This is a genomic window from Ottowia oryzae, assembly GCF_003008535.1.
GTDB lineage: Bacteria > Pseudomonadota > Gammaproteobacteria > Burkholderiales > Burkholderiaceae_C > Ottowia > Ottowia oryzae.
The window spans coordinates 2,351,597-2,466,939 of record NZ_CP027666.1 but is presented as its reverse complement, the minus strand read 5'-3'; the positions used below and the strand labels follow the sequence as shown (position 1 = coordinate 2,466,939).

The window sequence follows — 115,343 nt, the reverse complement described above, 5'->3', positions numbered from 1 at the left end:
GCTGATCTGGCGATCTAGATCGGGCCCAAGCAGCGCGAGCAAGTCGCTCGCGTCCGGCAACGTGGCGGGGGCCGGGGGCGAAGCAGGTGCCGCGTCGGCCTGGGCGCTATGGCGCTCGGCGTCTGCCGCGACCATCTCGGTCAGCGTGGGCACGTTGCGCGGGGGCGGCCGGTGGACGGGCGCGGCCTCCGGCGCGGTGGGGGGCGTGGGCTGTTGTTCCATGGTGGGTGGCGGCATCCTCAGGTTATTCCTTGGCGGCGACGTCGTGCCGCTTGATCTGGTAGCCCCGCTCGGCATAGTGCCGCCAGCGCTGGCGGGCGTGCGCACGGTCGTCCTCTGCCGTGCCCACCAGTTCGATCAGGCGCTGGTACTGCTCAAAACCCTGCGGCACCGCATCGCCCAGATGAACCAGGATCTGCGCCGGGGCTTGGCCGGGGGGCAGCGCGGTCAGCGCGTCGGTGGATAGAACGACCGGCGTGCGCGCCACGGTGTCGGCCGAGGCCGAGGCGAGGCAGTGGGGAATGAAATCCAGCGCCGAAAAGGTCCAGAGCGCGCCGTCCAGCGCGTGCAACTGCGCGGCGGGCGCCACGACCACGGTGCGACCGCCGGCGGCGTAGGCCTTGCGCACGAGGCGGCAGGTGTACGCCAGCCGGTCAGGCACGTTGAAATGGAACGCCACCTCGGTCATGGCGATCGGGCCTCAGGCACCCCGCTGCCGCGTTCAGCGCTTACCGGAGGCGCCATCCGCCTGGCCCGCCTTGCGCTTGGCCTTGCCAGATTTGGTTTTGGTCTTTTCCTTGGCCTTGACCGTGGCCACCGATGGCGCGTCGCCAGCTTGCGAGAGCAGGTACTGCACCAGCAAACCGACAGGCCGGCCGGTGGCACCTTTGGCGGCCCCGCTCTTCCACGCGGTCCCGGCAATGTCCAGGTGCGCCCAGGGATAGGCGCTGGTAAAGCGCTGCAGAAACTTGGCCGCAGTGACGGCCCCCGCCTGGCGGCCCGCCACGTTGGCGACGTCGGCGAAGTTGGTTTTGAGGCCCTCGGCGTAGTCGTCGTCCAGGGGCAGGCGCCAGCACAGGTCCAACGCGTCCTGACCGGCGCTCTGCAGCGCCAGCGCCAAGCTGTCGTCGGTAGAAAACAGACCGCTGCGCACGCCGCCCAGCGCGATCACGCAGGCGCCGGTGAGCGTGGCGATGTCGATCACTGCCTTGGGCTGAAAGCGCTCTGCGTAGGTCAGCGCGTCGCACAGCACCAGGCGGCCTTCGGCGTCGGTGTTCAGGATTTCGATGGTCTGCCCGCTCATGCTGGTGACCACATCGCCCGGCTTCACGGCCGCGCCATCGGGCATGTTCTCGCACGCGGGGATCAGGCCCACCACGTTGACAGCGGGCTGCAGTTCGCCCAGCGCGCGGAACACGCCCAGCACGCTGGCAGCGCCGCCCATATCGAACTTCATCTCATCCATATCGCCGGCCGGCTTGATGGAAATGCCGCCGGTGTCGAAGGTGATGCCCTTGCCCACCAGCACCACCGGTGCATCCGCCTTGGCAGCGCCCTGGTAGCGCAGGACGATGAAGCGCAACTCTTGCGCCGAGCCCTGGGCCACGGCCTGGAAGGCGCCCATGCCCAGCTTAGCCACTTCTTTCGGGCCCAGCACGTCGCAGCTGATGCGCCGCGCAGGCTTGGCCAGTTGCTGGGCCGCCTGCGCCAGCAGCGTAGGCGTTGCGTAGTTGGCCGGGCGGTTCGCCCATTCGCGGGCGAATTCCACGCCGTGGGCGACACCCAGGGCTTTGTCAAAGGCTTGGCGCACGGCCGATGCGTCTGGCACGCCCAGCGCCACGTTCTTCAGCGACACCTTGGGCGCCGGCGACGCCTTGGTATGCCCCTTGGTGGTGGTGTACTGGTACAGCGCGTCACAGCTGGCGCCCACGGCAGCGGCCACAGCGTCAGGCGATGCGGCAGCAGCAAAGCAGATGGTCAGCGCGTTGGCGGGGCCCCGCTTGCAGTGGCCGACCGCGGCGGCGACGGCCTTGCGCACCTGGGTGGCGCTGCCATTGCCGATGCCCACCAGCAGCAACCGCTCGCTGGTCACGCGCGGCGCGCCGAAGCTGGACAAGAGCGCGCCCGCCTCGGTCTTGAAGTCGCCACTGGCCAGCGCGCGCTGGATGAGGGCAGACAGCGCGTCCTCGCCCGGCTCGAACCCGTCGGCCACCAGCACGGCCAGCGCGGGGGATGAATAGGCTGCCGCTTCCGGCAGGCGCAGCGTCTTCAGTTCGAAGTCCATAATCAGCGTTTTCCTTTCGACCGATGTTATTCGATTCCTCCCTACGCAAGGAGCTGGGCCGCAGCTTCGGCGCGACCCTGGTGGTGCTGGTGACCATCGTCGTCACCGTGATGCTGATCCGCACACTGGGCCAGGCGTCGGTGGGCCGGGTCAACCCATCCGAAGTGATGCTGGTGATGGGCTACACCGTGCTCGGCCATCTGCCCACCATCCTCACGCTGAGCCTGTTCGTGGCGATCACCGCCACGCTGACACGCATGTACGCCAGCAGCGAGATGGTCGTGTGGTTCTCGTGCGGCCAAAGCCTCATGAGCTTCCTGCGCCCCGTGCTGCGCTTTGCCGCGCCGGTGCTGCTCGGCATCGCCGTGCTGGCGATCTTTGTCTGGCCATGGTCCAACCACCAGATCCGCGAACTACGCGACCGTTTCCAGGGCCGCAACGACATAGAACGCGTGGCGCCGGGCCGCTTCATCGAATCGTCCGGCGGGCAGCGCGTGTTCTTTATCGACAAGGACACGGCCGATGCGCAGTCGGGCAACAACATATTCATTGCGTCCAACGAGCGCGGCAAGGAAACCGTGACCACCGCCGCCAGCGGGCACCTGGCCACCCTCAAGGGCGAGCGTTACCTGGTGCTTGAAAAAGGCAACCGCATGGAGACCGAGACCGCCACGGGCCAGACGCGCGTGAGCGAGTTTGCCGAGTACGGCAACCGGATCAACAGCGGCCCGCAGGGCCCGACCGACAACAATTCCCCCACCATGAAGCCCACGCTGGTGCTGCTGACCCAGCCCGACGCCGCCAACCTGGCCGAGCTGTCCTGGCGCCTCGGGCTGATGCTGGCCGCCATCAACTGCGTGCTGATTGCCGTGGCGGCCACCCGCGTCAACCCGCGCGTGGGGCGCAGCGGCGGCCTGGTGTTCTCGCTGTTTGCCTTTGCCACGTACTACAACCTGCTCAGCGTGGGGCAAAGCTGGATAGGCAACGGCCGCATCGGCATCGTGCCGTTCCTGATCCTGCTGCACGGCGGCATCTTCGCGCTGTCGATGGGCTGGCTGCTGGCGCGCAGCGGCGATTGGTTCAGCCGCCTGCGCCCGCGCCGGCGAGCTGCCAGCGGGGGTACCGTATGAAGACCATCCGCCGCTACATCTATGGCGAAGTGCTGCGCTCGGTCGGCTTTGTCACGCTGGCGTTTCTGGCGCTGTTCTTCTTCTTTGACTTTGTCGACCAGTTTGGCGACGTGCGCCGCGGGGCCGAGGCGGGCTACAGCATGGCGTACGCCCTGCTCTATGTCACGCTGCAGATACCTGGCCACCTGTACGAGCTGCTTCCCATCACGGTGCTGATCGGCACGATCTACGTCATGGCGCGGCTGGCCGAAAGCTCTGAATTCACCATTCTGCGCACCAGTGGCCTGGGGCCGCAGCGCGCGCTGGCCACGTTGCTGTCGTTGGGCGTGGGCTTCGTCATGCTCACTTTCGTGTTTGGCGACTACGTGGCCCCGGCGGCCAACCGCGCGGCGCAACAGTTGCAGGCGCGGTTTCTGGGCGACATCACCATCGGCCGTACGGGCGCGTGGATGAAAGACCGCCAGGCGCAGCAGAACTACTCGGTCAACGTCGGCTCGCTGGGCTCCGACGGCGGCATGGCGCAGATCCGCATTTTCGAGTTTGACAACGCAGACGGGCGCCTGCGCTCGACCACCCAGGCGGCCAAGGGCCATTTCACCGATGGCACGGGCTGGCAGCTGCAGGATGTGGTGCGCCGCGTGTACGACGCCAGCCAGCCCGATGCACCCGTCCTGAAGGTGGAAAAGCTGCCCGAATGGCGCTGGCCCACCACGATCACCCTGGACATGGTGGGCGCTGCCCTGCTCAGCCCCGACCGCATGCAGACGCTGGACCTGTACCAGTACATCACCCACCTGCAGACCAACGGCCAGAACGCCCAGCGCTATGAAATCGAGTTCTGGCGCAAGGTCTTCTACCCCTTGAGCTGCCTGGTCATGATGGTGCTGGCCCTGCCCTTTGCTTACCTGCATTTCCGCTCGGGCAACATCGCGGGCTACGTGTTCGGCGGGGTGCTGATCGGCATCAGCTTCTTCTTGCTGAACAACGTATTTGGCTTCATCGGCAACCTGCGCAACTGGGAACCCTGGGTCGCCGCCGCGCTGCCTGGCATCCTGTATTCGCTGCTGTCGCTGGGCGCATTCAGCTGGCTGGTGCTGAGGCGTTGACCATGTCACAGCCGCGCGATGCCCGCCACGGCACGGTGCTGTTCGCCCACGGCTCGCGCGACCCTGCCTGGGCTGCCCCCATCGAGGCCGTGGCCGCCCGCATGCGCAGCCTGGCGCCCGGCACGCTGGTGCGCTGTGCCTACCTGGAGCTCACCGCGCCCGATCTGCCCACCGTGGTGCAAGCCCTGATCGACGAAGGCGCCCGCGCGATCACCGTCTGGCCCATGTTCCTGGGCGTGGGGCGCCATGCGCGCGAAGACCTGCCGCGTCTGGTGGCCGAGCTGCGCCTGCGCCACCCCGATGTGCCCATCCACCTGCAACCCGCCATGGGCGAGCACCCAGCCGTGCTTGAAACCATGGCCCGCACCGCGCTGAGCGGGTCATCGCCCTGATCTGTTAGACCAAATACGGTATAATAAACAGGTTCTTTATTACATCGACTATGAACCTGCACCAGTTTCGCTTTGTTCAGGAGGCCGTGCGCCGCAACCTGAACCTGACCGAGGCGGCCAAGGCGCTCCACACCTCGCAGCCGGGCGTGTCCAAGGCCATCATCGAGCTGGAGGAAGAGCTTGGCATCGAGATCTTCACCCGCCACGGCAAGCGCCTCAAGCGCGTCACCGAGCCCGGCGAGAAGGTGCTGGAGAGCATTGCCATCATCCAGCGCGAGGTGGGCAACTTGAAGCGCATCGGCGAGGAATACAGCGCGCAGGATTCGGGCACGCTATCGATTGCCACCACGCACACCCAGGCGCGCTACGTGCTGCCGCCGTCCGTGGCCAAGCTGCGCGAGCGCTACCCCAAGGTCAACATCAGCCTGCACCAGGGCTCGCCCGACCAGGTGGCCCGCATGGTGATCGAAGAAGTGGCCGAGATCGGCATGGCCACCGAATCGCTGTCCAACTACCCCGAACTGGTCACCCTGCCCTGCTACGAATGGCAGCACGTGCTGGTGCTGCCGCGTGAACACCCGCTGGCGCAAAAGACGCGCCTGACGCTGGAAGACATCGTCGCCGAGCCGCTGATCACCTACCACCCGTCTTACACGGGCCGCACGCGCATCGACAACGCCTTCGCCCAGCGCCACCTTACGCCGCGCATCGTGCTGGAGGCGATCGATTCCGACGTGATCAAGACCTACGTGCGCCTGGGCCTGGGCGTGGGCATCGTGGCCGAGATGGCGGTGTCGCCCGGCAGCGACCCCGACCTGGTCACCCGCCCGCTGGGCCAGCTTTTCGGCCAGAACGTGGCGCGCATTGCGCTCAAGCGCAGTGCGTATTTGCGCGATTTCGTCTACCAGTTCGCCAGCCTGCTGTCCGACCGCCTGGACAAGGATTTGATCGTCAAGGCAATGAATGGGCATGTGGCGGACTATGAGCTGTGATCACCCCCCTGAGGCGCTGGAGAGCCCCGGCGCTCGTTGCCAGAGGCAACGGCCCTTCGGCCCGTCCCTATCTGCGCAGGCAGATAGGGAGCCGCGGGCCTCAGCCCCCGCTCTCTTCGCGCTGCGCGCTTCGGGCAGGGGGACAACGCCAGTTGCCGGCGCAGGTCCGGCAACGGCGTTCGCTGGGTTGGCCTGCTCCGCGGCCTTTCGATCGGTGGCGTGCGACGGTTGCTGAGCTTTGTTCCACCGATCGGTCGTTTGATTCGTAGACTCCTGATTTCATAGCTGCTTGCGCTGGTGGCGCCTGCGCCAGAAGGCCATTTCTTTCATAAGAAGCTGATTCCCGTCTTGCCCATCCCCTTGCCATGACCACCCCCACGCCCCCCGCTTTTCCCTCGCGCCTGCCCAACGTAGGCACCACCATCTTCACCGTGATGTCGGCGCTGGCCGCGCAGCACAAGGCGGTGAATCTGGGCCAGGGCTTTCCCGATTTCGATTGCGATCCGAAGCTGGTGGACGGTGTGACCGATGCGATGCGCGCCGCGCACAACCAGTACCCGCCCATGCCCGGCGTGCCGGCGCTGCGCGAGGCGATTGCGGGCAAGATCGCGGCGCTGTACGGCCACACGTACGACGCCAACACCGAAATCACCGTGACGGCCGGCGCCACGCAGGCCATCCTGACGGCCATCCTCTGCTGCGTGGGGCCGGGCGATGAGGTGATCGTGCTGGAGCCCTGCTACGACAGCTACGTGCCCAACATCGAGCTGACCGGCGCCAGCGTGGTGCGCGTGCCGCTCACGCCCGGCACCTTCCGGCCCGATTTCGACAAGATCGCCGCCGCGCTGTCGCCACGCACGCGCGCCATCATCATCAACACCCCGCACAACCCCAGCGGCACCGTGTGGACACCCGCCGAAATGCAGCGCCTGCAGGATCTGCTGGCCCCCACCAACGTGCTGGTCATCAGCGACGAGGTGTACGAGCACATGGTCTACGCCCCGCTGCAGCACGAAAGCGTGGCGCGCTACCCCGGCCTGGCCGCGCGCAGCTTCATCATCAGCAGCTTTGGCAAAACCTACCACGTCACCGGCTGGAAGGTGGGCTACGTGGCCGCGCCCGCCGCGCTGACGGCCGAATTCCGCAAGGTGCATCAGTTCTGCGTGTTCACCGTCAACACGCCCATGCAGGTCGGCCTGGCCAACTACATGCAAGACCCGGCGCCCTACGTGCAACTGCCCGCGTTTTACGCCGCCAAGCGCGATTTGTTCCGCGCCGGGCTGGGCCACACCAAGTTCCGCCTGCTGCCGTGCGAAGGCACGTACTTCCAGTGCGTGGCCATCGACGGCCTGGGCGTGCCCGAGCGTGATTTGAGCGAGGCCGACTTCTGTCAATGGCTGACGCGCGAAATCGGCGTGGCCGCCATCCCGCTGTCGGCCTTCTACGGCAACGGGTTTGACCAGAAAGTGGTGCGCTTTTGCTTCGCCAAGAAGGACGAGACCCTGCGCGCCGCGCTGGGGCGCCTGGCGCGCCTTTGATGGCGCCAGCCGGGCGATCTGATCCGCTTCTTTTTTCATAGCTGCCAGCGCTTTCTGCACCTGCGCCAGCGGCCGATTAGGCTCTTAGCCCTTTCAGCCTCGCTGCCGTTGCCCGCGCCAGCCGCATTGGCGCCACAATCGCGCCATGCCCCAAGCCAGAACGCCCCAGGTCGCGCCCGCGCCACCCGCCGCCCAGCGCGCGGCGCGCTACTGGCTGATGAAGTCCGAGCCGGATGAGTGCAGCATCGACGACGCCCTGGCGGCGCCCCACCAAACCGTGCCCTGGACCGGCGTGCGCAACTACCAGGCGCGCAACTTCATGCGCGACGACATGCAGGTGGGCGACGGCGTGCTGTTCTACCACTCCAGCTGCGCCGAGCCGGGTATTGCCGGGCTGGCGCGCATTGCGTCGGCCACGCGCGCCGACCCCACGCAGTTCGAGCCCGAATCGCCCTATTTCGACCCCAAATCACCGCCCGCCCAGCCGCGCTGGCTTCTGCTGGACGTGCAGGCGCTGCGCAAAACCCGTTTACTGCCGCTGGCCGAGCTGCGCGCCGTGCCTGCCCTGGCCAGCCTGCGCGTGCTGCAGCGCGGCAACCGCCTGTCGATCACGCCGGTGAGCGATGAGGAATGGGCGGCCGTGCAGGCGCTGCTCTAAACCCGGCCAGACTGGCGGCCTGGCCAGTTGATCGCCCGGGTGCGATCCGGCGGCAGCCGCTTCGCGCTGCGGCACGCGCGAGCCGCCGCGCCCACCAACCGGCACCGTCCTACAACCCGGGCGCGCTTTCGCGCCTACCGTGCAGGGTTTCAGCACCGCAAACCCGCCCGCACCATGGCCGACGCTGCTCCCCCCGACGAAACCGCCGCCACGCCGCCCGCCCGCGTGGTGTGGAAAGGCGCCATCAGCTTTGGGCTGGTGCACATACCGGTGGCGCTGTACACCGCCACCACCAGCGGCGGGGTCGACTTTGACTGGCTAGACCGCCGCACCATGCAGCCGGTGGGCTACAAGCGCATCAACAAGAAGACCGGCAAGGAAATCGCGTCGGCCGACATCGTCAAGGGCATCGAAGTGGAAGACGGCCGCTACGTGGTGCTGAGCAACGACGAGATTAAGGCGGCTTTCCCCAAGACCACGCAGACGATCGAGATCGAGACCTTCATCCACGCCAGCGAAATCCCCTTCGTCTACCTGGAACGCCCGTACTACCTGGCGCCCATCAACCGGGGCGAAAAGGTGTACGCGCTGCTGCGCGAGGCGCTGCTGGAGACAGGCCGGGTGGGCATCGCCCGCGTGGTCATCCAGACCAAGCAGCACCTGGCCGTGCTGGTGCCCAGCGGCCCGGCGTTGATCCTGAACCTGCTGCGCTGGGGCGGCGAAATCCGCTCGTTCGAGGCGCTGAAGCTGCCGCCCGCCGGCGTGAAAGCCGCGGGGCTGAAAGAAGCAGAGCTGAAGATGGCGCGGCAGCTGATCGAGGAGATGACCGCACCGTGGGACGCGGACGGCTTTCGCGACTCGTTCAAGGACGAAATCATGCGCCTGGTGCGGCAAAAGGCCGAATCGGGCGACGTGCAAAGCGTGGAAAAGGTCGAACCGGCCAGCGGCGGCAGCGCCAAGCCGGGCGCCGAGATCATCGACCTGACCGAACTGCTCAAGCGCAGCCTGCAGGGCGCCGAGCCTGCCGCAGCGAAGGATGACGATGGCCAGCCGACCCGATCCAAGCCCAGCGCCAAGACCGCAGAAAAAGCCGCTGAAAAAGCCGCAGCCAAGCCGCGCGCGGCGCGCAAGCGCGCCTGAGGCACCGGCCGCGTCGGGCACGCCGGATCTGGCGGGTGCCCCATCGGCGATGCCTGCTACTCGCCGTGCGAAGGCCAAGTCTACGCAACAAAAAACGCGGCCAGCGCCCGTCCAGATTGCGCCAGGAGCTACCAAATCTGAAGCATCCGCGCCACCCAGCCCGCTGGCCCGCTACCACGCCAAGCGGGATTTCCGCCGCACGCCAGAGCCCGAGGGCGCCGTGGCTGCGCCAGCGGCAGAGGGGCTGCGCTACGTCATTCAAAAGCACTGGGCCAGCCACCTGCACTACGACTTGCGGCTGGAGCTGGACGGCACCATGCACAGCTGGGCCGTGCCCAAGGGCCCCAGCCTGGACCCGGCCGACAAGCGCCTGGCCGTGCAGGTGGAAGACCACCCCATCGCCTACAACCGGTTCGAGGGGCAGATTCCCGCCGGGCAGTACGGCGCGGGCCGCGTCATCGTGTGGGACCGCGGCAGCTGGTCGCCGGTGGGCGACCCGGTTGCGGGCCTGGCCAAAGGGCACCTTAAGTTTGACCTGCACGGCATCAAGCTGCGCGGCCGCTGGGCGCTGGTGCGGCTGAAAGACGCCAACGCCAAGCAACCGCCCTGGCTGCTGATCAAGGACCGCGACGGTGAGTCCCGCCCGCCGCCCTACAGCGTGACCGATGCGCTGCCCGATTCGGTGGGACCGTCAGATGAAGACGCGCGCGCCGCACCGGCAAGCCCGCCGGGCGCCTTGACGCCGCCCTTAAACACGCCCGCAAACACGGCTTCCGCCACGCCAGATGCACCAGGCAAGGCAAAGCGGACGCGGGCCAACCCCGCACCCCGCCCGGCACGCGCTTCTGCCCTGCCCACCGATTTAGCGCCGCAACTCGCCCAAGCCCGCAGCGCACCGCCTGAAGACGCCGCCGCGTGGCAGTGGGAGATGAAGTTCGACGGCTATCGCCTGCTGGCCCGCGTGGACGCGACTGGCGCCGTGCGCCTGGTCACCCGCAACGGGCTGGACTGGTCGGCGCGCATGCCCGAGGTGGCGCGCGCCTTGGCTGCGCTGGGCTTGGCGGGCGGCTGGCTGGACGGCGAAGTCGTGATGCCCGGCGCCAGCGGCATGCCCGACTTTGCCGCGCTGCAGCGCGCGTTTGAAGCGCGGCGAACCGGCGATTTGGTCTATTACCTGTTCGACGCGCCGTGGCTGCGCGGCACCGATTTGACCGACTTGCCCCTGGCCGAACGCCGCGCGCGCCTCGTCGCTGCCCTGCCCGCCTTGGCCGGCAACGGCACGGTGCGCCTGTCCGCCGTGCTGCCGCCCGAGCCGCGCAGCCTGCTGGCCAGCGCCTGCGGCATGGGGCTGGAAGGGGTGATCGGCAAGCGCCTGGACGCGCCCTACCGCAACGGCCGGTCGGACGCGTGGATCAAGCTGAAATGCGGGCAAGAGGATGAATTCATCATCGCCGGCTTCACCACTGGCCAAGGCGCGCGCGCCGCCCAAGGCCATCTGGGCGCATTGGTGCTGGCCGCACACGACCCAGATCACCCGCAAGGCCCGTTGAGATGGGCTGGCAACGTTGGCAGCGGCTTCACGGGCGCAGCGCTCGCCGCGCTGCAACGTCGCCTGGCACCGCTTCACCGAGGCAGCAGCCCACTGGCGCCCGGCGACCAGGTGCCTGGGCGGGTGCAGTGGGTGCAGCCCGAGTTGGTGGCACAGGTTCGCCACGCAGGGATCACTCCGCAAGGTCACGTGCGGCAGGCGGTGTACCGCGGCCTGCGCGAGGACAAAGCCGCCAGCGAAGTGGTGCTACCCCAAATTGACAAACCAAATCAGCCGCTGGCGCAGATGCAGCCTACGCCAGCAGCTATTCAATCAGGAGCAAGCATGGACTCTGACAATGTGCTGGTCGGCCAGCAGCTGACGCACCCCGAGCGGGTGATAGACCCCGCCAGCGGCACCACCAAGCTGGATCTGGCGCGCTACTACGCCACCGTGGCGCCGCTCATCCAGCCGCACCTGCTGCACCGCCCGGTGGCCTTGCTGCGCGCGCCGGACGGGCTGGGGGGCGAGCTGTTCTTTCAAAAGCACGCGCAGGGTCAGCCGCTGGCCGGGGTGACGCAGCTGCCCGCCGCGCTGGACCCAGGCCATGCCCCGCTGATGGCCATCGACAGCGCCCAGGCGCTGCTGGCCGTGGTGCAGATGAACACTGTCGAGCTGCACACCTGGAACGCCACCGCCGACAAGATCGAGCGGCCCGACCGCCTGGTGATCGACCTGGACCCCGGCGAAGGCGTGCCCTGGGCCAAGGTGCAGGAAGCCGCGCAGCTCACCCGCACCCTGCTGACCGAGCTGGCGCTGGTGCCTTTCCTCAAGACCAGCGGCGGCAAGGGGCTGCACGTGGTGGTGCCCATCAAGCGCCTTTACGACTGGGACGCGGTGAAGGATTTCAGCCGCGCGCTGACCGAACACCTGGCCCGCCTGATGCCCGACCGCTTCACCGCCATCAGCGGCCCCAAGAACCGCGTGGGCCGCATCTACCCCGACTACCTGCGCAACGGCCGGGGCGCGACCACCGCCGCTGCATGGTCGGCCCGCGCCCGGCCCGGCATGGGCGTATCGGTGCCCATCGGCTGGGACGAACTGGCCCGCGTGACCGGCGGCGCGCACTGGACAGTGGGCACCATCGGGCCGCGCCTGCGCATCGGCAACGCGCCTTGGGGTGACTGGGCCAGCGCTGCCCGGCCCATTGGTGCAGCAGCGCGGCGGCTGAAAAGCGCCGATACGTGCCGATAAGCGCTGAAGGCGGGGCTGGATCGGTGCGGCGGTCGACCTAGGTCGACTCGCCGAACAGAGGGTGCTCGGGCTGAAGGATGTCGATGCGGCCGTAGCGCAGGCGCAGCAGGCCCGCATCGGCCAGCGCATGCAGCTCCCGGCTGAGGGTTTGGCGTGTGATGCCCAGCATCATGGACAAGGCCTCTTGCGACACGGTCACGCTGCGCTGGCTGGCCTGCGCCTGGGTGGCGTCGCCGTGCGCCAGCCGGCCCAGGCGGTAGGCGATGCGCCCCTGCGTGCTGTGCAGCGTGCTGGCCTGCACCAGGCCATAGAGCGCCCGCACGCGCCCAGCCAGCAGCATGGTGATGGCGCGCGCAAAGGTGGGGCGCTGCATCAGCCCGGCAAAGGCCGTGGGCGGCACGTTCAGCAGATGGCTGTCTTCCATCGCCGTCACGTCGTGAGTGCGCGGGGTGCCGTCGAGCACGCTGAGTTCACCAAACCAGTTGCCCGGCTGCAGCACGACGAAGATGGCCTCGCGCCCTTCCACGTTCAGGGTGGACGCCTTGAGCACCCCATGCAGCAGCACGTAAAAGCCGCCCTGGCTGTCGCTGCGCATGTCCACCGCATCGCCATAGCGGAACAGCATCTCGCCGCGCGCGCAGCGCAACGGTCGGGCGGCAGCCAGCAGTCGCCTGCGCTCCAGCGCGGGCAGGCTCGCAAACCAGGGGTTGCTGGCGCAGATGCGCAAGGCATCAGGTGGGTGGCGGCGGGCATGGGGCAAACACCTAATTGTTTGGATTTTGACATTTCATTCAGGCCGCGCATGCCTACAGTGCCCTTCGACCCAGCCAGCGTTGCCCCTGCCTGCAAGACAACCACAGGCCGCGCCGCCCCTTAGATATTCAGGAGACTCTCACCATGCCCTCGATGAAAGACCAGGTTTCGCCCGAAGAATGGAAGCTGCGTGTAGACCTTGCCGCCGCCTACCGCCTTGTGTCGCTGTACGGCTGGAGCGATTTGGTGTTCACCCACATCAGCGCGCGCATCCCGGGGCCCGAGCACCAGTTTCTGATCAACCCCTACGGCCTGCTGTTTGAAGAGATCACCGCGTCCAGCCTGATTCGCATCGACCAGCAGGCCAACAAGCTGCACGACAGCCCCTACCCCGTGAATCCAGCCGGTTTCACCATCCACAGTTGCGTGCACGCCGCGCGCGAAGACGCGGGCTGCGTGATGCACACCCACAGCCGCGCCGGCATTGCGGTCAGCGCCAAGAAGGAAGGCCTGCTGCCCATCAGCCAGCAAAGCACCTTCGTGCTGCCCTCGCTGGCCTACCACGGCTACGAAGGCGTGGCCCTGCGCGACGATGAAAAGCCGCGCCTGGCCGCCGACCTGGGCGACGCGCGCTTTCTGATCCTGCGCAATCACGGCCTGCTGACCGTCGGCGCCAGCGTGGCAGAGGCCTTCCTGGCGATGTACACGCTGGAGAACGCCTGCCGAATCCAGATCGATGCGCAGTCTGGCGGCAGTGAGCTGATTCACGTTGATCCGCGCATCCTGGTGGGCATGGCCCAGGTGCTCAAGCACGTCACGGCCGACCAGGGCGCGCAGATCGCCTGGCCCGCGCTGCTGCGCCGGCTGGACCGCGAGCTGCCTGGCTACGCAGACTGAGCCGCGAGCCCACCATGGACTTCCTGCAGCTTCTGCCCCGCCTGCTCTTGGGCGCGCTGGCCCTGGTCATGTTCGGGCTGGGCCTGTCGCTCAGCCTGGAGGATTTCCGCCGTTTGGCGCGCCACCCGAAAGCGGTGTTTATCGCGCTGGGTCTGCAGGTCGTGCTGTTGCCGCTGGCCTGCTTTGCGATCGCCCGGGCGCTCGGGCTGTCGCCGGTCTTTGCGGTGGGGCTGATGCTGCTGGCGGCTTCGCCGGGCGGCATATCGGCCAACCTTTTCAGCCACCTGTTTGGCGGCAATGTGGCGATGAACATCTCGCTGACGGCGATCAATACGGTGTTGTCGATCGTCACGCTGCCGCTGGTCGTCAATCTGTCGCTGGCCTACTTCTTGAGCGATCAGGGCAACGCTGTGTCGCTGCAGTGGCAGAAGGTGGTGGAAGTGGTGGCGGTGGTGATCGTCCCCGTGGCGCTGGGCATGCTGGTGGGCGCCCGCAGGCCAGCGCTGGCGCTGCGCGCTGAAAAGCCGTTCAAGCTGTTCAGCGCCCTGGTGCTGCTGGCGTTTGCGCTGATCGCCATCGCCAAGGAATCGTCCGCTCTGGCGGCGGGCCTGGCCACCATCGGCCCGGCGGTGGTGGTGTTCAACCTCGTCAGCCTGGGCGCGGGCTATTTCCTGAGCCGCGCCGCCGGGCTGGACAAGTCGATGGCCACCGCCATCTGCTATGAGATTGGCATCCACAACTCAACGCTGGCGCTGTACATCGCGCTGTCGCTGCTCAACAACTTCGAGATGGCACTGCCGGCGGCCCTGTATTCCATCGTCATGTACATCACGGCCACCCTCTTCGGCCTGACGGTTTTGCGGCGCAAGGTGGCTCAAGGGGTTCATTCATGATCGTCACGGTGATCACCGGCGCCTCCGACGGCATTGGCGCCGAATTGGCGCGCCAGCTCGCCACCGTCCGCCGCGAACGCGCCGGGCTGATATTGGCCGCGCGCAGCGAAGAAAAACTGCGGGCCGTTGCAGACGAGTGCACCCGGCTGGGCGCCCACGTCGAATGGGTCATGGCGGATGTTTCGGTGCGCGCCGACTGCGACCGCCTCATCGCCGTGGCCGCCCAACGCTTCGGGCGAATCGACACGCTCTACAACAACGCCGGGCTTTCAGCGCACGCGCTGTTGCGCGAGGTGCCGCCCGACAAGCTGGATTGGTACGAGTACCTGATGCGCGTGAACTACTGGGGCACCCTGTGGTGCACCTATGCCGCGCTGCCACACCTGATCGCCAGCAAGGGCCGCATCGTGGGCGTGTCATCGCACGCAGGCCTGTTCGGCGTGCCGGGCCGCACGGCGTACAGCGGCAGCAAGTTCGCCGTGGCGGGCATGCTGGAAGCGCTGCGCGCCGAAGTCAAGCCGCTGGGAGTGTCCGTCACCGTGGTTTACCCCGGCGTGGTGGACACAGCCATTCGTCTGCACGGCTTCAACGCGCAAGGCCAACAGGCCGGCGTGAGCGGCCTTCGTGAGGAAGGGATGATGCCTGTAGAGACCTGCGTGCGCCTGATGCGCAAGGCGGTGGACGCGCGCCAGCGCGAATGCGTCATGACCGCCAAGGCGCGCTTTGGCCGGTGGATGAAGCTGCTGGCGCCCGGCTGGGTGGAGCGCAAAACCATGGAAGCGGTGAAGGACGACTTCCGGCCCCAATAGCTCGGCGCGGTGCCCGTGGCAGGGCAGCTACACAGGCCGCATGAACCAGCCGACTTTCAGCGCCCGCTCCGCATCGACGTCCGCAAACACTGGCGGATTGGCCAGCCTTTGGACAAAGCGGATCTCCGGCGCTTCCTTGAGGGCGTTGTCTACCAGGAAATCCATGCCCAGCTCCGGCGCGTTGAGGCACAGCAGCGCGTGACCGCCCGGCCGCAGAAGATCCGGCAAGCGGCGCATCAGGCGTGGGTAGTCTTTGGTGGCGACAAAGCTGCCTTTTTGATAGCTGGGCGGGTCGGCCACCACCAAGTCATACGGGCCATGGCGCGCGATCTTGCCCCAGGTGGTGAACACGTCGTGCGGCCAGAACAGAGCCCCTTGCAGGCCGTTCAGCTGATGGTTCTGCTGCCCCGTGGCCAATGTGCCGCGCGCCATGTCGATATTGACCACCTGCGCCGCCCCGCCCTGCAGCGCAGACACGCTGAAGGCGCAGGTGTAGGCAAACAAGTTCAGCACCCGCGCGCCGCGCCCTTCCCGCGCCTTGAACTCTGCGGAAAAATCACGTACCCAGCGCCGACCCGCCGACATGTCCAGAAACAGGCCGTGGTTCTGGCCGCGCAGCACCTGCACGCGGTAGTCGGCACCAGCCTCACGCACCTGATGGGGATCTGGGACGCTGCCGGCCATCAACCGTGTGTCGATCACGCCACCGGGCTGGCGGCATTGGTACACCCAGGTCAGCGGCTCCGGCGCCGCCAATGCCGACCAGCGCGCTTGAAGCAGGCCGCCCACCTCGGCCAGCTCTGCTTCGGTCATCGCCTTGAAGCTGGTCAACACCAGCGCGGGCGGAAAGGCGTCGAGCGTCAGGTGCTCTTCGCCCGCAAAGCAGCCGCCGCGTCCGTGAAACAGGCGCACGGCCTCATGGCACAAAGGCATCGACGCAATGGCCTGGGCGAGATGGTGCATCACGGGGATGGAGTGTCGATCAAGTTGCGGGGATCAGCCGCGGGGTTTTCTGGATCGCATCGACACGTAGGCCACACCGAGTAGCACAAACCACAGGGGCGTGGCGAGCAGCGCCTGGCGTGTGTCAGCCTCGAACGTCAGCAGCACGATGATGCCGGCGAAGAACGCCAGGCACGCCCAGCACATGGCAACGCCGCCAGGCATGCGGTAGCGGGACGCTTGATGCAGCTCTGCGCGGTGTTTGCGGTAACTGATGTACGACAGCAGGATCAGCGACCAGACGAACATGAAAAGAATGGCCGACACCGTGGTGACCAGCGTGAAGGCTTCCACCAGATTCGGCACCACCCACATCAAAAATGCGCCGCCCAACAGGCAGACGCACGAAAAGACGAGTCCGCGTGAAGGCACGCTGGCGGCAGACAGCTTGCCAAAGACCTTGGGCGCGTCGCCCTCTTGCGCCAGCCCATAGAGCATGCGGCTGGTGGAAAACACGCCACTGTTGGCCGACGACGCCGCTGACGTGAGCACCACAAAGTTGATGATGCTGGCGGCCGCGGGCAGGCCCGCCAGCACAAACAGCTCTACGAACGGGCTTTTGCTGGGCACCACGTCGCGCCAGGGCGTGACCGCCATGATCGCGATCAGCGCGCACACATAAAAAATGATGATGCGCACCGGGATGGAGTTGATGGCGCGCGGCAGGGTGCGGTGCGGGTCCTTGGCCTCGGCCGCCGTGGTACCCACAAGCTCAATCCCCACAAAGGCGAACACCGCGATCTGAAAGCCCGCAAAAAAGCCCATGGCGCCGTGCGGGAACATGCCGCCGTCGTTCCACAAATTGGCCAGGCTGGCCGTGCGACCTGCGGGTGAGCTGAAACCCGTCAGCACCATGTACAAGCCTGTGCCAACCAGGGTAACGATGGCGACGATCTTGATCATCGCAAACCAAAACTCGACCTCGCCAAACAGCTTCACTGTCAGCAGGTTCAGGCTCAGCAGCACGGCTACGCAGGCGATCGCGGGCGCCCATTGCGGCAAATCGGGCCACCAAAACTGGGCGTAGGCCGATATCGCAATCACATCGGCAATGCCGGTGATGATCCAGCAGAACCAGTACGTCCACCCGGTGAAAAATCCGGCCCAGGGGCCCAGCAAATCGGCCGAAAAATCGATGAAGCTCTTGTACTGCAGGTTGGACAGCAACAGCTCGCCCATCGCCCGCATCACGAAGAACAACATGATGCCGATGATGGCGTACACAAAAACAATGGACGGGCCCGCCAGGCTGATGGTTTTGCCTGAGCCCATGAACAAACCCGTGCCGATGGCACCACCAATGGCGATCAGCTGGATATGGCGATTGCTGAGATTGCGCTGGAGATCGTCGGCACTGTCGTGCCCCGATTGCTCCGCCGGGGCATCTGTGCTCATTGAGAAAGCTCGGTGAAATGCGTTAGCGTGAAAAAAACAGCGATGCAAGCGACCCGGCAAGGCAAAACCCTTGCACGGATGGGCGCCAGAACAGGCGCCCGCGCTTGCGAAAAGCTGCAGGGGTATTTTAGTACGCGAGCTGTATACAGGGTGCCTGCGTGCCCCATTGAGGTGCACTGAGTGAAGGTGTTAGACGGCTCATCGAATGGTCCCCCATGGGCGGGCGACCAGCCCCACGGCACGAAACCATGTCCGCCGTGAATCGCTCCATTCCAGCCGACCCCCAGAGTGCCGAAACGGATTGTTCTGCACGCGCTCAGCCGAACTGAGCTAGAGATTGGTGGGCTTGCCAGCACGCGCATGCGCCCAAAACGAAACCGGCAACCCATTGGGTTGCCGGCGTCAAGCTGCAGAGGCGGCTGAGTTACCGCTTCTGCGGCGGCAAATCCGTGCAGCTGCCGTGCGCCACTTCCGCTGCCATGCCGATGCTTTCGCCCAGCGTGGGGTGCGGGTGGATCGTGCTGCCGATATCGACTGCGTTGGCGCCCATTTCGATCGCTAGGGCGATCTCGCCGATCATGTCGCCCGCGTGGGTGCCGACAATGCCGCCGCCCAGAATGCGGCCATGGCCGTGCGCGTCGGGGCCGTCGTCGAACAGCAGCTTGGTGAAGCCCTCGTCTCGGCCGTTGGCGATGGCACGGCCCGATGCCGTCCAGGGGAACAGGCCTTTCTTGACCTTGATGCCCTGCGCCTTGGCCTGGTCTTCGGTCAGGCCCACCCAGGCCACTTCGGGATCGGTGTACGCCACGCTGGGGATGACGCGCGCGTCGAACGCGGCTTTGGCCAGCTTCTCGTCACCCAGCAGTTCGCCGGCAATGACTTGGGCCGCCACGTGCCCCTCGTGCACCGCCTTGTGCGCCAGCATGGGCTGGCCGACGATGTCGCCAATGGCGAAGATGTGCGGCACATTGGTGCGCAACTGCACGTCCACGGGGATGAAGCCACGGTCGGTGACGGCCACGCCCGCCTTGTCGGCGCCGATTTTCTTGCCGTTGGGGCTGCGGCCCACGGCTTGCAGCACCAGGTCGTAGGTTTGCGGCGCGGGCGCGCCCTCGCCTTCAAAGCTCACTTCAATGCCTGCGTCGGTCGCCTTGGCGCCCACCGTCTTGGTCTTGAGCATGATGCTGTCAAAGCGCGGCGCGTTCATCTTTTGCCACACCTTGACCAGGTCCCGGTCGGCGCCCTGCATCAGGCCGTCCATCATCTCGACCACGTCCAGGCGGGCGCCCAACGTGCTGTAGACGGTGCCCATCTCCAGCCCGATGATGCCGCCGCCCAGAATCAGCATTTTCTTGGGCACGGCCTTCAGCGCGAGCGCGCCCGTGCTGTCCACCACGCGGGGGTCATCGGGCATGAAGGGCAGGCGCACGGCCTGGCTGCCTGCGGCGATGATGGCGCGCTTGAACTGCACCACCTGTTTCTTGCAGGTCTTCTCCTGGCCGGTGCCGGTGGTTTCTTCCACCTCCAGGTGATTGGCGCCGACGAAGCTGCCGAAGCCGCGCAGCGTGGTTACCTTGCGCATCTTGGCCATCGCGCCCAGGCCACCGGTCAGCTTGCCGATGACCTTGTCTTTGTGGCCGCGCAGCTTGTCAATATCCAGCTTGGGCGCGCCGCCGTAGTCGATGCCCAGCGCCGCCAGGTGGCTGACCTCATCCATCACCGCCGCCACGTGCAGCAGCGCCTTCGAGGGGATGCAGCCCACGTTCAGGCAAACGCCGCCCAGGGTGGCATAGCGCTCGACGATCACCACCTTCAGGCCCAGATCGGCCGCGCGGAAGGCCGCCGAATAACCGCCCGGGCCACCGCCCAGCACCAGCACGTCGCAATCCACATCGACGCTGCCGCCAAAGCTGGATGCTACAGGAACAGGAGCTGCTGGCGCTGATGGCGCGGGCGCTGGAGCCGAATTTGGCTTGGAATCTGCTGCGGTGGCGGGTGCCGGCGCGGGCGCAGCGGCGCCCTGCTCTGCCGCATCCAGCGTGAGGATGAGCGAACCCTGGTTCACCTTGTCGCCGATGTTGACCTTCAGCTCCTTGACCACGCCAGCGTGGCTGGAAGGGATTTCCATCGACGCCTTGTCGGATTCGACGGTGATCAGCGACTGTTCTGCCGCAACCGTGTCACCGGGCTTGACCAGCAGCTCGATAACCGCGACGTCCTTGAAGTCGCCGATGTCCGGCACTTTGACTTCCACGATGCTCATGATTTGTCTCCTAGAGGCTGGCCCACCACCGTCGGTTGAACCAGGATCGGCGTCAGTGCGACGCCCAAGCGGCCAAGCATGTCGCTCAGCCCGGACAAGGGTTGATCAGGCGATTCGGTGGCCACGCACAGCACCTGCCCCACATGGCCGGGTGCGCGCTGGCCTGCCGCGCCAATGAAAGCTTCCAACTCAGCCACCACGCTGTCAGCCGGATCCAGAAAGCGCACCTGCGGGGCCGCGCGTTCAAAAAACGGCCGCAGCCAAGGCAAATGCGTGGAAGACAGCGTGCACACGTCGGCGCCGGGGTGGCGGCGCAGCAGCTCGGCCATGAAGGCATCGACCGCAGTCTGCGTGGCCTGCGGCTGGCTCAGGAAGCTGCCGTTTTCGACCAGGTCGACCATGGCAGAAGCGTTTTCCACCGCCACCGGCCGCCCATCCGCTTCACGGCGGATATATGCCTGGATCTGGGGGCTGCTCGCCAGCGAAGCCACGCCCATCACCACCACCAAGCCGCTGCGGCTGGCCGCCAGCGCCTCGCGCACGGGCGGGAAAACGCCGCGCACGGGCACCGGCAGGCCGGCGGCCTGCAGGCCTTCCAGCACCATGACCGAAGGCGCGTTGGACGCCAGCACCACGGCGCTGGCCCCCCACGTGCCCAGCCGCCCCACCGTGGCCTCGATCAACGGCGCCAGTACCTCGCGCGACTTTCCGCCGTACGGAAAGCTGGCGCGGTCAGCAAAGTAGATCAGATCAAGCCACGGAAAGCGCTGCTGCAGGCGCTGCACGATCGCATAGCTGCCGATGCCCGCATCGAAAACGGCCACCGGCCGCTGCAACCCGGCCAGCGGCGTGGCCAATGCCGCAGCGTCGGCAGGCGTTGGGGCGCAACGCTCCGCCACCGCGCTCACAACAGCACGCGTCGGAAGTCGGCGAGTACCTGAGCCAGGTACGCATTGAAGCGCGCGGCGGCGGCGCCGTCGATCACGCGGTGGTCGTAGCTGAGCGACAGCGGCAGCGTGAGACGCGGCACGAACTGCTTGCCATCCCAGACGGGCTTCATGGCACTCTTGGACAGGCCAAGAATCGCCACCTCAGGCGCGTTGATGATCGGCGTGAAGCTGGTGCCGCCAATGCCGCCCAGCGAGCTGATCGAGAAGCACCCGCCCGTCATGTCGGCCGGGCCCATCTTGCCGTCGCGGGCCTTCTTGGCCAGATCGCCCATTTCCTGGCTGATCTGCAGAATGCCCTTTTTGTCGGCGTCTTTCAGCACCGGCACCACCAGGCCATTGGGCGTGTCTGCCGCAAAGCCGATGTTGTAGTACTGCTTGTAGACGAGGTTGTCGCCGTCCAGGCTGGTGTTGAACTCGGGGAATTTCTTCAGCGCAGCCACCACCGCCTTGATGACGAAGGCCAGCATCGTCACCTTGACGTCGCTCTTGGCCTTGGCGGCCTCGGCGTTGGTCTGCACGCGGAAGGCTTCCAGCTCGGTGATGTCGGCTTCGTCGTTATTGGTGACGTGCGGAATCATCACCCAGTTGCGCGCCAGGTTGGCGCCGCTGATCTTCTTGATGCGCGACAGCGGCTTGGCTTCGATGGGGCCGAACTTGGCGAAATCCACCTTGGGCCACGGCAGCAGATCCAGCCCGACGCCCGAGCCGCCCTTGGGCGCGTTCGCCGCCTGGGCCTTGGTCTGCACGCTGCCGGACATCACCTGACGGGTGAAAGCCTGCACGTCTTCGGCGCTGATGCGGCCGTTGATGCCCGTGCCTTTGACCTCTTCCAGCGGCACGCCCAGTTCGCGCGCGAACTTGCGCACGCTGGGGCTGGCGTACGGCAGCTTGCCCGTGGGCGCCACCGTGGGGTCGTGCGCGGGCATGGCAGCTGGGGCGCTGGCCGATGCGGCGGCGGGTGCCGCAGCTGCGGGCGCAGCGCTGGCTGCTGGTGCGGGCGTGGGCGCAGGTGCTGCCGCCGCGGCGGCCGGCGCCGCAGCGCTGGTGCCTTCCACGATGGCCAGCAGGTCGCCAATGTTCACCTTGTCGCCCAGCTTGACCTTCATCTCTTTGATGACGCCGGCCGCGCTGGACGGAATCTCCATCGAAGCCTTGTCGGATTCGACGGTGATCAGGCTTTGCTCCAGCTTGACGGTGTCGCCCGGCTGAACGAACACCTCGATCACGGCGACGTCCTTGAAGTCGCCGATGTCGGGCACGCGCACCTCGATCGGGCCAGCGGCAGCCGGGGCTGCTGCGGGCGCTTCGGCCGGGGCAGCAGCGGGGGCGGCAGGCGCCGTTGCTTCTGATTTCGTAGCTGCTGGCGCAGGTGCAGCCTGCGCTGGCGCCGCATTTTGTGCGGAATCACCGGCCGCTTCTAGCACCAGGATCACGCTGCCTTCGCTGACCTTGTCGCCCAGCTTGACCTTGAGCTCCTTCACCACCCCAGCCGTGCTGGAGGGGATTTCCATCGAAGCCTTGTCGGATTCGACCGTGACCAGGCTTTGCTCCACCTTGACGGTGTCGCCCGGCTTGACCAGCACCTCGATCACCGCCACTTCGTCGAAGTCGCCGATGTCGGGGACTTTCACTTCAACCATTGCCATGTTCGTGTCCTCCGTCTCAGGCCTTCAGCGGGTTGACCTTGTCGGCCTGGATGCCGTACTGCTTGATGGCAGCGGCCACGCGGTCGACGGGCACCTTGCCTTCATCGGCCAGCGCATGCAGCGCGGCGACGGTGATGTAGTGGCGGTCCACCTCGAAGTGCTCGCGCAGGCGCGAACGGAAATCGCTGCGGCCAAAGCCGTCGGTGCCCAGCGTGGTGAAGCTGCGCCCTTCGGGGATGAAGGGGCGAATCTGCTCGACGAAGCTCTTCATGTAGTCGGTCGAAGCGACCACGGGGCCGACATGCGGCTCCAGCTGCGAGGTGACAAACGCCTTGCGGGGCGTTTCCATCGGGTGCAGCAGGTTCCAGCGCGCCACGTCCTGGCCGTCGCGGCCCAGTTCGTTGAAGCTGGGGCAGCTCCAGACGTCTGCGGCCACGCCCCAGTCTTTGAGCAGCAGCTCTTGCGCGGCCAGCGACTCACGCAGGATCGTGCCCGAGCCCAGCAGCTGCACGCGCGGCGCGTTGCTGGCCACTTGCGCGGCCGGCTGGCACAGGTACATGCCCTTGATGATCTCTTCCTCGGTGCCGGGCTTGAGGCCGGGCATGGGGTAGTTCTCGTTCAGCAGCGTCAGGTAGTAGTAGACGTTTTCCTGCTTCTCGACCATGCGAACCAGGCCGTGGTGGATGATCACGCCCACTTCGTGCGCGAAGGTCGGGTCGTAGCTGACGCAGTTGGGAATGGTGCCCGCCAGGATCTGGCTGTGGCCGTCTTCGTGCTGCAGGCCTTCGCCGTTCAGGGTGGTGCGCCCGGAGGTGCCACCCAGCAAGAAGCCGCGCGCCTGCATGTCGCCCGCCGCCCAGGCCAGATCGCCCACGCGCTGGAAACCGAACATCGAATAGAACACGTAGAACGGCATCATGATGCGGTTGTTCGTGCTGTAGCTGGTGGCTGCGGAAATCCAGCTGCACATGCCGCCGGCTTCGTTGATGCCTTCCTGCAGGATCTGGCCGTCCTTGGCCTCCTTGTAGTACATCACCTGGTCTTTATCGACCGGGGTGTACTGCTGGCCTTTGGGGTTGTAGATGCCGATCTGGCGGAACAGGCCTTCCATGCCGAAGGTGCGCGCCTCATCCACCAGGATGGGCACCACGCGCGGGCCAAAGGCCTTGTCGCGCAGCAGCTGAGTCAAGAAGCGCACAAACGCCTGGGTGGTGCTGATCTCGCGGCCTTCGGTGGTGGGCTCCAGCACGGCCTTGAAGGTGTCCAGGCTGGGGATCGTGAAGTGCTCGTCCGCCTTTTCGCGGCGGTGCGGCAGGTAGCCGCCCAGCGCCTTGCGGCGCTCGTGCAGGTACTTCATCTCCGGCGTGTCGTCGGCCGGCTTGTAGTACGGCAGCTTGTCCAGATCGCTGTCGGACACAGGAATGCCGAAGCGGTCGCGGATGTAGCGGATGTCCTCGTCCGACAGCTTCTTGGTCTGGTGGACGGTGTTCTTGCCCTCGCCGGCCTTGCCCATGCCATAACCTTTGACGGTCTTGACCAGCAGCACGGTGGGCTGAGCCTTGTGGTTGTACGCGGCAGAGAAGGCGGCGTACACCTTTTCCGGGTCGTGCCCGCCACGGCGCAGATCGAAGATCTCTTCGTCGCTCATGTGCTCGACCAGTTTGGCGGTCTCGGGGTACTTGCCGAAGAAGTTCTTGCGCACGAAGGCGCCGTCGTTGGCCTTCATGGCCTGATAGTCGCCGTCCAGCGTCTCCATCATCAGCTGCTTGAGCTTGCCGGACTTGTCGCGCGCGAGCAGCGCGTCCCAGCCCTTGCCCCAGATCAGCTTGACCACGTTCCAGCCAGAGCCACGGAATTCGCCTTCCAGCTCTTGGATGATCTTGCCGTTGCCGCGCACCGGGCCGTCAAGGCGCTGCAGGTTGCAGTTGACGACGAAGACCAGGTTGTCCAGCCCTTCGCGGGCAGCCAGGCTGATCGCGCCCAGGCTCTCGGGCTCGTCCATCTCGCCGTCGCCCATGAAGGCCCAAACCTTGCGATTCTTGGTGTCGGCAATGCCGCGCGCATCCAGGTACTTCAAGAAACGCGCCTGGTAGATCGCCATCAGCGGGCCCAGGCCCATGCTGACGGTCGGGAACTGCCAGAACGAAGGCATCAGTTTCGGGTGCGGGTAGCTGGACAGACCTTTGCCATCGACTTCCTGGCGGAAGTTGTCCATCTGCTCTTCGGTGATGCGCCCTTCCAGGAAGGCGCGGGCGTAGATGCCCGGTGCGCTGTGGCCCTGGATGTAGAGGCAGTCGCCGCCGTGGCCTTCGCTCTCGGCGTGCCAGAAGTGGTTGAAGCCCGCGCCCAGCATGGACGCCAGCGACGCAAAAGAGCCGATGTGGCCACCCAGGTCACCCCCGTCTTTGGGGTTCAGCCGGTTGGCGCGAACCACCATGGCCATGGCATTCCAGCGCATGAAGGCGCGCAGGCGCTTTTCGATGGCGATGTTGCCTGGGCAGTGGGCCTCTTGCGCAGGCTCCAGGGTGTTGACGTAGCCGGTGGTGGCCGAAAACGGCATGTCGATGGAGTGCTGGCGGGCATGTTCCAGCAATTGCTCCAGCAGAAAGTGGGCGCGTTCCGGGCCCGATTGTTCAATCACGGAGGAAAGCGCATCCCTCCATTCACGGGTTTCCTGTTGATCAGGATCCTGGCCGGCGGCGGGTGCAGTGGGCTCTGCGGACATCTTCTGCGTCTCCTTGTCTTTAAAAGTTATGCAAGTTCATTGTGAACGAAGTCCGAATCATTGCATAAAGCCACGAAGATTCCAAATACTGACTTTTGAATTCGTATTATGAAATTTTAAGTACTAAAACCACCGTTTCAAACGCGCTCGCACCCCGCGATTCGCCGACCCGCTGCCCTACACTGGCGGGTTCCATGTTCACCATCCCGTCCGTCGATAACGCCACCCCGCAGGCGCAGCCCTGGTGGCGCCGCACGCTGGCATGGGTAGCGCACCGGCTGTCGCATCTGGCGCCGCTGGCTGCGGTGCTGCTGTTTCTTGCGGCTATCGCCGCCGCCTTCTGGTATTTGCGCGTCGAGGAAGTCCGCCGCGAGCAGGAAGCCGTCAAGCGCGATGTGGAGTACGCGCAACAGCGCCTGCGCCTGCGCTTGATCGAGCGGCAAGAACAAATGATGCGGCTGGCGCGCGACATATCCAACCGCGACGCCGATGCCGAGCAATTCGCCTCGCGCGCCGAGGCCCTGGTAGCGCAAAACCCCGAACTGGTGGCCATTTACTGGATCGACGATCACCGGCGCGTGCTGCGCGGCGAGATATCGCCCAGCATGATGCTTCCCCGCGATTGGTTGTCGCAGGGCGTGCTCACCCCCAGCGACACGCTGACAGGCTACGACCTGGCGCGCGATCTGATGCAGCCGGTCTACTCGCAGCCGATCGCCGCCAAAGACGCCGACCCGGTGCTGCAACTGCACGTTCCGCTGACGGCCAAGGGCCAGTACGCGGGTGAGCTGCTGATTGAGTACTCGGTGGACGGCCTGCTGCGCTACGGCGTGCCCTCCGAAATCCTGGCCAAGTACGCCGTGGCCTTGCTGGACGGCAAGGCGCAGTTGTTGACCGGCCAGAGCATTCCAGAGCGCGACAACCCCGGCGCGGTGATGCCGTGGTCGGCCAAGGTCAACGAGTTTGAAAGCCCCGTCTCCCCAGTGGGCAACGGCCTGGTGCTGCGCGCGCAGGCGTGGCGCACATCGCAGAACGTGGTGGGCAGCACGCTGTTTTGGCTGGTGGCGGTGCTGGCCGCCATGACCGCCTGGATGCTGATCGCCAACTGGCGCCAGTCGCGCCGCCGGCAAGAGGCGCAGCACGCGCTGCAGGCTGAAACCACCTTCCGCCGCGCGATGGAAAACTCCATGCTGACCGGCATGCGCGCGCTGGGTCTGGACGGCCGCATCACCTATGTGAACCCCGCGTTCTGCCAGATGACCGGGTGGAGCGAGGAAGATCTGCTGGGCCAATCGCAGCCCTTTCCCTACTGGCCCGACGAAGACCGCGACATGCTGATGACGCGCCTGACCGAAGAGCTGGCCGGCTCGTCCGACTCGTCGGGCTTTCAGATGCGCGTCAAGCGCAAGAACGGCACGCTGTTTGACGCGCGCCTGTACGTGTCGCCCCTGGTGGACGCCACGAACAAGCAAACCGGCTGGATGGCGTCGATGACCGACATCACCGAGCCCAACCGCGTGCGCCGCCAGCTTTCGGCGTCGTATGAGCGTTTTACGACCGTGCTGGAAGCGCTGGATGCTTCCGTTTCTGTAGCGCCGCTCGGCAGCGAGGAGCTGCTGTTTGCCAACAAGCTGTACCGCCAGTGGTTCGGCGGCACCACGGCAGGCCACATGCAGCTGGTGGTGCGTGCTGGCACGCCTGAAACCCACATCACCGACGAAAGCCTGGACACGGTGGATTCGTTCGCCGGGCTGCCGCTGGACAGCCTGGCCACCACGCCGCTGGCCGAACACGCCGAGATCTACATCGACCGCCTGGACAAATGGCTGGAAGTGCGTTCGCGCTACCTGAATTGGGTGGACGGGCGACTGGCGCAGATGGTGATCGCCACCGACATCACCGCGCGCCGGCAGGCCGAAGAGCTGGCCGCCGCCCAGGCCGAGCGGGCGCAGGCCGCCAGCCGCCTCATCACCATGGGCGAGATGGCGTCCAGCGTGGCGCATGAGCTGAACCAGCCGCTCACGGCCATCAGCAACTACTGCACCGGGATGATCTCGCGCATCAAGGGCGGCAACATCACCGAGGAAGACCTGCTGGGCGCGCTGGAAAAAACCGCACGCCAGGCCCAGCGCGCCGGGCAGGTGATCCAGCACATCCGCAGCTTTGTCCGCCGCAGCGAGCCCAAGCGCGAATGGGCCGAGGTGGGCGCCATGATCGAGCAGGTGGTGGAGCTGGCCGAGATCGAGCTGCGCCGCCGCCACGTGCGCCTGATCCACCAGGTGGCGCCACGGCTGCCTGCGGTGTTCGTCGACCCGATCCTGATCGAGCAGGCCCTGATCAACCTCATCAAGAACGGCGCCGAATCCATCGACGTCGCGCAGCGCTTTGCGCCGCTGCGCGTGGTCGACCTCACGGTGGCCCAGCGCGTGATCGACGCCATGCCGGTCATCGAATTCCGCGTGACCGACAACGGCCAGGGCCTGGCGCCCGAGGTGCTGGCGCGGCTGTACGAGGCGTTCTTCTCGACCAAGAGCGAGGGCCTGGGCATTGGCCTGAACCTGTGCCGCTCGATCGTCGAGTCGCACCAGGGCCGTATCGAGGCGGAGAACCTCTACAATTCCGGCGAGGTCGTAGGGTGCCGTTTCACCTTCTGGATTCCGGTGGGGCCAGCCCACGACAACTTTCCTGACAAGTCCCAAGCGAAGGTTGTGGCATGAGTTTGATTCCCAAGCGTGGAACGGTGTATGTCGTCGATGACGACGAGGCTGTCCGCGATTCGGTCCAGTGGCTGCTGGAAGGCCAGGATTTCCGCGTGCGCTGCTTCGAATCGGCCGAAGCCTTCCTGGCCCGCTACGACCCGCGCGAAGTCGCCTGCATGATTGTGGACATTCGCATGAACGGCATGAGCGGCCTGGAGCTGCAAGACCGCCTGACCGAGCGCGGCTCGGCCCTGCCCATTGCCATCATCACCGGCCACGGCGACATTCCGCTGGCGGTCGACACGATGAAAAAAGGCGCGCTGGATTTCATCCAGAAGCCCTTCAAGGAAGAGCAGCTGATCACCCTGGTCGAGCGCATGCTGGAGCAGGCGCGCGCCAATTTCTCCGAGCAGCAGCAATCGGCCAGCCGCGAGGCGCTGCTGGCCAAGCTGACCGGGCGCGAATCGCAGGTGCTGGAACGCATCGTTGCCGGCCGCCTGAACAAGCAGATTGCCGACGACCTGGGCATCAGCATCAAGACGGTGGAAGCGCACCGCGCCAACATCATGGAAAAGCTGGGCGCCAACACCGTGGCCGATCTGCTCAAGATCGCCCTCAAGCAGGCCCCTGCCCCGCGCGCGTGACCTGCGCTGTGCGGCTGCCATCGCACCGTCTTACTATTATTTATATAGCTGCCAGCGCTTGTCCATCCTGCGCTAGCGGCCTATTTCATTCATAAGATTTGTCCATGACTGCACAGCTCATCGACGGCAACGCGCTGGCCCGCCAGGTTCGCGCCGACGTGGCCGACCGCGTTCAGGCCCTCAAAGCCCGCGGCATTGAACCGCACCTGGCCATCATCCTGGTGGGCGAAGACCCGGCCAGCGAGGTGTACGTCAAACACAAGGTCAACGACAGCAGCCAGACCGGCCTGAAAGCCACGCTGGAGCGCTACCCCACCACGATGACCGAGGCCGATTTGCTCGCCCGCGTACACGCCTTGAACGACGACGCCAGCGTGCACGGCATCCTGGTGCAGCTGCCCCTGCCCGCGCACATGGATGCGCACAAGGTCATCGAAGCCATTTCGCCCGCCAAGGACGTGGACGGCTTTCACGTGCAAAGCGCCGGCGCACTGATGACCGGGCTGCCCGGCTTCTGGTCGTGCACGCCCTACGGCTGCATCAAGCTGCTGGAAAGCACCGGTATCGACCTGCGCGGCAAGAATGCGGTCGTCATCGGCCGCAGCAACAACGTGGGCAAGCCCATGGCGCTGATGCTGCTGCAGAAGAACGCCACGGTGACGATGTGCCACAGCGCCACGAAAGACCTGAAGGCGCACACGCTGCAGGCCGACGTCATCGTGGCCGCAGTGGGTCGCCGCAACGTGCTGACGGCCGACATGGTCAAACCCGGCGCGGTGGTGGTGGATGTGGGCATGAACCGCGTGCCCGAGGGCGAGCCCAACGCGGGCAAGCTGTGCGGCGACGTCGACTTCGACGGCGTGAAGGAAGTCGCCAGCTGGATCACCCCAGTGCCTGGCGGCGTGGGCCCCATGACCCGCGCGATGCTGCTGGTCAACACGCTGCAGGCGGCCGAAGCGGCCTCGGCCTGAGGGGCCTTGCTGCCGGCCCCCGCCCGGCGGCAGACAGCACTTGCTGCATGGCCGCCCCGGTGCGTTCGGCTTGAGAAAACGCCCGCTGCCTCTAAATACCTGCCATGTCCCAGTCTGCACCCCGCGTGACCGAGTCGCACGCCAATCCCCTCCTCGACTTCACCGATCTTCCGCTGTTCGATCAGATCCGCCCCGAGCACGTGGCGCCCGCGATCGACCAGCTGCTGGCGCAATCCCAGAGCGCGCTGGACAAAGTGGTGGCGCCCGACTTTCCCGCCGACTGGAAAACCATCGCCCAAACGCTGGACGTGGCCACCGAGCAGCTGGGCCGCGCCTGGGGCGCCGTCAGCCACCTGAACGCCGTGGCCGACACGCCTGAGCTGCGCGCCGCCTACAACGCCGCGCTGCCGAAGGTGACCGAGTTCTATACCAACCTGGGCTCCGACGAGCGCGTGTACGCCAAGTACAAGGCCGTTGACCCCGCCACGCTAAACGACGAGCAGCGCCGCGCGCAGCACAACGCGCTGCGCGGCTTCGTGCTGGGCGGCGCCGAGCTGCAAGGCGCCGCCAAAGAGCGCTTTGCGGCCATCCAGGCCCGCATGGCCGAGCTGGGGCAGAAGTTCAGCGAAAACGCGCTCGACGCCACCGACAGCTTTGCGTACTTCGCTACCGAGGACGAATTGGCCGGCGTGCCGGACGACATCAAGGCCGCCGCCCGTGAAGCCGCCGAAGCCGGTGGCCAGCCCGGCTACAAGCTGACCCTGAAGCTGCCCAGCTACCTGCCCGTGATGCAGTTTGGCAGCCACGCGCCCCTGCGCGAGCGCCTGTACCGCGCCTACGTCACCCGGGCGTCGGACCAGTCCGAGGGCGAAGCGGCGAAGTTCGACAATACCGCCATCATCCGCGAGTTGCTGGCGCTGCGCCAGGAAGAGGCGCAACTGCTGGGCTACGCCAACTTTGGCGAAGTGTCCCTCGTGCCCAAGATGGCCGAATCGCCCCAACAGGTGGTCGATTTCCTGCGCACGCTGGCCGACAAGGCCAAGCCGTTTGCAGAGCGCGACCTGAACGACCTGCGCGCCTACGCCGCCGACAAGCTGCAGATGGCCGACCCGCAGGCCTGGGACCTGGCCTACGTGAGCGAGCACCTCAAGGAAGCGCGCTACGCCTTCAGCGAGCAAGAGGTCAAGCAGTACTTTCCGGCGCCCAAGGTGCTGGCGGGGCTGTTCAAGATCGTCGAGACGCTGTTCGAAGTGCAGATCCGCGAAGACAGCGCCCCCGTGTGGCACCCCTCGGTGAAGTTCTACCGCATCGAGCGCAACGGCCAGCTGCTCGGCCAGTTCTACCTGGACCCGAGCGCGCGCGCCGGCAAGCGCGGCGGCGCCTGGATGGACGACGTACGCGCCCGCTGGCTGCGCCCCGACACCGGCAAGCTGCAAACGCCCGTGGCGCAACTGGTGTGCAACTTCGCCACAGGCGTCAACGGCAAGCCGCCGCTGCTCACGCACGACGACGTCACCACGCTGTTTCATGAATTCGGCCACGGCCTGCACCACATGCTGACGCAGGTGGATGAGCACGACGTGTCCGGCATCAGCGGCGTCGAGTGGGACGCGGTCGAGCTGCCCAGCCAGTTCATGGAGAACTTCTGCTGGGAATGGGACGTGCTGCGCCACATGACGGCGCACGTCGACACGGGCGAGCCGCTGCCGCGCGCGCTGTTTGACAAGATGACCGCCGCCAAGAACTACCAGGCGGGCATGCAGACGCTGCGCCAGATCGAGTTTTCGCTGTTCGACATGCTGCTGCACACCCAGCCAGCCCGCGCAGCCGACTTCCAGTCGCTGCTGGAAGAGGTGCGCCGCGAGGTGGCGGTGATTCACCCGCCCGTGTTCAACCGCATGGCCAATACCTTCAGCCACATCTTTGCCGGCGGCTACGCGGCGGGCTACTACAGCTACAAGTGGGCCGAGGTACTGAGTGCCGACGCCTATGCAGCTTTCGAGGAAACGGCCAACGCTGATGGGTCGCCCAACGTCGAAACCGGGCGAAAATACCGCCAGGCCATTCTGGAAGCCGGTGGCAGTCGCCCGGCGATGGAGTCGTTCAAGGCGTTTCGCGGGCGCGAGCCTTCGCTGGACGCACTGCTGCGCCACCAGGGCATGGCCTGAAGCCGCCTTTTTGAAAGTTCAACCGCTCAACGCGCTGGTTCAGGAGTTTTAGCCCGATGCTGCATTCGACGTTTCGTGATCGCCTTGCCTTGGCTGCTGCCACGGGCGCCGCGCTGGCCTTGATGGCCGGCAGCGCCGCCGCCCAGGTCTACCGCTCGGTCGGGCCCGACGGGCGCGTCGTGTATTCGGACAAACCGCCCGCGGCCAACGCCCGCGACAACGCGCCCGCTGGGGCTGGCACCGGCGCAGGCGGCAGCAGCGCCGGCGGCCTGCCCTATCAGCTGAACCAGGTCGCGCAGCGCTTTCCGGTCACGCTGTACAGCGGAAAAGATTGCGCGCCGTGCGATTCGGGCCGCAACCTGCTGGTGAACCGCGGTATCCCGTTCACAGAGAAAACCGTCAACACAGACGCCGATGTCAAGGCTCTGCAGCGCCTGACGGGCGACACCAATCTGCCCGTGGCCACCGTGGGCGGCCAGCGCCTGAGCGGTTTCTCTGACGCCGAATGGTCACAGTACCTGGATGCGGCGGGCTACCCCAAGTCGTCGCAGCTGCCGTCCACCTACCGCCGCCCGGCTGCGGCGCCGCTGGTGGCCGCACGCCCTGTGGCCGCCGCGCCCGCCGCTGCTGCCAGCGCGGCCGCTTCTGCGCCTGAAGCTCCGCCCGCGCCCTCTGTGGCACCGCAGCGCACCACCACCAACCCGGCCGGCATCCGCTTCTGATTTGATAGCTACCAGCGCTGGTGCAGCCTGCGCTGGAGGGCGATTTGACCGTGATTCTGGGTCACGGCGCGAAGCGCGCCGCACCAGCCTCCTACCGCGTCTACTGCCGGGCGATGCCCGCCTTGGCGATCACCTGCTTCCAGCGGTGAATGTCGCCACTCAGCAGGCGCGCCGCGTCTGCCGGCGTGCCAGGGTGCGGGTCCAGGTTCAGGTTTTCCAGCCGCGTGCGCACGCCTTGGTCGGCCAGCGCGGCGTTCACGGCCTTGTTCAGACGCGCGATGACGTCGGGCGGCGTCTTGGCGGGCGCCGCCAGCCCGTTCCATGAACTGGCGTTCAAGCCCGGCGCGCCCGCCGATTGGGCCGTGGGCACGTCGGGCAGCACACGCGAGGCCTTGGCGCCCGTCACGGCCAGCGGGCGAAGCGCCTTGCTTTGAATCTGCGCGAGCAGCGGGCTGAGGATGTCCAGCCCCGCGTCCAGCGTGCCGCTGCGAATGCCGGTGATCACGTCGGGCGTGCTCTTGAAGGGCACCACCTGCAGATCGAGTTGCGCGGCGGTCTTGAACCACTCGGCCGCCAGGTGCTGCGTGGTGCCCAGGCTGGGCGTGCCCAGGTTCACCTTGCCGGGGTTCTGGCGCGCGTACGCGATCAGATCGCGCAGCGACTGAAACCTGCCGTTGCCCGCCGACACGATGACCAGATCGAACGTGGCCAGCACGCCCACCGGCGTAAACGCCGTCTGCGTGTTGAAGGGCAAGGCCTTGAACAAGGCCTCGCTGACCGCGCTGCCGCTGGAGATCAGCAGCAGCGTGTAGCCGTCGGCCGGCGCGCTGGCCACGCTTTGGCCCGCCACCACGCCGCCCGCGCCGGGCTTGTTGTCGATCACGACCGGCTGGCCTAGGCTGCGCGCCATGTGCTCGCCCACGGCGCGAGCGGTGATGTCCGCCGCGCCGCCGGGCGCGTTGGGCACCACGATGCGGATCGCCTTGTTGGGAAACGGCTTTTGCGCCCACACGCACGGCGCGCCTGCGGCGCCTGCAGCGATGCCGGTGGCGATGAGCAGGTGGCGGCGGCGCATGGTGTTTTCTCCTTCAAGTGGGTGTGGCGGCCCCGGCTGGGCGGGGTGGCCTGCTTCATGGCGCCTTGGGTCGGCGCGCGTTCTGGTTGATGCTACCGTGCCGACGCCCGCGCCGGCGGCCGCGGTACCGCGGGTTTCTACCAAGCCGCGCATCGCATAAAGTGACCGGCGCAGGCGGACTTGAACAAGCCTTCCCCCTGACCCACCCCGTACACACCCACCGCACACCCCATGCGCAACCCCGCCCCCAACGCCCAAGGCCCCGCCCACCCCGAACTGTCCGTCGAACTGGCGGGCGAGCACAACGACATCGCCGTGGTGCGGCTGAGCCGGCCCGCCAAGCGCAACGCGCTGTCCGACAGCCTGATGCTGGCCGTGCGCGATGCTTTCCAGAACCTGCCGGACACCGTGCGCGCCGCCGTGCTGCACGGCGAGGGCGACCATTTCTGCGCAGGCCTGGACTTGGCCGAGCTGAAAGAGCGCGACGCGGGCCAGGGCCTGCACCACTCGCGCATGTGGCATGCCGCGCTCGACGCGGTGCAATTCGGCCCCGTACCCGTGGTGGCCGCGCTGCACGGCGCGGTGGTGGGCGGCGGGCTGGAGCTGGCCAGCGCCGCGCACATCCGCGTGGCCGACGAGACCACGTTCTACGCCCTGCCCGAAGGCACGCGCGGCATCTTCGTGGGTGGCGGCGGCGCCGTGCGCATCCCCAAGCTGATCGGCGTGGCCCGCATGACCGACATGATGCTCACCGGCCGCACCTACAACGCCGAAGAAGGCGAACGCGTGGGCCTGGCGCAGTACCTGGTGCCCGCGGGCACCGCGCTGGACAAGGCGCTGGCGCTGGCTGCGCGCATCGCCACCAACGCGCCGCTGACCAACTACGCGTTGACCCACACCCTGCCCCGCATCGCCGAACAGCCTGGCGACCACGGCCTAATGACAGAGGCGCTCATCGCCGCCATCGCCCAGGCCGCGCCCGAGGCGAAAACCCGCGTGCGCGCCTTTCTGGGCGGCAAGGCGGCCAAGATGAAACCCACGTGAGCGCCGCGCACCACAGCCGAACGACCGCCACGCGCCCCGAACGCCCCCACCTGCCGGATCGCCCCGCATGAGCAAGTCCACCGTGTACGACGTGAACGTGATGTTTGGCGACTGCGACCCCGCCGGCATCGTCTTCTTTCCCAACTTCAGCAAGTGGATGGACGCCTCATCCCTGCACTTCTTCATGGCGTGCGGCGTTCCGCCCTGGCGCGAGCTGGTCAAGACCACCGGCATCATCGGCACGCCGCTGGTGGAAATCCACACCCGGTTCGTGCGCCCGGCCACCTACGGCGACGCGCTGCAGGTGCGCACCAGCGTCGAAACCTGGAGCGCCAAGACCTTCGTGCAGCACCACCAGGTGTTCAAGGGCGATCAGCTGGTGTGCGAAGGGCGCGAAACGCGTGCGTTTTGCGTTCACCCCGAAGGCGGGCGGCTGCAGGCCATCCCGGTGCCCGACTTCATTCGGCAGCAGTGCAGTTAGGGCCGCGCACGCTGGCGAGGTGAAAATGGGCAGACAAATCGGCCTCCAACGCCCGACGCGCCTGCGGCGGCAGCTACGCTATCCATAGCGTTTCACACGTCTGAGCCGCGCCGCGCTTGACCGACGGTGGCGCGGGCCGGTCGGCGAGCAGCGATTCAAGCCGTGCCTGCGGCCAACCGGCCCCCGAAGCCGCCCCAGCAGAGCCGCCGAAGCCCCAATTGTTGCAAAAAGTGTACAAACCAGAGGGCAGGCGGCGCCCCTCGGAAAATCTGGTTTTTGTAGCGCTCAACCCACTATGGGCCGGCGAAGCGAGCTATGAAACTGCTAGCGTGCTACAGATTTGCGCTATAGTTATTCCACGCAACCCCGTCACCCGAGGAGAAGCCCAACATGAGTTCAAAAGAAAACGCCGCCACTGGCCAGCTGCTGGCCTTGCTTGAGGCGCGCTACGCCATTCGCGTGCTGTGGGCCCTGCGCGATGGCCATCCCCAGACCTTTCGTCTGCTGCAAGACAGCGTGGGCGGCATCACCCCCAACACCCTCAACACCCGCCTGAAAGAGCTGCGCGCCGCCAACCTGGTCACGCACGGCGCCGACGGCTACAGCCTCACCCCCAGCGGTGCCGATCTGGTCAAGCGCCTGTCGGACTTGCAAGCCTTCGCCACCAAATGGGTGGCAGCCCAGTCCAAGAAAAAGTGATCCAGATGGGCTGGCGCACATGAATCGCGCCAGTCAATGGGCATTCCAGCAAAGCGGCCACGGCCGCTTTTTTTCCTTCCAGCTTCAGCATGAATCAAGGCGCTGGCGCCCGCGCAACGGGCGCCAGCAGCTACTGATTCCATAGCAATCAACCTACCTGAGCAAAGCATTCACATGAGCACCAACGGACTGCAGATCATCGACACCGTGCCCGGCACCGGCGCAGAAGCCAAGACCGGCCAGACCGTGCTGGTGCACTACACCGGCTGGCTCTACACCGACGGCCAGCAAGGCGCTAAGTTCGACTCCAGCCGCGACCGCAACGACCCGTTCGAGTTTCCGCTGGGCGATGGCATGGTCATCAAGGGCTGGGACCAGGGCGTGGCCGGCATGCGCGTGGGCGGCCAGCGCACGCTGATCATCCCGCCCGAAATGGGCTACGGCGCACGCGGCGCCGGCGGCGTGATTCCGCCCAACGCCACGCTGAAGTTCGACGTGGAACTGCTGGGCCTGAGCGACTGATCGCTGCCCCAGTGCCTGCTAGCGCGGCGCCTGCAGCGATACGCCAGGCAACCCAAGCCCCCGTTTGAAGCGCCGCCAGCAGGCGGCGTTTTCACTGCGGCGGGCGACCAAGTTGGTCGTTCGCCAAGCCCGTTTGCCGTTTTTTTGTGCAAATCGGGCCCTGAGAGCGGCCAGATCTGCAAAATTCAGGCTGTTTGAGCGGTTTCAGGCTTGAAAGCGGTGCCTCAATACCCACTTGAAGCTATGCCATATTCGTGTATCGAACATTCGCAGCAAAAAACCACAACATGTCCGACCAACCCAATCCTTTTTACGCTGGCGCGCCCGGCGCTGAGCACGATCCGCCGATGAGCGCTGAAGAGCTGGAGGCCGCGGCCGCCGCCAACGAGGCCGACGCGATTGCCGCCTTGCAAGCCGCCCAGGCCGACCTGGCCCAGCTCAAGACCCAGAACACCGAACTGTCCGAGCAGGCCCTGCGCGCGCAGGCCGACGCGCAAAACGCACGCCGCCGCGCCGATGAGGAAATCGCCAAGTCGCGCAAGTTCGCCATCGAAGGCTTTGCCGAGAGCCTGTTGCCCGTGCTGGACAGCCTGGAAGCCAGCCTGAACGTGCAGAACGCCACGGCCGACCAGCTGCGCGAAGGCTCTGAAGCCACGCTGCGCCAGTTGCTGAGCGCGCTGGACCGCAACAAGGTCGTCGAGGTCAACCCCGCGCCCGGCAGCAAGTTCGACCCTGCCAGCCAGCAAGCCATCAGCATGGTGCCTGCCGCCCAAGAGGCCAACACCGTGGTCGCCGTGCTGCAAAAAGGCTACCTGATCGCCGACCGCGTGCTGCGCCCTGCCCTGGTCACCGTGGCCGCGCCGCAATAAGGCTCTGTTCACATTTCGCGGCGCTGCGGGCGCTTGAAATCACCCGCAGCAGCCGCAGCTTTTACCCATTCATTTCACTCACATTCTTCAAGCAGAAGATTCTCGGAGAAGACTCATGGCAAAAATCATTGGTATTGACCTTGGCACCACCAACTCCTGCGTGGCCATCATGGAGGGCAACTCCACCAAGGTGATCGAAAACGCCGAAGGCGCGCGCACCACGCCTTCCATCGTCGCCTACGTGGCCGACGGCGAAGTGCTGGTTGGCGCGCCGGCCAAGCGCCAGGCCGTCACCAACCCCAAGAACACGATCTACGCCGTCAAACGCCTGATCGGCCGCAAATTTGACGACGCCGAAGTGCAAAAGGACATCCACCTGATGCCTTACGAGATCGTCAAGGCGGTCAACGGCGACGCCTGGGTGGAAGCCCGCGGCGAAAAACTGGCACCGCCCCAGATCAGCGCTGAAATCCTGCGCAAGATGAAGAAAACCGCCGAGGACTACCTGGGCGAGGCCGTGACCGAGGCCGTCATCACCGTGCCCGCGTACTTCAACGACGCGCAGCGCCAAGCCACCAAGGACGCTGGCCGCATCGCTGGCCTGGATGTCAAGCGCATCATCAACGAGCCGACGGCGGCTGCCCTGGCCTATGGCCTGGAAAAAGGCGGCAAGATTGACAGCAAGGTGGCGGTGTACGACCTGGGCGGCGGCACGTTCGACGTGTCGATCATCGAGATTGCCGACGTCGACGGCGAAAAGCAATTCGAAGTGCTGGCCACCAACGGCGATACCTTCCTGGGCGGCGAAGACTTCGACCAGCGCATCATCGAATACGTGATCGGCGAGTTCAAGAAAGAGTCTGGCGTCGACCTGTCCAAGGACGTGCTGGCCCTGCAGCGCCTGAAAGAAGCCGCTGAAAAGGCCAAGATCGAACTGTCGAGCGCCATGTCGACCGACATCAACCTGCCCTACATCACCGCCGACGCTTCGGGCCCGAAACACCTGAACATCAAGCTGACCCGCGCCAAGCTGGACAGCCTATGCGCCGAGCTGATCGAACGCACCATTGCTCCCTGCCGTACCGCGCTGAAAGACGCCGGCCTGTCGATTGGCGACATCAGCGACGTGATCCTGGTCGGCGGCCAAACCCGCATGCCCAAGGTGCAGGAAACGGTGAAGGAGTTCTTCGGCAAAGAGCCGCGCAAGGACGTGAACCCCGACGAAGCCGTGGCCATTGGCGCCGCCGTTCAAGGCCAGGTGCTGTCGGGCGACCGCAAAGACGTGCTGCTGCTGGACGTCACCCCGCTGTCCCTGGGCATTGAGACCATGGGCGGTGTGATGACCAAGATGATCACCAAGAACACGACCATCCCGACGAAGTTCTCGCAGACCTTCTCGACGGCTGAAGACAACCAGCCGGCGGTGACCATCAAGGTCTATCAAGGCGAGCGCGAGCTGGCCTCTGGCAACAAGCTGCTGGGCGAGTTCAACCTGGAAGGCATTCCCCCGGCCAGCCGTGGCATGCCCCAGATCGAGGTGACGTTTGACATCGACTCCAACGGCATCCTGCACGTGTCCGCCAAGGACAAAGGCACGGGCAAGGAAAACAAGATCACGATCAAGGCGAACTCGGGCCTGTCCGAGGGCGAGATCGAGCAAATGGTCAAAGACGCCGAAGTCAACGCTGCCGAAGACAAGAAAAAGGTCGAGCTGGTGCAGTCTCGCAACCAGGGCGACGCGCTGATCCACAGCGTGCGCAAAACCCTGGGCGAGCACGGCGACAAGCTGGACGCTGGCGAAAAAGACAAGGTCGAAGCCGCGATCAAGGACCTGGAAGAAGCCCTGAAAGGCGACGACAAGGCCGCGATCGACAGCAAGACCGAAGCGCTGATGACCGCCAGCCAGAAACTGGGCGAGAAGATGTACGCTGACCAGGCTGCCGCTGCAGGCGCTGCCGGTGGCGACGCCGGGGCCCAAGCCGCTGGCGGCGCCGCGGGCGACGACAACGTGGTGGACGCGGAAGTCAAGGAAGTCAAGAAAGACTGATTCGGTCACCTGAACGGTGCATGGCGGGGCCTCGGGCCCCGCTTTGCATGTCCGGCGCCGCAAAAACGGCCCCGGTGCAGGCTGGATCAGCGGCACCCGGCCGCGCTGGCGCGACAATCCATGGTTGGCCAGCAGGCCAGGCTGCCTTGGTTCGCCCTTGCAGACTGGCGGTGGCGCCCCGATATGCGGCTGTAGGTGCAGCCTGCTCGCATTTTGAAAGCGCCCAGCGCCCGCCCCTGCTCTATCTTTGACCGTTTTACCCTGTGCCTCAACACCCATGACCGGCCAACCCATTGCCCAGACCGACGCGCTGCGCCAAGTCAACCAGAAGATCGTGGAAGACGGGCAAACCTTGCCAGCGGTGACGCTCAAGGACGGTACGCGCGTGCAGACCGGCACCGTGGCCACGGTTTTGTGCAACATCGGCCTGTACAACCAGGGTGAGCGCGGCGCTGTGGAGCGCGAGCTCGAAATGGCCATCCCGACACTTTTCAAGGTCGGCCTGTTCGATCTGTTTCCCCCGGCCCAATGGGCCTCGCCCGACAACCCTGGGCGCAGCCTGGTGGGCCAGCTGGCCGCCGATTACGCCCGCCGCAACGCCCAGCCTTCGGGCTGACCGGCTTGCCGTCCCTTTCAACTACTGCCCACTGACCCCCATCCATGTCCAAGCGTGATTACTACGAAGTGCTGGGCGTTCCGAAGAACGCCGAGGACGACGAGATCAAGAAGGCCTACCGCAAGCTGGCGATGAAGTACCACCCTGACCGCAATCAGGGCAGCGCGCAAGAGGCCGAGCTGAAGTTCAAAGAGGTCAAGGAAGCCTACGAAATGCTGAGCGATCCGCAAAAGCGGGCCGCTTACGACCAATACGGCCACGCCGGGGTCGACCCCAGCATGCGCGGCGGCGCCGAAGGCTTCGGCGGCTTCGCCGAGGCGTTTGGCGACATCTTCGGCGACATCTTTGGCGCCAACGGTGGGCGCGGGCGCGGTGGCCGCCAGATGTACCGCGGCACCGACCTCAGCTACGCGATGGAAATCACGCTGGAGGAAGCCGCCGAGGGCAAGGACGCGCAGATCCGCATCCCCAGCTGGGACGACTGCACCACCTGCCACGGCACGGGCGCCACGCCCGGCACCAGCGTGACCACCTGCACCACCTGCCACGGGCAGGGCGTGGTGCAGATGCGCCAGGGCTTTTTCAGCGTGCAGCAGACCTGCCCGCACTGCCGCGGTACGGGCAAGACCATCAAGGACCCCTGCAGCACCTGCCACGGCCAGGGCAAGATCAAACAGCAAAAGACGCTGGAGGTGAAGATCCCCGCCGGCATCGACGACGGCATGCGCATCCGCAGCGTGGGCAACGGCGAGCCCGGCACCAACGGCGGGCCGCCCGGCGACCTGTTCATTGAAATCCGCATCAAGAAGCACGACATCTTCGAGCGCGACGGCGACGACCTGCACTGCGTGGTGCCCATCGGCTTTGCCGCTGCGGCGCTGGGCGGCGAGATCGAGGTGCCCACGCTGGGCGGCAAGGCGGCCATCGACATTCCCGAAGGCACGCAGGCTGGCAAGCAGTTCCGCCTGCGCGGCAAGGGGATCAAGGGCGTGCGCTCGTCCTACCCAGGCGATCTGTACTGCCACATCAGCCTGGAAACCCCCGTCAAGCTGACCGAGCACCAGAAAAAGCTGCTCAAGGAGTTTGACGATTCGCTGCGCAAAGGCGGCGCCAAGCATTCGCCCAGCGCCGAAAGCTGGACCGATCGTCTCAAGAGCTTCTTTGGCGCCTGAGGCCGCGTGGGGCGGCCAGGACGGCGCGGCCTGACGGCCGGCCTGTGCCCGTCACCTGCGCGAACGACGCCCCGGACCCTTCCGGGGCGTTGCTTTGAGCCCCCCGTCCGAAGCCAAGCCAAGCCTGTCTCACCCCTGCGCGGCTTAAGGCTGCGCTCAGTCCCCGTCCTCACACTCACCGCCATGCCGGCACCGATTTCGACAGGCGCGAGGCTGCCTGAAACCAAGCCCAGCCGTTTTCTGTTTGCCGCCCGCCGGTTCTCGCCGTGGGTCTGCGTGCTGCTCGCGGCGTTGTGGATGGCCGTGGTCGGCAATCTGCCCTTGTGGCGGGCGCTGGCCGCGCTGCCTGAGCTGGGCAATGCGCGCGGCCTGGCCTTTGGCCTGGCGTTTGGCGTGGGGGTGATGGCCATGCTGGTCATGGTGCTGGCGCTGTTCACCTGGCGCTGGACGCTCAAGCCCGCCGTGGCCATCTGCGTGCTGACGGCCGCGGGCGGCGCCTACTTCATGCGCACCTACGGCATCGTGATCGACCCGACGATGATGGTCAATGTGCTGCTGACCGACGGGCGCGAAGCGCGCGAGTTGCTCAGCTGGGGCATGGTGGGCAGCTTGCTGCTTACCGGCGTGCTGCCCGCCGTGCTGCTTTGGCGCCTGCCGCTGCGCTGGCCCGGTGCGGCGCGGCAGGCGCTTTGGAATGCTATCGCGTTCATAGCTGCTGCCGCTGTACTGGCGGGCGCTGGCGGCCTGTTCTTTCAAGATTTGTCCGCCACCATGCGCAACCACAAGCAGGTGCGCTATTTGATCAACCCGGTCAACACCTTCTACGCCTTGGCCATGGTGGGGCGCAAACCGGTGCAGCGCAACGGCGCCGCCGTGCTGCCAATAGCCGAGGACGCCCGCCTGCCCGCGCTGGCACCCGGCGCCAAGCCGCCGCTGGTGGTCATGGTGGTGGGCGAAACAGCACGCGCCGACCATTTCGGCCTGAACGGCTACGCGCGCGACACCACGCCCGAGCTGGCACGCGCCGGCGTCGTCAGCTTTCGCAACGCCTGGTCGTGCGGGACGAACACCGCCGCGTCGGTGCCCTGCATGTTCTCGCCGCTGGATCGCGAACCCTTTGCCGACCGCACCGCCAACACCGAAGGCCTGGCCGACGTGCTGCAGCGCGCCGGGCTGGCCGTGCTGTGGATAGACAACCAGGCCGGCGGCTGCAAGGGCGTGTGCGACCGCGTCCCCAAGGTGGACGACAGCGAGCTGCAGGTGCCCGGCCTGTGCAACAGCAACGGCGAATGCCTGGACGAGGTGATGCTGCGCGGCCTGGATGAACGCATCGCTCAGCTACCGCCCGAGCGCCGCGCGCGCGGCGTGGTCGTCTTCATGCACCAGATGGGCAGCCACGGACCGGCGTACTACCTGCGGTCGCCGCCCAAACAAAAGCGCTACGCGCCCGAATGCACCACCAACGCCCTGCAGCAGTGCGCGCGTGAGCAGGTGGTGAACGCCTACGACAACACCGTCGCCTACACCGACCAGTTCCTGGCCGACACCATCGGCTGGCTCAAAGGCCACGAAGCCAACTGGGCGCCGGCGCTGGTCTACCTGTCTGACCACGGCGAATCGCTGGGCGAAAACAACCTGTACCTGCACGGCCTGCCCTACCGGCTAGCGCCCGACACGCAAAAGCACATCCCCTGGGTCACCTGGCTGTCGCCGGGGTTTGAGCAGGAAAGCGGCATCCGCATGAGCTGCATCGCCCAGCTGCGCGACACCGAGATTTCGCACGACAACTACTTTCACAGCACCCTGGGCCTGCTGGGCGTGCAAACGTCGGTGCTGAACCCCGCGCGCGACATTTACGGCGCTTGCCGGGGCAAGGCGCCGGGCTAAGCGCCCAACGCGGCCACCCTGGCCAACGGCCCAATCGGGCGCCGCTGCAAGCGTCGGCCGTCCGGTCTGCATCCCCTCAGCGAGTCTTGCTGCGCGAATGGTCGTGCCCGGGCAAGCGGCGCGAAAGGTCTTTGCAGCGCTTGTGATGCCGACCCTTGACGACGGCTTTGCCGAAATCCGGCACATGGGCGCCCAGGACGGCGCCTGAAACACCCAGCGCGGCGCCAGCCGCCAGCACTTTGAAACGCCGGATCTCACGCGCCGGATCTCACGCGCCGGATCTCACACGTCGGATCTCATACGTCGGATCTCATATACGTCGCCGAGCGATGGCGCCAAGCAAGCCGATCGCTTCGCCCGGCAGTTTGCTACTCAATTCGTAGCTTCCAGCGCTGACTGCACCTGCGCCACAGGCCAATTGGATGGTCAAAACGCATCAGAACAGCGCCTGCTGCCCATTCAGCGCCGGTGGGCGAAACAGGTCCATGCGCAGGCCTTCGCGCGCGCGGTTCATGCCCAGGCGGGCGCAGGCGCGGGCAAAGCGCTGGCCCAGCAGATCGGCCCAGGTGCCCTCGCCCTTCATGCGGGCGCCAAAGCGCGCGTCGTACACGCGGCCGCCGCGCATTTCACGCACGCGCGCCATCACGCGCTCGGCCCGGTCGGGGTAGTGGGCGGCCAGCCATTCTTCAAACAGCGGCGCCACTTCCCACGGCAAGCGCAGCACGGTGTAGAACGCGTGGCGCGCGCCCACTGCGTGGGCGGCGGCCAGCACCTGCTCCATGTCGGTGTTGATGAAGGGGATCTGCGGCGCCACGCTGACGCCCGTGGGCACGCCCGCGTCGGCCAGGGTGCGCAAGGTGCGCAGGCGCCGCGCGGGGCTGGCGGCGCGCGGCTCCAGCTTGCGGGCCAGCTGAGCGTCCAGCGTGGTGATGGTGACGTAGACGGCCGCCAGCCCGCGCGCGGCCAGCGGCGCGATCAGGTCCAGGTCGCGCTCCACCGCGCTGGATTTGGTGATGATCGAAAACGGCTGCCGCGCCTCGGCCAGCACCTCGATCACGGCGCGGGTCAGGCGCAGCTGCCGCTCGATGGGCTGGTAGCAATCCGTCGCCGCCCCGATGACCAGGCCGCCGGGCCGGTAGCTGGGCGCGGCCAGCTCGCGCCGCAGCACGGCGGCGATGTTGCGCTTGGCGATCAGCCGCGTCTCAAAATCCAGGCCCGGCGACAAACCCAGGTAGCTGTGCGTGGGCCGCGCAAAGCAGTAGATGCAGCCGTGCTCGCACCCGCGGTAGGGGTTCAGGCTGCGCTCAAAAGGCAGATCGGGCGAATCGTTGGCGCAGAGCGCGCTTTTGCAGTCTTCCAGCCGGACTTCGGTAGCCAATGAGATGGCTTCATCGTCGCCCAATTCATCTTCAAAAACGGCTTCAGCGCCCGTGGGGTCTGCGCTGGCAGCTATCAAACTTGAAGTATTCGGCGCGGCCCAGCCATCGTCAAACGCCTCACGCTCGTCCTGGCTGAAGCGGTGCTGCAGGTTGCTGACCGCGCCACGGCCCTTGCGCGGGGCCGGCGGCGGGTGAAGCTGGATGGGAATAGGCTTGGGCATGAATCGCTTGAAACAACTGTGTCTTTATACAGTTATTTCAAGCGATTCGCCGCCCGCTTCATGCGAACACCCTGCCCGCGCCGCAGGTTCGCCACCGCCCGTCTCGGCACACGGAAAAAGGTGCCAAATCGCCCGCCAGCGCCCGTGCAGCCTGCGCCAGGCGCTATAAAAATCGATCCAGCAGCTTGCGGCTGTGCTTGTCCATCGCCTGCAGGTCGCGGATGAGGTACTGCACGCCGTGCGCATCGTTGACGATCAGCAGGCCCGGGCCCAGGCGGCGGATGTCTTCCTCGCCCTTGAGCACGAAGCGCGCCGCGCCACGGTCGGTCTGCACGTCCCAGGTGCTGGGCGTGCCAAAGCTGCTCACGCCGATCAGCCGCTGCAGCACGGGCATGAATTCGCGCTGCTCCAGCGCCTGTTCGACCTGCTCGCGCTGGGCGGGTGCCAGGGCGCTCAGGCGTTCGATCCAGGCCAGCTCATGCCCGTCGCCGTCGACCAGGCTCACGCCCTCGTCGGGCGCGGCGATGGGGAAGGCGCGCACAGCCACCACGCCTTCGTGGCGCTGGCCCTCGGCGTCGATCAGGATCAGGCGCCCGAAGGCGTCGCGCTGCAGGTCGAACACGGTGTTGGGGGCGCTCATCGGGCGTGCTCCTGGCCTGTGGCGTTGTCGCTGGCGGCATCGCGATGAACCGCGGGCGGCACTGGCGGGGTGGCGGTCAGCGCGGCCAGTTCGCGGTCGGCCACTTCCACCTCCAGCATGCGGTCGCGCTCGGCCTTTTCCTGGCGCGCCTGCGCTTCGTACAGGCGCCAGTAGGCGCCGCGCTGGGCGATCAACTGCTCGTGCGTGCCCTCTTCCACCTTGACGCCCTTGTCCATCACCACCAGCCGGTCGGCCTTGCGCAGGGTGGACAGACGGTGGGCGATGGCGATGGTGGTGCGCCCGCGCACCAGGTTGTCCAGCGCTTTCTGGATTTCGCGCTCGGTCTCGGTATCGACCGAGGCGGTGGCTTCGTCCAGGATCAGGATGCGCGGGTTGATCAGCAGCGCCCGCGCAATGCTGATGCGCTGGCGTTCGCCGCCTGACAGGCCCTGCCCACGCTCGCCCACCAGCGAGTCGTAGCCCTGCGGCAGGCGCAGGATGAATTCGTGCGCGTGCGCGGCACGGGCGGCGGCGACGATTTCGTCGCGCGTGGCGTCAGGCTTGCCGTAGGCAATGTTCTCGGCAATGGTGCCGAAGAAGAGGAAGGGCTCTTGCAGCACCAGGCCGATGTTGCGGCGGTAGTCGGCCACGCGCACCTGGCGCACGTCCACCCCGTCAACCAGGATGGCGCCCTCGGTCACGTCGTAGAAGCGGCAGATCAGGTTGACCAGCGTGCTCTTGCCGGAGCCGCTGTGGCCCACCAGGCCGATCATTTCGCCAGGCTGGATGGTGAGGTTCAGCCCGCGGATGACCGATCGGTTGCCGTAGCGCAGCGCGGCATCGCGCACCTCGATGCGGCCTTCCACGTGCGTCAGCGGCACGGGGTGTTTCGGCTCGGGCACGCTGGAGACGTGGTCCAGGATCTCAAAGATGCGCTTGGTGCCCGACGCCGCCTTTTGCGTGACCGAGACGATGCGGCTCATCGAATCCAGCCGGGTGTAAAAGCGCCCGATGTAGGCCAGAAACGCGGTCAACACACCCACGGTGATCTGCTGGCGACTGACCAGCCAGATGCCGCAGGCCCAGACCACCAGCAGGCCGATTTCGGTCAGCAGCGTGACGGTGGGCGAGAACAGCGACCAGAGCTTGTTCAGCTTGTCGTTCACCGCCAGGTTGTGGCGGTTGGCGTCCTTGAAGCGGTTGGCCTCGCGGTCTTCCTGGGCGAAGGCTTTCACCACGCGGATGCCGGGAATGGTGTCGGCCAGCACGTTGGTCACTTCGGACCAGACGCGGTCGATCTTCTCGAAACCGGTACGCAGGCGGTCGCGCACGACGTGAATCATCCAGCCGATGATGGGCAGCGGCACCAGCGTGACCAGCGCCAGCGTGGGGTTGATGGTGAACAAAATGACCGCCGTCATGACGATCATCAGCACGTCGGTGGCGAAATCCAGCAGGTGCAGCGACAGAAAGACGTTGATGCGGTCGGTTTCCGAGCCGATGCGCGCCATCAGGTCGCCGGTGCGGCGGCCGCCAAAGTACTCAAGTGAAAGTTTTAGAAGGTGTTCGTAAGTGGTTGTGCGCAGATCGGCGCCGATGCGCTCCGATACGAGCGCGAGGATGTAGGTCTTGGCCCACCCCAGCACCCAGGCCAGCAAGGCAGAACCCAGCAGGCCGGCCAGCAGCATCCCCACCAGCCCCGTATCGATCTGCTGGCCGTTCTGGAACGGGATCAGCACCTTGTCCATCAGCGGCATCGTCAGGTACGGCGGCACCAGCGTGGCGGCCGTGGCCGCCAGCGTCAAAAGAAAGCCGGCCAGCAGCTGCCAGCGGTACGGATGGGCGAAGCGCCACAGGCGAAACAGCGTCCACGTCGAGGGAGGTTTGTCCTCGGCGGGGCTGTCTTCGGTGTCCGGGGTGTCGTCCGCAGGCTCTGCCGCCAAAGCCGTTTGGCCGGCTGCTGGCAGCCCGCCTTCGGCGCCCTGGTGCGCCCGGGCTGCCTCAAAAGACCGCAGCAGCTGGATCGCGGCGGGGTTGTGCCCCAGCGTGAAGCGCCACACCGCCAACTGCCCCCCTGTATCGCGCAGCGCCAGGGTGCCAACGCCCGCGTAATCGGTGTGCGTCAGGGTCAAATCGGGATGCAAATCCCAGCTGCGCCACTCAGTTTCATCCGGAAACCGTGAAATAAGCCGTTGATTTGTAATGACCACCACGCCACTGCCAAAGCGCAGTCGCGAGTTCAAGTCAACGTCCAGCAGGCCCAGCACGTTTTCGGAAGGGCGCAGTGGCGCTTCTTCAGTCGATGAGCGACTCACGATTGAAGGGGAGGTCTGTAGCGACATGGAATCCAAACATGCGGGCCGGAAAGCACTGGCGATTTGGCCCCGATCACCAGAATTTGCAAGGAAAGCGAGCGCACTCCCAATGAGGCGAATCGATCAGAAAGAGCGTGGCGCCACCAGCGGTGGCGGATTGTATCCGCGGCCACTGGCGGTCACGGCCGACGTTGCTGCCGACGCAGGCGCTGCCCAGCCGGCCCGCACCTTCCCCGACATCGTGATCCGCAGCATGACGCATCTGCGCGGCCCCAACGTCTGGACGTACCGCCCCGTGATCGAAGCCGTGGTCGACATCGGCGCGCTGGAGGACTTCCCCTCCAACACCCTGCCCGGCTTCTACGAGCGCCTGACCGCCTGGCTGCCTGGGCTGATCGAGCACCGCTGCAGCGTGGGCCGCCGCGGCGGGTTCCTGATGCGCTTGCGCGACGGCACCTGGCCCGGCCACATCATGGAACACGTCGCGCTGGAGCTGCAAACCCAGGCTGGCATGAAAACCGGCTTTGGCAAGGCCCGCATGACGCAGGAGCCCGGCGTTTACAAAGTGGTAATCCGCACCCGCGACGAGGTGGTGGGCCGCCTGGCGCTGGAATCTGCGCGCGACCTGATCATGGCCGCCATCAACGATCAGCCCTACGACCTGGCGCCCGTCATGGCCAAGCTGAGCGATCTGGTGGATCGCCGCTGCCTGGGCCCCAGCACCGCCTGCATCGTGGACGCGGCGGCTGAGCGCTCGATCCCCTCCTTGCGCCTGAACGAAGGCAATCTGGTCCAGCTGGGCCAGGGCGCCGCCCAGCGCCGCATCTGGACGGCCGAGACCGACCGCACCAGCGCCATCGCCGAGGGCATTTCCCGCGACAAAGACTTGACCAAGCAACTGCTGGGCGCCGCGGGCGTGCCCGTGCCCGCAGGTGAGACGGTGGAAACCGCCGACGAAGCCTGGGAAGCCGCGGAGAGCATCGGCCTGCCCGTGGTGGTCAAGCCGTCCGATGGCAACCATGCGCGGGGCGTATCGCTGAACCTGAAAACCGAGCAGGAAGTGCGCGACGCCTTCGTCGCCGCCGAAAAAGAAGGCTCTGAAGTGATCGTCGAGCGCTTCATTCCCGGTCACGAACACCGCTTACTGGTGGTCGGCGGCAAGGTGGTGGCGGCCACGCGGGGTGAAATCACCCGCGTGAGTGGCGATGGCAAATCCAGCATCACCGAATTGGTGCGTACTCAGGTCAATACCGACCCGCGCCGCGGCGAGGAAGAGCAGTTTCCGCTGGACGTGGTTCGCATGGACGACGCCGTGGTGCTGCTGGAGCTGACCCGCCAAGGCCTGACGCCCGACAGCGTGCTGCAGCGCGGCCAGTCTGCCGTGGTGCAGCGCACCGGCAACATGGCCAACGACGTCACCCACCAGGTGCACCCGGACAACGCCGAGTTGATGGGCATGGCCGCGCGCGTCGTCGGCCTGGACATTGCCGGTATCGACCTGGTGGTGGAAGACATCAGCAAACCCATGATCGCCCAGGGTGGCGCCATCGTCGAAGTGAACGCTGGCCCAGGGCTGTTGATGCACCTCAAGCCCGCCGTTGGGCGCGCCCAGCCCGTGGGCGACGCCATCGTGAACCATCTCTTCCCCCCCGGCCAGAGCGGCCGGATTCCGATCGTCGGGCTGCTGGGCGCGGGCGAAAGCTCGCTGGCAGCGCGTCTGATCGCGTCCATGCTGCAGCTGCACGGCTGGCAGACCGCCCTGGCCTGCCGCGACGGGCTCTTCCTGGGGCCGCGCCAGCTGTCCAAAGCCGACGCGCGCCGCTATGAAGACGGCGAGCGCATGCTGATCAACCGCACGGTGCAGGCCGCCGTGCTGGAAACCACGCCGCGCCAGATCCTGACCGAAGGCCTGCCCTACGACCGCTGCCAGGTGGGCGTGGTGATGGGCCTGAGCGCAGCGGGCCTGGAAGACCTGTACGTGACCGAGGCCGATACCTTGCCCAACGTGGTCCGCACCCAGGTGGACGTGGTCTTGAGCGACGGCGCCGCCGTGCTGAACGCCGACGACGCCGAAGTGGCCGCCCTGGCGGAGTACAGCGACGGCGACCTGGTCTTCTACGCACTGTCGCCCGACAACGAGGTGGTGGTGGCGCACCGCGCCGGCAAAGGGCGCGCCGTGCTGGCCCGCGGTGACAGCATCGTGCTGGCCAAGGGCGCCGACGAAACGCCGCTGATCAACCTGTCGGCGCCCATTTTTGGCTCTATCACCAGCGAGCCGCCGCACGATGTGCGCCCCCAGGTGCTGGCCGCCGTGGCCGCCGCCTGGTCGCTGGGCGTGTCGCCTGACCTCATCCGTGCGGCTTTGTTGCGATTTGGTGAGGCTCCACACAACTTGGCTGTCCACTGATTTCGGACTCGCCGCGTTAGTCATTTCGTATCCCCTCTTCAGGATCTTTCATGGAAGTCAATCGCACTCGCGCACTGCGCGGCCCGAACCTCTGGAGCCGCCATACGGCCATCGAAGCCGTGGTCACATGCGACGGGGCTGAACGCGACCTGAGCGCCAATCCGGCGTTTGAAAAGCGTCTGCGTGAGCTGTTTCCCTCTGTCGGTGCCTTGCACGCCAACAAGCCGAGCACGCCGATCTCGATGGCGCACGCCCTGGAATTGACGGCGCTGGCACTGCAAGCTGAAGCGGGTTGCCCTGTGACTTTCAGCCGCACGACCGAAACCGAGATTCCCGGCACCTTCCAGGTGGCGGTGCAATACACCGAGGAAGCGGTTGGCCGCCTGGCACTGCAGAAAGCCGAAGCGCTGTGCGCGGCTGCGGCAGCGGGCACCGATTTCGACGTGACCGCCGTGATCGCCGAGTTGCATGAGCTGGACGAAGACGAGCGCCTGGGCCCCTCCACTGGCGCCATCGTGGATGCGGCCGTCAAGCGCGGCATACCCTTCAAACGCCTGACCAGCGGCAGCCTGGTGCGCCTGGGCTGGGGCAGCCGCCAGCGCCTGATTCAAGCCGCCGAGGTGGACGGCACCAGCGCCATCGCCGAAGCCATTGCGCAGGACAAGGACCTGACCAAGAAGCTGCTGCATTCCGCCGGCGTGCCGGTGCCGCTGGGCCGCCCGGTCGAAGATCTGGCAGACGGCTGGGCCGTCGCCGAGGAAATTGGCCTGCCCGTGGTGGTCAAGCCGCAGGATGGCAACCAGGGCAAGGGCGTGACGGTGGGCATAACCGACCGCGCGCACTTTGACATTGCCTACGCCGCAGCCGCCGAATACGGCGTGGTGATGGTCGAGCGCTACCTGCCCGGGCACGATTTCCGCCTGCTGGTGGTGGGCAACCGCCTGGTCGCCGCTGCGCGCCGCGACCCGCCCCTGGTCATTGGCGATGGCGAGCACACCGTTCGCCAACTGGTGGACGAAGTCAATCGTGACCCGCGCCGAGGCGTTGGCCACGGCACCTCGCTGACCAAGATCCGCTTTGACGCCATCGCCGAAGCGCGCCTGGCCGCGCAGGGGCTGACAGCCGACTCGGTGCCCGACAAGGGCCAGCGCGTGGTGCTGCGCAACAACGCCAACCTGTCCACCGGCGGCACCGCCACCGATGTGACCGACAGCGTGCACCCCGAAGTGGCCGCACGCGCCATCGAAGCCGCCCAGACCGTGGGCCTGGACATCTGCGGCGTGGACGTGGTCTGCGAAACCGTCATCAAGCCGCTGGAAGCGCAAAACGGCGGCATCGTCGAAGTCAACGCCGCGCCCGGCCTGCGCATGCACATCAGCCCCTCGTTCGGCAAGGGCCGCGACGTGGGCGGCGCCGTGATGGACCTGATGTACCCCGATGGTGGCAACGGACGCATTCCCGTCGTGGCCGTCACCGGCACCAACGGCAAGACGACCACCGTGCGCCTGACGGCCCACCTGCTCAAGGCGCAAGGCCTGCGCGTGGGCATGACCAACACCGACGGCGTATACGTGAATGGACGCCAGATCGATTCGGGCGATTGCTCCGGCCCGCGCAGTGCGCGCAACGTGCTGGCCCACCCCGACGTGGACGCCGCCGTGCTGGAAACCGCCCGCGGCGGGCTGCTGCGCGAAGGCCTGGCTTTTGACCAGTGCGACGTGGCCGTCGTCACCAACCTGGGCGCGGGCGACCACCTGGGCCTGAACTACATCACCACGCTGGAAGACCTGAAGGTGCTCAAGCGCGTGATCGTGCTGAACGTGGCGCCCACCGGCACCGCCGTGCTGAACGCCGCCGACCCGGCCGTGGTGGCCATGGCGCCGCACTGCCCCGGCAGCGTGACCTTTTTCGCGCAGGACGGCGATCATCCGGTGATCCATACGCACCGCGCGCAAGGCAAGCGCGTGGTCTACGTGGACCGTGGCGACATCGTTTGCGCCGAAGGCCGCTTCACCAAGCGCCTGCCGCTGTCGCGCGTGCCGCTGACCCGCCAGGGCCAGATCGGCTTTCAGGTGGAAAACACCATGGCGTCCGTGGCTGCGGCCTGGGCAGTCAACGTGCCTTGGGAAGCCATCCAGAAAGGCCTGGCCAGCTTCATCAGCGATCTGCACGGCGTGCCGGGCCGCTTCAACGTGTTCGACTACCGTGGCGCCACGCTGATTGCCGATTACGGCCACAACCCCGACGCCATCGCCGCGCTGGTCTCCGGCGTGGAGAACATGCCTTCGGTGCGGCGCTCGGTGGTCATCAGCGGCGCGGGCGACCGCCGCGACGAGGACATCCGTGCGCAGACGCGGATTTTGGGCGACGCGTTCGACGACGTGGTGCTCTACCAAGACGCCTGCCAGCGTGGCCGCGCCGATGGCGAAGTGCTGGCGCTGCTGCGCGATGGCCTGAAAAACGCATCCCGCACGCGCCACGTGGAAGAAATCCATGGCGAATTCGTGGCCATCGACCACGCTTTGGCGAAATTGAACAAGGGCGACCTGTGCCTGATCCTGATCGATCAGGTGGAAGAAGCCCTGGCGCACATCCGCCAGCGCGTGGAAGAGGCCAAACCGGCCCGCGTGCCTGGCCGCGGCGTGGCGCGCAAATCGACGCGCGGCGCGAAGAGCGTGGCAAAGAAACGCTCGGTGGCCACCACCGGCGAAGAACGCGCGCACGCGCACTGGTGATTGCGTGTGAGGCACGCCGGCAGGCGTGCTTTCGGGTAGGCCATGAGGCGCTGGTTGGCGCCTGACCTGCCCGACTTGGCCACACCGCGCGATTGCATCGCCTTTTACGCATTGAGTAGGGTTCCAGCCAGCCCTATCCCTGTCGTCGTTTGAAGCTGCGCCGTCTGTGACAGTCGGGCGCGCCTTCAGGCAATGCGCTTTGTGGCCACCGGATTGACGGCCTTTTTGCGCTCCAGCGCTTGTCTATCCAGCGCTGGCAGCTATCTTTTCAGAAGCAAATAGAGCTAAGGCAGGTCAGACTCACCCAGCGCAATGCGCATTCAGCGTTACGCACAGCCCACGCAGCCTGCGTGCGCTCAGAGCGCCAACCGCGCGCGCGCTTCGGCGTATTCCCGCTTCAGGCGCGCAATCAGTTCGGCAGCGGGCACCACTTGGCGCACGTGGCCTATGCCCTGCCCGCAGCCCCAGATGTCGCGCCAGGCCTTGGCCGAATTGCTGCCCTCGCCTGAGCCGAAGTTCATCTTGCTCGGATCGCTTTCGGGCAGGTTGTCCGGGTCCATACCCGCGTTGCGGATGCTGCCCTTGAGGTAGTTGCCGTGCACGCCGGTGTAGAAATTGCTGTAGACGATGTCGTCCGAGTTGGATTCGACAATCATCTGCTTGTAGCCTTCTGCCGCACGCGCTTCGTCGGTGGCAATGAAGGCTGAGCCGATGTAGGCAAAGTCCGCGCCAATGGCCTGCGCGGCCAGCACAGCGCCGCCGGTGGCGATGGCGCCCGACAAGGCCACCGGGCCGTCGAACCACTCGCGGATTTCCTGCACCATCGCGAACGGGCTTTTCACGCTGGCGTGCCCGCCCGCGCCGGCGGCCACGGGAATCAGGCCATCGGCGCCCTTCTCTATTGCCTTGTGCGCAAACACGTTGTTGATGACGTCGTGCATCACCACGCCGCCCCAGCTGTGCACGGCCTGGTTGACGTCTTCGCGCGCACCCAGGCTGGTGATGATGATCGGCACCTTGTACTTGGCGCACAGCTGCATATCGTGCTCAAGACGGTCGTTGCTCTTGTGCACGATCTGGTTGATGGCGAAGGGCGCGGCCGGGTTGTCGGGGTTGGCCTTGTCCCAGGCGGCCAGCGCCTCGGTGATCTCGGCCAGCCATTCGTCCAGCTGCGCGGCTGGGCGGGCGTTCAGTGCGGGCATGGAGCCCACCACCCCCGACGTGCATTGGGCGATGACCAGCTTGGGGTTGCTGATGATGAACAGCGGCGATGCGATGACCGGAAACTTCAGGCGCTGCAGCACGGCGGGCAGTTTGGACATGGAACTCTCCTTCAATTCGGGCACGCTCTTTTCAGAGCAAAAGAAGACCGCAGCGCCCGCGCATGGTACGCCAGCAGCTACGGTATTGATAGCGATCGCTCAGAACTCTTCCGGCGCCAGGGCGGTCACGCTGTGCGCGCCGTGCACGATGGCGTCGCGCTGGCCCGGGATGCGCGTGAGGATGTGGTCGGCGTAGAAACGCGCCGTGACGATCTTGCCTTTCAGGAAGGCCTCATCCGCGCCCTTGCCTTGCAGCCCCTGCGCCGCCAGCAGCGCGCGGCCCAGTTGCCAGCCCGCGACCAGGTTGCCCGCCAGCATCAGGTAAGGCACGCTGCCTGAGTAAGCCGCGTTCGGGTCGGCCTTGGCCTGCGCGGCGATGAAGTCCACCGCGTCCAGGAAAGCCTTGCGCGAGGCGCCCAGGCGCTCACCCATGACCTTGGCGTCTTCGTTGCCGGCGGCCAGCAGTTCCTGCTCGGTTTTTTCGATCTGCGCGGCGATCGCCTTGGCGCCTGCGCCGCCGTCACGCGAGGTTTTTCGGCCCACCAGGTCGTTGGCCTGGATCGCCGTCGTGCCTTCGTAGATGGTCAGGATCTTGGCGTCGCGGTAGTACTGCGCGGCGCCCGTTTCCTCGATGAAGCCCATACCGCCGTGCACCTGCACGCCCAGGTCGGTGACCTCCAGGCTCATCTCGGTGCTGTAGCCCTTGACCAGCGGCACCATGAATTCGTAGAAAGCCTGGTTCTGCGCGCGCACCTCGGCATCGGGGTGGTGGTGCGCGGCGTCGTAGGCGGCGGCGGCGGTGGACGCCATGGCGCGGCTGCCTTCGGTCAGGGCGCGCATCGTCATCAGCATGCGGCGCACGTCGGGGTGGTGGATGATCGTGGCGGGGCCTTTCACGCTGCCATCCACGGGGCGGCTTTGCACGCGTTCTTTGGCGTAGGCCAGCGCGTGCTGGTAGGCGCGCTCGGCCACGGCGATGCCCTGCACGCCCACGGCGTAGCGGGCCGAGTTCATCATGATGAACATGTATTCCAGGCCGCGGTTCTCCTCGCCCACCAGGTAGCCCACCGCCCCGCCGTGGTCGCCAAACTGCAGCACGGCGGTGGGGCTGGCCTTGATGCCCATCTTGTGCTCGATGCTGACGCAGTACACGTCGTTGCGCTCGCCCAGGCCGCCATCGGCCTTGAGCAGGAACTTGGGCACGACGAACAGGCTGATGCCCTTCACGCCCTCGGGCGCACCGGCCACGCGCGCCAGCACCAGGTGGACGATGTTGTCCGCCATGTCGTGCTCGCCGTAGGTGATGAAGATCTTGGTGCCGAAAACCTTGTAGGTGCCGTCGGGCTGCGGCTCGGCCTTGGTGCGCACCAGTGCCAGGTCTGAGCCGGCCTGCGGCTCGGTCAGGTTCATGGTGCCGGTCCACTCGCCGGAGATCATCTTTTCAAGGTAGGTGGCCTTGAGCTCGTCGCTGCCCGCCGTCAGCAAGGCCTCGATGGCGCCATCGGTCAGCAACGGGCACAGCGCGAAGCTGAGGTTGGCCGAGTTGAGGATTTCACCGCACGCCGCGCCGATGGTCTTGGGCAAGCCCTGGCCGCCAAAGTCGGCCGGGTGCTGCAGGCCCTGCCAGCCGCCTTCCGCGTATTGCTTGAACGCCTCCTTGAAGCCCGCCGTGGTGGTGACCACGTGGTCCTTCAGGCTGGATGGGGCCAGATCGCCAGGCACGTTCAGCGGGGCCACCACGCCTTCGTTGAACCGGGCGCACTCTTCCAGCACGGCCTGGGCCGTTTCCAGGCCAGCGTCTTCAAAACCAGGGATCTTGGCGACTTCGTCGATGCGCGCCAGATGCTCCATGTTGAAGAGCATGTCTTTGAGGGGGGCGGTGTAGCTCACGCGGGGGGCTCCTTGGGGAATCTTGCAAGAAAAAGGGCATCGCGCTGGATGCCCTTGGACGCACTGCTATCGAATCAGCAGCAAACCGGTGTCAAACGAAGGGCGCGGCGGTCAGAGCGCCTTGACCAGCTCGGGCACGGCGGTGAACAGATCGGCTTCCAGGCCGTAGTCGGCCACGCTGAAGATCGGCGCTTCGGGGTCCTTGTTGATCGCAACGATCACCTTGGAATCCTTCATGCCGGCCAAATGCTGGATGGCGCCCGAAATACCGGCGGCAATGTACAGCTGCGGCGCGACGATCTTGCCCGTCTGGCCGACCTGCAGGTCGTTCGGCGCGTAGCCCGCATCCACCGCCGCGCGGCTGGCGCCGATGGCGGCGCCCAGCTTGTCGGCCAGCGGGGTCATGACTTCCTGGAATTTCTCGGCGCTGCCCAGGGCGCGGCCGCCAGAAACCACCACTTTGGCGGCGGTCAGCTCGGGGCGGTCGTTCTTGGCGATCTCGGCGCCGACAAAGGTGCTCTTTCCGCTGGCGGCGGGGCCCTGCACCGTCTCAACGGCGGCGCTGCCACCGGTGGCGGCTGCGGCGTCGAAGCCGGTGGTGCGCACGGTGATCACCTTCACGCCGTCGCTGCTCTGCACGGTGGCGATGGCGTTGCCGGCGTAGATGGGGCGCTCGAACGTGTCGGGGCTGTCAACCTTGGTGATGTCGCTGATCTGGGCCACGTCCAGCTTGGCGGCCACGCGCGGGGCGATGTTCTTGCCGCTGGCGGTGGCCGGGAACAGGATGTGGCTGTAGTTGCCGGCCAGCGATTCCACCAGCGCGGCCACGTTTTCGGCCAGGCCGTGTGCGTAGGCGTCGCTGTCGGCGTGCAGCACCTTGCTGACGCCGGCGATCTGGGCAGCGGCCTGGGCGGCGGCGCCCGCGTTGTGGCCGGCGACCAGCACATGCACATCGCCCCCGATGGCTTTGGCGGCGGTGACGGCGTTGAGTGTGGCGCCCTTGATGGAGGCGTTGTCGTGTTCAGCAATGACGAGTGCGGTCATGGTTTTGTGTCCTCGGTGATTCTTTGGAAGGCGGGCGAACGTGGTGCCGTGGGCGCGCCCGGCATCTGGCCAGGCTCAGATGGCGGGGCGAATGTGGCCACGGCCGTTCGCCGGTCGGCGCCGCAGGTCAGATGACCTTGGCCTCGTTCTTGAGCTTGTCGACCAAAGTGGCCACGTCCGGCACCTTGATGCCAGCGCCGCGCTTGGGCGGCTCAGACACTTTGAGCGTCTTCAGGCGCGGCTTGACGTCCACGCCCAGGTCCTCGGGCTTGACGGTGTCCAGCTGCTTTTTCTTGGCCTTCATGATGTTCGGCAGCGTGACGTAGCGCGGCTCGTTCAGGCGCAGATCGGTGGTGATGACGGCAGGCAGGCTGACGGACAGCGTTTCCAGGCCGCCATCTACTTCGCGGGTGACCTTGGCCTTGTCGCCCTCGATTTCGACCTTGTTGGCGAACGTGGCCTGGGGCAAGTCGGCCAGCGCAGCCAGCATCTGGCCGGTCTGGTTGGCGTCGTCGTCGATGGCTTGCTTGCCCAGGATGATGATTTGCGGCTGCTCTTTGTCGACCAGCGCTTTAAGCAGCTTGGCCACGGCCAGGGGTTGCAGCTCTTCGGTCGTCTCGATCAGGATGCCGCGGTCGGCGCCAATGGCCATGGCGGTGCGCAGCGTCTCTTGCGCCTGGGCGGGGCCGGCGGACACGGCGATGATTTCCGTGACGACGCCCTTTTCCTTCAAACGCACCGCTTCTTCGACAGCGATCTCGTCGAAGGGGTTCATGCTCATCTTGACGTTGGCGGTATCCACCCCCGTGCCGTCTGACTTCACGCGAACCTTGACGTTGTAATCAACGACGCGCTTGACCGCGACGAGTGCTTTCATTCTTCAATCTCCTTGTTGTAGACGACACCCGGAGGCTGCGGCGCTGCGCCGCACGTCGGGCCCAAAATGATTCTAGTCCACGGACATGCCCGATTTGCCATGACGGCCAGTGCCATTGTGGGCATGGCCTCAGGCGGCGGGCGCTGGCCCCGGAGGGATGTCTCCGAGGCGACTCAGGCCGGGGGCGCGGGTGGCGGCGCCGGCGCCTCGGCCTGGTGCACCACCCTCTGCGGAAAGGGTATGTCGATACCGTTCGCGCGCAGCGCCGCCAGGATGGCCAGGTTGATCTCTGAACGCAAGCCCATCTGCCCCGCCTCGGGCTCGCTCATCCAGTAGCCCACGGTGAACTCCAGGCCGTCGTCGCCAAACGCGGTCAGGTAGGCCTCGGGGCCGGGTTGGCGCAGCACGCGCTGGGCGCTGAAGGCCGCTTCGCGCAACAACTTGCGCACCAGATCCACGTCGCTGTCGTAACCCACCGAAACCACCGTGGTTTGCCATACGCGCCGGTCCGCCAGCGACAGGTTTTCAATGCGCTGCGTGACGAGGCTGTCATTGGGCACGATGGCCTCGCGTCCGCTCAAGCCGCGAATCACCGTGTAACGCGCGCGAATGTCGGTGATCTGCCCTTCAAAACCGTCGACCTTGATGACGTCACCGATGCGGATGGCGCGTTCGCTCAATACCACGAAGCCCGAGACGTAGTTGGACGCAAGCTTTTGCAGGCCCAGGCCGATGCCCACGCCAATCGCGCCGCCCAGCACCGACAGCGCCGTCAGGTCGATGCCCACGGCCGACAGCGACACCAGCACGGCCACGAACATCAGCAGCACGCGAAGCACGTTAGCGATCATCTTGCGGGTGGACAGGTGATCGCCCTTGGCGTTGCGCAGCAGGCGCGACTCCAGCGCCGCCGACAGCCACAGCGCCAGCAGCAGGGTGACGGCGACGTTCACCCCCGCTTCCAGCACCGAGCGCAGGCTGAGCGACACGCCGCCCACCTTCCAGCGCACGCTTTCCGACTCTTCCAGCAGCACGGGCAGCAGGCCGATGATCCACAGCACGGCCACAAGCCAGATCAGCCAGGACAGGCTGCGCTCCAGCACGCCCACGCCCGCGGCCGTGGGAAAGGCCGCGCGCAGCACCCGCACGCCCAGCCGCATGATCACCAGCGCCGCCAGCGCGGGCAGCGCAATGCGAAACAGCGGCGTGGGCACGTCCAGGGCCGTCAACGCCTCGCGCGCCGACCACGACAGCAGCAGGCACAGTGCCGGGAAAAGCACCCCGTCAAAGCCTTTGTCGCCCAGCAGAATGCCCCACGAACGCGCCTCATTTCGCGTGCGCGCACGCAGCACATACGCGATAGCCCAGGCCACCAGGCAACACGCCGCCACCGCAGCCACGTCCGCCAGCACCGCCGGCTGGGTCACCGCGGCCACCCAGGCTTGCCAGTCGTCAATGCGCAGCCCGGCGCTGCGGGACAGCCGCGCGCCCGCTTCGCTCAGCGAGGGGGCGTCCGCCACGTTGGCTCGCGTTTGTCGATGAAGGCCTGCACGCCTTCCTGCGCCACGTCCAGCACCATGTTGCAGGCCATGGTCTGGCCCGCCAGCTGGTAGGCGGCCTCAACGCCCAGTTCGCGCTGCTGATAGAACAACTGCTTGCCCATGGCGACCGCCTGGCGCGGCTTGGCCAGAATGGCGGCCAGCAGCGCCTCCACTGTGTCATCCAGCCGCTCGGCCGGCACGGCGTGGTTGACCAGGCCCCGCGCCTGCGCCTCGGCTGCGCTGATGAAGCCGCCGGTCAGCAGCATCTCCATCGCCACCTTGGGAGCGATGTTGCGCACCAGCGGCACGCTGGGCGTGGCGCAAAACAGGCCCACGTCGATGCCGTTGACGCCAAAGCGGGCCGAATCCACCGCCACCGCCAGGTCGCACTGCGCCACCAGTTGGCAGCCAGCGGCCGTGGCCAGCCCCTGCACACGGGCGATCACCGGCACCGGCAGGCGCTGGATAGACAGCATCACCCGGGTGCATTGCGCAAACAGGCGCTGGTAATAGCCCAGCTCGGGCTTGGCCTTCATCTGCTTGAGGTCGTGACCGGCGCTGAAGGCCTTGCCCTCGGCGGCGATGACCACGGCGCGGGCGCCTTCATCGGCCGCGATGGCGTCCAGGTGACACTGCAGCTGGGTGAGCGCGGCCTCGCTCAGCACGTTGAAGGCTTGGGGTTGATCGAGGGTCAGGCGGTGCACGCCACGCGCGTCGCGCTCGTGGCGTACTGGCGCGGTGGCAGGGATATAGGTGTTGGGGGCAGGCTCGCTCATGCGGATGGGCTGGGTGAAAGCCGCTGGGGATGCGGCTGAACTGAAATGTCGCCGAAATCTCTCTGCGCCGCCGGCGCCGGTATCTTTACGCCGCCGGGCTGGCGGCTGCCAGCCCGGCTTCATTGCGCCGATTCACTATATTTTCAATAGCTGCCAGCGGTTGTGGCGCGGGCGCCAGAGGCCGATTTGACTGCCAACCCGACTGGGTCAGACATCGGCCAGCACCCGCACGTGCGCTTCCACGCTGCGGGCCAGCGCGCTCAGGTTGTAGCCGCCCTCCAGGCAGCTGACGATGCGGCCCTTGGCAAAGCGCCGGGCGATGTCCTTCACGCGCAGGGTCATCCAGGCGTAGTCCTGCTCGTTCAGGCCCAGCTGGCCCATGTCGTCCTCGCGATGCGCGTCAAAGCCCGCGCTGACCAGGATCAGCTCAGGCTGGTGCGCCTCCAGGCGGGGAATCCACATTGTTTCGATCAGTTCGCGGATGTCCATGCCCTTGGTGTAGGCGGGTACCGGGCAGTTGACCAGGTTGGCGTCGGTGTGGGTGGAGCCCCCTTCCGGGTAGAACGGGTGCTGGAAAAAGCTGACCATCAGGATGCGCTCGTCCCCGGCGACGATGTCTTCGGTGCCGTTGCCGTGGTGCACGTCAAAGTCGACGATGGCCACGCGCTTGAGCCCGTAGCGCTCGCACGCGTATTTGGCGGCCACGGCCACGTTGCTGAAAAAACAGAAACCCATCGCCTGATTGCGCGTGGCGTGGTGGCCGGGCGGGCGGGTGCTGCAGAAGGCATTTTCCAGCTCGCCGGCCATCACCGCGTCCACCGCGTCAATCGCCGCCCCTGCCGACAGCAGCGCCGCCCGGTAGGTAAATCGGTTCATGGAGGTGTCGGTGTCCAGCGAATAATGGTCTGGCCCGCCCGCAGCGATTTCCTCGGCCAGTATGTCGCTCAAGCCGCGCAGCGCGGCCACGTGGCGGCGCCCGTGGGCCAGCAGCAGCTCGCCCATGGCGGCGGGGGTGGCTTCGCGCCGCTCCAGCGCATCGCCCACGCCGGTGATGAGCAGCCTGTCTTCAATCGCGTCCAGCCGCTCCGGGCATTCGGGGTGCCCCGCGCCCATCTCGTGCTTGCGGCAATCGGGATGTGTGAAAAACCCGGTTTTCCCCACGCTTGTCTCCTGTTTCACAATACGGCATCGAATATCCGTTACCTTCCTTTCATGGACGTGACACAGAAAATCAAGGCCGTTTTAGATCAGCTTAACACGGTGATGGTGGGCAAATCGGCCCAGGTACAAGACGGCGTGGCCTGCCTTTTGGCGGGCGGCCATTTGTTGATCGAGGACGTGCCCGGCGTGGGCAAAACCACCTTGGCGCACGCGCTGGCGCGCACCTTCGGGCTGCAGTTTTCGCGGGTGCAGTTCACCGCCGACCTGATGCCCAGCGACTTGTCCGGCGTGTCGGTGTACGACCGCGGGCAAGAGCGCTTTGTCTTTCACCCCGGCCCGGTGTTTGCGCAAGTGCTGCTGGCCGACGAGATCAACCGCGCCAGCCCCAAGACGCAAAGCGCGCTGCTGGAGGCCATGGAAGAAAAGCAGGTGACCGTGGAAGGCGAAACGCGCCCACTGCCCTGGCCGTTCTTCGTGATCGCCACGCAAAACCCGCATGACCAGCTGGGCACCTACGCCCTGCCCGAATCGCAGCTGGACCGCTTTCTGATGCGCATCAGCCTGGGCTACCCCGACCGCGCGGCCGAGCGCGAGCTGCTCAGCGGCCACGGCCGCCGCGACATGCTGGAAACCCTGCCCGCCATGCTGTCGGTGCAGGACCTCACCGCGCTGCAGCATGCCGTGGGCCAGGTGCACGTGGCGCCGCCGCTCTTGGACTATGTGCAGGATTTGATCTCTGCCACGCGCTCGGGCCGTTGGTTTTTGCAAGGCCTGTCGCCGCGCGCCGGTATCGCGCTGATGCGCGCCGCGCGCGCGCAGGCCCTGATCGCGGGGCGCGACTACGTGGCGCCGGACGACGTGCAGGCCATCTTGCCGCAGTGCGTGGCGCACCGCATGGTGCCCGTCAGCGACGCTGGCCGGGGCGCGGTGGAACAGGTGCGCGCCATGATCGACGCCGTGCCCCTGCCCTGATGGGCGGCTTGCTCACCCCAAGAAACCGGCGCCAGCGCTTGCGCCACCAGCGCTGGCAGCTATGCAATTGATAGTAATTTCAAGCCAGGCAGGCGCGGCCACGCCGCCACGCCGAACTTGTGGCGCCCAGGGCGTCTAACCCTTGCCGCCGCGGCGCGCCGCCTTTCCAAAAACAACGCCATTCATGCCCTCAGCGCAAGCCAGTCCAGCGCCAGCAGCTATCTCTTCAGTAGCAACCGACTTGCCTTGGTGGGCCCTGCGCGCCCGTGCGCGCCAACGGGTGCGCGCCTGGTGGCACAACCGACTGCCGCTGCGCGACACGCAGGCGCTGACGCAGCGCAACGTCTACATCATGCCCACGCGGGCCGGCTGGATGCTGGCCGCCACGCTGCTGGTGCTGCTGATTGCGTCGATCAACTACCAGCTGAACCTGGGTTACCTGCTCACCTTTCTGCTGGCCGGGTGCGCGGCGGCGGGCATGGTGGTCAGCCACAACACGCTGCGCGGGCTGACCTTGCAGCTGCAGCCGCCGCAGCCGCTGTTTGCCGGCGGGCTGGCCACGGTGGATGTGAAGCTGATCAACGCCCGCAAGACGCCCCGCTACGCCATCGGCGTGGCGCTGCTCGACCACGACGCCTGGTCCTGGGCCGACGTGCCAGCGGGCGGGCAAAGCACGGTGCAAGTCAGTTTTCAGCCCGCGCGGCGCGGACTGCACCCGGTGCCCACGCTGCGCGCGGAAACGCGCTTTCCGCTGGGCACCTTTCGCGTGTGGACGGTGTGGCGCCCTGCAGCGCAGGTGCTCGTATACCCCAAGCCCGAGCCCACCCCGCCCCTGCTGCCGCCCGGCGAGCCGCGTGCGGGCGCCGGCGTGGCGGGCAATGCGCGCAGCACGGGCGAATTCGACGGCGTGCGCGCCTACCAGCGCGGCGACCCGATGAAGCTGGTGGTGTGGAAGAAGTTTGCCAAGTCGGGCGAACTGGTCTCACGCGACACGCAGCACATGCAGCGGCAAGAGCTGTGGCTGGATTTCGCCCGCGCCGGCTTGCTGGACGTGGAAGCGCGCCTGTCGCGCCTCACCGCCTGGGTGCTGGCCGCCGACGCGCTGGACCTGGACTTCGGCCTGCGCCTGCCGGGCGTTGAGATCGAGCCCGCCAGCGGCCCCGCCCACCGCCTGCGCTGCCTGGAGGTGCTGGCCACATGCTGAACGCCCCCGCCAACGCCGCTGCGGCGCCGCGCCCGTCCTGGCGCGCGCGCCTGCAACACCTGCCGCGCGACACGCGCGACACGCTTTTCCTGCTGGTCGTCATCGGCTGGGTCATCTTGCCGCAGGTGGGCAACCTGCCCATGTGGTGCGTCGCGCTGGCCGCGGGCGTGCTGCTGTGGCGCGGCTGGCTGGCGCTGAACAACAAGCCCCTGCCCTCGCGCTGGTGGCTGGCTGGCCTGCTGCTGATCACCATGGCCGCCACCTGGGCGTCGCACCGCACGCTGCTGGGGCGCGACGCCGGGGTGACGCTGGTGGTGGTGCTGATGGCCCTCAAGACGCTGGAGTTGCGGGCGCGGCGCGACGCGCTGGTGGTCTTCTTCCTGGGCTTCTTCGCGATGCTCACCAACTTCTTCTATTCACAGTCGCTGCTCACCGCAGCGGCGATGGTGATCGCCCTGCTCGGCCTGCTGACGGCGCTGGTCAACGCGCACCGCCCGGTGGGCCAGCCCAGCCTGCGCGAATCGGCCGCCATGGCGGGCAAGATGGCGCTGGCCGGCGCGCCGGTGATGCTGGCGCTGTTCGTCTTCTTCCCCCGCTTCGCGCCGCTGTGGGGCCTGCCCAGCGACGCCTTGACGGGCAAAAGCGGCCTGTCGTCGCGCATGGAAGTGGGCAGCATGGCCCAGCTGGCGCTGGACGAGCGCGTTGCGCTGCGCGTGAAGTTTGAAGGCGCCCCGCCTCCGCAGAGCCAGCTGTACTTCAGGGGCCCGGTGCTCAGTCAGTTTGACGGGCGCAACTGGACGGCCAACGCCGGTGGCGAAAGCCTGGGGGCCACCACATTCGCCCCCGGCCCGGCCGACCTGCAAGTCCGCGGCGCGCCCATCCGTTACCAGATGACGATCGAGCCCAGCCAACAGCCGTGGCTGCTGACGCTGGACGTGGCACCCAAGTCGCCCGAATTGCCCGAGGGCCGCCGCGCCCGCATGACGGCCGACATGCAGTGGCTGACCTATCGCCCCATCACCGACCTGCTGCGCTACAGCGCCGAAAGCTACGCGGACTTCCGCTATGGCCTGAAGGGCTGGGATGGCCGCGCGCGCCCCAATCTGCGCGAATACCTGCGCCTGCCGCCGGGGCTGAACCCGCGCACGCAAGCCTTGGCGGACCAACTGCGCACCCAACTGGGCGACGCCGACGCTATGGCCTACGTGCGCGCCGCCTTGGAGCGCCTGCGCACCGGCGGCTACACCTACACGCTGGAGCCGGGCGTTTACGGACAAAACACGGCCGATCAGTTCTGGTTCGACACCAAAGAGGGTTTTTGCGAACACATCGCCTCCGCCTTCGTGGTGCTGATGCGCGGCGCCGGCGTGCCCGCCCGCATCGTCACGGGCTTTCAGGGCGGCGAGCTGAATGGCGTGGACGGCTACTGGACGGTGCGCAACGCCGACGCGCACGCCTGGGCAGAGGTCTGGACGGCCGAGCGCGGCTGGGTACGCGTGGACCCAACCGGCGCTGTGTCGCCTGGGCGCGTGGGCCAGTTCCAGCGCCTGCGCGCGCCCGACGGCGTGGTGGCCGGTGCGCTGGGCACGCTCAGCCCGACCTTGCTGGCGCAGCTGCGCGCCACTTGGGAAGCCGTGAACAACAGCTGGAACCAGTGGGTGCTGAACTACACCCAAAGCAGCCAATTCGACCTGATGCAGAAGCTGGGCTTCTCCAGCCCCAGCTGGGAAGACCTGGTCAAGATCCTGGCCGGGCTGCTGGTCGTTGGGGCCGTAGGCGGCATGGTGTGGGCGCGCTGGGAGCGCAGCCAGCAAGACCCGTGGCTGCGTTTGCTGCACACGGCGCGCCAGCGGCTGGCGCAGGCCGGCATCGCGACCGCGCCCCAGGCGCCGCCGCGCGAGCTGATGCGCGCCGTGGCCGAAAGCGATTTGCCACCCGAGTTGCGCGCTGACTTGGCCGCCTGGCTGCAGGCGCTGGAACGCCAGCGCTATGCGCCCGCCGGCAACGGCGGCGCGGCGGCCAGCCTCGCTACACTTGCCCGCGAATTCCAGCAAATGGCCTGGCCGCGCCCCGAACGGCCGGCGCCCACCTGATTTATCCGCTCCACACCATGCGCAGTCTGTCCCGGCGCGGCCTCTCCGGCCTGGCCCTATCCACTCTTTTTTTGATAGCTGCCGGCGCTGGTCCACGAAGCGCCAGCGCCCAAAATCGTTCTAAACGCGCAGGGGGCGGCGCCCGCGTGGCAGACGACCAGCTTTACGCGCTGCGCGACGATGCCATGCGCTTTGCCGACGACCTGGCCGCCCGCCGCGGGCTGGACCCGCTGTGGGTGCGCAACGCCATCGGCCAGGCTGTCTTTTTGCGCAACGTGCCGCGACTGATGCTGCCGCCCGCGCGTGGCGGCGCCAAGAACTGGCGCGTGTACCGCAGCCGCTTCATCGACCCAGTGCGCATCCGCGCGGGTGTGGATTTCTGGCAGCGCAACCAGGCCACGCTGGCGCGCGCGCAGTCGCAGTTTGGCGTGCCGCCCGAGATCATTGTCGGCATCGTCGGGGTGGAAACGATTTACGGCCGCAACGTGGGTAACTTCCGCGTGATCGACGCGCTGGCCACGCTGACGTTTGACTTCCCGCCGCAGCACCCGCGTGCGCAAGCGCGGCAGGCTTTCTTTCAGGACGAGCTGGAGCAGTTCCTCACCCTGTGCCAGCGCACCGGCATGGACCCGATGAGCCCGCTGGGCAGCTACGCGGGCGCCATGGGCCTGCCGCAGTTCATGCCTTCCAGCTGGGTCAAGTACGCGATCGACTTCGACGGCGATGGCCGCATTGACCTGTGGAACAGCGAGGCCGACGTGATCGGCTCGGTCGCCAACTATTTCCGCGCTTTCGGCTGGCAACCCGGCATGCCGACGTACTACCCGGTGCGCCTGTCACCCGACGCGCAGATGGACACCCTGCTCGCCCCCGACATCCTGCCTTCGTTCAGCCCGGAAAGCTTCATCGCCAAGGGCGCCATGCCCCTGAACGGCGGCGCCAGCCACTTCGGCAAGCTGGCCTTGGTCGAGCTGCAGAACGGCGACCCCAGCGTGCCCGGCAACGAGCCGCAGTACATCGCCGGCACCGACAACTTCTACGTCATCACCCGCTACAACTGGAGCAGCTACTACGCCATGTCGGTGATCGACCTGGGCGACGAGGTAGCGCGGGCGCTGGGCAAATAGGGCTGAACACGCGCGCCGCGCTATCCAGCGGACGTGGCGCGGCGCTTCTCCCACCAGGGCTGAGCGATATCTTCGGCCGACTGGGAGACCAGAACGTCCAGCCGCTCCGCCTCACAGCGCTGCAACGCGGCCTTTGATTTTTCGTCCGGAAGGTCTTCCAGCTGCAGGCGAACGGAGTCGCGCAGGTGCCGGCGCGCCAGCTCCACCGCCTCGTCTACCGTCGACTCGCGCCCACCGTCCAACACCACCTCCGAGTGCCGCGCCACCACCAAGCCGGACTGCGGATCGATCAGCGCCACCAGATGGGTTTGCGCGGGGGGATCGGTCCGCTTGATGGACTTGGGATCGCGCCTGAAGTTGAACGGCCGTAGGTTCGACTCCGGTTCCGACCACCATTCCGATACCACCAGCCCGCGTGCGCCCACACCACGCGCCCGGTGCTGCACCGTGAACTCGACCATGCGGTCATTGCTGATCAGGTTGGTCAGGTTCCAGTAGTTCTGGGGCCTCTCCAGATTTTGCGTGCGCTGCACACCATGCTCATCCAGATAGGTGTAGCTGCGAAAGGAGATATCGACAAAGGTCGGCTCTTTGTCGTACACCCGAAAGGTCGACAACTGGGTGTGCGCCCATGTCGCGACAGGCGCGGTACGCACCACGAACGTTGAGTGCAAACCTGCCCAATAAGTACCCGTTTGAGCTTGCTCAACGATCACCCACTCGAACTGATTGAACTGCTGCGGCACGGCGCCCCCCGGTTGATTCAACGCAAACGAGTATCTGGTCACCCACGGCACGCGTCAATAGCGCGTCCAAGCTACGGCGCCGCGCTGCCGCGGATGCGCGGCAGGATCGCAATGCACGATTTGGCTGACCATCCGCACGCCGGCCGTATGGCCCCAATAGCCCTGGGTACCTGGCAACCTCCGTCCCGAAGCGCCACACCGGCGGAACGGGCGCCGGCCCAGGAATACTTACGTTTCAGGCACCAGAAAATCCTTACTGACGTGCGCGCCCAGCTGGTTGACCCGATCCAAAAACTGCGTCAGGAAAGCGTGCAGCCCGGTGGCCAGGATTTCGTCGATGTCGCCAAAGCGCAGGTCGGCCCGCAGGCGGCCTGCGTGGCGCATGGTGGGGCCTTGCGGGTCGGCGCCCACCAGCCGCAGGTTGCCCACCACTTCCGAGATGCAGTGGTGCAGCGAGCGCGGCATGTCGTGCCGCAGGATCAGCAGCTCGGCCACGCGCTCGGGCTCGACCACGTCGCGGTACACCTTGCGGTAGACCTCGAAAGCGCTCACGCTGCGCAGGATGGCGGCCCAGTGGTAGAAGTCGTATTCCAGGTCGCGCTCGCTGGCGGTGCCGAAGAAGTCGCTTTCGACGGCGTGGAACTTCACGTCCAGCAGGCGCGCGGTGTTGTCGGCCCGCTCCAGGAAGGTGCCCAGGCGCAGGAAGTGGAACGATTCGTCCTGCAGCATGGTGCCCAGCGTCACCCCGCGCGACAGGTGCGAACGGAACTTGACCCACTCAAAGAACTCGCCGGCATCGCGCTCGAACTCGCCCGCGCGGCGCATGCGCACGATTTCCAGCCAGGTCTGGTTCAGCGTTTCCCACACCTCGGTGGTCAGGGTGCCACGCACGGCGCGGGCGTTCTCACGCGCCGCTTTCAGGCAGGTCATGATGGAGGCTGGGTTGTCTTCGTCCAGCACCATGAAGTTCATGACGCCCTGGGCGGTGACTTCGCCATAGCGCGCGGTGTAGGTCGGCAGCAGTTCGCTGAGTGACAGGATGCCCACCCAGCCGTATTCGGACACGGCGGCCGACTGCGGCAGCAGCGAGGTTTCGTAGTGCACGTTGAGCAAACGTGCGGTGTTCTCTGCCCTTTCGGTGTAGCGCGACATCCAGAACAGGTGATCGGCGGTTCGGCTCAGCATCTCGTTGTCTCCCTCAAGCTTCCAGAACCCAGGTGTCCTTGGTGCCACCACCTTGCGATGAGTTGACCACCAGCGAGCCCTGCTGCAGCGCCACGCGCGTCAGCCCGCCGGGCACCATCTGCACTTCCTTGCCGGACAGCACGAACGGACGCAGATCGATGTGGCGCGGGGCGATGCCCGCATCCACGTAGGTGGGGCAGCTCGACAGGCTGAGCGTGGGCTGCGCGATGTAGCCGCTGGGGTTGGCCAGCAGCGCGGCGCGGAAGGCCTCGACCTCGGCGGCGCTGGCGGCCGGGCCGACCAGCATGCCGTAGCCGCCGGCGCCATGCACTTCCTTGACGACCAGCTCTTTGAGGTGCGCCAGCACGTACTGCAAGTCCTTCGGATCACGGCACATGTAGGTGGGCACGTTGTTCAGGATGGGCTTTTCGCCCAGGTAGAACTCGATCATCTTGGGCACGTACGGGTAGATGGATTTGTCGTCCGCCACGCCGGTGCCCACGCCGTTGCAGATGGTCACGTTGCCGGCGCGGTAGGCGCGCATCAGGCCCGCGCAGCCGAGGGACGAATCGCTGCGGAACACTTCCGGGTCCAGGAAGTCGTCGTCCACGCGGCGGTAGATGACGTCCACGCGCTGCGGCCCGCGGGTGGTGCGCATGTAGACGAAGTCGTCGCGCACGAAAAGGTCTTGCCCTTCGACCAGCTCCACGCCCATTTGCTGGGCCAGGAAGGCGTGTTCAAAGTAGGCGCTGTTGTACATGCCGGGGGTCAGCACCACCACCGTGGGGTTGGCCGAGCCACCGGGCCCGCTGTCGCGCAGGGTTTCCAGCAGCAAGTCGGGGTAATGCGCCACCGGCGCCACCTGGTGGCGGGCAAACAGGGCTGGGAACAGCCGCATCATCATCTTGCGGTCTTCCAGCATGTAGCTGACGCCGCTGGGCACGCGCAGGTTGTCTTCCAGCACGAAGTAGTCGCCCGTGCCGTCGGCCTGGCCGGCGCGCACCACGTCCACGCCCGAAATGTGCGAATAGATGTTGTTGGGCACGTCCACGCCCTGCATCACCTTGCGGTATTGGGCGTTGTTCAGCACCTGCTCGGCCGGGATGATGCCGGCACGCAGGATGTCCTGGTCGTGGTAGACGTCGTGGATGAAGCGGTTGAGCGCCGTCACGCGCTGGGCCAGGCCCCGCTCCAGATGGTCCCATTCCGCAGCAGGGACGATGCGCGGGATCAGGTCGAAGGGGATAAGCCGTTCGGTGCCAGAGCCGTCCTCGTCCTTGGCGCCGTACACGGCGAAGGTGATGCCCACGCGGCGAAAGATGACCTCTGCCTCTTCTCGGCGGGCGCGCATCTGCTCGTCGCTCTGCCCGGCCAGCCAGGTGGCGTAGGTGCGGTAGTGCGATCGCACCGCGGAAGAAGCGTAGGCCTCGGGCAGCGCCGTGTGTGTAGCCAGCGCTTCATACATTTCATCGAATGGGTGCATCCCTGATCTCCTGCTGCTAATGCCAGTTCGCTGTTGTAGGCGTGTGACAGACAGGATAGCAAGAAGGGCGCCAACTCTTGCTGACGCGCGCCGAGCCGCATCATGGAGGCCACGTCATGGCGGCATGTGCTGCCAGTAACGGCGGCGCAGCGTACGTTCGCACACTGTCGCGCCCGGCTTCGCACTGTTCCAGTGCATCGCACCACAATGAGGCGAATCGCTCACCGCCGTGGCGCGTTCGGTGTAGCGCGACATCACCGCTGGGACGGGGTGGCCAAATCGGTTGCGATAGCCGGCCTGCACCCAGGCCACGCGCGGCGCCACGGCATCCAGAAACACCGGCGACGACGACGTGCGGCTGCCGTGGTGGGGCACCAAAAGAAGGTCTGCGCGCAGCGCCGCACCATGGTCGTGCACCAAAGCCTGCTCTTGCGCCGCCTCGATGTCGCCCGCCAGCAGCGCGCTGCTGTTGCGGCCGTCGGCCTGGGTCGCGGCGCGGATGTGCAGCACGCAGCTCAGCGCATTCGGCTTCACCCCCGTGCCCTGGTACACCGCGGGCGTGGGGTGCAGCACCTCGAAGCGCACGCCGTCCCATTCCCAGAACTGCCCCGCCAGGCAGCGCAGCGCGGGCCGCTGCGTTTGCAAGGGGTGCGATGCCTCGATCGACGACAGGAGCGCCGCACCCGGCTGGCTGGCCAGCAGCGCCGGGGCGCCGCCCGTGTGGTCGCTGTCGCGGTGGCTGAGCACCACCGTGTCCACCCGCTCGCCCAGCGCGCGCAGCAGGGGCACCAGCACGCGGTCGCCCGCGTCGCTGTCCAGCGAATAGTGCGGCCCGCTGTCGTAAACCAGCGTGTGCGTGGCGGTGCGCACCAGCACGGCGTTGCCCTGCCCCACGTCGGCGGCCAGCAGCTCGAACTGCCCCGGCACCGGGCGCGCGGGCTGCCACAGCAGCAGGGGCGCCAGCAGCGGCACACCGGCCAGCCGCCACGACAAGGGCCAGGGCATGGCCAGCAGCGCCCCGCCCAGCACCGCCGCCACGGCCACCACCAACGGCGCCTGCGCCACCGCCACGCTGGCGCCGGGCCAGGCTGCCAGCCATTGCAGAAAGGCGATCAGGGGCCACAGGGCCCAGGCGGCCGCCTGCCACAGCGGTGCCCACAGCGCGCCCAGCACCGCCAGCGGCGTGACCACCGCCGTCACCCACGGGATCGCCAGCAGGTTGGCCAGCAGCCCGACGGCCGAGGCCTGCCCGAACAGCAGCAGCGTGAGCGGGGTCAGCGCCAGGGTCACCACCCATTGTTCGCGCAGTAAAGCCTTCAACCTGCCTCCAGCGCCCGTTGCAACTACGCTGGCAGCTCCTGAATCGGTAGCAAAAAGCACCCCGACGGCGACAAAGCTGAGCCAGAAGCCTGCCTGCAGCCAGGCCCACGGGTCGAACGCCAGCACCAGCGCGCAGGCCAGCAGCCACGTCAGCCACCACGGCCAGCGCACGCCCACCAGGCGCAGCGCCGCCAGCGTGGCCAGCATCAGCACCGTGCGCTGCGCAGGAACGCCCCAGCCGCTGAACAGCGCGTAAGCCGTGGCCAGCGCCACGCCACCCACCAGCGCCGCGTGCGGCGCGGGCCAGCGCAGGCTGGGGTTGAGGCGCGGCGGCCAGCCCCAGCGCGCGCTGCGCCGCCACAGCCAGCCCACCACGGCCGTGGCCAGCCAGGCGAACATGGTGATGTGCAGGCCGGAAATGCTCATCAAATGCGCCACGCCGGTGGTGCGAAACAAATCCCAATCGGCCCGCTCGATGGCCGCCTGGTCGCCCGTGAGCAGCGCGGCCACCACGGCGGTGCGCCGCTGGGCAGCGGGGTCGGCCGAGGGCGCGGCGGTGGCCAGGATGCGGTCGCGCACGGTTTGGCGCAGGCGTTCGACGGCGTGGCCCTGGCGGGCGGCCAGCCGCACGGGCGCTGAGTCGTGCGGGCCCGCGCGTACGTAGCCGGTGGCGCGCACGCCCTGCTCCCACAGCCACAGTTCGTAGTCAAACCCATGCGGGTTGAAGTTGCCGTGCGCAGCCTTCAGCCGCACCGTGATCTGCCAACGGTCGCCCGCATGCAGATCGGGCAGCGGCGACGCGGGCGTGCGCGGCGCGGCTTCGTCGGCGCCGCCGCGAAAGCCCTCGTCCGCGCGGTACCAGCTGATCAGCAGTCGCCCGGGCAGCGCCACGGGCTGGCCGTCCTGCGTGGCGTGCTCCACGTCAAAGAAGAAGCGCAAGCCGAGTTCGCCCACCTGCGGCATGCGGGACACCACACCGACGATCTGCAAGTCTTGCCCCTCCAGTACGGGGGCGATGGCCGGGAGCTGCGCGGCGCGCCAGCCCGTCTGGGCCAACGCCATCAGCGCGGCGGCCAAAGCCGTGGCCAGGCAGCCGGCCCAAGCCGCATGCAGGCCCCGCCGTCTCAGTAGCCACCAGCTGCCCACGCCCAAGCAGGCGCCCAGTGTGCCCAGCCCCAGGTACACCGCCGAAGCCCACAGATCCGTCTGCTGCAGCTGCAGCGCCGTGCCCGCCACCCAGCCGATCAGCGCGGCGGGCAGCGCGCAGGCCAGGCCATGGGTGTTGCCCGCAGGCGGCTGGCGCGCAGCGCGATGAATGCGGTGGTGCGCAGCGTTATTCATCCGCTATGCCATTGATAGCTGGCCGCGCTGATCCGGTCTGGGCTGAAAGCCATTTTTCTTCTGAAATGCCTTCCCTTAGCCTTGCTGCGCCCCCTCCCGCCGCCTCGCGGCCGCCACCTGGCGCGCAGCTTGCTAGGATGACAGCGTACCGGAACCAAAGGCAACTGCACCATGGCCATTCACGTCGCGCTCACCCACATCACCGACTACCGGTACGACCGCCCCGTCAAGCTGGGGCCGCAAACCGTGCGCCTGCGCCCGGCGCCGCATTGCCGCACCAAGATCCTGTCGTATTCGCTGAAAGTCGAACCGGCCGAGCACTTCATCAACTGGCAGCAAGACCCGTTTGCCAACTACCAGGCGCGGCTGGTCTTTCCGGAACGCACGCGCGAATTGCGCGTCACCGTCGATCTGGTGGCCGAGATGGCCGTCTATAACCCGTTCGACTTCTTCCTTGAGCCATCGGCCGAGCGCTTTCCCTTCACCTACGAAGCGCACCTGCGCGAAGACCTGGCACCCTACCTGCAGGCCGACACCGCCACGCCGCTGCTGGCGCAGTACCTGGCCGGCATCGACCGCACCGAAAAGCCCACCATTGATTTTCTGGTGCAGCTCAACCAGCGCCTGCACCACGACGTGTCGTACCTGATCCGCATGGAGCCCGGCGTGCAAACGCCCGAGCAGACCTTGCAACTGGCCAGCGGCTCGTGCCGCGATTCGGGCTGGCTGCTGGTGCAACTGCTGCGCCACTGCGGCCTGGCGGCGCGGTTTGTCTCTGGCTACCTCATTCAGCTGACGCCCGACGTGAAGTCGCTGGACGGCCCCAGCGGCACCGAGGTCGATTTCACCGACCTGCACGCCTGGTGCGAGGTGTACCTGCCCGGCGCCGGCTGGATCGGGCTGGACCCCACCTCAGGCCTGCTGGCGGGCGAAGGGCATATCCCGCTGGCCTGCACGCCGCAGCCGTCCAGCGCCGCGCCCATCGAAGGCATGGTGGAGTTTGCCGAAGTCGACTTCGGCCACGACATGAAGGTGGTGCGCATCCACGAATCGCCGCGTGTCACCCTGCCCTACAGCGACGCGCAGTGGGGCGACATCCTGGCCGCAGGCGACGCGGTCGATGCCCAGCTGCAAGCCGGCGACGTGCGCCTGACCATGGGTGGCGAGCCCACCTTCGTCGGCGTGGACGACCCCGATGGCCTGGAATGGAACACCGCCGCGCTGGGCCCCACCAAGCGCGTCTTCGCACTGGACCTGCTCTACCGCCTGAAAGACCGCTACGGCCCCAATGGCCTGCTGCACCTCGGCCAGGGCAAGTGGTACCCCGGCGAGCAACTGCCGCGCTGGGCGCTCAGCCTGTTCTGGCGCACCGACGGTCAGGCCATCTGGCACGACCCGCGCTGGCTGGCCGACGAGCGCCAGCCCCACCACGCCACCACCGAGGGCGCGCGCCTCTTCATCGAGGCGCTCGCCACGCGCCTGGGCGTGGGCACCTCCACCGTGCGCCCGGCGTACGAAGACGCCTGGCACTACCTGAACCGCGAGCGGCAACTGCCCTTCAACGTCGACCCGTACGACAGCCGCCTGGACGACGAGGCCGAGCGCGACCGCCTGCGCGACGTCTTCACCCAAGGCCTGGGCCAGGTGGCGGGCTATGCGCTGCCGCTGCACGCTTCATCGCAACTTGAGAACCTGCCCGACCCGTGGCCGTCGGCCGATGGCCAGCGCCCACGGTGGCTGAGCGCGCGCTGGTGGTTCCGCGGCGACCGGCTGACGCTGGTGCCGGGCGATTCGCCGATGGGCTTTCGCCTGCCGCTGGCGAGCCTGCCGTGGGTCAGCGACGAAGACCTGGCGCGCCATCTCGACCCTGATTCCTTTGAAGAAAAAGAGGCTCTGGCGCCCGAGGACATTGCGCCAGCAGCTACAGAATCAGGAGCAAACGAGGACGAGACACAAAACGGTTTGGACCCGCGCGACCGCGCCCCCCAGCGCAAGGAATCGGCCGCGTGGGTGCCGCGCACCGCGCTGGTGGTGGAGGCGCGCGACCCGGTGCGCGGCCACACCGTGCTGGAGTACTTCCCCGAAATCGAAGGCGACGACGACGCCGCGCAGGCCCAGCGCGCCGCCGTCGCGCGCCACCGCGCCGCCTTGGCCCGCTTTGCGCCCAAGGAAGGCGCATCCCGCGTGCTGTACATCTTCATGCCGCCGCTGGAAAAGCTGGAGGACTACCTCGACCTGGTCGCCGCCATCGAAGCCACCGCCGCCCAGCTGGGCCAACCGGTGGTGCTGGAAGGTTACCCACCCCCGCGCGATCCGCGCGTGAAGATGCTGCAGATCACGCCCGACCCAGGCGTGATCGAGGCAAACATCCAACCCGTGACCAGCTGGCGCGATCTGGTGGACCACACCGAGTTTCTGTACCAGGCCGCGTTTGAAACGCGCCTGTCGGCCGAGAAATTCATGACCGACGGACGCCACACCGGCACCGGCGGCGGCAACCACATCGTGATGGGTGGCGCCACCCCGGCCGACAGCCCCTTCCTGCGCCGGCCCGACGTGCTGGCCAGCCTGCTGGTGTACTGGCAGAACCACCCCTCGCTGTCGTACCTGTTCAGCGGCATGTTCATCGGCCCCACCAGCCAGGCGCCGCGTGTGGATGAGGCCCGCGACGACCAGCTGTACGAGCTGGACATCGCCCTGCAGCAGCTGCGCGCCGCGGCCGGCGTGCCCGCAGGCGAAGTGCCCAGGGCCGATGCCGTGCCGCCGTGGCTGGTCGACCGCACCTTGCGCAACCTGCTGGTGGACGTCACCGGCAACACGCACCGCAGCGAGTTCTGCATCGACAAGCTCTACGCGCCCGAAGGCCCCACGGGGCGGCTAGGGCTGCTGGAGATGCGCGCTTTCGAGATGCCGCCGCACGCGCGCATGTCGGTGGTGCAGCAGCTGCTGATCCGTGCGCTGCTGGCGCGCTTTTGGCGCCAGCCGTACACGGGCACCCCGGTGCGCTGGGGCAATGCGCTGCACGACCGCTTCATGCTGCCCGCGTTCATCAAGGCCGACTTCGAGGGCGTGATCGACGAGCTGCAGCAGGCCGGCTATGCGCTGGATGCCGCGTGGTTTGCCCCGCACCACGAGTTCCGCTTTCCGCTGATCGGCGAGCTGGCCCTGCCCGGCATGCGCCTGACGCTGCGCCACGCGCTGGAGCCCTGGCACGTGATGGGCGAGCAAAGCAACGGCGCCACCACGGCGCGCTACGTCGATTCGTCGGTGGAAAGGCTGCAGGTGCAGGTCAGTGGCTTCAACGCCAAGCGCTACGTACTGGCGTGCAACGGTCGCGCCGTGCCGCTGCAGCCGCTGGGCAAGGAAGGCGAATTCGCCGCAGGCGTGCGCTTCAAGGCGTGGAACCCGTGGTCTTCGCTGCACCCGTCCATCCAGCCGCAAGGCCCGCTGACCTTCGACGTGATCGACACCTGGAACCAGCGCTCGGTGGGGGGCTGTCAATACCACGTGGCGCACCCCGGCGGGCGCAACTACCAGACCTTTCCGATCAATGCGTACGAGGCCGAAAGCCGGCGCCTGGCGCGGTTCTCGGCCGTGGGGCATTCGGCCGAGCCGTCCGCGCTGACCGTGCAGGATGCCGAGCGCGCCGGCAGCCGCGAGTACCCCTACACGCTGGACCTGCGCTGGGGCGCATTGCCGGCACGGTGACGCCGTCAGGGTTGCCTGGTGTCCGACAGCCGGGCTCACCTTGATCGGACACAATAGGCCGGGTATGCCTGCATCGGACGAATTGAGCCAGTTGCGCACCCAACTCCACATCGAAACGGGCGCCACCTTCCCCCGCGCGGACGACGCGCACTTTGACGAGCTGCACGGCCTGCGCGCGCGCTTGGCCAGCGGCATTGACGCGCCCCAGGCCGCGCTGGTGCCGGCCTGGGCGCGCTTCTTCAGGGCGCTGGGCCCGGCGGGCTGGGCGCAGCTGGACCAGCGCGCCAGCCGCCTGGCGCGGCAGCTGCGTGACAACGGCGTGTCCTACAACGTCTACACCGACGATGTGCAGCTGCAGCGCCCGTGGGCGCTGGACATGTTCCCCCTGCTGATCACGCCGGGCGACTGGGCGCGCATCGAAGACGGCGTGCTGCAGCGCGTGCGCGTGCTGGAAGCGGTGATGGCCGACGTGTACGGCGAGCGCCGCCTGCTGCGCGAAGGGCTGGTGCCACCCGCGCTGGTGCAAGGCCACCCTGACTACCTGCGCGCGCTGCACGGTGTGCGGCCGGTGGGCGGCCAGCACCTGCACATCGTCGCGATGGACTTGGCGCGCGGGCCCAACGGGCATTGGTGGGTGGTGTCGCAGCGCACGCAGGCGCCCTCGGGCCTGGGCTATCTGCTGGAAAACCGGCTGGCCGTGTCCAGCCAATTCGCCGAGCCGTTCGAGGCGCTGAACGTGCGCCGCCTGGCCGCCACCTACCGCAGCTTCATCGAAGGCCTGAAGGCCATGGCGCCCAACGGGCCGGACGCGCACGTCGCGCTGCTGACCGCCGGGCCGTACAACGAGACGTACTTCGAGCAGTCTTACCTGGCGCGCTACCTGGGCGTGACGCTGGTGGAAGGCACCGACCTGACGGTGCGCGGCGAACGCCTTTACCTCAAGACCCTGCACGGCCTGCGGCCGGTCGATGCGCTCATCAAGCGCGTGGACGACGCCTGGGTCGACCTGCTGGAGATGCGCCCCGATTCGCGCCTGGGCGTGCCCGGGCTGGTGCAGGCAGTGCGCTCTGGCAACGTGCTGATGGCCAACGCGCTGGGATCCGGTTTTCTGGAATCCAGCGCGCTGCTGGGCTTTCTGCCCGCCCTGGCCCGGCGCCTGCTGGGCGAAGAGTTGCGCCTGCCCGCGCTGCACACCTGGTGGTGCGGCGAAGAGGCGGCGATGCTGGAAGTGCTGCCGCGGCTGGCGCAGTCGGTCATCAAGCCCACCTACCCGTGGTCACTTTCGCGCGGCACGTTCGAGGCGGGCGTGGGCCCCTTGATGGGGCCGGGCCAGCTGGCGTCGTGGGTGGACCGCATCCGCCACGCGCCCGACGAACACACGGTGCAGGCCTACCTGCCGACCTCGCAAACGCCGGTGTGGCGCAGTGGGCCGCAGGGCTCGCACATCGCCATGCGATCGGCCATCCTGCGGGTGTTTGCGCTGTCGGACGGCTCGGGCGGCTGGCAGGTGCTGCCCGGCGGCATGGCACGCCTGGTCGGGGGCGACGCGGGCATCGCCAGCATGCAAAGCGGCGGCTCCAGCGCCGACGCCTGGGTGGTGGACGACCTTTCGCCCGCCGACGAAACCGACCACGGCATGCTGGCGCCCTACGTGGCCGCCGCCACGGCGCCACCGCTGCCCGCCGCGCGCGAGCGCCTGGTGACCAGCCGCGCGGCCGAAAACCTGTTCTGGCTGGGCCGCTACACCGAGCGCGCAGAAAACGCCGCCCGCCTGGCGCGCATCACGCTGGATGCGCTGCACGGCGAGGAAGAACCCTCCCCCGCCATGCTGATGTGGCTGGGCCAACTGGCTGAAAGCGTGGGGCTGACCGCCAAGGGCGAACCCGACCCGCTGCAGTGGCGCACCGAATTCGAGCGCCTGCTGATCACCCACTTGGGCGACACGCAAACGGTGCCCAGCGTGGGCTTCAGCCTGTGGTGGCTGCGCAGCGCCGGCGCCACCCTGCGCGAGCGGCTGTCCACCGAGCACTGGAACTTCATCAAGCAGGCGCAGGAGCAATTCCGCGAAGACTGCGACGCACTCACACGCTTTGACCCGCCCGCCGCCTCCGACGCGCTGGCCGCGCTGGACCGCCTGAGCAAGAACCTGGCGGCCATCACCGGTGCGCAGCATGACCGCATGTGGCGCGACGACGGCTGGCGCCTGATGTCGGCCGGGCGCCAGCTCGAGCGGCTGAGCTTTCTGACCGACGCGCTATCGCGCGGCTTCTACACCAACGCCGTGCACGACGCGGCGGGCTTTGGCGTGTTGCTGGACGTGTTCGATTCGGCCATCTCGTTCCACTCGCGCTACCAGCGCAGCCGCGAGATTCCCGCCTTGCTCGAACACGTGGTGCTGAACTACCAGAACCCTCGTTCGCTGGCGTGGGTGGCGCAAACGCTCAACGGCCGCCTGGCTTACCTGCATGAGCGCGAACCGGTGGGGGTGCAAGACCTGTCCAGGCGGCTGCGCCAGCCCGACGTTGGTGCGCTGGCCACGCTGTGTGAGTCCGACGCCATTGGCGACTTCGTCCACCTGCAGGATCTGCTGCGCGAGATGAGCGACACGGCGGGCGAGCTCTCCGACGCCATCGCGCTGCGCTACTTCAGCCACACCGAGGATGCTCGGCGCAGCCTGGGTGCCTGATGCGGTGTGAACGCATGGCCATGAGCCCTCAACCCGCCCCCTCGACGCCGCGCGCACGCAGCCAGGCCGAAGCGGTCCGCTGCCACGGCTGCGCCCTGCGCGTGCGCGGCGCGCCGGTCCACGGCCTTGCGGGGCAGCTCGCACCCCATCACGCCCACTGAACCCATGCGCCTGTCCGTCACCCACGATACGCGGTACGACTACCAACCGGCAGTCGCGACCGCCCTGCACCTGATCCACCTCAGCCCGCCCAACACGCCCCGGCAAACGGTGCTGGATCACCGCCTGGACGTGCACCCCGCGCCCACGGCGCGCAGCGATTCGCTGGACGTGTACGGCAACCGCCGCAGCGTGGTCGAGCTGGACCGCCCGCACGACGGCCTGCTGGTGCGCGCGCGCAGCATTCTGGACACCACCGCCCCGCCCCATGCGCCCAGCACCATCGCCTGGGAGGCCGCGCGCGACGCCTTCACCTACCACGCGGGCCACACCTACGGCGCGTCCAGCGAATTCGTCTTTCCGTCCGTCTACGTGCATCCGGGCGACGCTTTTGCGGCGTACGCCCAAAGCTGCTTCACACCCGGGCGGCCGCTGATCGAGGCGGGGCGCGCGCTGATGCACCGCGTGCACACCGAATTCACCTACCGCGCCGATGTGACCGAAATCAACACGCCCGCCGCCGTGGCGCTGCAGCGGCGCGAGGGCGTCTGCCAGGATTTCGCCCACGTCATGCTGGCCTGCCTGCGCTCGCTGGGGCTGGCCGCGCGCTACGTCAGCGGCTATCTGCTGACGCAGCCGCCGCCCGGCATGCCGCGCCTGATTGGCAGCGATGCGTCGCACGCCTGGATCTCCGTCTTTCTGCCCGACCTGCCCGATCCGTCCGGGCAGGAAGGCAGCGGCGGCATGGGCGCCTGGTACGACCTGGACCCCACCAACGCGCGCGACGGCTGGAGCACCCCCGGCGAGGACTACATCCGCCTGGCCGTGGGCCGCGACTACGCCGACGTTTCCCCGCTGCGCGGCGTGATCCGCGGCGCGGGCGAACACCGCCTGCACGTGGGCGTTACAGTCGAGCCGTTCCAGGCCGACCAGCTGCCGCCCGACGGCGTTTCGGCCTAGCCCCGCTGGCGGCGGCCGGCGCCCCGCCTGGGGTTGTGCCTAAAGGTCAAGCGCCCGCGACGCACCCCGCTTTTCACCCCATCTCCACCCCATTCAAAGGTTAGATCATGAGCATTCAAAGCCAACTGGACCAACTCGGCATCGCCCTGCCGCCCGTCGCCGTGCCCGCCGCCGCCTACGTGCCCTTCGTGCGCACCGGCAACCTGGTTTTTCTCTCGGGCCACATCGCCCGCAAAGACGGCAAACCCTGGGTTGGCCGACTGGGGCAGGACATGGCGACCGCGCAAGGCGCCGAAGCCGCACGCGCGGTGGCCATCGACCTGATGGGCACCCTGAAGGCCGCCGTGGGCGATCTGGAGCGTGTGCGCCGCATCGTCAAGGTCATGAGCCTGGTGAACAGCACGCCCGACTTCGTCGAGCAGCACCTGGTCACCAACGGCTGCTCTGAATTGCTGGCCCAGGTGTTTGGCGAACGCGGCGCCCACGCCCGCAGCGCGTTTGGCGTGCCCACCCTGCCCCTGGGCGCCTGCGTCGAGATCGAGCTGATCGCCGAAGTCGAGTAAGCCAGCTGGCCTGGTACTGGCCAGGCTTATGCAAGCGAAAGATGGCTCCAGCGCCCGCCCGACCAGCGCTGGTCGCTATGGTTTTTGAGTATTTGGCCTAGCCAGCTGCGCACCTACCAATACCCGGCATCCGCCGGAACGCTGGGCGCTCCGCCGCCAAAGCCCCCGCCTCACTGCGTGGCGGCCGCTTTCAGGCCACCTGCTTCTCGCTGCGAATCGCAATGCCCTTGATCTGCCCCGCCTTGGCCGTGGCCGGCCGTTGGGGCGCCGGGTAGCGCGCGGCGTCCAGCCGGTGCAGCAGCTCGGTTTCGCGCACCTGCGCCAGCGCCACGTTGGCCAGCTTGACGTGGCCGTACCCGCGCATCGACAGCGGCAGCGCCGCGATCTGCGCCATCAGCGCCCGATTGCCCGCCGTCAACTGCGGCAGAAGCTCGCGCACGCGCGCCTCGAAACGGGCGATCAGCTCTCGCTCCATGCGCCGCTCGTCGGTGCGCCCGAACGGGTCTAGCGCGCCGCCGCGCAAGCCCTTGGCCTTGGCCAGCAGGCGCAGGGCTTTCCACAACCAGCTGCCCAGCTCCACCTTGCGCGGCGGCTCGCCGTGCTGGCTGCGGCTGAGCACCGGCGGGGCCATGTAGAAGGACAGGCGCACGTCGCCTTCAAATTGCTGGGCCAGCGCTTTTTCAAAGTCGCCGTCGGTGTACAGGCGGGCGACTTCGTATTCATCCTTGTAGCTCATCAGCTTGCGCAGCGAATTCGCTACGGCGCGGGTCAGTGGCATGGCCGCATCGGCTGGCTGTAGGGCTTGCTCGGCCGCGTACACCTCGCGCACCAGCTTGGCGTAGCGTTCGGCCCAGGCGGCGTTCTGGTAGGCCGTCAAGTGGTTCATGCCTTGGGTGATGACGGCATCGATCGATTCGGCCGCCACGGGCGCGGGGCGCACCTGATCGCCGAGCAGCGCTTCGCACGCGCCGGGGTCGGCGGCGGCCAAGCGGCCAAGCGAAAACGCCGCCACGTTGGCTGCCACGGCCACGCCGTTCAGCTCGATCGCGCGCAGCAGCGCCGCCAGGCTGACGGGCACCAGCCCGCGCTGCCATGCGTACCCCATGGCCAGGATGTTGGCGGTGACGGTGTCCCCCAAAAAGTCGTTGGCCAGCGTCTGCGCGTCAAACGTTTCTACGCGGTCTTCGCCCGCGGCAAAGCGCAGCTTGCCCAGCAGCAGCTCGGTTTTCAGGTCCGCATCGGGGTTGCGCAGGGATTCGGCCACGGGCGTTTCATGCACGTTGGCCAGCACGCGGGTGCGGCCGTGTCGCACGGTGCCCAGCGCCTCGGGCTGGGCGGCCACCACGGTGTCGCACGCCAGCAGGGCGTCGGCCTGCTGGGTGTCGATGCGCACCTGGTTCAGCCGCTCGGGCACGTCGGCCAGCCGCACGAAAGACATCACGGCGCCACCTTTTTGCGCGAAGCCCATGAAGTCCAGCACGCTGGCGCTTTTGCCTTCCAGGTGCGCGGCCATGGCGATCACGGCGCCTACGGTGACCACGCCCGTGCCGCCCACGCCGGTGACCAGCAGGTCGTACGGCCCCGTCCAGTCGTGCGGCTTGGGCTGCGGCAGCCCGTCCACCAGCCGGGCGAAGGCGCCCTGCCCGGCCTCGCCCGCCAGGGCGCCCGCGCGCTTGCGCAGCTTGCCGCCACTCACGCCGACGAAGCTGGGGCAAAAGCCCTTGGCGCAGGAATAGTCCTTGTTGCACGCGGTCTGGTCGATCTTGCGCTTGCGGCCCAGCGGCGTCTCATGCGGCAGCACGGCCACGCAGTTGCTTTGCACGCTGCAGTCGCCGCAGCCTTCGCACACGGATTCGTTGATGAACAGGCGCTTGTCCGGGTCCGCCAGCTCGCCCTTCTTGCGGCGGCGGCGCTTTTCGGCGGCGCAGGTCTGCTCATAGATCAGCACGGTGACGCCATCCACCTCGCGCAGCTCGCGCTGCACGCGGTCCAGCTCGGCGCGGTCGAAAAACTGGGTGCCGGCGGGAAAGCGGCCTTTCTGCGTGTCGTACTTGGCAATGTCGTCCGACAGCACCACCACCTTCTTCACGCCCTCGCTTTCCACCTGGCGGGCGATGGCGTCCACGCTGATCACGCCGTCCACCGGCTGGCCGCCGGTCATGGCCACAGCATCGTTGAACAGAATCTTGTAGGTGATGCGCGCCTTGGCCGCCACGGCCTGGCGAATCGCCAGGTAGCCCGAGTGGTAGTACGTGCCGTCGCCCAGGTTCTGGAACACGTGCGGCATGCGCGTGAAGCGCGAGTGCGACACCCAATCCACCCCTTCGCCGCCCATCTGGATCAGCCCGGCCGTGTCGCGGTCCATCCAGTTGGCCATGAAGTGGCAGCCGATGCCCGCCTTGGCCGTGGAGCCCTCGGGCACTTTGGTGGACGTGTTGTGCGGGCAGCCGGCGCAGAAGTACGGCATGCGCTTGACGCTGTCCGAATCGTTGCTGAGCAGCTCAGGCAGCGTGAAATCGCGCACATGCGCGCGGCGGTCACTGAACTGCGCCGGAAAGTGGCGAATCAGCCAGTCGGCTGTCAGTTCGATCAGGCGCGAGGGCCGCAGTTCGCCCAGGGCGCCCACCAGCGGCTGGCCCTGCGCGCCTTTCTTGCCCAGGATGGCCGGGCGCAGGCCGCCAGGGGCGTTGTAGAACAGCTCGCGCAGCTGGCTTTCCACCACCGCGCCCTTTTCCTCGACGACCAGTATTTCTTGCAGGCCGTGCGCAAAGGCCAGCATGCGCGTGCTTTCCAGCGGAAAGCTCAAGCCCACCTTGTACAGCCGCACACCCGCAGCGGCCAGCATGTCGTTGCTGATCTCCAGCCGGCGCAGCACCTCCATCAGGTCGTAGTGCGACTTGCCGCAGGTCACGATGCCCACCGTGGCGTGCGGCGATTCAATGACGTTGCGGTCAATCGAATTCACAGCCGAAAAGGCCGCCACCGCTTGCAGCTTCTGCGCCAGCCGCTCTTCAATTTGTAGCGATGGGAAATCCGGCCAGCGGTAGTGCAGACCGCTGGCGGGCGCCTGGTGGCCCGTCAGCGCGCGCACTTCGTCGGCGCTTTTCCAGGCCGCCACGCGTTGGTTGATGGCATCCAGATCGACCGTGGCGCCGCTTTCCACCACTTCCGACAGCGATGTCAGCCCCACCCAGTTGCCTGAGTAGCGCGAAAGCGCCCAGCCGTACAGCCCGAATTCCAGATGCTCGCCCACCGTGGCGGGCGCCACGATGGGCATGTGGTACGCCTGCAGCAGCTGGTCCGACTGGTGCGGCATCGACGAGCTGACGCAGCCGTGGTCATCCCCCGCCACCACCAGCACGCCGCCGTGGGGCGAGCTGCCGTAAGCGTTGCCGTGCTTGATGGCGTCGCCCGCGCGGTCTACGCCAGGGCCCTTGCCGTACCACATGGCAAACACCGCGTCGCAGGTTTTCTCGGGGTCGCTTTCCACGCGCTGGGTGCCCAGCACCTGCGTGGCGCCCAGTTCTTCGTTGATGGCGGGCACGAAGTTCAGGCCCTCGTCGCGCCAGGTTTTGCCAGCCTTCCAGATCTGCTGGTCCACCATGCCGAGCGGCGAGCCGCGGTAGCCGCTGACGAAACCCTGCGTGGCCAGCCCGGCGGCCTCGTCGCGCCAGCGCTGCATCAGCATCAGGCGCACCAGGGCCTGCGTGCCCGTCATGAAGACCTGGCCTTCGCGCGCCCACAGGTTGTCGCCCAGGCGGTAGTCGGGGCGCTGGATGGGGTGGTCGGCCGCGCGCGCCGCGTCGGCTGCATCAACGGCTACATCAACGGCTGCGTCACCGGCGACAGGGTTGGCCGCTTCGCGGTCGGCGGCGTGCATCGTGGGCTGGCTCATGGCTTGTCTCCTGCGGCCCGCACGGGGCCTGCTTGTGCGGCCACTTTAGGCCGATTCGCAGAAAAAAGGCCACTTGTTTGCGGTGCTAAATGCAGATAGCCGGAATATCATTCTTAAATTAACCAATATTCAAGAACATGATTCTCGATCACCACAGCCTGGCCATCCTGCGTGAGCTGCAGCGCGACGCCCGCCAAACCGTGCAGCAGATCGCCGAGCGCGTGGGCCTGTCCACCACCCCCTGCTGGAAGCGCATCAAGGACATGGAGGCGGCGGGCGTGATCACCGGCTACAGCGCGCTGGTCGACCGCGCGCGCGTGGGCCTGGGCCTGCTGGTGGTGGCCGAAGTCAACCTGAACCAGCACAGCCCCGACACCGTGCAAGCGTTTGAGCGCGCGGTGCAGGCCACGCCGCCCATCGTGCGCTGTCTGTCCACCACGGGCCAGGCGGACTACCTGCTGAGCGTGCTGGTGCCCGACATCGCCGCGTACGAGCAGTTCCTGCACGCCGAGCTGTTTCGCCTGCCCGGCGTCACCCACGTGCGCTCTTCCATCGTGCTGAAGGAAGTGAAGTCGGACGTGCGGCTGCCCGTGCCCACCCAGGCCGCGGCCGCCGATGCGCCACCGCGCAGCGGCCGCACCTCAGCGGGCCGCGCCAGCGCAGCGCCAGCCCCTGCGGCGCGCACTGCACCTCATCCGCCTATTCCGCCCACTCTGCCCAAGGGCATCGACAACGTCTGACAGACCAGCGGCCACGTCGGCCGCATCATGCGTGGCATCCACCCCGTCTTTGCAGCCCGGAGGATCGCCGCCATGAACCGCCCCGCCCCCACCCCACCAGGCGCCACGCGCCACAAACCGTTGACGGTGCTGACCGTGGTGGCCGTAGCACTGGCCTTCGCGGTGCTGGCGTTCGCACCGGCCAAGCCCCCAGTGACGCCCGACGAAGTCACAGGCGCTATCGAGCATCTCACCACCGGCGCAGAAGCCTCAGCCCTTTCACAGCGCACATCCGCTCATCTGCCTGAAAAGCCGTGAATACGTGCGCCGCGGGGGCGGCGCGCTAGAAAATGCCCGCCGACAACCCTGCGGCGAGACCTTCGCCCAGTTCGGAGCACCGCGTCAGGTCTTTCGCGCCCAGCGTTTTCGGCGCCAGGATCTGCTCTGGTGTTTGGGCGTGCGTGCACACGGTCAAGGCCGGCGCCACCGCTTTCAGCCGCCAACCGGTGGCGATGCGCTCCATCTGCCGCGCGGCGTTGCTGCCGTCGCTGCCCGCGCACACCATCACGGCGTACGGGCGGCCCTGGATGCGGTCCAGCACGGGGTAGTAGCAGCGGTCGAAAAAGTCCTTCATCAGCCCGGCGATGGCCGCCAGGTTTTCGGGACAGGCGAAGACGTAGCCATCGGCCGCCAGCAGGTCTTCTGGCCGGGCATCCTGGGCGGTCTTGAGATGCACGGCCACGCCCTCCTGCCCACGCGCGGCCTGTGCGGCGGCCTCGGCCATCCGGCGCGTGCCGCCAGTCATGGAGTGGTAGACGATAAGCAGGTGCTTCATGATGCGGGCCGCGCAGGCATCACGCTTTCAGGGCTTCATATAAAAAACGTGCTCTGGCGCCCACTGCGACAGCGCTGGCAGCTAGCATTTAAATAGCAACCTGTGCGTCAACGCGCGCCGCGCGGATGAGCGCACACGCGCACCGATGCGCCCTGCCGGTGGATCAAACCGCGCCAGCACCCAAAGCCTCAGCGCACCGGCGGCAGCGTGCGCAGTGCGTTCACCGCACCACCGCCGATGGCCGCGCCAAAGCGCTTGGCAAAGCGTTCGGCGATGTTTTCCTTGTTGGTGTAGTCCACCAGCTTTTCGGCCTTGACGACGTCTCGGGCCACCGAATCCAGGCTGCCCAGGCCGTCGGCCAGGCCCATCTGCACGGCTTGCTCGCCGGTCCAGAACAGGCCGCTGAACATCTCGGGGTTGGGCTTCAGGCGGTCGCCCCGGCCTTGCTTGACCACCGCAATGAACTGCTGGTGAATCTGGTCCAGCATGACCTGGGCGTACTGCTTTTGCGTTTCAGACTGGGGGCTGAACGGGTCCAGAAAGCCCTTGTTGGCGCCGGCCGTCAGCAGGCGGCGCTCCACGCCCAGCTTTTCCATGGTGCCGGTAAAGCCGAAGCCGTCCATCAGCACGCCAATGCTGCCGACGATGCTGGCCTTGTTCACATAGATCTTGTCGGCGGCCGAGGCGATGTAGTACGCGGCCGAGGCGCAGGTTTCTTCCACCACAGCGTAGATCGGCTTCTTGTGCAGCGCGCGCAGGCGGCGGATTTCGTCGTTGATCAGGCCCGCCTGCACCGGGCTGCCGCCGGGCGAGTTGATCAAAAGCACCAGCGCCTGGGCGCCGTCGTCTTCCAGCGCGCTGCGCAGGGCGGGCAGCACGTATTCGGCGCTGGCCTCGCCCGTGTCGGCGATTTCGCCCTTGATGGTGACCATGGCCGTGTGCGGCACCGTGGTTTTGCTGGTGGGCAGCATGTCGGCCACCAGCAGCCAGATCAGCGCGCCGAAGAGCAGCATCCACACCAGGCTGCGAAAGATGCGCCAGCGGCGGGCGGCGCGGCGCTCGCGCAGGTCGGCCATCAGCAGTTTTTCGATCGCTTCGCGCTCCCAGTGCAGGGTCTTGGCGTCCAGGGTTACTTCATTTTCCATAGCGTCTTTCGCAGTTGGCACGGGCGCCAGGGCCCGGTATTGTCATGAATAGGCGGGCTGCGGCAGGTGCGCCGCAGCGTCAGAAAACCAATGGTTTGAGCAAGTAGCTGGTGTGCCAGTGCACCACGCCTTCGTCTTCGCTCAGATCCACCTTGATCAGCCCGCCACGGCACGGCCCGCCAGCGCATTCGCCGGTGCCTGGCGCGTAGGCGGCGCCGTGCGAGGCGCACAGCAGCCAACGGCCGGTGTCGTCAAAAAAGCGGCCTTCCTGGTAGTCCATCTCCATCGCCACGTGGGTGCAGCGGTTCAGGTAGGCGTGGAGCTGCCCTTCAAACCGAATGGCGAAGGCGCGGCAGGTTTGGCCGGCGTAAACCACGTCGAAGGCGACGGCCAGGCCGCCTTCAACCAAGTCGGCCGACGCGCACAGCGGCAGGCTTTCAGCGCCTGCGTCGGGCTTACCTAAGGCTTCGGGCGGCCCGTCAACGGGCGCGCTTTCGCTTTCAAGGGGCGGCGCGGGCGGCAGGCTCATGCGTGCACGTTCAGCCATTGGCGCAGCGCTAGCGCGGAATGCAGGATGGCGCGCGGGCCCAGCGCCTCAAATTCGCTGGGCGGGTGCGCGCCGTAGCTCACGCCCAGGCTGGCGCAACCGGCGTTGCGCGCCATTTGCAGGTCGTGCGTGGTGTCGCCCACCATCAGGGTGCGCTCGGGTTCGGTGCCGAACTGGCGCATCAGCTCATTGAGCATGCGCGGATCGGGCTTGCCGGCGGTTTCATCCGCGGTGCGCGATGCGTCAAAGATGCCCTTCAAATCGCGCGTGGCCAGCACGTTGTCCAGCCCCACGCGGCTTTTGCCGGTGGCCACGGCCAGCCAGTGGTGGCGCGCCTTCAGCTCGGCCAGCATGGGCAGCACGCCGTCAAACAGGCTGATGTCGTTCTGGTGCGCCAGGTAATGGTGGCGGTAGCGCTCGCCCAGCAGCGGGTATTTGTCCTTGGGCACGTCGGGGGCGGCGTGGGCCAGTGCGGGCATCAGCGCCATGCCGATCACGTAGGAAGCCGCTTCGTCGGTGGGCCGCGCGCCGCCGACGTCCACCACCGCCTGCTGGATGCAGCGGGTGATGATGCCGGTGGAGTCGAACAGGGTGCCGTCCCAGTCGAAGCAGATCAGGTCGAATTCGCGTGGGCGGTTCATGGGGCTGCGGTGAAGGCTTGCAGGTCAGGCGGCAGCGGCGCCAGCAGTTCCACCCGCTGGTTGGTCACAGGGTGGTTGAACTGTAACCGCCACGCGTGCAGGAACATGCGTTTTAGGCCCTGTTTGTGCAAGGCCTTGTTGCGCTCGAAATCGCCGTATTTCTCGTCGCCCGCGATCGGGTGGCCCTGGCTGGCCAGGTGCACGCGGATCTGATGTGTGCGCCCGGTCTTGATGGTGACTTCCAGCAGGGTGAAGCCCGGCAGCCGCTCACGCACCTTGACCAGGGTGATGGCGCGCATGCCGTCCGGGTCGTCCTTGGGCACCACTTTTACGCGGCGCTCGCCCTCGCCTGCGCCGCCGGGCACCAGGTATTTGTGCAGCGGTGCGTCGATCACCTTGAGTTTGTCCGGCCAGTCGCCCAGCACCAGCGCCAGGTAGGTCTTGCCGGTTTCGCGGTCGCGGAACTGGTCTTGCAGGTGTTTCAGCGCGCTGCGCTTCTTGGCCACCAGCAGGATGCCGCTGGTTTCGCGGTCAAGGCGGTGCACCAGCTCCAGCGTGCGCGCCAGTGGCCTGGCGCGGCGCAGCTGCTCGATCACGCCAAAGCTGACGCCCGAGCCGCCGTGCACCGCCACACCGGCAGGCTTGTCGATGGCCAGGACGGCTTCGTCTTCCAGCAGCACCGGAAACTCGCGCGCTGGCGCGGCCTGGGCGCCGTCCAGCGGTTTGGGCTCGGCCACGCGCACGGGCGGCACACGGATTTCGTCGCCTGTCGCCACGCGCGTGTCGGCGCTGGCGCGGGCCTTGTTCACCCGCACCTCGCCGCTGCGGATGATGCGGTAGACGTGCGTCTTGGGCACGCCCTTGAGGTGGCGCAACAGGAAGTTGTCCAGGCGCTGGCCCGCGGATTCGTCGTCCACTGTCAGCCAACGGACCTCGGGTTTAGCCCGGGCGTCGGACGTGGCCTGATTGGCACCTATAATGCGATTCACTGGCAACCGGCCGTAAGTGGTTGAATTTGAAATGGAAGTTTGCTTGCCCAAGAGAGCAAGTGTAATTCCAGCCCACACAAAGCCTGATGTCAGTACTGGTCGATGCCGGGCTTGCACAAGAAAGCGCTCTGCCCACCGCGCCCCTTTTTTGGGCCCGGGCAGCCACGCACGAAAAGCGCAAGTCGGGTCGACGCGATGAAACCCTGATTAACGGAATACCCAAAATCGGCAGGTGAGCCCGCACAGCGCGTGGCAGGCCTGTCGATCGGATCGAAGCGAGAACCCCGGTGCTGATGGCCATTCTGACAATGCTCGTACGCTGGCTGCGGCCCGCGTATTTCGACGCATTTTCGGTTGCAGCCCGCGCCCAACCAGCGCAAGCAGCTACGCATTTCATAGCGTTTTCACTGCTTCCGCCACCGGCCACCCTCGCCGCCTTCCACGCGCCCCCGCCTGATACAGGCCGCTGAAGCCCCCAGTTTCAGCGGCCCGGATTTCCCTGCCCTGCGCACTGAAATCCAACCGTCTCGCGCCCCGGCAGTTTCCTTCGGTATCGTCGCGCCGTCCCCGGCATCTCGGGCCCCGTTCGTCGGGGCTGTGAAAGAGATTGCAAAAAGGAAACGCATCATGAAACGGATGCTGATCAACGCCACGCAGGCCGAAGAGCGCCGCCTGGCGATCGTCGATGGACAGAAACTGCTCGATTACGAGATCGAGATTGAAGGGCGCGAGCAGCGCAAGGGCAATATCTACAAGGCGGTGGTGACGCGCGTCGAGCCGTCGCTGGAAGCCTGTTTCGTGGATTACGGCGAAGAGCGCCACGGCTTCCTGCCGTTCAAGGAGATTTCGCGCCAGTATTTCGCCGAAGGGGTTTCGGTCAGCCAGGCGCGCATCAACGACGTGATCCGCGAGGGGCAGGAACTGCTCGTCCAGGTCGAAAAGGAAGAACGCGGCAACAAGGGCGCGGCGCTGACCACCTTCGTCAGCCTGGCTGGCCGTTACGTCGTGCTGATGCCCAACAACCCGCGCGGCGGTGGCGTCAGCCGCCGTATCGAGGGCGAGGACCGCGCCGAGTTGAAAGAGGCGATGGACCAGCTCGAATACCCGAAAGGGATGAGCATCATCGCCCGCACGGCAGGCATTGGCCGCACCGCGCCCGAGCTGCAGTGGGATCTGAACTACCTGCTCAAGCTGTGGGAAGCCATCGACGGCGCCGCCAAGGGCGCCAAGGGCGCCTTCCTGATCTACCAGGAAAGCAACCTGGTAATCCGCGCCATCCGCGACTATTTCAATTCGGACATCGGCGACATCCTGATCGACACGGACGACGTGTACGACCAGGCGCAGCAGTTCATGAGCCACGTGATGCCCGAACAGGCGCACCGCGTGAAGCGCTACCGTGACAACGCGCCGCTGTTCAGCCGCTTCCAGATCGAGCACCAGATTGAATCGGCCTACAGCCGCACCGTGACGCTGCCTTCGGGCGGCGCCATCGTGATCGACCACGCCGAAGCGCTGGTCGCGGTGGACGTGAACTCGGCCCGCGCCATCAAGGGCGGCGACATCGAAGAAACCGCCACCCGCACCAACCTGGAAGCCGCCGACGAGGTGGCCCGCCAGATGCGCCTGCGCGACTTGGGCGGCCTGATCGTGATCGACTTCATCGACATGGAAGAGGCGAAGAACCGCCGCGAGGTGGAAAACCGCCTGCGCGACGCGTTGCGCCAAGACCGTGCGCGCGTGCAATTTGGCTCGATCAGCAAGTTCGGCCTGCTGGAGATGAGCCGCCAGCGCCTGAAGCCGGCGCTGTCGGAAGGCGCCTCGATCCCCTGCCCGCGTTGCGGTGGCTCCGGCCACGTGCGCGACACCGAATCGTCGGCGCTGCAGATCCTGCGCATCATTCAAGAAGAATGCATGAAGGACAACACCGCCGCCGTCAACGTGCAGGTGCCGGTGGAAGTGGCCAGCTTCCTGCTGAATGAAAAGCGCCCCGAGATCGCCAAGATCGAGCTCAAGCAGCGCGTCAACGTCACACTGGTGCCCAACAAAACGCTGGAAACGCCGCACTACAAGCTCGAACGCCTGAAGCACGACGACCCGCGCCTGGACGACCTCGACAACAGCTACAAGCTGGCCGAGGAATTCGAGGACCCGACCACTGTCACCCGCCGCAGCCAGGAGCCGACCAACCGCCAGCAGCCGGTGATCAAGGGCGTGCTGCGCGACAGCCCCGCCCCGCAACCCGTGGCCAAGCCCGAGCCTGCCGCCGTGGCGCCCGCCCAGGTGGCACCCCGTCCGGCGCCCGCGCCGATCGTCGCCCCAACGCCAGCACCCGCCGGGCTGATGGGCTGGCTCAAGAGCTTCTTCGGCGGCGCGACCGCGCCAGCGCCAGTGGTGGCCACGCCCGCACCTGCACCGCAAGCTGCATCGCCCGAGAAGACCGAAGCACGCAACGGTGACCGACGCGGTGGCCGTGGCGGCCGTGGTGGCCGAGGCGGCGAAGGCCGTGGTGGTGAGGGCCGAGGCCAAGGCGCCGACGGCGCCCGCCGCAGTGAATCCTCCGCCGAGGGCCGCAATGCCAATGGTGGGCGCGACGGCGGCCGCCGCCAAGGCGAGCGCACAGAGCGCGGCGAACGCACCGACCGCCCGCGCCGCGACGGCCAGCCGGCAGTGCAAGGCGAAGACTTCAGCCCCAAAGCCGTGAGCGAAATCGACAGCGTGGCCGACACCAACGCGCCCCGCGCCCCGCGCACGGACCGTGGTGAGCGCGGCGAACGCGGCGACGGACGCCGTGGTCGTGGCGAGGGCCGCCGCGAGCGCAGCCCGCAGGACGCAGCTCAGGACGTGACCGCCATGTCCGGCAGCGATGTCGCTGCGGAACGCCCACAAGGCGAGCTGGACACCGGCAACGCAGAACGCCGCGAGCGACGCCCCCGCGAGCGCGGCGAACGTGGAGGCCGTGAGCGCCGCGAACGCGCGCCCGAAGGCTTTGACGCAGCATCTGCAGCACCCGCAGCATCGACGGCGAACGTGGCAGAAGCCAGCGCGCCCTCGGACGCGGCCGCGCCGCAAGCCGCGCCGCGCTCGTACTTTGCCCGCGCCGCCGAGGCGCAGGATGCGTCGGCGCCCGTCGCCCATGCGTCGCCCATTGCCGCCGCCCCTGTGACGGCTGCACTGGCTGCAATGGATGTGGAAAGCGCCGCCGCTCACAGCGCACCCGTGGCCCCACGTGAGGCCGCGCCCCGCGCCGCGGCGCCGTCGCGCCCCACGCCTGCACCTGCCCCCGTGGCTGCGCCTGCTGCGGCGCCTGTGCCGCAGGGCATGCCGAAGGTTCAGCCCTTCACCCTGCCCGCGGCTGAGTTGGCCGAGGTGGCCCAAGTGGCCGGTCTGCAGTGGGTGAACTCGGACGCCGACAAAGTCGCCGCCGTCCGGGCTGCCATCGCCGCCGAACCGCGCCCGATCCACGTTCCGCGTGAGCGCCCCGCCCAGGTGGTGCTGGACGAAGGCCCATTGGTGCTGGTGGAAACGCGCAAGGATCTGCGCGACGTCCGCCTGGCGTTCGAGCAAGAAGGCAACGCCGCGCCGCATTAATCCGCGCGCTGCGTGACCACAGCGGGCCCCGGCGACGGGGCCCGCTTTTTTATGGTTCGCGAAACTCTCCGTCGGCACGCGCAAAAGCCGCGCAGCGCCGCGTGTACGCGCCCGGCGTTACCTCAGGCAGAGAATGTCACGCCTCTACACAAATAGCGGCAAATCCGTTAGGCTTGACGCTTCTTGCCTTTCTTCGCGCACGTGCGCTGGCGGCGCAACATGCGCCGGCCGGGCCGATGCAGCCCGTGGCTGAGCGCCACGCCCTCCCCGCATCCCGATGACCCGCTGCACGGTACTGATCGTCACCGACACCGAAACCCGCTCGCTGCAAGTCGATGCCCGGGCGCTGCGTTGGCTCAAGCCCGCGCTGATCGGCCTGTCCGGCGCCGCCGTGTTGCTGACGCTTGGCCTGGCCACCGTGGGCACCCATTACGTCGTCGCACGCGCCGAAAGCCGCAGCGAACTGGACGCCCGCCGCCAGGAAATCGCCGGCCTGCGTGCGCAGGTGGACGATTTGCGCAACTTCACCTCGGCCGAGATCAATGCCAAGCTGAGCGCGCTGAAAAAATCCGAGCAGATGATCAGCGAGCTGCAGGCCTACCTCGGCGCCCGCGGCGTCAACGTCAAGCCCGTGTCGGCAGCACCCGCCACCGGCCAGCCCAACCCCGCTGCCGGCGGCCCGCTGATGTCCGTCGCGCGGCCCGTGCCTTTCACCGGTAGCTTTGCACGCGATGCGGGCGACCTGCTGCAAACCTTGCAATCGGTGCCGCTGGGGCTGCCGCACGACGGCGCGCTCAGCTCGCAGTTCGGCGGCCGACCCAACCCCTTCACCGGGCGCGGCAATGAATCGCACGGCGGGCTGGATTTCAAAGGCACCACGGGCGAGGCCGTTCATGCCACTGCGCGCGGCAAGGTCACGCAGGCCGGGCGCCAGGGCGGCTACGGCAATTCCGTCACCGTGAGCCATGGCTTTGGCTACAGCACCGTGTACGCGCACCTGTCGCGGGTGGACGTGCAGTTGGGCCAGTCCCTGCAACCCGGCGACACGGTGGGCCTGCTGGGCTCCACTGGGCGCTCCACTGGCCCGCACCTGCACTATGAGGTGCAGTGGCGCGGCCAGCGGCTGGACCCGCAATCCTTCCTGGCGCTTGGCGCGCCCGCCCCCAGCGCTCCCTGACCGACGAAAGCGAGTTTTCCATGTTCGGCTCTGGCAAAGACAAGTCCACCCCCGCCGTCGCCCACGCCGCCCAGGCGGGCGCATCCTCCAAACAGATCGATACGCTGATCGCCCAGCAATGCACGCTGGAAGGTGATCTGACCACGCAGAACTCGATCAAGGTCGATGGCCACATCCAGGGCACGCTGCGCGCCGAAGGACGCGCCATCATCGGGGAAACCGGCGTGGTCAAGGGCGATGTGCACGCCGCCGACTTGCTGGTGCTGGGCCGGCTGGAGGGCAACGTGTTCGCCCAGCGCCTGCACCTGCAGGCCACGGCCAACATCCACGGCAACATCACCACCGAATCCCTGCAGGTGGACCCGGGCGCGCGCTACCACGGCAGCGTCAGCATGAAGGACGACGGCGCCACCGTGGTGCCCTTCGCCGCGCCAGGCGCCGCAGCGGCCGCAGAGCCGGCTGCAGGCCGCGCCGCCAAGGGCTGAGGCAACGCTCCGCACGGGCGCCCAACGCGCATTCGCGTCGCTTTGTCGCGCTTCTACAGGCGTGGCTTTCCGCGTGCCGTAACCCAACCACACAGTTGGCAGAACCAGCTCCTTACGCGGGCTGCCTTCTCGGCGCTGGATACCCGCGCGCGGTACGCGGGCGCCGTGGCGCGTCATCAATTCGATGTAAGCTGACCGGTTGTCGGCGCTGCGGCGCCGGCAGTTTGGGTGGCTTCATAGCCAACCCCTAATCATAGATTAGTTAAAATGAATTAGCAAGATCAATAGTTTTGATCTAATATTCACCCATCGCAACGATTTTCATCAACCAAGGAGAACCCTCAATGTCATCCCTCATCAATACCAAGGTCCTGCCGTTCAAAACCCAGGCTTTCCACGATGGCAAGTTCGAAGAAGTGACCGAGAAGAATCTCTCTGACGGCAAGAAATGGTCCGTCGTGATCTTCATGCCCGCGGCCTTCACCTTCAACTGCCCGACCGAGATCGAAGACGCGGCCGACCACTACGCCGAATTCCAGAAGGCCAATGCCGAAGTATTCGTCGTCACCACCGACACGCACTTCAGCCACAAGGTGTGGCACGAAACGTCAGAGGCGGTCGGCAAGGCCAAGTTTTTCCTGGTGGGCGACCCCACGCACCAGTTGACCAACAACTTCGGCGTGCACATCCCTGAAGAGGGCTTGGCGCTGCGCGGCACCTTCGTGATCGACCCCAGCGGCACGATCAAGACCATGGAAGTGCATTCCAACGAAATCGCCCGCGACGTGACCGAAACCCTGCGCAAGCTCAAAGCTGCCCAGTACACCGCTGCCCACCCTGGCGAAGTTTGCCCCGCCAAGTGGAAAGAAGGCGAGAAAACCCTCAAGCCCTCCATCGACCTGGTTGGCAAGATCTAAGGTCTCTAAGGCCCATTAGGCCCCTTGGCGCGCCCGCTTCGGCTGGCGCCCACCGACCGGACGGCGACAGGGCCTTGCGTGCCCTGCTGTCCGGTCTTTTTTTAGCCTGCGTTTTTTGAAGTGAATCAGCCCCCAGCGCACTACACACCAGCGCCGGCAGCTATCAAATAAGGAGTATCCACCATGTTGGACGACGACATCAAGCAACAACTTGCCGCCTATCTGGAGCGCGTGCAGCAACCGTTCGAGATGGTGGCCACGCTGGGCACGGACGCCAAGTCCACCGAAATGCGCGAACTGCTGCAAGAAATTGCCGGCATGCGCCCCGACAAGATCACCCTGCGCACCGACGGGCAGGACGCGCGCGTGCCCTCCTTCAGCCTGAACCGCGTGGGCAGCGACATGAAGCTGCGCTTTGCCGCGATTCCGCTGGGGCATGAGTTCACATCGCTGATCCTGGCGCTGCTGTGGACGGGCGGCCACCCGCCCAAAGTGGAGGCCGACGTGCTGGAGCAGATCCAGAACCTCGACGCAGACCTCAACTTCGAGATCTACATGAGCCTGTCGTGCCACAACTGCCCAGACGTGGTGCAGGCGCTGTCGCTGATGGCCATCTATAACCCGCGCGTCAAGACGACGGTCATCGACGGCGGCATGTTCCAGAAGGAAATCGAAGAGCGCGAGATCATGGGCGTGCCCACCGTGTACCTGAACGGCGAATTCTTCGCCAACGGGCGCATGAGCGTCGAAGAGATCGTGCAAAAAGTGGACACGGGCGCCGCCAAGCGCGACGCCGAGAAGCTGAGCGCCAAGGCGCCCTATGAAGTGCTGATCGTCGGCGGTGGCCCTGCTGGCGCCGCAGCGGCCATCTACGCGGCACGCAAAGGCATTCGCACCGGCGTGGTGGCCGAGCGCTTTGGCGGCCAGGTGAACGACACGATGGAAATCGCCAACTACCCCGGCGTGCCCGAAACCGACGGCCCCCACTACGCCGCCGCGCTGGAGCAGCACGTGCGCAACTACGAGGTGGACATCATGAACACCCAGCGCGTGGCCGAACTGGTGCCCGCGGCGCAGCCGGGCGGCCTGATCACCGTGAAGCTGGACAACGGCGGCACGCTGAAGAGCCGCACCGTGATCCTGGCCACCGGCGCGCGCTGGCGCAACGTGAACGTGCCGGGCGAGCAGGAATACAAGACCAAGGGCGTGGCCTACTGCCCGCACTGCGACGGCCCCTTGTTCAAGGGCAAGGACGTGGCGGTGATCGGCGGCGGCAACTCCGGCGTGGAAGCGGCTATTGACCTGGCTGGCGTGGTCAAGCACGTGCACGTGGTCGAGTTCATGCCCGAGCTGAAGGCCGACCAGGTGCTGGTCAAAAAGCTGCACAGCCTGCCCAACGTGACGGTGCACACCAACAAGCAGACCACAGAGATCCACGGCACAGACGGCAAAGTCAGCTCGCTGGACTTCAAATGCCGCGAAAAAGGCACGCTGACCCAGGTGCCGCTGGAAGGCGTATTCGTGCAGATCGGCCTGGTGCCCAACACCGAATGGCTGGGCACGACGGTGGAGCGCAGCAAGTTCGGCGAGATCGTGATCGACGCCAAAGGCACCACCAGCGTGCCGGGTGTGTTCGCGGCCGGCGACTGCACCACGGTGCCGTACAAGCAGATCGTGGTGGCGGCCGGCTCGGGTTCAACCGCCGCGCTGAGCGCGTTCGACTACCTGATCCGCACGCCTGCGCCGGCCGCCAGTGCGCCTGCAGCCGCCGAGACAGTGGCTGCCTGATCGTCCGCGGCTGACATTGCGCCAAGGCCACGCTTTTGCGTGGCCTTTTTTTTGAAGTGCGCGAGCGGCTGCGCGCTACCGCAGTAAGAGCGTGATCGCTTGTCCTGGCGCGGGCCGGGGCCTAGTCTGACAAGCGCAGCTGCTTTCTTCGCTTACCCTATGACGCTTGTGCAAGGCCTTGCACAGCGCCCTGGCGGCGCGGCGCGAGGCCTGCGTTCACGTCCACACCGATATCCCAGGAGTTTCGATGAGCTATACCTTGAGACAAGTCCGCCCCCTTCTGACGCAGCCCGAACTGGCGCTGTTTGAACTCAGTCGCGTGCCTGCTATCAAGGGGTTCACCGTGCGCCAGCTGGACGGCAAGGTCACCCGCGCGCGCGCCCTTCGCGACAAGTACCGCGACCTGTACCGCCGCCAGACCGTGCAGACGCGTGAGCGCCCCGCCGGTCAACGCAAGGCCACGGGCGGCGACAACGAGCGCACCAGCGTCAAGGCCGACATCCTGGCCGAAGTGCTGGAACGTTTTGAGGCGCAACACGCCAAGCTGAGCGCCGCCCCCGCCAAAGCCGCCACGCCCGCCAAGAAAGCGGCCACCGCCAAGAAGCCGCGCGCTGCTGGCCAAGGCGCCGATCTGCCCATGCGCGCGGGCGCCACGTCTTCACGCCAGCTGGCACGCAAGAAGCAGGCTGCCGCCGATGAAGCCGCCGCCGTCGTGGCCAGCCGCCAGACCGCCTCCAAGAAGGCGCCTGCATCCACCAAGAAAGCCGCTGCTGCCCCAGCTGCGGCACCGGCCAAGGCCAAGCCCAAGTCGAGCAAAGGCGCGGCCACGGCCGATGTGCAAGGCCTGGTCAAAGCGGTGCGCGGTGCCACCCGCGCCAAGGCCAAGGCTTCGGCCCCTGCCGACGCCGCACCGGGCAAGCGCGCGCCCAGCGTGCGCGCCGCTTCCGGGGCGAACGCGCTGGCACAGGGCAAGGCGTCAACCGACGTACCCGCCAAGGCTTTGCGCGCCAACCCGCTCAAGGCCAAGCCGGTGAACAAGAAGATCCACGCCGCGCAGCGTGCGCAGCACGCACGCCACCAAGCGAAGCGCGACGCCGGCTGAGAAGCCCCTTGACCCGAAAAAAAAGGCCACCCGTACGGTGGCTTTTTTTGCGCCCAAGCGGCACGCGCACGTATGTCAGAGGCCCGGCCGCGGGCCACCAGCATGGTGGTTGAGTGCGGTCATGCCGCGACCACTGATTTAGATGAATTTAGCGTCCTGGCGCAGGCGCAGCGGGCGCCAGCAGCTACGACTTCAATAGCAAGTCAGGCCAGCGCGGCTGCGCGCCAGGCTTGTGCCGCTGCGGCTTCGTCGCCGCGCTGCTCCGCCAATTGCGCCAGGGCACGCCAAGCGCCACCCCGCAGGCCGGCATCTTGCAAGCCGCGTGCGGCCTGGGTCAGCAGCAGCTGCGCCCTGCCCCACAGGCCACGGTGCATGCACGCCATGCCGGCCAGGTACTGCAAGACCGGGTCGCGCGGGTGCGCCTGCTGGGCGGCTTCCACGCGGGCCAGCCATTCGGGGTCGTCCGTGCTGCCGTTGGGCGCCATGCCGGCTTCCAGCACGCGCGCCATGCGCACCCGCTGGGCGGGCGCCAGGCTCTCGGGGTGGGCCAGCATCTCGCCCCACACGGGCCGCAGCCATTCGCGCAGCACCGCCTGGTCACCGCCCAGCGCCAGCATGCGCTGCGCAGCGCGCAAGGCCAGCTCGGGCATGGCGCGGTCGCCCGCGTCGAGCGATGACCAGATCGCGCTCAGCTCGGCCGCGTCGCGGGCCTGGGCGATCTGGTCGCCCGCCAGGCCGCGCACCAGCGTGGCCGCCGCGGCGGGCGAAAAAGCGCCGTGCTTGGCCAGCAGGCGGGCCGTGTCCAACGCCTCGCGCTCGCGGCCGGACAGGCGGGCCGCCTTCAGCTTGACGCGCAGCGCGGCGGTGCGGCGGTTGGCGCCGGCGGGCAGTTCGTCCAGGCGGGCCATGGCGGCGCCGGGGTCGCGGTCGTTGAGGGCCCAGCGCGCGGCGCGCAGCAGCACGCCTTCGCGCAGCTCGGGCGCGGCGCCGGGGGCGGCGGCGCGGTCGAGTGCCAACGCCAGGTGCGTGTCGCGCGTGGCCTGGTCCTGCAGGGCGTGGGCGCTTTCGGCCACCGTGAGGTGCGCCAGCGTGCGCAGGCTGGCGCGGTGCGGCAAGGTGTCGCCCGACTCACGCAGGGCCTGCTCGCGCGCCAGCACGGCTTCAGCCGATTTGCGAGCGCGCAGGTAGCGCCCGGCGCTGTACTGCGCCATGGCGTCCATCATCGAGGCGTGGGCGGCGCGCTCACGCTGCTGCGAGCGCCAGCGCCGCGCCTGACGGGGCAATTCGACCATCGCCGCGAACGCGCGCAGGCCGAAATACAGCAGCGCAAAGGCTGCCAGCAGCAACAGCAGCACGAGGTTGACCGACATGTCCACCCGGTGCGGCGGCCAGAAGACGGTGACGGTGCCCTCGTTTTCGCCCGCAAACAGCGCCAGCGCCACGGCTGCGCCAAACAAACCCATGAACCACAGAGCAACGCGCATGGCGGTCAGTTGCTCCGTCCGTTGCCGACGCTGCTGCCAGGGCCCGAGGCGGCGTTGCCCAAGGCCACCAGCGAATCTTCGACGCGCGGCAGGTCGGCCGACTTGCTTTGCGCCATCGCCTCTTGCAGCAGGGTGGCGGCCGTCTGCGTGCGACGCGAAGCCGGGTCGAACCAGGTGCCCAGCGCCGTGCTGGCCGCCGACAGGTCGCTGCGCGCGGCCTCGTACTGGCGCGCCAAAAAGCCCAGGCGCGCCCCTTGCAGGCGCAGCTTGAGGTTTTCGCGCACAAAAAAGGCCTGATCGGGGGTGAGCATGGTCGCCTCGGGCCGCTCGACGCGGCTGACGCGCAGCAGGCTCTCGGCCTCGGCGCGAAAGGCGGCCCAGGTGCGACCCCACCAATTTGCCGGCTCGGCCGCGGCGGCCTCGCGCTGGCGGCTGGCGACGCTGGCGCGCCCCACGTCGTTGGCCACGGGCAGGTCGTCCACCTGCCGCAGCAACTGGTCGATGCGGCCCAGCAGCCCCGCGGTGTCGGTGACGGTGGCGGTTTTCACCCGCTCCAGGTCGCGCGCCACGGCGCGCGCGGCCACGCCCAGGCGCGGGTCTTGCGAGCGACCCAGGCGGCGGTCGGCGGTGCGCAGCGCGGCCAGCAGCGGCGCGGTGCTGCCCGTCAGCTGGGATTGGTCTTGCGCCAGGCGCAGGGCGGCTTCCAGATCCACCGCCAGGTTTTCGTCGCGGGCGCGCGAGGCGCTTTGCGCCAGCTCTTGCAGCTGGCTGCGATAGCCGGCCATGTCGGCCATGCGCGCGTCCAGCGCGGCCAGGCGAGCGGCGGCATCGCGCACGGCATCGTCTGCCTGGCGGGCCACGGCGCGCGCCTCAGCCGCCTGCTTGCCGGATTCGGCGTTCTGGCGGGCCAGCGTCTCCTGCATGCCGCTGACGCGCTGCCACAGCAGGATCGACACGGTGAGCGCCACCAGCGCCACCGACCAGCCGGCGATCATGGCGGGCTGCATGCCCAGGCGGTGTGGTGGGGCGGTGTGCGCCGGCGAGCTTGCGGCGGGGATATCGGGGCGGCCAGCGGGCCGATCAGCTGTGCGATCGGCGGCTCGGTCAGCGGCGCCCGCCGGCTCGGTCGGCGCCTGGGGTGCGGCGACAACGGCGCCGCCCGCTTCTGGCGCCGCTGGCAGCCCCGGGGACGGCGTGGGCTTGTCGGAATCAGGCGTCATGCAGCGATTTTATCGAGGAGGCCACCGCCTCCAGCGTGGGGCGGGCGCCATGCACCGCGCCAAACCCGGCGGCGAGGGCGGCTTCGGCGATGCGCGGGTGCGTGGCGATGGCGTGGGCGCGCTGCCAGCCCTGCCCCGGCAGGCATTGCTGAAGATGGCCCACGGCCTGCGAACTGCTGAAAAGCCACACGCTGCCGTCGCTGGCGGCCTGCTGGGCGCGGGCGCGCCAGGCCGCATCGGGCGTGGGCGCAACGCGCTGGTAGGCCGCGACTTGGTCCAGCGCAGAACCGGCGGCCAACAGGCGCGCAGCCAGCCAGTCGCGCCCGGCAGGCTCGGCATTGCCGTCGCCGCCGCGCACGATCAGCGCGCGCAGCCCGGTGCGCACCTGCGGGCCCACCTGCGCCCACAGCGCTTCGGAATCGAACTGCGGCGCGTCGGCCGCGGGCGCGTCGATGCGATCGGCCGGCCAGCCCGCTTCGATCAGAGCGGTGGTGGTGCCGGGGCCCGGCGACCATGCTCTGGTTGTGATAGCTGCCAGCGCTGGTGAAGCCTGCGCTAGCGGCTGATCTAGTTCAAAAAACATGCGCACGGCGTTGGGGCTGACGAACATCGCCACGTCCCAGCTGGCCAGCGCCGCCTGGGCGCGCTGCAAGGCGGGCGAACTGCTGATGGGCGCAATCTCGATCAAAGGCAAGGCCTGCGCGACGATGCCGTGATCGGCCAGCGCGCGCACCCAGCGGTCGGCTTCGGGCTGGGGCCGCGTGACCAGCACCGGGGCGTGGGCGGGCGCTTGCCCAGGCGTATGCGAGGGCGAGGCGCCGCCCTGCCTGGTGGACGCAGAGCCGGTCAATGCGCCCCGCCTGCGCCCAGCGCTTCGGCCACGCGCTGGCCCAGCGCTTCGGCATCGGCCAGCGTGGCGACGGGGCCTTCGGCTTCGGCGCGCACCAGTTGCGGCGCGCCTTCCGGGTCGCCCCAGGCACCGCGCAAATGCAGCCGGTCGCCCTGCAGCGTGGCGTGTGCGGCCAGGGGCATGGAGCAGCTGCCGCCCATGGCGCGGCTGACGGCGCGCTCGGCCGCCACGGCGAGCCAGCTGGCCTGGTCGACCAGGGGCGCCAGGGCTTCGGCCACATCGGCGCGGTCGGCGCGAATCTCGATGCCCAGCGCGCCCTGCCCAGCAGCGGGCAGCATTTCGTCGGTGCTGAAGATGTGGCGAATGCGCTGGCCCAGGCCCAGGCGCTTCAAGCCCGCCGCCGCCAGCACGATACCGGCGTATTGCCCTTCGTCCAGCTTGCGCAGGCGCGTGTCCAGGTTGCCGCGCAGCGGCTCGATGCGCACATCGTCGCGCTTCATTTCTGATAGCGTGTGGCGCAGCAGCACCGTGCGCCGCAGGCTGGAAGTGCCCACCACGGCACCGGCCGACAGATCGGCCAGGCTGGCGCATTGGGGCGACACCCAGGCGTCGCGCGGGTCTTCGCGCGCCATCACGCAGGCGAGCGCGAAGCCCTCTGGCAGCTCCATCGGCACGTCTTTGAGCGAATGCACAGCCAGCTGGGCGCGGCCTTCGGCCAGCGCGGTTTCCAGCTCTTTGACAAACAGGCCCTTGCCGCCCACTTTGCTGAGGGTGCGGTCCAGGATCTGGTCGCCGCGCGTGGTCATGCCCAGCAGATCGACGCGGTGGCCGTGCACCGTCAGCAACTGCTGGACGTGCTCGGCCTGCCACAGGGCAAGGCGGCTTTCACGGGTGGCGATGGTCAGCATCAAGGGCATGGCGGGCTAGCTTTTTCGACAGGTTCACACGGAACAGGCGATGGTACTGCCGCGTGGGGGCCAAGGGGGTTGCGCCAGGGCAATGCGCGTGGCCGGTTCGGCGCCATCGGAGGTGGCGCCTTACCACCCAATTCATTGCTTAATGCGGTGCCAGCGCCCGCCCACAGTGCGCCAGCAGCTACGCTTTCAAGAGCAACTGGCCAGCGCTTCGCGCAGCGCGGCCACCTGGCGGCGCGACACGGGCAGCAGCTCGTCGATGCCCGCCAGGCGCACGGCCCAGCCGTCGCCCTCGTCCGGCTCGTGCTGGCGCACCAGGGCGCGGATGGCGTCGCGCGCGACGAGCGCGTTGCGGTGGATGCGCACGAAGCGCGGGGGCAGGCGCCCTTCGAGTTGCGCCAGGCTGTCGTCCAGCACGTGCGTGGCCTGGGCGGTGCGCACGGTGATGTATTTCAGCTCGGCCTTCAGGTAGAGCACTTCGCTGACGGGCACGCGCACGGTGCGCCCACGCTCGCTGATCAGCAGCCATTGTTCAGCCAAATCAGGCGCTGGCGCTGTGTTGATTTGCGTCAGGCGCTCTGCTTTTTGAAGCGCGGCCTGCAGGCGCTCGCGCCGAACGGGCTTGGTGAGGTAGTCGGCCGCGTCCAGCTCGAAGGCCTTCACGGCGTGCTCGGCGTGCGCGGTGACAAAGACCACCGCCGGCGGCTGGGGCAGCTGCGCCAGCGCCTGCGCCAGCGCAATGCCGTCGGTGCCGGGCATGTGGATGTCCAGCAGCACCACGTCGAACGGCTGGCGGCGCGCCAAGGCCATGGCCTCGTTGGCGTCGCCGGCCTCGCCCGCGGCCACGGCGGCCGGTTGTTGGCAATCGCCCAGCAGCGTGCGCAGGCGCGAGCGGGCCAGCGGCTCGTCGTCCACGATCAGCACGTTCAGGGGGGCGGTCATCTCAGCGGCACTGCGGTCAAAGTTGAAGGGCTTGCCCAATTGGGCGCAACGGCAAGTCTGCACCGGCGCGGCGGCCATGGGCGCGGGCGTGGCCGACGGCGGAAGGCGGCGTGCGCCAAGGTGTGAAGGCTTTCACGCGCGTGTGGCTTTCTCTGGCATGGGCACCTCGATACGGGCCTGGTACACGCCGTCAACCAATGCAGTGCGGAAACTGCCGTGCAGATCATGTAACAAGCGCAACCGCGACCGCACGTTGGCCAGCGCAATGCCATGCCCGCGCTGGCCCTGACCCGCGGGCACGGTGTTGGTCACCTTGATGAGCGCCACCGGCCCGCGCAGCTGGGTGGACACGCGCAGCTGCGCGCCGCGCGCGCTGGGCTCAACCCCGTGCTTGACGGCGTTTTCGACCAGCGGCTGCAAGATGAGTGGCGGCAGGCGCGCCTCGTTCACGCGCTCGTCCAGCGACCATTCCACCCGCAGGCGGCGGCCAAAGCGCACCTGTTCGATCTCGAGGTAGCCGCGCGCCAGGTCGATCTCTTGCCCGATGGTGGAGCTGTCTTCCTGATCGGCCAGCGCGTGGCGAAACAGATCGGACAGGTCTTCCAGCACGCGCTCGGCCTTGGCCGGCTCGGCGCGCACCAGGGCGATGGCCGAATTGAGCGTGTTGAACAGGAAGTGCGGGCGAATGCGCGACTGCAGCTCGGCCAGCCGCGCCGTGGTGGCCGCCGGCGTGCGCCCCCGCACGCGCCACACCAGCCCCGCCACCAGCCCGGCCGCCAGCAGCGCACCCGTGAAGGCACTGGCCACCCACGGCGGCGTGGGCGCCAGGTTGAGCAATGTCAGCATTCCGCACGCATACAGCCCGGCCAACGCGCCCAAGGCAATGCCGGCGGTGATCTGCAGGCCCTCGCCCAGCCGGGCCAGCGGCCGCTTCAAAGCGCAGGCCACGATCAGCCACAGCAAGGTGGCTGGCAAGACCCCGGCCGTCATCACCGACAGGCGCGTGGCCCAGTCGATCAGGCTTTCGGCGAAGTACATCACGGCCACCGCCGCCACCACTTCGACGAACAACACGGCCCGCAACACCACGCCGACCTGACATGCGTCAAACACCAGCACCGGCCCAGGCGGCGCGGGGGCGCGGCGCGGTAACTTGCGCTCGATGAAGGTCGATAGAATTTGAGAATCGTCCATGGGCCTGTCCGTGGCGCCCCAGTGTAGGGGCCTGCGGCGTGCGCTGGTCAGCCCGCGCGAGCCGTCCGTCGATCCAGACGAGCCCCTCGTAGCTACCCCCGGCGCATACGCCCCAATCCAATTTCCCGACGCATGTCCACCAATCAATTCGACAAGAAAACCGAAGCCTGGTCTGCCCTGTTCTCCGAACCCATGAGCGAGCTGGTGCAGCGCTACACGGCCAGCGTGTTTTTCGACAAGCGCCTGGCCGACGCCGACATCACGGGCAGCCTGGCGCACGCCGACATGCTGGCCGCGCAGGGCATCATCAGCCCCGCAGACTTGGCAGACATCCAGCGCGGCATGGCGCAGATCCGGCAAGAAATCGCCGATGGCCGGTTCGAATGGAAGCTGGCCCTCGAAGACGTGCACCTGAACATCGAGGCGCGCCTGACGCAGCTGGTGGGCGACGCCGGCAAGCGCCTGCACACCGGCCGCAGCCGCAACGACCAGGTCGCCACCGACATCCGCCTGTGGCTGCGCGGCGAGATCGACTTGCTGATCGGGCTGCTGCGTGAGCTGCAGCTGGCGCTGGTCGATGTGGCCGAGAAAAACGTCGACGTGATCCTGCCCGGCTTCACCCACCTACAGGTGGCGCAGCCCGTGAGCTTTGCGCACCACCTGCTGGCCTACGTGGAAATGTTCAGCCGCGACGAGCAGCGCATGCAGGACGTGCGCCGTCGCGTGAACCAGCTGCCCCTGGGCAGCGCCGCGCTGGCCGGCACCACCTACCCGCTGGACCGCGAGCGCGTCGCCAAAACCCTGGGCATGGAAGGCGTCTGCCAGAACAGCCTGGACGCCGTCAGCGACCGCGATTTTGCTATTGAATTCGCAGCTGCCAGCGCCCTGGTGATGGTGCACATCAGCCGATTGAGCGAAGAACTCATCCTGTGGATGAGCCAGAACTTCGCCTTCATCCGCATCGCCGATCGCTTCACCACCGGCAGCTCGATCATGCCGCAGAAGAAAAACCCCGACGTGCCCGAACTCGCGCGCGGCAAGACCGGCCGCGTGGTCGGCCACCTGATGGGCCTGATCACTCTGATGAAAGGCCAGCCGCTGGCCTACAACAAAGACAACCAGGAAGACAAAGAGCCGCTGTTCGACACCGTGGACACGCTGCGCGACACGCTGCGCATCTTTGTCGAGATGATCGGCGGCCAGACCAACCCCGCCACCGGCGCCAAGGAAGGTGGCATCACCGTCAACGCGCCCGCCATGCAGGCTGCCGCCCAAAAGGGCTACGCCACGGCGACCGACCTGGCCGATTACCTCGTCAAAAAAGGCCTGCCCTTCCGCGATGCGCATGAAACCGTGGCCCACGCGGTGAAGGCCGCGCAGGCGCAGGGGTGCGACCTTTCCGAACTGCCGCTGGACGTGCTGCAAGGCTTTCATCCCGCCATTGCGCAAGACGTGTACCAGGTGCTTTCGCTGCGGGGCAGCCTGGAAGCGCGCAACACCTTGGGCGGCACCGCGCCCACGCAGGTGGCCCGCCAGATCGAGGCGCAACGCGCTCGCCTGGCCCGGCCCTGAACTGCCCGGTCCACAGCGCAGCAACCTTTGGCCATTGAGCAATGCATTTCCAAGATTCCAGGATCTCCGTCGTCATCCCCAGTTTTCGCGTCCGCGCGCACATCCTGGGTGTCCTGAGCCGCATTGGTCCCGAAGTCGCTGTCATCTACGTAGTGGACGACTGTTGCCCGGAACAGTCCGGCCAATGGGTTGCGTCCCAATGCACCGACCCCAGGGTGCGCGTGCTGTACCACGCTGAAAACCAGGGTGTCGGCGGCGCCGTGATGACCGGCTACCTGGCGGCCATCGAGGACGGCCAGGACATCGTCGTCAAGATCGACGGTGACGGGCAGATGGACCCGGCGCTGTTGCCGCAGTTCGTCGCGCCACTGCTGTCCGGCGATGCGGACTATGCCAAGGGCAACCGGTTCTTCCACCTGGATGAAATCCACCAGATGCCGGCCATTCGCCTCTTCGGCAATGCGGTGCTCTCGTTCATGAGCAAGGTTTCCACCGGCTATTGGGGCCTGTTTGACCCGACCAACGGCTACACCGCCATCCAGACGCGCGTTGCCAGCCATTTGCCAATGGATCAGATCAGCAAGCGCTACTTTTTCGAGACCGACATGCTGTTTCGGCTCAATACGCTGCGCGCCGTCGTAGTCGATGTGCCCATGGATGCTTTCTATGGCGACGAAGAAAGCAACTTGAGAATCACGAAAGTTCTTCCGGAGTTTCTATCCAAGCACGTTCGCAACACCTTCAAGCGGATTTTCTATAACTATTACTTGCGCGACCTTTCACTGGCGTCGTTCGAGTTGCCGCTGGGCCTGTGTTTAAGTATTTTTGGCCTGATTTTTGGCGCCTACCGGTGGTGGCACGTCATGGAAACTGGGGTTGCCGCCACCGCCGGTACCGTGATGCTTTCCGCCTTGCCGTTGATTCTGGGCGTCCAGTTTTTACTGGCTTTTCTGGGCGCTGACATTGCCAACCAGCCCCAGAAACCGGTCTTTCGATCCTTCACGATTCGCAAAAAACCCATTTGAGATGAGTCTTTCAATCTACCTGCTGGGGCTGATCTGCGTACTGGGTATCGCAGCAGGCCAACTGATGTTCAAGCTGACGGCCAACGCCATCAACACTGCTGGCACTATCTTCAGCTTGGCGCCGCTGGCCTGGTTCACCGCCACCATTGCGCTGTATGGCATTACCTCCATCGGTTGGGTGCTAATTTTGCGCTACGCGGACCTGGGTAAGATTTATCCGGTAATGGCGCTGGCGTTTGTGCTGGTGCCACTGGCCAGCCATTTTATTTTTGGCGAGCAGTTTCCAAAGGGCTTTTACCTGGGCACCGCACTGCTCATCGCGGGTCTGCTGGTCATTTTCACGAGCGGAAAATGAATAGAGCATTTATTGGATGAGGAATGGATTGCCAGAGGCGTCGCCTACTTCGCTGAGCACGCGCGGCCTGCGTCAATTGGTCTTGTGGTGGGTTGTCGCCATGCTGTGCGCGACCTTGTTCACCCGGTTGATTCCACCCTTTCAATCGCCCGACGAAAACGTTCACCTGCTGAGGGCCGCCATGCTGGCCAACGGCCAGGTCATGCTGCAGCCATCGACCCATCCGCATATTCGCGACAGTGGGTTCGTCAGCAGGGATTTCGCTGATTTCGCAGAATACGGCGCGCGGTCACGGCCGTTTTATGGAACGGAGCACGTAAATTTCGTGCTGCGCCGAACCGTAGCCGAGTTCGCAGAAAAACACGATTGGTCAGGGGGTCTGAAGTTAGCCAACTCCGGCGGGACGGGCTATTACACCCCCGTCATCTACGTTCCACACGCTGCCGGGCTCTGGGTTTCCAGGCAACTCAACCTGAATCTGATGGCGAGCTACCAGTTTACGCGGGCACTCGTTGTCAGCCTCGCGATTACCCTTGCGTTTTATGCCTGCAGCTTATGGCGCCCCAACGCGCTGGTCTTGATGCTGCTGTTAACGCCGATGTCTCTCTTTCAGTGGCTTGCCCCCACTGTGGACGGCCTGACTACGGCCTTGCTTATGCTTTTGCTCGGCCTGTGGGTCAAGCTGTTTCGCTCGCCAGACGGCCACCGGTTGCGCGACGAGGTGCTTATCTACGCCATTGTGTTCGTTCTATGCACGACGCGGACTCACCTTATCACCACCTTGATGATTCCGCTGTCCCTGCTGTACCACCGCTTCAACTGGCGTCGGTTGGCCGCGCTCGCAGCGTTGGTGGTTTGCGTTCTTGGATGGCAGGCGTATGCCGCCAGTATTTCGGGGCAAACATTCCTGAAACGGCAGCATTCGACCAAAGAAATCATCCTGCTGTACCTGAGCCATCCCGGCGAGTTCTTTGCTGCCCTATGGCGAACCTGGCATTTTGAGCCTCTCGTAAAATTTGTCCGCCAGGGATTTGTCGGCTTGCTGGGTTGGTCGGACGCTCCCTTGTCTCGCACCAAGACGACGAATATCTATCGCTTCCTGATTGCCGGTGCCATAGCGACGATATGGATCGGCCTTCCATGGCTTAAAAAATTCAACATTGTTCGTGCCAGCGGCCTGGTGATGGCGGTGTGCAGCGTATTCATCGCGTATTTCGCCTTAGCGGTCGGCTTCAACGATTACCCTACGCTGTTGATTGACGGCATTCAAGGGCGATACCTGATTCCCGTGGCCATTCTGGCGGCCTTTTCTTTGGGGCCTGTCACAGCGGGAATACGCCAATACAAAACGATTGAGCTGGCGCTGCTGACGCTCTTCATTCCCTACTCGGTTTATTGTTTGGTTGAGCTTTTGATGCGGTACTTCGGGACATCACTGTTCGGATAGTATTGAGCCCCATGCGGCATGAAAGTGGACTGCGTCGGGCCAAGACGCTCCACAGCCTGTGCGTCTAAGCCCGCCTAGCGCCGCCCACCCTGCCCCCATTTCCATCGCCAACGCGTGCTGACAACGCGTGGCGGCTTCCGTCCATCTGAGGAGTGCTTGCTTGATTCGGACCTTCATCTCAAGCCGGCGCACCGTTGGCATTGCTGCGGCATGGTTGCTGGGCGTGACTTCGGCATCGGCCTTCACCGCCACGTCCTTCTCGCCCCAGGGGGAAGTCACCAACGTTCGCCAGGTCGTCGCCAAGTTCAACGAAGACGTGGTGCGCTTCGGCGACCCCGCCGCTGCGGCGCCTTTCACCGTCACTTGTGACAACGCCGAGGCCTCGCGCGGCCAGGCGCGCTGGACCAGTGCACGCGAATGGGTGTACGACTTTGCGGCCGACCTGCCGCCGGGTGTGCGCTGCCGTGCCACCGCCGTCCCAGGGTTCAAATCGGCCTCTGGCGCAGCACTGACCAGCGCCACCAGCTATCAATTTCATACTGGCGGGCCTTTTGCACAGCGCATCACGCCCTCTACCGGGCAGCACATTGAAGAAGACCAGAGCTTCGTGCTGCGGCTGAACGGCGCGGCCACCAACGAGAGCGTGCAGGCCAATCTGTGGTGCCAGGTAGACGGCCTGGGCGAGCGCGTGCCGGTGCGGCTGATCGCGGGCGAGCCGCGCACCGCGCTTTTGAAGGCGCTGAACATGCAGGCCGAGGCCGACAAGGCGCCTGGCCGTTACGTCACCTTCGCGTGCAACCGCCGCCTGACCTCCGCCAGCCGCGTGCAAGTGGTGTTTGGCAAGGGCGTGGCCACGCCCAGCGGCATCGTGAACAACGTGGAAAAGCGCTTTGCCTTCCAGGTGCGCGAGCCCTTCACCGCCAGCATGGGCTGCGAGCGCGAAAACGCGCAGGCCGCGTGCATGCCGATCCGCCCGATCGAGCTGAAATTCAGCGCACCCGTGCCCCGGCGCCTGGCCGCCGAGGTGCGCCTGCGCGCCGACAAGACCGAATACCGCCCGGTGTTCGAAGACGGTCAGGACGACGACGCGCTGCTCGACAGCGTGCGCTTTCCCGCCCCGCTGCCTGAGCGCACGGCCCTCAAGCTGACGGTGCCGCCCGACCTGAAAGACGCCAGCGGCCGCCCGCTGGCCAACGCCGCCAGTTTTCCGCTGACGCTGGCGACCGCGCCGCTGCCGCCGCTGGCCAAGTTTGCCGCCGCGCCGTTCGGCATCGTCGAACGCTTTGCCGAAGGCAAGGACAGCACGCCGCTGATGCCGATGACGCTGCGCTATGTCGAACCAGCCCTGGCCGCGCAAGCGCTGCACATCGGCCGCGTGCAGCCGCAAACCGATGCGGACATCATCGCCTGGTTCACCCGCGTGCAGCGGTTCGACCAGACCATGGTGTCGCGCAAGCTGGCCGCGCGCGACGTGCGCCAGCCGCTGCCCAAGCCCTTTGACGACGCCACCAAGGACTACGTGGACGCGCGCGGCATATCGCTGCTGCAAGGCATGGCCGACGTGCAGCGCCTGAACGTGCCGCCCGCGCCGGCGGGGGCCGAGCGGCCCTTCGAGGTGGTGGGCATTCCCCTTACCCCCGGGTTTCACGTGCTGGAAGTGGCGTCGCCGCGCCTGGGCCAGTCGCTGCTCGACCCCAAGCTGGGCGGCCAGCGCACGATGTACGTGCGCAGTTCGGCCCTGGTGACCAACCTGGGCGTGCATTTCAAGCTGGGGCGTGAAAACGCGCTGGCCTGGGTGACCACGCTGGACACGGGCAAGCCCGTGCCCGGCGCCGTGGTGCGCGTGTCCACCTGCCAGGGCAAGGAAGTGGCGCAGGCCACCACGGATGCGCAGGGTATCGCCCGCTTCAAGGGCATTCCCGCGCAGGCGCCGAATTGCGCGGGCGAAGACGACTACTTGGGCGACTTCCAACAGGCGTATTTCGTCAGCGCGCGCGCCGACAATCAGGGCGCGCCCGACATGGCCTTCACCTGGTCGTCGTGGCAGCGCGGCATCGAGCCCTGGCGCTTCAACGTGCCCACCAGCCGCGATGTCCTGCCCAGCGTGCGCGCCCATTCGGTGTTGGACCGCACCCTGCTGCGCGCGGGTGAAACCGTGTCGATGAAGCACATCCTGCGCAGCGAAACCGGCGCCGGCTTCGGCCTGCCCAAGACGAACCCCGGCACGCTGGTCATCACACACGTTGGCAGCGGGCAGGAATACACCCAGCCGCTGACCTGGCGCAAAACCGCCAGTGGCGGGCGCAGCGCCGAAAGCACTTTTGCCGTGCCTTCGGTGGCCAAGCTGGGGGTCTACCAGATCGCGCTGCGCACCACGGCGCCGGCCAGCGGCGGCGAAGAGGCGGGCACCACCGAGATCACCACCGGGCAGTTCCGCGTGGAGGAATTCCGGCTGCCGGTGCTGCAGGGCAACGTGGGCCCGCAGTCCAAAGACCCGCTGGTCGCCGCCACGTCGGTGCCCACGCAGGTGCAGGTCAACTACGTGTCGGGCGGGCCGGCCGGCGCGCTGCCGGTGCGCGTCTCGGCCCTCACCCGCAACAAAGCCCTGGCCTTCAAGCACTACGACGACTTCCATTTCGACCCACCGCGCGCGGCGGACAGCCCCCAGGCGGGCGGTGGCGACGGCGAGGAAGAAGCCACCGCGCACGAAGACCAGCAGGTGGTTGCCGACAAGCTGCCCCTGACGCTGGATCGCAACGGCCAGGGGCAGTTGACAATTGATAGCATCAAACCCTCTCCCCGCCCGCGCGAGCTGCTGTTTGAAGCCACCTTTGCCGACCCCAATGGCGAAATCCAGACCCTGCGCGGCAGCCGCACCCTGTGGCCGGCGGCGGTGGTGCCTGGCATCAAGGCGGAAAGCTGGGTGTCCACCGACAAGGCGGTGCGCCTGCAGGCGCTGGCGCTCGACTTGCAGGGCCAGCCGCGCGCCGGCGTGGCGCTGGACGTGAAGGCCGTGGCGCGCATCACCACCACCAGCCGCAAGCGCATGGTGGGCGGCTTCTACACCTACGACAGCCGCACCGAGACCAAGGACCTGGGCACCGTCTGCACCGGCACCAGCGACGCCCACGGCCTGCTGAACTGCGACGCCAAGCTGGGCCAGCCCGGCGAGGTGGAGCTGATCGTCACCGCGCGCGACGCGCAGGCGCACACGGCGCAGGCGGCCACGTCCGTCTGGGTGACGCGCCAGGGCGAGATCTGGTTTGGCGGCGACAACAACGACCGCATGGATCTGCTGCCAGAGAAAAAGGTGTACGAGCCCGGCGAAACCGCGCGCTTTCAGGTGCGCATGCCCTTCCGGCAAGCCACCGCGCTGGTCGCCGTCGAGCGCGAAGGCATCCTGCACACCGAGGTGGTGGAACTGCGCGGCGACGACCCCACCGTCAGCCTGAAGATCGACCCGGCCTGGGGCCCCAACGTGTACGTCAGCGTGCTGGCGCTGCGCGGGCGCCTGTACGACGTGCCCTGGTACAGCTTTTTCACCTGGGGCTACAAGTCGCCCCGCGCGTGGTGGCAGGCTTTCTGGACCGACAGCAAGGACTACGAGGCGCCCACCGCGCTGGTTGACCTGAGCAAGCCCGCCTTCCGCCTGGGCATGGCGGAAATCAGCGTGGGCATGGCTGCACACCAATTGGCGGTAGAGGTGAAGGCCGACCACGAACGCTACCCCGTGCGTGGCAAGGCGCGCGTGACCATCACCGTGCAGCGCCCGGACGGCCAGCCCGCTGCAGGCGCCGAAGTGGCCCTGGCCGCGGTCGACCAGGCCCTGCTGGAGCTGATGCCCAACCGCAGCTGGAACCTGCTCGAAGCCATGATGCAGCGCCGCGCCTGGGGCGTGGAAACCGCCACCGCGCAGATGGAAATCATTGGCCGGCGCCACTACGGCCGCAAGGCCGTGCCCACGGGCGGCGACGGCGGCGGGCGCAGCCCCACGCGCGAGCTGTTCGACACCCTGCTGCTGTGGCAGCCGCGCGTGCAGCTGGACGCGCAAGGCCGCGCCGTGGTCGATGTGCCGCTGAACGACGCGCTGACCACCTTCCAGATCGTCGCCGTGGCGGATGAAGGCCTGGGCCTGTTCGGCACCGGCCAGACCAGCGTGCAAACCTCGCAAGACCTGCAGATCATCAGCGGCTTGCCGCCGCTGGTGCGCGAAGGCGACCAATACCGCGCGCAGCTCACCCTGCGCAACACCACGGCCAAGCCGATGAAGGTGGAAGTCACCCCGCGCGCCACGCTGCTGACGCTGCCCGCGCAGACGCTGGACATCCCCGCCGGTGAGGCGCGCGAAGTGCAATGGGACGTGACCGCGCCCGAACAGGCCGCCACCGGCCGCGTCGATGCGCTGCTGTGGGAAGTGCAGGCGCGCGACGTCTCTGGCGGCAGCGCCGGCGGTGCCAGCGACGCCATCAAGCTCAGCCAGCGCATCGTGCCCGCCGTGCCGCTGACGGTGCGCCAGGCCACGCTGGTGCAGCTGGCCGCACCCTACTCGCTGGCCGTGTCGCCCCCGGCCGATGCCCTGCCCGCCAGCGGCGCCAAGCGCGGCGGCGTGCAGCTGGCCCTGCAGCCCAAGCTGGCCGAGGGCCTGCCGGGCGTGCGCGACTGGTTTGCCCGCTACCCCTACAACTGCCTGGAGCAAACCACCAGCAAGGCCATCGGCCTGGGCGACGACGCGCTGTGGCAGCGCACGGTGGCGCAAATGCCGGGCTACCTGGACGAAGACGGCCTGGCCTATTACTTCCCGCCGCGCGGCGGCGAAACCCACCAGGGCAGCGACACGCTCACCGCCTGGCTGCTGGCCGCCACGCACGAGGCCGCGCGCCTGAACAAGGCCTACGCCCTGCCCGATGCGGTGCGCGCACCGATGATCGCCGGGCTGACCGCCTTCGTCGAAGGGCGGGTGGAACGCAAGCACTGGTCGCCCCGCGAAGACCTGGACGTGCGCAAGCTGGCCGCCATCGAGGCCCTGGCCCGCTACGGCGCCGCGCGCCCGGCCATGCTGACCAGCCTGACCATCGCGCCCAACCAGTGGCCCACCAGCGCGCTGATCGACTGGATCAACATCCTGAACCGGCTGCAGGGCATACCCAACCAGCGCGAGCAGCTATCACAAGCAGAGCAGATCCTGCGCGCGCGACTCACGGTGCAAGGCACGCGCATGGTCTTCAGCACCGAGAAGGACGACCAATGGTGGTGGCTGATGGCGGGCGGCGACGTCAACGCCGCGCGCCTGCTGCTGACGGTGGTGGACAAGCCCGCCTGGAAGGACGACCTGCCGCGGCTGGTCACCGGCTTCATCGCGCGCCAGCAAGGTGGCGCCTGGAACACCACCACGGCCAACCTGTGGGGCGGGCTGGCGCTGCAGCAGTTCTCGCGCCAGTACGAATCGGAGCCGGTCAGCGGCACCACGCAGGCCACGCTGGGCGGCGCCAGCGCCGAGATCGACTGGGCCAAGGTGGTGCGCCGCAGCGCCGCCGACGCGCAAGGCCAGCCGCACGCGGCCAGCGCGCTCGGCGCGCCCGCGGCGCCCGGCGCGCTGACCCACAACACCGCCCTGCTGCCCTGGCCTGCCCCGGGCCCGGGCGCGGGCGATGCCAACCTGTCGGTCACGCACAGCGGCACCGGC

84 protein-coding genes and 1 pseudogene (2 of these 85 running past the window's edge) are annotated in these 115,343 nt (G+C 67.1%); 48 read left to right on the top strand and 37 right to left on the bottom strand.

The features are described 5' to 3' along the window. The 3 genes in view from C6570_RS11300 to C6570_RS11290 are tightly spaced (at most 33 nt apart) and all read right to left on the bottom strand, a layout consistent with a single transcriptional unit that may run on beyond the window. Nucleotides 1-237: the 5' portion of a hypothetical protein gene (locus C6570_RS11300; protein WP_106703299.1), read on the bottom strand. The gene continues 144 nt to the left of window position 1, outside the view; the window shows 237 of its 381 coding nt (coding positions 1-237); its start codon is at nt 235-237; its stop codon lies beyond the left edge, outside the window. 7 nt (nt 238-244) lie between these two features. Next, nucleotides 245-688, bottom strand: a complete 444-nt coding sequence (locus tag C6570_RS11295) for a DNA polymerase III subunit chi (RefSeq protein ID WP_106703298.1) — start codon at nt 686-688, stop codon at nt 245-247. Nucleotides 689-721: 33 nt separating this feature from the next. Next, nucleotides 722-2,284 (bottom strand): leucyl aminopeptidase, encoded by a 1,563-nt coding sequence (locus C6570_RS11290; protein ID WP_106703297.1) that lies wholly within the window; start codon nt 2,282-2,284, stop codon nt 722-724. A gap of 23 nt (nt 2,285-2,307) precedes the next feature. Between C6570_RS11290 and lptF the strand changes: the two genes are divergently transcribed. The 8 genes from lptF to ligD all read left to right on the top strand — a co-directional run bounded on the left by lptF (nt 2,308) and on the right by ligD (nt 12,022). Continuing rightward, nucleotides 2,308-3,414 (top strand): LPS export ABC transporter permease LptF, encoded by a 1,107-nt coding sequence (lptF, locus tag C6570_RS11285; RefSeq protein WP_106703296.1) that lies wholly within the window; start codon nt 2,308-2,310, stop codon nt 3,412-3,414. Continuing rightward, entirely contained in the window at nt 3,411-4,520 is a 1,110-nt protein-coding gene (lptG, locus tag C6570_RS11280; protein ID WP_106703295.1) for an LPS export ABC transporter permease LptG, read from the top strand. The genes lptF and lptG overlap by 4 nt, the downstream gene beginning before the upstream one ends. Nucleotides 4,521-4,522: 2 nt before the next feature. Continuing rightward, on the top strand, nt 4,523-4,912 hold the full coding sequence (locus C6570_RS11275) for a sirohydrochlorin chelatase (protein WP_106703294.1): 390 nt from the start codon (nt 4,523-4,525) through the stop codon (nt 4,910-4,912). Nucleotides 4,913-4,962: 50 nt separating this feature from the next. Then, complete coding sequence (locus tag C6570_RS11270) at nt 4,963-5,904, top strand: CysB family HTH-type transcriptional regulator (RefSeq protein ID WP_106703293.1); 942 nt, start codon at nt 4,963-4,965, stop codon at nt 5,902-5,904. Between the two features lie 365 nt (nt 5,905-6,269). After that, nucleotides 6,270-7,442, top strand: coding sequence for a pyridoxal phosphate-dependent aminotransferase (locus C6570_RS11265; RefSeq protein WP_106703292.1), 1,173 nt, complete (start codon nt 6,270-6,272; stop codon nt 7,440-7,442). A gap of 145 nt (nt 7,443-7,587) precedes the next feature. Then, nucleotides 7,588-8,100, top strand: coding sequence for an EVE domain-containing protein (locus tag C6570_RS11260; protein ID WP_106703291.1), 513 nt, complete (start codon nt 7,588-7,590; stop codon nt 8,098-8,100). A gap of 174 nt (nt 8,101-8,274) precedes the next feature. Beyond that, nucleotides 8,275-9,240, top strand: a complete 966-nt coding sequence (gene ku, locus C6570_RS11255) for a non-homologous end joining protein Ku (protein WP_106703290.1) — start codon at nt 8,275-8,277, stop codon at nt 9,238-9,240. A gap of 49 nt (nt 9,241-9,289) precedes the next feature. Next, nucleotides 9,290-12,022 (top strand): DNA ligase D, encoded by a 2,733-nt coding sequence (gene ligD / locus C6570_RS11250; RefSeq protein WP_106703289.1) that lies wholly within the window; start codon nt 9,290-9,292, stop codon nt 12,020-12,022. A gap of 37 nt (nt 12,023-12,059) precedes the next feature. On the opposite strand, the gene C6570_RS11245 is transcribed toward ligD, so the two are convergent. Continuing rightward, on the bottom strand, nt 12,060-12,782 hold the full coding sequence (locus tag C6570_RS11245; protein ID WP_245896170.1) for a Crp/Fnr family transcriptional regulator: 723 nt from the start codon (nt 12,780-12,782) through the stop codon (nt 12,060-12,062). 137 nt (nt 12,783-12,919) lie between these two features. Here C6570_RS11245 and C6570_RS11240 point away from each other — a divergent pair, with 137 nt between their 5' ends. From C6570_RS11240 to C6570_RS11230, 3 genes are read left to right on the top strand one after another with little or no spacing between them, the layout of a single operon-like run. Then, nucleotides 12,920-13,672 carry a class II aldolase/adducin family protein gene (locus C6570_RS11240; RefSeq protein WP_106703287.1) on the top strand — a complete coding sequence of 251 codons (753 nt, stop codon included), beginning with the start codon at nt 12,920-12,922 and terminating at the stop codon, nt 13,670-13,672. Nucleotides 13,673-13,686: 14 nt separating this feature from the next. Beyond that, entirely contained in the window at nt 13,687-14,565 is an 879-nt protein-coding gene (locus tag C6570_RS11235) for a bile acid:sodium symporter family protein (protein ID WP_106703286.1), read from the top strand. Next, nucleotides 14,562-15,374 (top strand): SDR family oxidoreductase, encoded by an 813-nt coding sequence (locus C6570_RS11230; RefSeq protein ID WP_106703285.1) that lies wholly within the window; start codon nt 14,562-14,564, stop codon nt 15,372-15,374. The genes C6570_RS11235 and C6570_RS11230 overlap by 4 nt, the downstream gene beginning before the upstream one ends. A 27-nt stretch (nt 15,375-15,401) precedes the next feature. Here C6570_RS11230 and C6570_RS11225 read toward each other — a convergent pair whose 3' ends face one another. The 6 genes from C6570_RS11225 to aceE all read right to left on the bottom strand — a co-directional run bounded on the left by C6570_RS11225 (nt 15,402) and on the right by aceE (nt 25,355). Further along, nucleotides 15,402-16,337: a class I SAM-dependent methyltransferase gene (locus tag C6570_RS11225; RefSeq protein WP_106703284.1), complete on the bottom strand. Its 936-nt coding sequence runs from the start codon at nt 16,335-16,337 to the stop codon at nt 15,402-15,404. A gap of 33 nt (nt 16,338-16,370) precedes the next feature. Then, nucleotides 16,371-17,771, bottom strand: a complete 1,401-nt coding sequence (gene cycA, locus C6570_RS11220) for a D-serine/D-alanine/glycine transporter (protein ID WP_106703283.1) — start codon at nt 17,769-17,771, stop codon at nt 16,371-16,373. Nucleotides 17,772-18,195: 424 nt separating this feature from the next. After that, nucleotides 18,196-20,034: a dihydrolipoyl dehydrogenase gene (gene lpdA / locus C6570_RS11215; RefSeq protein ID WP_106703282.1), complete on the bottom strand. Its 1,839-nt coding sequence runs from the start codon at nt 20,032-20,034 to the stop codon at nt 18,196-18,198. Then, the gene (locus C6570_RS11210; protein WP_211297590.1) at nt 20,031-20,942 is read right to left on the bottom strand and encodes a glutamate racemase; all 912 of its coding nucleotides are present in this window, start codon (nt 20,940-20,942) and stop codon (nt 20,031-20,033) included. Before C6570_RS11210 ends, lpdA begins: the two co-directional genes overlap by 4 nt. Beyond that, nucleotides 20,939-22,630 carry a dihydrolipoyllysine-residue acetyltransferase gene (aceF, locus tag C6570_RS11205; RefSeq protein WP_106703280.1) on the bottom strand — a complete coding sequence of 564 codons (1,692 nt, stop codon included), beginning with the start codon at nt 22,628-22,630 and terminating at the stop codon, nt 20,939-20,941. Before aceF ends, C6570_RS11210 begins: the two co-directional genes overlap by 4 nt. A gap of 16 nt (nt 22,631-22,646) precedes the next feature. Further along, nucleotides 22,647-25,355, bottom strand: coding sequence for a pyruvate dehydrogenase (acetyl-transferring), homodimeric type (gene aceE, locus C6570_RS11200; protein ID WP_106703279.1), 2,709 nt, complete (start codon nt 25,353-25,355; stop codon nt 22,647-22,649). A 194-nt stretch (nt 25,356-25,549) separates the two neighbouring features. Here aceE and C6570_RS11195 point away from each other — a divergent pair, with 194 nt between their 5' ends. The 5 genes from C6570_RS11195 (at nt 25,550) to C6570_RS11175 (ending at nt 32,559) form a co-directional block, all read left to right on the top strand. Further along, entirely contained in the window at nt 25,550-28,072 is a 2,523-nt protein-coding gene (locus C6570_RS11195) for a PAS domain-containing sensor histidine kinase (protein WP_106703278.1), read from the top strand. Further along, nucleotides 28,069-28,698 (top strand): response regulator transcription factor, encoded by a 630-nt coding sequence (locus C6570_RS11190; protein WP_106703277.1) that lies wholly within the window; start codon nt 28,069-28,071, stop codon nt 28,696-28,698. The genes C6570_RS11195 and C6570_RS11190 overlap by 4 nt, the downstream gene beginning before the upstream one ends. Nucleotides 28,699-28,802: 104 nt before the next feature. Further along, nucleotides 28,803-29,669: a bifunctional methylenetetrahydrofolate dehydrogenase/methenyltetrahydrofolate cyclohydrolase FolD gene (gene folD / locus C6570_RS11185; protein ID WP_106703276.1), complete on the top strand. Its 867-nt coding sequence runs from the start codon at nt 28,803-28,805 to the stop codon at nt 29,667-29,669. 104 nt (nt 29,670-29,773) lie between these two features. Beyond that, on the top strand, nt 29,774-31,837 hold the full coding sequence (locus tag C6570_RS11180; protein ID WP_106703275.1) for a M3 family metallopeptidase: 2,064 nt from the start codon (nt 29,774-29,776) through the stop codon (nt 31,835-31,837). Nucleotides 31,838-31,893: 56 nt separating this feature from the next. Further along, the gene (locus tag C6570_RS11175) at nt 31,894-32,559 is read left to right on the top strand and encodes a glutaredoxin family protein (RefSeq protein WP_211297589.1); all 666 of its coding nucleotides are present in this window, start codon (nt 31,894-31,896) and stop codon (nt 32,557-32,559) included. 100 nt (nt 32,560-32,659) lie between these two features. On the opposite strand, the gene C6570_RS11170 is transcribed toward C6570_RS11175, so the two are convergent. Beyond that, nucleotides 32,660-33,634: a Bug family tripartite tricarboxylate transporter substrate binding protein gene (locus tag C6570_RS11170; RefSeq protein ID WP_106703274.1), complete on the bottom strand. Its 975-nt coding sequence runs from the start codon at nt 33,632-33,634 to the stop codon at nt 32,660-32,662. 231 nt (nt 33,635-33,865) lie between these two features. Here C6570_RS11170 and C6570_RS11165 point away from each other — a divergent pair, with 231 nt between their 5' ends. From C6570_RS11165 to C6570_RS11125, 9 genes are all read left to right on the top strand, one after another. Further along, a complete protein-coding gene (locus C6570_RS11165; protein ID WP_106703273.1) occupies nt 33,866-34,678 on the top strand; it encodes a crotonase/enoyl-CoA hydratase family protein in 813 nt (270 codons plus the stop codon). Nucleotides 34,679-34,745: 67 nt separating this feature from the next. Further along, the gene (locus tag C6570_RS11160) at nt 34,746-35,159 is read left to right on the top strand and encodes an acyl-CoA thioesterase (RefSeq protein WP_106703272.1); all 414 of its coding nucleotides are present in this window, start codon (nt 34,746-34,748) and stop codon (nt 35,157-35,159) included. Nucleotides 35,160-35,549: 390 nt separating this feature from the next. Beyond that, a complete protein-coding gene (locus C6570_RS11155) occupies nt 35,550-35,858 on the top strand; it encodes a winged helix-turn-helix transcriptional regulator (protein ID WP_106703271.1) in 309 nt (102 codons plus the stop codon). 174 nt (nt 35,859-36,032) lie between these two features. Next, on the top strand, nt 36,033-36,380 hold the full coding sequence (locus tag C6570_RS11150; RefSeq protein ID WP_106703270.1) for an FKBP-type peptidyl-prolyl cis-trans isomerase: 348 nt from the start codon (nt 36,033-36,035) through the stop codon (nt 36,378-36,380). A 347-nt stretch (nt 36,381-36,727) separates the two neighbouring features. After that, nucleotides 36,728-37,249, top strand: a complete 522-nt coding sequence (gene grpE, locus C6570_RS11145) for a nucleotide exchange factor GrpE (RefSeq protein ID WP_245896473.1) — start codon at nt 36,728-36,730, stop codon at nt 37,247-37,249. Between the two features lie 115 nt (nt 37,250-37,364). Then, complete coding sequence (dnaK, locus tag C6570_RS11140; protein WP_106703268.1) at nt 37,365-39,296, top strand: molecular chaperone DnaK; 1,932 nt, start codon at nt 37,365-37,367, stop codon at nt 39,294-39,296. A gap of 277 nt (nt 39,297-39,573) precedes the next feature. Next, entirely contained in the window at nt 39,574-39,912 is a 339-nt protein-coding gene (locus C6570_RS11135; protein ID WP_106703267.1) for a DUF7709 family protein, read from the top strand. A 44-nt stretch (nt 39,913-39,956) separates the two neighbouring features. Continuing rightward, complete coding sequence (gene dnaJ / locus C6570_RS11130; protein ID WP_106703266.1) at nt 39,957-41,084, top strand: molecular chaperone DnaJ; 1,128 nt, start codon at nt 39,957-39,959, stop codon at nt 41,082-41,084. Nucleotides 41,085-41,267: 183 nt separating this feature from the next. Continuing rightward, nucleotides 41,268-42,971 carry a phosphoethanolamine transferase gene (locus C6570_RS11125; protein WP_106703265.1) on the top strand — a complete coding sequence of 568 codons (1,704 nt, stop codon included), beginning with the start codon at nt 41,268-41,270 and terminating at the stop codon, nt 42,969-42,971. A gap of 436 nt (nt 42,972-43,407) precedes the next feature. Here the strand turns inward: C6570_RS11125 and C6570_RS11120 are convergent, their stop codons facing one another. From C6570_RS11120 to C6570_RS11110, 3 genes are all read right to left on the bottom strand, one after another. After that, nucleotides 43,408-44,571, bottom strand: coding sequence for a PA0069 family radical SAM protein (locus tag C6570_RS11120; RefSeq protein WP_106703264.1), 1,164 nt, complete (start codon nt 44,569-44,571; stop codon nt 43,408-43,410). Between the two features lie 163 nt (nt 44,572-44,734). Further along, nucleotides 44,735-45,211 (bottom strand): cyanophycin metabolism-associated DUF1854 family protein, encoded by a 477-nt coding sequence (locus C6570_RS11115; protein WP_106703263.1) that lies wholly within the window; start codon nt 45,209-45,211, stop codon nt 44,735-44,737. Continuing rightward, entirely contained in the window at nt 45,208-47,553 is a 2,346-nt protein-coding gene (locus tag C6570_RS11110) for a cyanophycin metabolism-associated ABC transporter (protein ID WP_106703262.1), read from the bottom strand. Before C6570_RS11110 ends, C6570_RS11115 begins: the two co-directional genes overlap by 4 nt. Nucleotides 47,554-47,779: 226 nt before the next feature. Here C6570_RS11110 and C6570_RS11105 point away from each other — a divergent pair, with 226 nt between their 5' ends. Both C6570_RS11105 and cphA read left to right on the top strand, forming a co-directional pair. Continuing rightward, nucleotides 47,780-49,933, top strand: a complete 2,154-nt coding sequence (locus tag C6570_RS11105; protein WP_106704656.1) for a cyanophycin synthetase — start codon at nt 47,780-47,782, stop codon at nt 49,931-49,933. Between the two features lie 50 nt (nt 49,934-49,983). Next, entirely contained in the window at nt 49,984-52,668 is a 2,685-nt protein-coding gene (gene cphA / locus C6570_RS11100) for a cyanophycin synthetase (protein ID WP_106703261.1), read from the top strand. A 356-nt stretch (nt 52,669-53,024) separates the two neighbouring features. Here cphA and C6570_RS11095 read toward each other — a convergent pair whose 3' ends face one another. From C6570_RS11095 to C6570_RS11065, 7 genes are all read right to left on the bottom strand, one after another. Further along, nucleotides 53,025-53,990: an NAD(P)H-dependent flavin oxidoreductase gene (locus C6570_RS11095; protein ID WP_106703260.1), complete on the bottom strand. Its 966-nt coding sequence runs from the start codon at nt 53,988-53,990 to the stop codon at nt 53,025-53,027. Between the two features lie 99 nt (nt 53,991-54,089). Further along, a complete protein-coding gene (locus C6570_RS11090) occupies nt 54,090-55,880 on the bottom strand; it encodes an acyl-CoA dehydrogenase (RefSeq protein WP_106703259.1) in 1,791 nt (596 codons plus the stop codon). A gap of 111 nt (nt 55,881-55,991) precedes the next feature. Further along, complete coding sequence (locus C6570_RS11085) at nt 55,992-56,924, bottom strand: electron transfer flavoprotein subunit alpha/FixB family protein (RefSeq protein ID WP_106703258.1); 933 nt, start codon at nt 56,922-56,924, stop codon at nt 55,992-55,994. Between the two features lie 127 nt (nt 56,925-57,051). Then, the gene (locus C6570_RS11080; protein WP_106703257.1) at nt 57,052-57,801 is read right to left on the bottom strand and encodes an electron transfer flavoprotein subunit beta/FixA family protein; all 750 of its coding nucleotides are present in this window, start codon (nt 57,799-57,801) and stop codon (nt 57,052-57,054) included. Between the two features lie 173 nt (nt 57,802-57,974). Further along, nucleotides 57,975-59,321 (bottom strand): mechanosensitive ion channel family protein, encoded by a 1,347-nt coding sequence (locus C6570_RS11075; RefSeq protein ID WP_245896169.1) that lies wholly within the window; start codon nt 59,319-59,321, stop codon nt 57,975-57,977. Further along, a complete protein-coding gene (locus tag C6570_RS11070; protein ID WP_106703256.1) occupies nt 59,300-60,118 on the bottom strand; it encodes an enoyl-CoA hydratase in 819 nt (272 codons plus the stop codon). Before C6570_RS11070 ends, C6570_RS11075 begins: the two co-directional genes overlap by 22 nt. A gap of 207 nt (nt 60,119-60,325) precedes the next feature. Further along, complete coding sequence (locus C6570_RS11065; RefSeq protein ID WP_106703255.1) at nt 60,326-61,279, bottom strand: histone deacetylase family protein; 954 nt, start codon at nt 61,277-61,279, stop codon at nt 60,326-60,328. 51 nt (nt 61,280-61,330) lie between these two features. On the opposite strand from C6570_RS11065, the gene C6570_RS11060 reads away from it, so the two are divergent. The 4 genes from C6570_RS11060 (at nt 61,331) to mltB (ending at nt 66,675) form a co-directional block, all read left to right on the top strand. Continuing rightward, nucleotides 61,331-62,251 (top strand): AAA family ATPase, encoded by a 921-nt coding sequence (locus C6570_RS11060; protein ID WP_106703254.1) that lies wholly within the window; start codon nt 61,331-61,333, stop codon nt 62,249-62,251. Between the two features lie 184 nt (nt 62,252-62,435). Next, complete coding sequence (locus C6570_RS11055; RefSeq protein ID WP_106703253.1) at nt 62,436-63,455, top strand: DUF58 domain-containing protein; 1,020 nt, start codon at nt 62,436-62,438, stop codon at nt 63,453-63,455. After that, the gene (locus tag C6570_RS11050; RefSeq protein WP_106703252.1) at nt 63,449-65,548 is read left to right on the top strand and encodes a transglutaminase TgpA family protein; all 2,100 of its coding nucleotides are present in this window, start codon (nt 63,449-63,451) and stop codon (nt 65,546-65,548) included. Before C6570_RS11055 ends, C6570_RS11050 begins: the two co-directional genes overlap by 7 nt. Nucleotides 65,549-65,565: 17 nt before the next feature. Continuing rightward, nucleotides 65,566-66,675 (top strand): lytic murein transglycosylase B, encoded by a 1,110-nt coding sequence (gene mltB / locus C6570_RS11045; RefSeq protein WP_106703251.1) that lies wholly within the window; start codon nt 65,566-65,568, stop codon nt 66,673-66,675. 20 nt (nt 66,676-66,695) lie between these two features. Here the strand turns inward: mltB and C6570_RS11040 are convergent, their stop codons facing one another. From C6570_RS11040 to C6570_RS11025, 4 genes are all read right to left on the bottom strand, one after another. Next, nucleotides 66,696-67,421, bottom strand: coding sequence for a hypothetical protein (locus C6570_RS11040; RefSeq protein ID WP_123812252.1), 726 nt, complete (start codon nt 67,419-67,421; stop codon nt 66,696-66,698). A 228-nt stretch (nt 67,422-67,649) separates the two neighbouring features. Then, entirely contained in the window at nt 67,650-68,606 is a 957-nt protein-coding gene (locus C6570_RS11035; RefSeq protein WP_106703249.1) for an alpha-E domain-containing protein, read from the bottom strand. A gap of 13 nt (nt 68,607-68,619) precedes the next feature. Continuing rightward, nucleotides 68,620-70,089, bottom strand: coding sequence for a circularly permuted type 2 ATP-grasp protein (locus C6570_RS11030; protein WP_106703248.1), 1,470 nt, complete (start codon nt 70,087-70,089; stop codon nt 68,620-68,622). Nucleotides 70,090-70,203: 114 nt separating this feature from the next. Beyond that, nucleotides 70,204-72,750, bottom strand: coding sequence for a DNA internalization-related competence protein ComEC/Rec2 (locus C6570_RS11025; RefSeq protein ID WP_106703247.1), 2,547 nt, complete (start codon nt 72,748-72,750; stop codon nt 70,204-70,206). 171 nt (nt 72,751-72,921) lie between these two features. Here C6570_RS11025 and C6570_RS11020 point away from each other — a divergent pair, with 171 nt between their 5' ends. From C6570_RS11020 to C6570_RS11005, 4 genes are all read left to right on the top strand, one after another. Then, the gene (locus C6570_RS11020; protein WP_106703246.1) at nt 72,922-76,458 is read left to right on the top strand and encodes a transglutaminase family protein; all 3,537 of its coding nucleotides are present in this window, start codon (nt 72,922-72,924) and stop codon (nt 76,456-76,458) included. Nucleotides 76,459-76,522: 64 nt separating this feature from the next. Beyond that, entirely contained in the window at nt 76,523-79,144 is a 2,622-nt protein-coding gene (locus C6570_RS11015; protein ID WP_106703245.1) for a circularly permuted type 2 ATP-grasp protein, read from the top strand. Nucleotides 79,145-79,309: 165 nt separating this feature from the next. Beyond that, a complete protein-coding gene (locus tag C6570_RS11010) occupies nt 79,310-80,263 on the top strand; it encodes a transglutaminase family protein (protein WP_211297588.1) in 954 nt (317 codons plus the stop codon). A 107-nt stretch (nt 80,264-80,370) separates the two neighbouring features. Further along, entirely contained in the window at nt 80,371-80,826 is a 456-nt protein-coding gene (locus C6570_RS11005; RefSeq protein WP_106703244.1) for a RidA family protein, read from the top strand. Nucleotides 80,827-81,016: 190 nt separating this feature from the next. Here C6570_RS11005 and C6570_RS11000 read toward each other — a convergent pair whose 3' ends face one another. Further along, a complete protein-coding gene (locus C6570_RS11000) occupies nt 81,017-84,721 on the bottom strand; it encodes an indolepyruvate ferredoxin oxidoreductase family protein (RefSeq protein WP_245896168.1) in 3,705 nt (1,234 codons plus the stop codon). Between the two features lie 137 nt (nt 84,722-84,858). Here C6570_RS11000 and C6570_RS10995 point away from each other — a divergent pair. Both C6570_RS10995 and C6570_RS10990 read left to right on the top strand, forming a co-directional pair. Further along, nucleotides 84,859-85,314: pseudogene (locus C6570_RS10995) on the top strand (Lrp/AsnC family transcriptional regulator); the annotation flags it as partial. 219 nt (nt 85,315-85,533) lie between these two features. Next, on the top strand, nt 85,534-85,758 hold the full coding sequence (locus C6570_RS10990; protein ID WP_106703242.1) for a hypothetical protein: 225 nt from the start codon (nt 85,534-85,536) through the stop codon (nt 85,756-85,758). A 25-nt stretch (nt 85,759-85,783) separates the two neighbouring features. On the opposite strand, the gene C6570_RS10985 is transcribed toward C6570_RS10990, so the two are convergent. The 5 genes from C6570_RS10985 to C6570_RS10965 form a co-directional block, all read right to left on the bottom strand. After that, a complete protein-coding gene (locus C6570_RS10985; protein WP_106703241.1) occupies nt 85,784-86,275 on the bottom strand; it encodes a flavodoxin family protein in 492 nt (163 codons plus the stop codon). Between the two features lie 188 nt (nt 86,276-86,463). After that, complete coding sequence (locus C6570_RS10980; protein ID WP_106703240.1) at nt 86,464-87,420, bottom strand: S49 family peptidase; 957 nt, start codon at nt 87,418-87,420, stop codon at nt 86,464-86,466. A gap of 79 nt (nt 87,421-87,499) precedes the next feature. Next, nucleotides 87,500-87,949, bottom strand: a complete 450-nt coding sequence (locus C6570_RS10975; RefSeq protein ID WP_106703239.1) for a Rieske (2Fe-2S) protein — start codon at nt 87,947-87,949, stop codon at nt 87,500-87,502. Further along, on the bottom strand, nt 87,946-88,608 hold the full coding sequence (locus C6570_RS10970; protein ID WP_106703238.1) for an HAD family hydrolase: 663 nt from the start codon (nt 88,606-88,608) through the stop codon (nt 87,946-87,948). Before C6570_RS10970 ends, C6570_RS10975 begins: the two co-directional genes overlap by 4 nt. Beyond that, entirely contained in the window at nt 88,605-89,597 is a 993-nt protein-coding gene (locus C6570_RS10965) for an RluA family pseudouridine synthase (protein WP_106703237.1), read from the bottom strand. The genes C6570_RS10970 and C6570_RS10965 overlap by 4 nt, the downstream gene beginning before the upstream one ends. A 627-nt stretch (nt 89,598-90,224) precedes the next feature. On the opposite strand from C6570_RS10965, the gene C6570_RS10960 reads away from it, so the two are divergent. From C6570_RS10960 to C6570_RS10935, 6 genes are all read left to right on the top strand, one after another. Continuing rightward, the gene (locus C6570_RS10960) at nt 90,225-93,188 is read left to right on the top strand and encodes an Rne/Rng family ribonuclease (protein WP_106703236.1); all 2,964 of its coding nucleotides are present in this window, start codon (nt 90,225-90,227) and stop codon (nt 93,186-93,188) included. Nucleotides 93,189-93,465: 277 nt separating this feature from the next. Next, entirely contained in the window at nt 93,466-94,365 is a 900-nt protein-coding gene (locus C6570_RS10955; RefSeq protein WP_106703235.1) for a M23 family metallopeptidase, read from the top strand. A gap of 20 nt (nt 94,366-94,385) precedes the next feature. Next, nucleotides 94,386-94,850, top strand: a complete 465-nt coding sequence (locus tag C6570_RS10950; protein ID WP_106703234.1) for a bactofilin family protein — start codon at nt 94,386-94,388, stop codon at nt 94,848-94,850. A gap of 344 nt (nt 94,851-95,194) precedes the next feature. Next, the gene (gene ahpC, locus C6570_RS10945) at nt 95,195-95,767 is read left to right on the top strand and encodes an alkyl hydroperoxide reductase subunit C (protein WP_106703233.1); all 573 of its coding nucleotides are present in this window, start codon (nt 95,195-95,197) and stop codon (nt 95,765-95,767) included. A gap of 183 nt (nt 95,768-95,950) precedes the next feature. Further along, nucleotides 95,951-97,555 carry an alkyl hydroperoxide reductase subunit F gene (ahpF, locus tag C6570_RS10940; RefSeq protein WP_106703232.1) on the top strand — a complete coding sequence of 535 codons (1,605 nt, stop codon included), beginning with the start codon at nt 95,951-95,953 and terminating at the stop codon, nt 97,553-97,555. Nucleotides 97,556-97,802: 247 nt separating this feature from the next. Then, nucleotides 97,803-98,657, top strand: coding sequence for a hypothetical protein (locus tag C6570_RS10935; protein ID WP_106703231.1), 855 nt, complete (start codon nt 97,803-97,805; stop codon nt 98,655-98,657). 203 nt (nt 98,658-98,860) lie between these two features. Here C6570_RS10935 and C6570_RS10930 read toward each other — a convergent pair whose 3' ends face one another. From C6570_RS10930 to C6570_RS10905, 6 genes are all read right to left on the bottom strand, one after another. Next, entirely contained in the window at nt 98,861-100,141 is a 1,281-nt protein-coding gene (locus tag C6570_RS10930; RefSeq protein ID WP_106703230.1) for a heme biosynthesis protein HemY, read from the bottom strand. A 5-nt stretch (nt 100,142-100,146) separates the two neighbouring features. Then, nucleotides 100,147-101,148, bottom strand: coding sequence for a uroporphyrinogen-III C-methyltransferase (locus C6570_RS10925; protein ID WP_425437928.1), 1,002 nt, complete (start codon nt 101,146-101,148; stop codon nt 100,147-100,149). Between the two features lie 202 nt (nt 101,149-101,350). Then, nucleotides 101,351-102,211: a uroporphyrinogen-III synthase gene (locus C6570_RS10920; protein ID WP_425437872.1), complete on the bottom strand. Its 861-nt coding sequence runs from the start codon at nt 102,209-102,211 to the stop codon at nt 101,351-101,353. Next, nucleotides 102,208-103,128, bottom strand: coding sequence for a hydroxymethylbilane synthase (gene hemC / locus C6570_RS10915; protein WP_106703227.1), 921 nt, complete (start codon nt 103,126-103,128; stop codon nt 102,208-102,210). Before hemC ends, C6570_RS10920 begins: the two co-directional genes overlap by 4 nt. Before the next feature lie 186 nt (nt 103,129-103,314). Next, nucleotides 103,315-104,067, bottom strand: coding sequence for a LytR/AlgR family response regulator transcription factor (locus tag C6570_RS10910; RefSeq protein ID WP_245896167.1), 753 nt, complete (start codon nt 104,065-104,067; stop codon nt 103,315-103,317). A 132-nt stretch (nt 104,068-104,199) separates the two neighbouring features. Next, nucleotides 104,200-105,261 carry a sensor histidine kinase gene (locus C6570_RS10905; RefSeq protein ID WP_106703226.1) on the bottom strand — a complete coding sequence of 354 codons (1,062 nt, stop codon included), beginning with the start codon at nt 105,259-105,261 and terminating at the stop codon, nt 104,200-104,202. A gap of 132 nt (nt 105,262-105,393) precedes the next feature. Between C6570_RS10905 and argH the strand changes: the two genes are divergently transcribed. From argH to C6570_RS10880, 5 genes are all read left to right on the top strand, one after another. Beyond that, nucleotides 105,394-106,833 (top strand): argininosuccinate lyase, encoded by a 1,440-nt coding sequence (gene argH / locus C6570_RS10900; RefSeq protein WP_106703225.1) that lies wholly within the window; start codon nt 105,394-105,396, stop codon nt 106,831-106,833. Nucleotides 106,834-106,874: 41 nt separating this feature from the next. Beyond that, the gene (locus tag C6570_RS10895; RefSeq protein ID WP_106703224.1) at nt 106,875-107,858 is read left to right on the top strand and encodes a glycosyltransferase family 2 protein; all 984 of its coding nucleotides are present in this window, start codon (nt 106,875-106,877) and stop codon (nt 107,856-107,858) included. Between the two features lies 1 nt (nt 107,859). Further along, nucleotides 107,860-108,213 (top strand): DMT family transporter, encoded by a 354-nt coding sequence (locus tag C6570_RS10890; protein ID WP_106703223.1) that lies wholly within the window; start codon nt 107,860-107,862, stop codon nt 108,211-108,213. Nucleotides 108,214-108,229: 16 nt separating this feature from the next. Then, nucleotides 108,230-109,660 (top strand): DUF2142 domain-containing protein, encoded by a 1,431-nt coding sequence (locus tag C6570_RS10885; protein ID WP_106703222.1) that lies wholly within the window; start codon nt 108,230-108,232, stop codon nt 109,658-109,660. A gap of 160 nt (nt 109,661-109,820) precedes the next feature. After that, nucleotides 109,821-115,343: the 5' portion of an alpha-2-macroglobulin family protein gene (locus C6570_RS10880; RefSeq protein WP_425437871.1), read on the top strand. The gene runs 498 nt beyond the window's last position; the window shows 5,523 of its 6,021 coding nt (coding positions 1-5,523); its start codon is at nt 109,821-109,823; its stop codon lies beyond the right edge, outside the window.

Excerpts from the sequence above, each read along its gene's own strand:
- C6570_RS11125 (WP_106703265.1), top strand. The coding sequence starts at position 41,268 with ATGCCGGCACCGATTTCGACAGGCGCGAGGCTGCCTGAAACCAAGCCC.
- ligD (WP_106703289.1), top strand. The coding sequence starts at position 9,290 with ATGCCTGCTACTCGCCGTGCGAAGGCCAAGTCTACGCAACAAAAAACG.
- C6570_RS11295 (WP_106703298.1), bottom strand. The coding sequence starts at position 688 with ATGACCGAGGTGGCGTTCCATTTCAACGTGCCTGACCGGCTGGCGTAC.
- C6570_RS11270 (WP_106703293.1), top strand. The coding sequence starts at position 4,963 with ATGAACCTGCACCAGTTTCGCTTTGTTCAGGAGGCCGTGCGCCGCAAC.
- C6570_RS11055 (WP_106703253.1), top strand. The coding sequence starts at position 62,436 with ATGCCCTCAGCGCAAGCCAGTCCAGCGCCAGCAGCTATCTCTTCAGTA.
- mltB (WP_106703251.1), top strand. The coding sequence starts at position 65,566 with ATGCGCAGTCTGTCCCGGCGCGGCCTCTCCGGCCTGGCCCTATCCACT.
- C6570_RS11230 (WP_106703285.1), top strand. The coding sequence starts at position 14,562 with ATGATCGTCACGGTGATCACCGGCGCCTCCGACGGCATTGGCGCCGAA.
- C6570_RS11015 (WP_106703245.1), top strand. The coding sequence starts at position 76,523 with ATGCCTGCATCGGACGAATTGAGCCAGTTGCGCACCCAACTCCACATC.
- C6570_RS10970 (WP_106703238.1), bottom strand. The coding sequence starts at position 88,608 with ATGAACCGCCCACGCGAATTCGACCTGATCTGCTTCGACTGGGACGGC.
- C6570_RS11025 (WP_106703247.1), bottom strand. The coding sequence starts at position 72,750 with ATGAATAACGCTGCGCACCACCGCATTCATCGCGCTGCGCGCCAGCCG.
- hemC (WP_106703227.1), bottom strand. The coding sequence starts at position 103,128 with ATGCCCTTGATGCTGACCATCGCCACCCGTGAAAGCCGCCTTGCCCTG.
- dnaJ (WP_106703266.1), top strand. The coding sequence starts at position 39,957 with ATGTCCAAGCGTGATTACTACGAAGTGCTGGGCGTTCCGAAGAACGCC.
- aceF (WP_106703280.1), bottom strand. The coding sequence starts at position 22,630 with ATGGCAATGGTTGAAGTGAAAGTCCCCGACATCGGCGACTTCGACGAA.
- C6570_RS11020 (WP_106703246.1), top strand. The coding sequence starts at position 72,922 with ATGGCCATTCACGTCGCGCTCACCCACATCACCGACTACCGGTACGAC.
- grpE (WP_245896473.1), top strand. The coding sequence starts at position 36,728 with ATGAGCGCTGAAGAGCTGGAGGCCGCGGCCGCCGCCAACGAGGCCGAC.
- C6570_RS11235 (WP_106703286.1), top strand. The coding sequence starts at position 13,687 with ATGGACTTCCTGCAGCTTCTGCCCCGCCTGCTCTTGGGCGCGCTGGCC.
- C6570_RS11120 (WP_106703264.1), bottom strand. The coding sequence starts at position 44,571 with ATGCCCAAGCCTATTCCCATCCAGCTTCACCCGCCGCCGGCCCCGCGC.
- C6570_RS10885 (WP_106703222.1), top strand. The coding sequence starts at position 108,230 with ATGAGGAATGGATTGCCAGAGGCGTCGCCTACTTCGCTGAGCACGCGC.
- C6570_RS11010 (WP_211297588.1), top strand. The coding sequence starts at position 79,310 with ATGCGCCTGTCCGTCACCCACGATACGCGGTACGACTACCAACCGGCA.
- cphA (WP_106703261.1), top strand. The coding sequence starts at position 49,984 with ATGGAAGTCAATCGCACTCGCGCACTGCGCGGCCCGAACCTCTGGAGC.
- C6570_RS10955 (WP_106703235.1), top strand. The coding sequence starts at position 93,466 with ATGACCCGCTGCACGGTACTGATCGTCACCGACACCGAAACCCGCTCG.
- C6570_RS11060 (WP_106703254.1), top strand. The coding sequence starts at position 61,331 with ATGGACGTGACACAGAAAATCAAGGCCGTTTTAGATCAGCTTAACACG.
- C6570_RS11035 (WP_106703249.1), bottom strand. The coding sequence starts at position 68,606 with ATGCTGAGCCGAACCGCCGATCACCTGTTCTGGATGTCGCGCTACACC.
- C6570_RS11160 (WP_106703272.1), top strand. The coding sequence starts at position 34,746 with ATGAGCAAGTCCACCGTGTACGACGTGAACGTGATGTTTGGCGACTGC.
- C6570_RS11275 (WP_106703294.1), top strand. The coding sequence starts at position 4,523 with ATGTCACAGCCGCGCGATGCCCGCCACGGCACGGTGCTGTTCGCCCAC.
- C6570_RS11265 (WP_106703292.1), top strand. The coding sequence starts at position 6,270 with ATGACCACCCCCACGCCCCCCGCTTTTCCCTCGCGCCTGCCCAACGTA.
- C6570_RS10930 (WP_106703230.1), bottom strand. The coding sequence starts at position 100,141 with ATGCGCGTTGCTCTGTGGTTCATGGGTTTGTTTGGCGCAGCCGTGGCG.
- C6570_RS11135 (WP_106703267.1), top strand. The coding sequence starts at position 39,574 with ATGACCGGCCAACCCATTGCCCAGACCGACGCGCTGCGCCAAGTCAAC.
- C6570_RS11030 (WP_106703248.1), bottom strand. The coding sequence starts at position 70,089 with ATGCACCCATTCGATGAAATGTATGAAGCGCTGGCTACACACACGGCG.
- C6570_RS11190 (WP_106703277.1), top strand. The coding sequence starts at position 28,069 with ATGAGTTTGATTCCCAAGCGTGGAACGGTGTATGTCGTCGATGACGAC.
- lpdA (WP_106703282.1), bottom strand. The coding sequence starts at position 20,034 with ATGAGCATCGTGGAAGTCAAAGTGCCGGACATCGGCGACTTCAAGGAC.
- aceE (WP_106703279.1), bottom strand. The coding sequence starts at position 25,355 with ATGTCCGCAGAGCCCACTGCACCCGCCGCCGGCCAGGATCCTGATCAA.
- dnaK (WP_106703268.1), top strand. The coding sequence starts at position 37,365 with ATGGCAAAAATCATTGGTATTGACCTTGGCACCACCAACTCCTGCGTG.
- C6570_RS10990 (WP_106703242.1), top strand. The coding sequence starts at position 85,534 with ATGAACCGCCCCGCCCCCACCCCACCAGGCGCCACGCGCCACAAACCG.
- C6570_RS11105 (WP_106704656.1), top strand. The coding sequence starts at position 47,780 with ATGACGCATCTGCGCGGCCCCAACGTCTGGACGTACCGCCCCGTGATC.
- C6570_RS11165 (WP_106703273.1), top strand. The coding sequence starts at position 33,866 with ATGCGCAACCCCGCCCCCAACGCCCAAGGCCCCGCCCACCCCGAACTG.
- C6570_RS11085 (WP_106703258.1), bottom strand. The coding sequence starts at position 56,924 with ATGACCGCACTCGTCATTGCTGAACACGACAACGCCTCCATCAAGGGC.
- folD (WP_106703276.1), top strand. The coding sequence starts at position 28,803 with ATGACTGCACAGCTCATCGACGGCAACGCGCTGGCCCGCCAGGTTCGC.
- C6570_RS10960 (WP_106703236.1), top strand. The coding sequence starts at position 90,225 with ATGAAACGGATGCTGATCAACGCCACGCAGGCCGAAGAGCGCCGCCTG.
- C6570_RS11155 (WP_106703271.1), top strand. The coding sequence starts at position 35,550 with ATGAGTTCAAAAGAAAACGCCGCCACTGGCCAGCTGCTGGCCTTGCTT.
- C6570_RS11110 (WP_106703262.1), bottom strand. The coding sequence starts at position 47,553 with ATGTCGCTACAGACCTCCCCTTCAATCGTGAGTCGCTCATCGACTGAA.
- C6570_RS11260 (WP_106703291.1), top strand. The coding sequence starts at position 7,588 with ATGCCCCAAGCCAGAACGCCCCAGGTCGCGCCCGCGCCACCCGCCGCC.
- lptF (WP_106703296.1), top strand. The coding sequence starts at position 2,308 with ATGTTATTCGATTCCTCCCTACGCAAGGAGCTGGGCCGCAGCTTCGGC.
- C6570_RS11180 (WP_106703275.1), top strand. The coding sequence starts at position 29,774 with ATGTCCCAGTCTGCACCCCGCGTGACCGAGTCGCACGCCAATCCCCTC.
- C6570_RS10890 (WP_106703223.1), top strand. The coding sequence starts at position 107,860 with ATGAGTCTTTCAATCTACCTGCTGGGGCTGATCTGCGTACTGGGTATC.
- C6570_RS11005 (WP_106703244.1), top strand. The coding sequence starts at position 80,371 with ATGAGCATTCAAAGCCAACTGGACCAACTCGGCATCGCCCTGCCGCCC.
- C6570_RS11080 (WP_106703257.1), bottom strand. The coding sequence starts at position 57,801 with ATGAAAGCACTCGTCGCGGTCAAGCGCGTCGTTGATTACAACGTCAAG.
- ahpF (WP_106703232.1), top strand. The coding sequence starts at position 95,951 with ATGTTGGACGACGACATCAAGCAACAACTTGCCGCCTATCTGGAGCGC.
- C6570_RS11290 (WP_106703297.1), bottom strand. The coding sequence starts at position 2,284 with ATGGACTTCGAACTGAAGACGCTGCGCCTGCCGGAAGCGGCAGCCTAT.
- C6570_RS11115 (WP_106703263.1), bottom strand. The coding sequence starts at position 45,211 with ATGAGCGCCCCCAACACCGTGTTCGACCTGCAGCGCGACGCCTTCGGG.
- C6570_RS10935 (WP_106703231.1), top strand. The coding sequence starts at position 97,803 with ATGAGCTATACCTTGAGACAAGTCCGCCCCCTTCTGACGCAGCCCGAA.
- C6570_RS11170 (WP_106703274.1), bottom strand. The coding sequence starts at position 33,634 with ATGCGCCGCCGCCACCTGCTCATCGCCACCGGCATCGCTGCAGGCGCC.
- C6570_RS10925 (WP_425437928.1), bottom strand. The coding sequence starts at position 101,148 with ATGCAGCCCGCCATGATCGCCGGCTGGTCGGTGGCGCTGGTGGCGCTC.
- C6570_RS11050 (WP_106703252.1), top strand. The coding sequence starts at position 63,449 with ATGCTGAACGCCCCCGCCAACGCCGCTGCGGCGCCGCGCCCGTCCTGG.
- C6570_RS11175 (WP_211297589.1), top strand. The coding sequence starts at position 31,894 with ATGCTGCATTCGACGTTTCGTGATCGCCTTGCCTTGGCTGCTGCCACG.
- C6570_RS11070 (WP_106703256.1), bottom strand. The coding sequence starts at position 60,118 with ATGAGCGAGCCTGCCCCCAACACCTATATCCCTGCCACCGCGCCAGTA.
- C6570_RS11095 (WP_106703260.1), bottom strand. The coding sequence starts at position 53,990 with ATGTCCAAACTGCCCGCCGTGCTGCAGCGCCTGAAGTTTCCGGTCATC.
- C6570_RS10910 (WP_245896167.1), bottom strand. The coding sequence starts at position 104,067 with ATGACCGCCCCCCTGAACGTGCTGATCGTGGACGACGAGCCGCTGGCC.
- C6570_RS11150 (WP_106703270.1), top strand. The coding sequence starts at position 36,033 with ATGAGCACCAACGGACTGCAGATCATCGACACCGTGCCCGGCACCGGC.
- C6570_RS10895 (WP_106703224.1), top strand. The coding sequence starts at position 106,875 with ATGCATTTCCAAGATTCCAGGATCTCCGTCGTCATCCCCAGTTTTCGC.
- lptG (WP_106703295.1), top strand. The coding sequence starts at position 3,411 with ATGAAGACCATCCGCCGCTACATCTATGGCGAAGTGCTGCGCTCGGTC.
- C6570_RS11000 (WP_245896168.1), bottom strand. The coding sequence starts at position 84,721 with ATGAGCCAGCCCACGATGCACGCCGCCGACCGCGAAGCGGCCAACCCT.
- C6570_RS10905 (WP_106703226.1), bottom strand. The coding sequence starts at position 105,261 with ATGGACGATTCTCAAATTCTATCGACCTTCATCGAGCGCAAGTTACCG.
- C6570_RS11240 (WP_106703287.1), top strand. The coding sequence starts at position 12,920 with ATGCCCTCGATGAAAGACCAGGTTTCGCCCGAAGAATGGAAGCTGCGT.
- argH (WP_106703225.1), top strand. The coding sequence starts at position 105,394 with ATGTCCACCAATCAATTCGACAAGAAAACCGAAGCCTGGTCTGCCCTG.
- ahpC (WP_106703233.1), top strand. The coding sequence starts at position 95,195 with ATGTCATCCCTCATCAATACCAAGGTCCTGCCGTTCAAAACCCAGGCT.
- cycA (WP_106703283.1), bottom strand. The coding sequence starts at position 17,771 with ATGAGCACAGATGCCCCGGCGGAGCAATCGGGGCACGACAGTGCCGAC.
- C6570_RS10950 (WP_106703234.1), top strand. The coding sequence starts at position 94,386 with ATGTTCGGCTCTGGCAAAGACAAGTCCACCCCCGCCGTCGCCCACGCC.
- C6570_RS10975 (WP_106703239.1), bottom strand. The coding sequence starts at position 87,949 with ATGAGCCTGCCGCCCGCGCCGCCCCTTGAAAGCGAAAGCGCGCCCGTT.
- C6570_RS11195 (WP_106703278.1), top strand. The coding sequence starts at position 25,550 with ATGTTCACCATCCCGTCCGTCGATAACGCCACCCCGCAGGCGCAGCCC.
- C6570_RS10985 (WP_106703241.1), bottom strand. The coding sequence starts at position 86,275 with ATGAAGCACCTGCTTATCGTCTACCACTCCATGACTGGCGGCACGCGC.
- C6570_RS10980 (WP_106703240.1), bottom strand. The coding sequence starts at position 87,420 with ATGGAAAATGAAGTAACCCTGGACGCCAAGACCCTGCACTGGGAGCGC.
- ku (WP_106703290.1), top strand. The coding sequence starts at position 8,275 with ATGGCCGACGCTGCTCCCCCCGACGAAACCGCCGCCACGCCGCCCGCC.
- C6570_RS11225 (WP_106703284.1), bottom strand. The coding sequence starts at position 16,337 with ATGCACCATCTCGCCCAGGCCATTGCGTCGATGCCTTTGTGCCATGAG.